The sequence below is a fragment of the Klebsiella quasivariicola genome (genome assembly GCF_002269255.1).
In the GTDB taxonomy this organism is placed as follows: Bacteria; Pseudomonadota; Gammaproteobacteria; order Enterobacterales; family Enterobacteriaceae; genus Klebsiella; species Klebsiella quasivariicola.
Map to the genome: position 1 here is coordinate 1,597,539 of NZ_CP022823.1, position 115,343 is coordinate 1,712,881.

Sequence of the window (115,343 nt, forward strand, 5' to 3'; positions counted from 1 at the left end):
CGCGAGTGGGGGCGGGCTACGGAGTTGATGGCCAGCTCCGACGCGGCCTGCCGCGCCGCACATAAGATCCAAACGATGTTGATCGGTGAGGACGAAGGCTGTGGAAAAATAACCGTTAACCTTATTCTGGTACACGCGCAGGACCATTTAATGACGGCCATGCTATGTCAGGATCTCGCTAAAGAAATTATTGCCTTACGCAACGAACTCTCTGCCTGATTTATCCGCCTTCAGCCGTTCTGGCTGAAGGTGAATTATAACAATATGTAAAGGTACCCTATGTATTCAAGTCAATTGAAGGTGAGCTTATTGTCTTTATCGGTACTGCTGGCTATTTCGACAAATGATGTGATGGCGGCTAAATTAACCATTGAACAGCGTCTGGAATTACTGGAGTCAGAACTTTCGGCGAATAAAAAAGAGCTGCAAAAAACACAATCTCAATTATCGACCTATAAAGGCAAGGTAGCCGAATTACAAAAAAGCATTAAGGAGAATGAAAAACGTCAGCTCACTGCGGGTTATTCAACGGCAACGTCACCGGTGGCGGAAAATATTGCCAACGAGAATAATGAACTGAGTAAAAAAGCCGCCCCGGTGCAGGTGAAAGCCAGTCAGCAGGTGGCGGTTATCGATACCGACGGTCAGAAGCCGAAACTGGAAAGCGTCACCCTGAAGGACATCAGTAAATTTGTCAAAGACGATATTGGCTTTAGCTACCAGGGGTACTTCCGTTCCGGCTGGGGGACGTCAAACCATGGATCGTCACAGACCTATGCCCCCGGCTCGCTGGGCCGTTTTGGTAATGAAATGAGTGGCTGGTTCGACTTAACGCTGAATCAGCGGGTCTATAACCAGGATGGCAAAACGGCGAATGCCGTCGTGACATACGACGGCAACGTCGGCGAGCAGTATAACGACGCCTGGTTTGCCGGCCAGGATACCGACAGCATTTTGCAGTTTAGTGATATTTTCCTGACCACCAAAGGTTTCCTGCCGTTCGCGCCCGAGGCGGATTTCTGGGTCGGCAAACATAAACTGCCCGAGTATGAAATTCAGATGCTGGACTGGAAGTCACTGACCACCGACGTTGCGGCCGGGGTCGGGATCCAGAACTGGGCGCTGGGGGTGGGTCAGCTGGATGCTTCCGTCAGCCGGAACGACGTCGACGTGTACTCCCGTGATTTCACGCAAACCACCCAGATGAACACCAACTCCGTCGACCTGCGCTATCGCAATATTCCGCTGTGGCAGTCGGGGTCGCTGTCGTTAATGGGCAAATACGCGTTTGCTAATAAAAATGACGAGCAGGAGAGAAACGAAGATAACAACAGCTACTTCCGGTTCAAAGATACCTGGATGGCCACCGCTATTATTCGTCAGGAGCTGGAGCGTAAAGGCTTCAACGAATTTACGCTGCAGGTGGCGAATAACTCATACGCCAGCAGTTTCGCCAACTTCTCCGGCGCCAGTAACTCCATGGCCAGCGGACGCTATTACTATGGCGATCATACCAACGGCGTGGCCTGGCGTTTGATCTCGCAGGGAGAAATGTATCTTGCCGATCGTATTATCATGGCGAATTCGCTGGTATGGGCCCACGGTAACGATATCTATAGCTATGAAAGCGGGGCGCACAGCGATTTTGACAGCCTGCGCGCGGTGATCCGCCCGGCCTGGATATGGAATACCTGGAACCAGACCGGGGTTGAGCTGGGGTGGTTTACCCAGAAAAATACCACCAGCCAGAGCGGCGATCTGAAAGAGTCGGCGTATAAAACCACGCTGTACCATGCGCTCAAGGTCGGCCCGAGTCTGTTGGGGTCGCGGCCTGAAATTCGCTTCTATGGTACCTATATCAATATTCTTGATAACCAGCTGTCGCAATTCACCTTCAATGACGAAAGTAAAGATGAGTTTATGGTTGGCGTTCAGGCAGAGGTGTGGTGGTAACCGGTAAATCACCTACAGGCGCCCGCGCGATGCGGGCGTTCCGGGCTACAGCAGCCACCATAGCAGAAGCAGCAGGATCAGCACTCCGCCCAGCACCAGCTGCCACGGCTTAGCGGACCACATCCGCTTCGCCGCGGGTTCCTCCAGCGGGATGGCCAGCGTCTCCTGGGCACGGGCTACCCGCAGCACAAACACCTTATTCAGCAACGCCAGGATCTGCGCCGGACTCAGCGTGGTCTGCGGCGTGATCTGCCAGTTGCGACTTGCAAAGTCGACAATCTTTTGCCACTCCGCGGCTTCCAGCGGCTGCTTGAGCGCCCCCTGCAGCGAGGTGAGCGTGGGCGCGCTTTGCGCACTCAGCGTCTGCCGCGCCTGAAGCCAGTACGAAAGCGGCAGGAAGTGCGTCGCCGGGATCAGCTCCCCGGACTTGACGCCGCAAAGCTCCAGCATGGACTGCCAAATCAGTTTGCTTGGTTCACCGGTGGCGGCCGCCAGCTTAGTCACCAGCTGATTAAGCGTGTTGTGCTCGGCCGGCAACAGCGGGCGCAGGGTTGGCGGGCGCTGCTGTGGCTGCGGGATCGACAGCTGACCGCGCTGCAGCAGATGCAGAATATTCTCCAGCTGCGGCTGGCTGAGTGCGTGCAGCGCGGTTTGCCCATAATGCTGACGAATATAATCACTCACCGCCTGGCGGTTATTGCCCTGGCCAAGCAGATCGCTGAGCTGCGCCAGCGTCTGGCGGTGATGATGATTGTCCTGAGCCGTGGCTAAACGCTGATTGAGACTCGCCTCGGCGGCGTTGAAATGGCGGGCCAGCAGGGGCGTATCGCCTTTCAGGCCGAGGTCGTGTTTGACGCAGGCCCACACTTCCGCATTCTGCTGCGAGGTCAGCGCCACCAGGCGCGTGATCAGTCGCTCCAGGACGGTGCGTTGCTGCATGGAAAGTGAAGGTTCGCCGGTGGCGGCAGTGCCTGAAGGACCTCGCCCCGGAGGACGGTCTGGCATATCTGCAAGGGGGTGCGTCATGATTCATCCTTTCGATATCGCGGTGCTGGAACCAGGTGATGAGTATGCCTGGCGGCCAGATTATGGCACACTTCCCCGGTTAACTCTCGTTCTCAGACAGGTACTGAACTGTGAAAATCCTCGTTGATGAAAATATGCCCTATGCCCGTGAGCTTTTTAGCCGTTTAGGCGCTGTGCAGGCGATCCCGGGCCGTCCGGTTCCGGCCGATGCCCTGACCGATGCAGACGCCTTAATGGTACGCTCGGTCACCCGGGTCAATGAAGCATTACTCGCCGGCAAGGCCATCAAGTTCGTCGGCACGGCGACCGCAGGCACCGATCACGTTGATCAAGCGTGGCTGCAGCAGGCGGGGATTGGTTTCTCCGCGGCGCCTGGCTGCAACGCCATTGCGGTGGTGGAGTACGTCTTTTCATCGCTGCTGATGCTGGCCGAACGTGACGGCTTTGCGCTGCGCGATCGCACCGTTGGGATCGTTGGCGTCGGCAACGTCGGCGGGCGGCTGCAAAAGCGCCTGGAAGCATTGGGGATCAAAACCCTGCTCTGCGACCCACCGCGCGCCGATCGCGGTGACGAAGGCGACTTCCGCTCCCTCGAGGCGCTGGTTAAGGAAGCCGATGTGCTGACCTTCCACACGCCTCTATATAAAGAAGGGCAATATAAAACCCTGCATCTGGCGGATGAGGCGCTGATTAGCCGCCTGAAGCCAGGAACGATTTTGATCAACGCCTGCCGCGGGCCGGTAGTGGATAACGCCGCGTTGCTGAAACGGCTGGAAGCCGGCCAGCCGCTGAGCGTGGTGCTCGACGTCTGGGAGCCGGAGCCGGATCTCAACGTTGAGCTTCTCAAGCGGGTGGATATCGGTACGGCGCATATCGCCGGTTACACCCTCGAAGGGAAGGCGCGCGGTACGACGCAGGTGTTTGAAGCCTATAGCGCGTTCATTGGCCATCCCCAGCAGGTGGCGCTGGATACTTTGCTGCCGGCCCCGGAGTTTGGCCGCATCACCCTGCATGGGCCGCTCGATCAGCCGACGCTGAAAAGACTGGTCCATTTGGTGTATGATGTGCGCCGCGATGATGCGCCGCTGCGAAAGGTAGCGGGCGTCGCCGGTGAATTCGACAAGCTGCGCAAAAATTATCAGGAACGCCGCGAATGGTCTTCGCTGTACGTACAGTGCAGCGATGAGCAGGCGGCGACGCTGTTGCGCCAGCTCGGTTTTAACGCTGTGCATCATCCTGTTCGTTAATGTCTTCTTAATGCCCCTGCCGGATACTCCGGCAGGGCCGCTTTATTTCTGGAGTAAACCACCATGTCTGAAGGCTGGAATATTGCCGTACTGGGCGCAACGGGCGCCGTAGGCGAAGCCCTGCTCGAAACTCTTGCTGAACGCCAGTTCCCGGTGGGGGAGATTTTTGCTCTGGCACGCAATGAAAGCGCGGGCGAACATCTGCGGTTTGGTGGCAAGTCGGTGATCGTCAGGGACGCCGCCGAATTTGACTGGACCCAGGCCCAGCTGGCCTTTTTCGCTGCCGGCGTCGAAGCCAGTGCAGCGTATATCGAAGACGCTACCAATGCTGGTTGTCTGGTCATCGATCTCAGCGGCCTGTTTGCGCTGGAGCCGGACGTACCGCTGGTGGTGCCGGATGTGAACCCGTTCGTATTAGGCGATTATCGCAACCGCAACCTGATTGCGGTGCCCAACAGCCTGACCAGCCAGCTGCTGACGGCACTCAAGCCGCTTATCGATCAGGGCGGGCTGTCGCGCATCAGCGTCACCAACCTGCTCTCCGCCTCGGGACAGGGGAAAAAAGCGGTGGATGCGCTGGCAGGGCAGAGCGCCAAGCTGCTGAACGGCATCCCTATCGATGAAGATGATTTCTTCGGCCGCCAGCTGGCGTTCAATATGCTGCCGTTGCTGCCGGATCGTGAAGGTAGCGTGCGCGAAGAGCGGCGTATCGTCGATGAAGCGCGCAAAGTTCTCCAGGATGACGGGCTGATGATCTCCGCCAGCGTCGTTCAGTCGCCGGTCTTCTACGGCCATGCGCAGATGGTGAGCTTCGAAGCGATGCGTCCACTGGCGGCGGAAGAGGCGCGCGACGCCTTTACCCGCGGCGAGGATATCGAGCTTTCTGAAGAGGGGGAATTCCCGACCCAGGTTGGCGATGCCTCCGGCAATGCCCGCCTCTCCATCGGCTGCGTGCATAACGATTACGGTATGCCGGAGCAGGTCCAGTTCTGGTCGGTGGCGGATAACGTCCGCTTCGGCGGCGCGCTGATGGCGGTGAAGATCGCCGAGAAGCTGATCGAGGAGTACCTGTACTGATGTCTGAGATGGAGCAACAGCCGGTCTGTAAAATCGCGCTGGGCATCGAGTACGACGGCAGCAAATATTACGGCTGGCAGCGGCAAAACGAAGTGCGCAGCGTGCAGGAGAAGCTGGAAAAGGCGCTCTCGCAGGTGGCGAACGAACCGATTACCGTTTTTTGCGCTGGCCGCACCGACGCCGGTGTTCATGGCACCGGCCAGGTGGTGCATTTCGAAACCCGGGCGCAGCGGAAAGATGCCGCCTGGACGCTGGGGGTAAATGCGAATTTACCTGGTGACATCGCGGTGCGTTGGGTCAAACATGTGCCGGCGGATTTTCACGCCCGGTTCAGCGCCACGGCGCGCCGCTATCGTTACGTCATCTATAATCATCGCCTGCGTCCGGCGGTGTTGAGCCAGGGCGTGACGCATTTTCACCAGCCGCTTGATGCCGCGCGTATGCAGCGCGCCGCGCAGTGTCTGCTGGGAGAGAATGATTTCACCTCGTTTCGCGCGGTGCAGTGTCAGTCGCGCACCCCGTGGCGCAACGTGATGCATATTAACGTTAACCGCTACGGCGCGTATGTGGTGGTGGATATCAAAGCGAATGCCTTTGTACATCATATGGTCAGGAATATCGTAGGCAGCCTGATGGAAGTCGGGGCCGGAAACCAGCCGGAGAGCTGGATGGCAGAGCTGCTGGCAGCAAAAGACAGGACGCTCGCTGCGGCGACGGCAAAAGCGGAAGGGTTGTATCTGGTGTCGGTGGATTACCCGGCCCACTATGATTTACCGGTGCTGCCAATGGGCCCGCTGTTTCTGGCGGACTAATAGGGTCATTAAGGGTAAAGACGAATATGGACTTGATTCACTTTTTAATTGATTTCATCCTGCATATTGATGTGCACCTTGCCGAGCTGGTAGCCCAGTACGGCGTCTGGGTTTATGCCATTCTGTTTTTGATTCTGTTCTGCGAAACCGGGCTGGTGGTCACGCCGTTCCTGCCGGGGGATTCACTGCTGTTTGTGGCGGGGGCGCTCTCGGCTTTGCCGACGAACGATCTTAATGTTCACCTGATGGTATTGCTGATGGTCATCGCGGCCATCGTCGGCGATGCGGTCAACTACACCATTGGCCGACTGTTCGGCGAGAAGCTGTTCAGTAATCCGAACTCGAAGATTTTCCGTCGTAGCTATCTGGATAAAACCCATAGCTTCTATGAACGTCACGGCGGAAAAACCATTATCCTGGCGCGCTTTGTGCCGATAGTCCGAACCTTCGCACCGTTTGTGGCGGGAATGGGACATATGTCCTATCGTCATTTTGCGGCCTATAACGTGGTTGGGGCGCTGCTGTGGGTGCTGCTGTTTAGCTACGCTGGCTATCTCTTTGGCGACCTGCCGGTGGTGCAGGAGAACCTGAAGCTGCTGATAGTGGCGATCATCGTTCTCTCGGTTCTGCCGGGCGTGATTGAGATTATTCGCCATAAGCGGGCGGCGGCAAAGCAGGCTAAGTAGCCCGGCCTGCGCTGCGCGCAGCCGCGCATGACGGTCACGCGCAGCGGTTTGACCACTTTTTTATCCCATGTTCCGGGATGATATGATTTAATGTGCAACATTCATGGTCTGTAAGAGGCAAAAATGGCATTATGCGCCCCTTACGACAAAACTGGCATCGACCAGGTTCAGGCAGAAAGGTTATCAATGAGCTGGATTGAACGAATTAAAAGCAACATCACTCCCACCCGTAAGGCGAGCATTCCTGAGGGTGTATGGACCAAGTGCGACAGCTGCGGTCAGGTACTCTACCGCGCCGAGCTGGAGCGCAACCTGGAGGTTTGTCCTAAGTGCGATCACCATATGCGCATGTCGGCGCGTAATCGCCTGCATAGCCTGTTGGATGAAGGTTCTCTGGTAGAACTGGGTAGCGAACTTGAGCCAAAAGATGTGCTGAAGTTCCGCGATTCAAAAAAATACAAAGACCGCCTGGCGTCCGCGCAGAAAGAGACGGGCGAGAAAGACGCGCTGGTGGTGATGAAAGGCACGCTGTACGCGATGCCGGTGGTTGCCGCTGCCTTTGAGTTCTCCTTTATGGGTGGCTCGATGGGGTCCGTCGTCGGCGCACGCTTTGTGCGCGCGGTGGAGCAGGCGCTGGAAGACAATTGCCCGCTGATCTGCTTCTCCGCCTCCGGTGGCGCCCGTATGCAGGAAGCGCTGATGTCGCTGATGCAGATGGCGAAAACCTCCGCCGCGCTGGCGAAAATGCAGGAGCGCGGATTACCGTACATCTCCGTGCTGACCGACCCAACGATGGGCGGCGTATCGGCGAGCTTTGCGATGCTGGGCGACCTGAACATTGCCGAGCCGAAAGCGCTGATCGGCTTTGCCGGTCCTCGCGTCATTGAGCAGACCGTACGCGAGAAGCTGCCGCCGGGATTCCAGCGCAGCGAGTTCCTGATTGAAAAAGGGGCGATCGATATGATCGTTCGCCGCCCGGAAATGCGTCTCAAGCTGGCCAGCATTCTGGCAAAGCTGATGAACCTGCCGGCGCCGGTTGCCGTTTCGGAAGCGCCGCATGAAGGCGTGGTGGTGCCGCCGGCACCGGATCAGGAACCCGAGGCCTGATAAAGCAGAGGGCAGGGCCTGGCGGCGCTGCCCTTTTTTATTCATACGCGTTAACCGTCAATTCTTGCGGGCATCATGGAAAAAGATCCTATTCCTCAGGCCACGTCGCCCCTGGCTACGTGGCTTTCTTATCTGGAACATCTGCACAGTAAAACCATCGACCTGGGGCTGGCGCGCGTCAGCGAGGTCGCACGGCAGATGGATATCGTTAAACCGGCGCCGTTTGTCTTTACCGTCGCGGGCACCAACGGCAAAGGCACCACCTGCCGCACGCTGGAAACCGTCCTGATGGCGGCCGGCTATAAAGTGGGGGTCTACAGCTCCCCGCACCTGGTGCGCTACACCGAACGCGTGCGCGTTCAGGGGGCTGAACTGCCGGAGGCGGCGCATACGGCTTCGTTTGCTGAAATTGAAGCGGCGCGGGGCGATATCTCGTTGACCTATTTTGAGTACGGCACGCTCTCGGCGCTATGGCTGTTTAAGCAGGCGCAGCTCGATGTGGTGATCCTGGAGGTGGGCCTCGGCGGCCGTCTCGACGCCACCAACATCGTAGATGCCGACGTCGCGGTGGTCACCAGCATTGCGCTCGATCATACCGACTGGCTGGGGCCAGATCGCGAAAGTATTGGCCGGGAAAAAGCGGGTATCTTCCGCGCCGGTAAACCGGCGATAGTGGGTGAGCCGGATATGCCGCACACCATTGCTGACGTGGCGAGCGAGAAGGGCGCGCTGCTTCAGCGCCGCGGCGTCGACTGGCGCTATGAGGTGGAGGGTGAGACATGGTCCTTCCGCGACGCGGCCGGGGCGTTAAGCCACCTGCCGTTGCCTCAGGTGCCGTTGCCGAATGCGGCGACGGCCGTGGCGGCGCTGCGCGCCAGCGGGATTGCCGTGGATGACGCCATCCTGCGCGCGGGGATCCGCGACGCGATGTTGCCGGGGCGTTTTCAGATAATTAGCAACGCCCCGCGGGTGATCCTTGATGTGGCGCATAACCCGCACGCGGCGGCTTATCTCGCCGGCCGTCTCAAAACGTTAGCGAAAACGGGACGCGTGCTGGCGGTTATTGGTATGCTGCACGATAAGGACATTGCCGGTACGCTGGCCAATCTGGCGCCGGAAGTCGACGTCTGGTACTGCGCGCCGCTGGATGGGCCGCGCGGGGCGACGGCGGAACAGCTGGTGGAACATTTGCGTGGCGGCACAGTCTATAGCAGCGTGGCGCAGGCGTGGCAGGCGGCCATGGCTGACGCTAAAGTGGAAGATACCGTGCTGGTGTGTGGTTCATTTCATACCGTAGCGCAGGTAATGGAAGAGATAGACGCGGGGAGAATCGGTGGCGAGTAAGTTTCAGAACCGTTTAGTCGGGACAATCGTGCTGGTGGCGCTGGGGGTGATTATCCTGCCAGGGCTGCTGGACGGGCAGAAAAAGCATTACCAGGATGAGTTTGCCGCGATCCCGCTGGTGCCGAAACCGGGCGATCGCGATGAACCGGATATGCTGCCAGCGGCGACCCAGGCCCTGCCTTCGCAGCCGCCGGAAGGGGCGGCGGAAGAGGTGCGGGCTGGCGATGCCGCCGCGCCATCGTTAGATCCGTCGCGTATTCCGGTGAACAGCAACAGCTTCGATGATGTTCAGGAACCGGTAGTTGCCGCGAAACCGCAGCCTAAGCCGCAGCCAAAACCACAGCCGCAGCAGCAGGTCGCGACGCCAACGCCGCCGCCGGCTAAGCCACAGCAGCAACAGTCCCCGCAGCAGCAGGCGGCCCTGCCGGCGCCGACCGGGAAAGCCTATGTGGTTCAGCTGGGTGCGCTGAAGAACGCCGATAAGGTGAATGAGATTGTCGGTAAACTGCGTGCCTCGGGTTTCAAAGTCTATACATCGCCTTCGACGCCGGTACAGGGTAAAATTACCCGCATCCTCGTCGGCCCGGATGCATCAAAAGATAAGCTGAAAGGCCAGCTGGGCGATCTGCAACAGATCTCCGGGCTTAGCGGGGTGGTGATGGGCTTTACCCCGAACTGATGGTTTTTTCCGCCATGCGGAGAGAACCTTGCGGGGCGAAATCCCCCGCAAACCCTGTCTCAGCCGCCCTGAAGAGGCGAAAGGCAGTCTGGCGTTGAATGTTTTTTCAGCGCCATTTTTATTTCTGTAGGGCAAGGAAATCCCTACGCAAACGTTTTCTTTTTCTGTTAGAATGCGCCCCGAACTGGACGACAGGGCGTAAATCGTGGGACGTATATGGTCTGGATTGATTACGCCATTATGGCGGTGCTGGGTCTTTCTTGCCTGGTCAGCCTGATCCGCGGCTTCGTTCGCGAAGCTTTATCGTTAGTCACGTGGGGTTGCGCATTTTATGTCGCCAGCCACTACTACGCTGACCTGTCTGTCTGGTTTACGGGCTTTGAGGATGAACGGGTTCGAAATGGGATTGCTATTGCGGCGCTGTTTATCGTGACGCTCATCGTTGGCGCTATCGTGAACTATGTGATAGGCCAGCTGGTGGAGAAGACCGGTTTGTCAGGAACCGACAGGGTATTGGGGATCTGCTTCGGCGCGCTACGTGGGGTGCTGATCATCGCCGCTATCTTGTTCTTCCTTGATACCTTTACCGGGATGGCGAAGAGCGATGACTGGCATCAGTCGCAGTTTATTCCCTATTTTACCCCCGTCATCAGATGGTTTTTTGAATACCTGCAAAGCTCGTCAAGTTTCTTGCCTAAAGTATAGACTTTGGGTCGTTGCTGAACGAGGAAAAGACGTATGTGCGGTATTGTCGGTATCGCCGGTGTTATGCCGGTTAACCAGTCGATTTATGATGCGCTAACGGTGCTCCAGCACCGTGGACAGGATGCCGCTGGCATCATCACCATTGATGCCAACAACTGCTTCCGGTTGCGTAAGGCTAACGGGCTGGTAAGCGACGTATTCGAAGCCCGCCATATGCAGCGTATGCAGGGCAATATGGGGATTGGCCACGTGCGTTACCCCACGGCGGGCAGCTCCAGCGCCTCCGAGGCGCAGCCGTTTTACGTAAACTCGCCGTATGGCATCACCTTGGCGCATAATGGCAATCTGACCAACGCGCACGAGCTGCGTAAAAAGCTGTTTGAAGAAAAACGCCGCCATATCAATACCACCTCTGATTCCGAAATCCTCCTCAATATTTTCGCCAGTGAGCTGGATAACTTCCGTCACTACCCGCTGGAAGCGGACAACATCTTCGCTGCGATTGCGGCGACCAACCGCCTGATCCGCGGCGCGTACGCGTGCGTGGCGATGATCATCGGTCATGGCATGGTGGCCTTCCGCGACCCCAACGGCATTCGTCCGCTGGTGCTGGGTAAACGCGACGTTGGCGATGGCCGCACCGAGTATATGGTGGCCTCGGAAAGCGTGGCGCTCGATACCCTCGGTTTTGAATTCCTGCGCGATGTCGCGCCGGGCGAAGCGGTCTATATTACCGAGAAAGGCCAGCTGTTTACCCGTCAGTGTGCCGATAATCCGGTCAGCAACCCGTGCCTGTTCGAGTACGTCTATTTTGCCCGTCCAGACTCGTTTATCGACAAAATTTCCGTCTACAGCGCCCGCGTCAATATGGGGACCAAGCTGGGCGAGAAGATTGCCCGCGAGTGGGAAGATCTGGATATTGACGTCGTTATTCCGATCCCGGAGACCTCCTGCGACATCGCTCTGGAAATCGCCCGCATTCTCGACAAGCCTTATCGTCAGGGCTTCGTGAAGAACCGCTACGTCGGCCGGACGTTTATCATGCCGGGCCAGCAGCTGCGTCGTAAATCTGTTCGCCGTAAGCTCAACGCCAACCGCGCGGAATTCCGCGATAAGAATGTGCTGCTGGTCGACGATTCCATTGTACGCGGCACCACCTCTGAGCAGATCATTGAGATGGCGCGCGAAGCCGGGGCGAAAAAAGTTTATCTGGCCTCTGCTGCACCGGAAATTCGCTTCCCGAACGTCTACGGTATCGATATGCCGACCGCCACCGAGCTGATTGCTCATGGCCGCGAAGTGGACGAGATCCGCCAGATCATCGGCGCCGACGGCCTGATTTTCCAGGATCTCAACGATCTGATCGACGCGGTGCGCGCGGAGAACCCGGATATTCAGCAGTTTGAATGCTCGGTGTTCAACGGCGTGTACGTCACACGGGATGTCGACCAGCAGTACCTCGACTACCTTGATTCTCTGCGTAACGATGATGCCAAAGCGGTCCAGCTGCAGAACGAAGTGGAAAACCTCGAGATGCACAACGAGGGGTAAATGAGCTACAGCAGCCAGCGGCGTTGCGTCGCTGGCGATGCTTAACGGTGTACGACGCCAAAACGGATGCCGTATTTCTGTACCTTGTAGTTCAGCGTCGTTCGGGAGATGTTGAGGCTGCGCGCCGCCGCTGCAATATTTCCCTGATAAGTATCCAGCGCGGTTTCTATCAACCCCCTTTCGTAATTTGCTACCCGTGCCTCGAGAGAGCTCTCGTTATCCGGTTCTGCTGCCGGGAGAGAGGGAAGCGATGTTGGGGTCTCCGGGCCGCCTAAATTCAGTTCTTCGTTTTCAAATACGATCTTTTTCAGCATGCCATCGGTTTCCTGCATGATCATACTGCGGACAATGGCGTTTTCCAGCATCCTGACATTGCCCGGCCAGGAATGGCTCAGTAGCGTAATACGTGCCGCCTCGCTGAGACCATGGATATCTTGCGGAACTTCACTGCGATATTTATCAATGAAATAATTTGCCAACAGAGGAATATCTTCCGGGCGAGTGCGTAGTGGCGGAAGCATGAGCATCCCGACGTTAAGCCGATAAAACAGGTCCGGGCGCAGACGCTCTTGCTGAATCAATCGCGCAGGGGATTCATTCATTGCAGCAATAATACGCACGTCGGAATGAATAGGGTGTTGACCGCCTAGCCTCCAGAACGTTTTATCCTGTAAGAAGCGAAGCAACTTGCTCTGCATCTCGATTGGCATTGCGTTCAGTTCATCAAGAAAAAGCGTTCCACCGTTTGCCAGTTCCAGATAGCCCTGGCTGTTTTCCGCGCCAGTATAAGCGCCGCGCATAGCGCCAAAAAGCGTACTCTCCACCAGGGTTGGCGGGAGCGCCCCGCAATTCAGCGCAATGAAGGGTTTGTTGGCGCGTTTACTGCACTGGTGGATAAGACGGGAGAAAAGTTCCTTACCCGTACCCGTTTCGCCAACAATTGTCACGGGAATATTACTCACCGCCAGACGTTTAGCTTTGGCAATAATGGCAAGCATTTCGGCGTTTTCAGTAATGATAGCATGGTGCTTTTCACGGCCCTGAGCGTAAAGCAGATGGTTTAGCTCAACAACCTGTTCCTGTAATCGCCGGACGCCGGACATATTCCTGCCGATTTCGATAACACCGACCATATTGCCCTTGCTGGAGTAGAGCGGGGCGGTGGTATGTTGGTAATCCACCGCCTGGCCCCGGGCATTGTAGTAAATCTGGTAATGACCAATATACTCGACCCCGTCTTTTAGTGAAGAAAGCATCGTACTTTGGTTCTCTTTCATGCTGGGGTAGACATCCAGCATATGTTTACCCATCGCTTGTTCAATACTATACCCGTCCAGATCGGCGCTTTCCTGGTTGTAATACACATATTCACCTCGTTCGTTAATGACGGCCAACGGTTGATGTATCAGATCGAAAAAACGAGAGAACATTTTAAGTGCGGAAGCGAGCTCTTCATTGGTTGATGCCATAACGAAATCAAATCCTTTCTACCCGTAATATCCATATTATAAGTGTGACAAATTTTCGTCGCTATGATGAATAACACATGATTTGACGAAAATTACAAAAAAGACAATTACATAACCATTTGAATTTTAAAGATTAAAATATGGCATGCTTGTTGCTATTCCCATTATGAAAAGTGTGGTTTTTTTACAGAACAACAAGCAGAGGGTGTTATGACCGACTCCATTATCGAAAATTACAATCAATTACGTCGCAACGTTGTCGAGGCCGATCGACGCTTTCAGCAGAAGAACGGCCACCTGTGTTTTGAAGGTGTTGATCTCGATGCTTTAGCGCGTGAGTACCCGACGCCGTTTTATGTTTTCTCTGAGCCAGAAATTATTCGTAATATCAAGGAGATAGAGCAGGCATTTGCCGCACATAAAAATACGAAAACTTTTTTTGCATCAAAAACTTGTTCTGTCATGGGGGTACTGAAAGCCATTCGGGATGCAGGTATCTGCGCCGAAGCGAATTCGCAGTATGAAGTCCGTAAATGCCTTGAGATTGGTTTCCGTGGGGATCAGATCGTGTTCAACGGTGTGGTGAAGAAGCCCGCCGACCTGGAGTTTGCGATTGCCAACGATCTGTATTTAATCAACGTCGATAGCCTGTATGAACTTGACCATATCGATGCGATCTCTCGTAAGCTGAAGAAGGTGGCTAATGTTTGTGTGCGTGTAGAACCTAATGTGCCTTCAGCCACACATGCTGAACTCGTCACTGCTTTCCACGCTAAATCCGGTCTCGACCTTGAACAGGCAGAAGAGACCTGCCGTCGAATCCTGGAGATGCCTTATGTCCATCTGCGCGGATTGCATATGCACGTAGGTGATCAGGTACCTGAATCAGAACCGTTTGCGAAAGCCACAAAAGTTCTGGTGGACGAGTCTCGTCGTCTGGAAGAAGTGTTAGGCATTAAGTTTGATTTGATTAATGTGGGCGGCGGTATTCCAGTTCCTTATAAATACGATGAAGAAAACGGTGACCCACTTAAAGACAATATGTATGCCGGGATCACCGCGCAGGATTTCGCGGATGCGGTGATCCGCGAGGTGCATAAATGGCGTACTGACGTTGAAATCTGTATTGAGCCAGGACGCAAAGTCACTGGATCCGCTGCGGTATTGCTAACAGAAGTTGCCTGTGAAAAGCGTAAAACAAACTATGACCTTGATGGCAATGTGGAGTGTCACGTTGAATGGAAGTTTGTCGATGCGGGGTACAGCATTCTGTCCGATAGCCAGCATTTCGACTGGTTCTTCTATGTATACAATGCCTCCCGAATGACCGAGTCCCATGATGCATGGATCAAGCTTGCCGGCCCTCTGTGCGATGGTGGTGACTATTTCCATATGGGCGTTAAAGGCGAAGAATTCCTGATGCCGAAATCCACCGCGCCTGGCGATATTATCGCGTTTCTTGATGCCGGGGCTTATACCATTGAAAGCCAAACTGTCTATAACAACCGCCCGCGTTCTGCCGTGGTGATGATTGATAAAAATGGACAGGACCGTTTAATTCGCCGGGAAGATAGTTACGAAGATATGGTCAAGTACGACCTTTATTAAATCTGTGGTTTGGGCTTCAGATAATGACTGAAGCCTCTGGATAACGCGATTCTGCAGGGGCGGTCACGCCCCTGAGGGGTAACAGGAGATAGCCATGAGTAACAATAGTTCTGGCTTACTTGGTATTAAAGACATTGTTTTTATGAATGTCATTGCCATTCTTAGTTTGCGCCAAATACCCAACGTTGCGCCTTATGGGGCTTCTGCGATGTTATTATGGGTAATTGCCGCATTTTGTCTGTTCTTTCCTCTGGCAATGGTATGTGGCGAGCTGTCCACCGGCTGGCCGAAAGACGGTGGTATTTTTGTCTGGATTAAAGAGGCGTTTGGGAAACGTATCGCCTGGATTGTGGTGGTTTGTTTCCTGTTTTCATGTGTACTGTTTTTCCCGCTGATGCTGCAATTCGGTTTTACCGCTCTGGGATATATGATTGGTAATGGTCTGGCAGAGAATAAGGCATTCATCGGCATTGGTTCGGCAGTCATCTTCTGGCTACTGACGCTGATGAATATTCGCGGTATGGAATGGACGAAAATCATCAACAGCATCAGCGCCTGGTGTGGTGTGTTTATTCCTTCAGCGATTCTAATTGTTCTGGCGATTGTCTGGCTGCTCACCGGTCATCCGATGCAGACGAACTATGCGAGTGCATCGAACTGGGTGCCTGATCTTGGGCACTGGGATACCATTGTCTTCCTGTCCAGTATGATGTTCGCTTTTGCCGGTCTGGAGGTCGCACCGATGATCGCCGGGCGTACTCGTAACCCGCAGCGTGATTTTCCGCGGGCGATGGCTGTTTCTGCCGCCGTCATTGTCGGGATATATATGGTTGGCACCTGGGCGCTGAATACGCTATTACCAGCAGGGAAAACCGATATTGTTGCTGGTGTCATGCAGGCTATGCATGCTGCAGCCGATACTCTCCATATGCCATGGCTGATTCCGGTGATGGCTATCTGCATGTTTTTCGGCGCATTGGGCCAGATTAACTCATGGCTGGTTGGCCCTATCTACATGCTTCAGGAAGCTTCTCGTGAAGATAACCTGTTAGGCGATAAAATTGCGCAATTGCATCCGGTCTGGAAAACACCTGCTTTTGCGCTGATGGTTCAGGCGATTATTGTTACGGTATTGTGCTTCTCAACCTTTATCTCGCCAAGCGTTGCGGCGGCCTACTGGATGCTGACTGCGCTGACCACGATCACCTATTTTATCCCTTACCTGGTGATGTTCCCGGCGTTCTGGCGCCTGCGCAAAACACAGCCTGACACACCGCGAAGTTTCAAGATTCCGGGGAAAGTATTACCTGCCGTACTGCCTGCATTAGGTTTTATTTCTATCGCTTTTGCCGTTGTGTTGCTGTTTATTCCACCATCCCAAATCGATATGGGAGGGTATTTCCAGTATGCCGGCAAGATTATTGGCGGAGCATTGCTGGCCATTGTTGTCGCTGAATGGATTTACCATCGCGCTTTGAAACGCAATACACGTATGGGTATGGTGAAGGGGAAATAATATGTATATGCCAACGCTCAAAATAAATTTACGCAAACTTGAAGAAAATGCGCGTACTGAGAAAGCTTTGTTAGCCAGCAGCGGTATTGACGTTATGGCGGTCAATAAAGTCTTTGATGGCTGTGTGGAAACTGCACAGGCAGTTTTTGATGGCGGAATTCATGTTATTGCCGAATCACGGACTTATAACTTGAAAAAAATCCGGGAGATCGGTTGTACGACTTGTTTACTTCGTAGTCCTTGCCTGAGTGAAATTGAAGATGTCGTTCGCTATGCAGATATTAGTTTAAATAGCGAGCCAGCGGTGTTGCGCGCATTATCAGAAGAGGCTCGTCGCCAGGGAAAAACGCACCAGGTTTTACTGATGGTGGACATGGGCGATTTACGTGAGGGCATTTGGTTTAGTGAATATCAAAAAATTCTCGATACCATTATCCTTATCAAAACGTTGCCTTGTCTCGATCTGTATGGTCTTGGCACTAATTTCAACTGCTATGGCACCGTTCTGCCAACGGTAAAAAATGGCGAGGATTTCCTGGCTCTGGCTTCTCGACTGGAACGAGACAGCGGCTTGACGATTCGTCGCTTATCTGCGGGTAATTGTACCAGCTATCACCTGCTGGATAAGGGCATTTGGCCGAAAGGGCTGAACCATCTGCGCATTGGTGGGCTACATGAATTTGGTATCGAATATGTAGAGATGAAGTATCTCAATGAATTTCACCACTCCGGAAAACCTGTAGAGAAAGCGTGCTCGGATATGTATGTGCTGGAGGCCGAGATTATCGAGTTAAACAGCAAACCGACGGTTCCGGTCGGCGAGCTGGGAGTGGATGCATTTTTACAGAGCAAAACCTTTACTGATAACGGCATTCGTAAGCGCGCATTACTGGCATTTGGTCGCCAGGATGTCCCGTCTGATAACTGTGTGCCATGCCATGACAGTATCACCATTCTGGGTCAGACCAGCGATCATACCCTGGTGGATATCGAAGATTGCCCATTACCGCTGCAGGTGGGGGATGTGGTGAGCTTTGAGCTTGATTACACCGGGCTTTTGATGGCTTGCCAGACCAAAGGCGTTGCCATGCGATTTATTCGATAAGCAAAACGCTGCGGGTTTGACCCGCAGCGTAATTCTGACCCCCTATAAAAAAACAGGGAGGTATGATGAGTACCCTGCAAGAACCCCCTCTGACAGAGCAAACGGGTGGATTGCGCCGTAACTTAAAAAAGCGCCATTTACTGATGATGTCACTAGGCGGAACGATAGGAACGGGTTTATTTATCGGGATTGCCGAGCCCCTGTACAGCGTTGGGCCTGCTGGCACTCTTCTGGCTTATTTATTAGCCGGTGGGATAATGCTGGCGACGATGATGTGTCTTGGCGAATTATCGTGCGCGTTTCCTCACTCGGGCTCATTTCAGCATTATGCATTGATGTTTATTCCTCACCCGATATGGAGCTATACCATTGGGTGGCTGTACTGGTTTAGTTGGGTCTTTTCTCTGGCCGCCGATTTAACCGCTGCAGGTTTTATCGCCCACCATTATTTCCCCTCCATACCCGTCCATAACTTCTGTCTTTATATTCTCGTTGCGTTAACACTGCTTAATCTTTTTTCAGCGAAGAGTTTTGGTGAGTGTGAATACTGGCTATCGGCTATTAAAGTTTTTGCTATCGTGCTGTTTATTGCGGCGGGCGGTGTCATGATCTATTCGTTATCAGGCCATACCGGCTGGCACCCGACATTAAGAACGTCAGAGGGCTGGTTTCCTCATGGCGGCTGGCAAATTCTGGTTTGCATGACCATCGTTATCTATTCTTTTCAGGGTGTTGAACTGGTCGGAAATGCGGCTGGAGAAACCGAGTCGCCGCATTCTATTCTACCGAAAGTTATTCTTGGAATAGGTATTCGGATTATCTTATTTTATGGCCTGGCGATTGCTATTCTGGCGCTGGTTTATCCACGAGATCGACTCCCTGACGGGCAAAGTCCTTTTGTCTGGGTCTTTTCCCATGTGGGAATTCCAGGCGCGGATACCTTGATGACGTTGGTGATCTTTTCTGCAGCGGTGTCGGCTGCGAATTCGGCAATTTATGCCAGTTCGCGAATGTTGTGGTCGATGGCTGGCGATCATTTCGCACCGGCTCGTTTCAGCCGGGTAAGCCGCAATGGCGTCCCGGTGAATGCGATTTTGCTGACTACCGTTTTGGCAATGGTATCAATGCTTACCCGTTATATTTCAGCACAGCAGTTATATCTCTATTTGATCGCCAGCACCGGGCAGGTAGGGTGTCTGGCATGGATTGTGATTGGCTGGTGTCAGTATCGTTTCCGGCGCGCGGTGGACCGGGGCGAATATCCACGTAGCCTGCTGCGCTACCGCTCCCCCTTTTTCCCGTGGGTGGCGGTAATAGTGATAGTCACCAATATCGCCATCATCATCGGCACCTGGTTCAGTCAATCCGGGATGTTGATTATGCTGATAGAATTGTTATTTATGACCTGCATTATCGCGTCATGGTTTGTATTCAGGCCCATCCTGAAATAGGAACAGGTATCGGGTCTTTTGTACGTGTAGACCTTAACGCATCATGGTTGCGTCTGACAGAGTAATCCGGCAAAGTGGCCCCAATTATGGCAACAGGGTGGTCCTCGTGAAACGACTGATTATTGGCATTTCCGGCGCCAGCGGCGCCATCTATGGCGTGCGGATGCTGCAGGTGCTTCGGGATGTGCCGGATATTGAAACCCATCTTATCCTCAGCCAGGCGGCGCGACAGACGCTGGCCATGGAGACCGACTACTCCGTGCGCGACGTACAGGCGCTGGCCGATGTGGTCCACGACGCCCGCGATATCGCCGCCAGTATCTCTTCCGGTTCGTTTAAAACCGCCGGAATGGTGATTTTACCCTGCTCAATGAAAACGCTCTCTGGCATTGTCCATAGTTATACGGATGGCCTGCTGACGCGGGCCGCAGATGTGGTACTGAAGGAGCGGCGTCCGCTGGTGCTTTGCGTGCGGGAAACGCCGTTCCATCTCGGTCATCTGCGCCTGCTGGTGCAGGCCGCGGAGCTGGGGGCGGTGATTATGCCGCCGGTGCCGGCGTTCTACCACCGGCCGCAAAGCCTGGACGATGTCATCAATCAGACCGTCAACCGGGTGCTCGATCAGTTCGACATTAGCCTGGCAGAAGACTTGTTTACCCGCTGGCAAGGGAGTCCGGATTGCACTAAATAAGTGCATTGCCTGTACGCTCGCGCTGCGATGGTGCAAATTTGTCGTTCCGATCAAATCCTCGACATTTATTTTGTCTTTTTGCGCTCAGGCGCTGCGGTTTCGCCAGTAATGCTGGTATCTTCCCCTTTAAGACAATCCTGCAACTTAATTTTAACAAATTTAACCCTGTTCCCGGCACGCACCGGGAAGGTGGCACAAAAACTGCAGGATTGATCGGCAATCACCATAACAAGCAACGCACCACATCACGACACTTAAGGGTACTGTATGAAGAAGACGATTCTGGCTCTCTCTTTACTCGTGGGAATGAGCAGCACGGCTAGCGTGTTTGCTGCTCTGCCACAGAGCATTCGCATCGGCACTGACGCGACCTATGCGCCGTTTTCGTCGAAAGACGCAAAAGGGGACTTTGTTGGCTTTGATATCGATTTAGGCAATGAACTGTGCTCCCGTATTAAGGTGAAATGTACCTGGGTTGGCAGTGATTTTGACTCCCTGATCCCCTCCCTCAAGGCGAAGAAAATTGACGCCATCATCTCTTCTCTCTCCATCACCGAGAAACGCCAGCAAGAGATCGCCTTCTCTGACAAGCTTTATGCCGCCGACTCGCGCCTGATTGCTGCCAAAGGGTCGCCGATCCAGCCGACGCTGGAGGCGCTGAAAGGTAAGCATGTCGGCGTGCTGCAGGGTTCCACTCAGGAAGCCTATGCTAACGACCGCTGGCGCAGTCAGGGCGTTGACGTGGTGGCCTATCAGAACCAGGACCTGATCTATTCCGACCTCGCGGCTGGTCGTCTGGATGCGGCGCTGCAGGATGAAGTCGCGGCCAGCGAAGGCTTCCTGAAACAGCCTGCCGGAAAAGATTTCGCCTTTGCCGGCCCATCGGTGAAAGATAAAAAGTACTTTGGCGACGGCACCGGTATCGGTCTGCGTAAGGACGACGTCGAACTGAAAGCCGCGTTTGATAAAGCGCTGGGCGAGATGCGTAAAGACGGGACCTACGACAAAATGGCGAAGAAGTACTTCGATTTTAACGTATACGGCGACTAAGACTGCCGCAGGCCCGCACCGCACCGTGGCGTGGGCCTGCCGCCATGTTCGTATTATGCACTGAAAAGGTGCATCAAAGACGCTATGGATCATTTCAGTGCAAATGCAGCCGCTTTTTTGGCTAAAAAATGCATAGTTAAGCGTTTATGATGCAAAAAATCGGCTTTTCTGGTGCATAAATCTTTGCCCTCAAGGGGCGAATAATGGCACGATAACTGGCGTAAATAGTTCTAATAAACCCGTTAGAATGACAGTCTGTCGAGGATAGTTATGAAAAAACTGGCGTTGTCTCTCTCTTTAGCGCTGGCACTTTCCAGCGTTTCCACGGTCTTTGCCGCCATTCCGCAAAAAATTCGTATCGGCACCGATCCGACTTATGCCCCCTTTGAATCGAAGAATGCGCAGGGGGAATTGGTCGGTTTTGATATCGATCTGGCAAAAGAGCTGTGTAAGCGTATTAATACCCAATGTACCTTTGTGGAAAACCCGCTGGATGCGCTGATCCCTTCCTTAAAAGCGAAGAAAATCGACGCGATTATGTCTTCGCTGTCGATTACTGAAAAGCGCCAACAGGAAATCGCTTTCACCGACAAGCTGTACGCGGCGGATTCGCGTCTGGTAGTGAAAAAGGGTAGCCCGGTAACGCCGGATCTCGCCACCCTGAAAGGTAAGCGCGTGGGCGTGCTGCAGGGAACGACTCAGGAAACTTACGGTAACGAGCACTGGGCGCCGAAAGGTATTGAAATTGTCTCCTATCAGGGGCAGGACAATATCTATTCCGACCTGACCGCCGGGCGTATTGACGCCGCGTTCCAGGACGAGGTCGCGGCCAGCGAAGGGTTCCTGAAACAACCTATCGGTAAAGATTACCAGTTTGGCGGTCCGTCAATTAAAGATGAAAAACTGTTTGGCGTCGGCACCGGTATGGGGCTGCGTAAGGAAGATAACGAACTGCGTGAAGCGCTGAATAAGGCGTTTGCAGAGATGCGTAAGGACGGCACCTACGACAAGCTGGCAAAAAAATATTTCGATTTTAACGTATACGGCGAATAATTCTCACGCCTCACCATTGCGTGTGCGTTTCACACGCAATGGTGAATGACAGACAGGGTAGGCAGCATGCTGTATGGGTTTTCACAGGTTATTTTGCAGGGTGCGCTCGTCACTCTGGAGCTTGCGCTCAGCTCGGTCGTTCTCGCCGTTCTGATCGGGCTGGCAGGCGCTGGCGCAAAGCTATCGAGCAATCGTCCACTGGCGCTGGTGTTTGAAGGCTATACCACTCTGATCCGCGGCGTGCCCGATCTGGTGCTAATGCTGCTGATTTTCTACGGTCTGCAAATTGCGCTTAACAGCGTCACCGACGCGCTGGGAATGGCGCAGTTTGATATCGACCCGATGATCGCGGGGATTATTACCCTTGGCTTTATCTATGGCGCCTATTTTACGGAAACGTTCCGCGGCGCCTACCTTGCCGTACCAAAGGGACATATCGAAGCGGCTACCGCCTTTGGCTTTAGCGGCGGGCAAACGTTCCGGCGTATTCTGTTCCCGGCGATGATGCGCTACGCCCTGCCGGGGATCGGCAACAACTGGCAGGTTATCCTCAAGGCGACGGCGCTGGTCTCGCTGCTGGGGCTGGAAGATGTGGTCAAAGCCACGCAGCTGGCGGGGAAAAGCACCTGGCAGCCGTTCTACTTTGCTATCGTCTGCGGCCTGATTTATCTGGTGTTTACCACTCTTTCTAATGGCGTATTGCTGCTGCTCGAACGCCGCTATACCGTTGGCGTGAAGAGGGCTGACCTGTGATTGAAATTATTCAGGAGTACTGGAAATCACTGCTGTGGACCGATGGTTATCGCTTTACCGGCGTGGCGATTACCTTATGGCTGCTGATCGCCTCGGTGGTGATGGGCGGCATCCTGGCGGTGTTTCTGGCAATCGGCCGCGTCTCGAGCAATAAGTTTATCCAGTTTCCCATCTGGCTGTTCACGTACATATTTCGCGGTACGCCGCTGTATGTGCAGCTGCTGGTTTTCTACTCCGGCATGTACACCCTGGAAATTGTTAAAGGGACGGAACTGCTAAATGCCTTCTTCCGCAGTGGGCTTAACTGTACGGTGCTGGCGTTGACCCTCAACACCTGCGCCTATACCACCGAAATTTTCGCTGGCGCGATCCGCTCGGTTCCGGCAGGCGAAATTGAAGCGGCGCGGGCCTATGGCTTCTCTTCCGTCAAACTGTACCGTTGCATTATTCTGCCTTCCGCACTGCGTATTGCGCTGCCGGCCTACAGTAACGAAGTCATCCTGATGCTGCACTCCACTGCGCTGGCGTTTACCGCCACGGTGCCGGATCTGCTGAAAATCGCCCGCGATATCAACTCGGCGACCTATCAGCCCTTCACCGCCTTTGGCATCGCCGCAGTGCTCTATTTAATTATCTCGTATGTGCTGATTAGCTTGTTCCGTAAAGCGGAAAAGCGCTGGTTGCAGCATATCAAACCTTCTTCGACGCATTGAGAACGCCATGTCCGACAATAAATTAAACGTTATCGATCTGCATAAACGCTATGGGGAACATGAGGTGCTGAAGGGCGTTTCGCTGCAGGCGAAAGCCGGGGACGTTATCAGCATCATCGGCTCATCGGGCTCCGGAAAAAGTACTTTTTTGCGCTGCATTAACTTCCTGGAAAAACCGAGCGAAGGCACGATCGTCGTCAGCGGCCAGAATATTGGCCTGGTGCGGGATAAAGACGGCCAGCTAAAGGTGGCTGATAAGAACCAGTTGCGCCTGCTGCGCACCCGCCTGACCATGGTGTTCCAGCATTTCAATCTGTGGAGCCATATGACGGTGCTGGAGAACGTCATGGAGGCGCCGATTCAGGTGCTGGGCTTAAGCAAACAGGAAGCGCGCGAACGGGCGGTGAAATATCTGGCCAAGGTCGGGATTGACGAACGTCAGCAGGTGAAATACCCGGTGCATCTCTCTGGTGGCCAGCAGCAGCGTGTCTCGATTGCCCGCGCGCTGGCGATGGAGCCGGAAGTATTGCTGTTTGATGAACCGACTTCCGCGCTGGATCCCGAGCTGGTGGGCGAAGTGTTACGCATCATGCAGCAACTGGCCGAAGAGGGAAAAACCATGGTGGTGGTGACCCACGAAATGGGCTTTGCCCGCCACGTCTCTTCGCATGTCATTTTCCTGCATCAGGGGAAAATTGAAGAAGAAGGGCATCCGGATGCGTTGTTTGGCGCGCCAAAAAGCCCGCGTTTGCAGCAGTTTCTGAAAGGTTCGCTGAAATAAACGGTTCACCCGACGCCGGGAGGCGTCGGGTATACTTCCCGCTCCAGCCGATAGATCCAGTCATCGTAATCAACACCGTTCAGATGATAGGCTTTCTCCAGCACCTGGGTGCGCACAAAGCCTTGCTTCTCCAGCAGCCGCGATGAGCCATGATTTTCACCCAGCACCCAGGCATTGATGGCCTGCACCCCCAGGGTGCTGAAACCATAATTGCAGATTGCCCGCAGCGCTTCGCTGGCGTAGCCTTTACCCTGAGCCTGCGGCAGCAGCGCATAGCCGACGTCGGCTTCGTGCGGGTTTTTAGGACTGATGCGAAGCCCGATATCACCCAGCGCGACGCCGCGTTTATCACGTAAAACAAACACGCCAGGATCGGCACAGCGACTGACGAAGACGCTGCGCAGCGCCGCCTCGCTTAACACTTCCCCCATAAAACGCATCACCTGCGGATCCTGGCGCAGGCGCAGGAAAAACGGCCAGTCATCGGTAACAAAGCGGGTTAAGGTAAGGCGCGGTGTGGTTATTGTCGTCATAAAGCAGTCAATACGTAGAAAGGAAGGCCCACCTTACCACTTTGCTTCGCCAGGTTACACCGGCGATGGACCCAGGTGTTTCAGGTGTCCCTGTACCCGCTGGTTGCCAGGGATAGTGCGACGCTGCAGCGCCAGGTGGAGGCTATCCGGGCGTTGAGCATGAGCCATCAGAGTGGGATCAGGGGAGCCAATGCTCCCCCGTCTCAGCGATTAACTCAGCACATCCTTAAGCGCTTCGTCGAGATCGTACCAGCGAAAAGCGAACCCGGCGGCTTCCAGCCGTTTAGGCAGCGCGCGCTGGCCGCCAAGCACCAGAACGGCGGATTCCCCCATCAGCAGGCGGATAGCGGCGGCGGGAACGCGGAAAATGGCCGGTCGATTAAGCGCGTGACCCAGCGCGTGGGCGAACTGTTCGTTATGTACCGGATAGGGCGAAACCATATTAAACGGGCCGCGCAGATCGTTATCCAGCAGCCACAAAATACCGTTAACCATATCGTCGATATGGATCCAGGCCAGATACTGTCTGCCACTGCCGATTGGCCCGCCGAGGCCAAGTTTAAAGGCCGGGGTCATTTTACCGAGAATACCGCCCCGCGGGGCCAATACCACACCGGTACGCAGCAGGCAGACGCGGGTGCGCTCGCTTTGCGCTTCGCAGGCAATTTGCTCCCAGCGGGCGCACAGCTTATGGGTAAATTCATTGTGCGGTGGTTCTTCTTCGGTGACCACCACCTCGCCAAGGTCGCCATAATAGCCGGTGGCCGAGCCGCTGATCAGCACGGAAGGCGGGGTATCGCTGGCGCGGATCAGGCCTACCAGCCGCTGAGTGAGATCCCAGCGGCTATGGCATAAGCGCTGTTTCTGTTCGGCCGTCCAGCGTTTATCGGCGATGGGTTCGCCTGCCAGATTAATGACGGCATCAATATCATTGAGGTGGTGATGGCCCTCGAAATCACGCCACAGCGTGACGCGCGGATCGAGGCGCGCGCGTGCGGTATCCGGATGACGCGTGGAGACCGTGACGCTATGCCCAAGTTCCAGCAACCGGGGAATCAGATGTCGGCCAATCAGGCCAGTGCCACCCGTAAGCAGGATCTTCATACCACCTCCCTGACATGATTAGCGCCGCCAGCTCATGGTCATGGATACCGAGTCGGCATAGCGCAGCGCGTGAAGTTTATCGATCTCCACTTCAGCATATGTGACCCAGTGATGTTCGCATGCGATATTCAGCACATCCTGAGTTAATTTTTCCAGCAGTGAGAAACGGTTATTCTCCAGATGGCTGATGATGCGCTTGGTGATGGTGCGGTAGTTCAGCGCATCATTGATGTCTTCGCTATCGCGCGCCTTGTCGGCGGGGTAGTGAATCGCCACATTCACCACCACGTCCTGGCGGTTGGCGATCTCTTCCTCTTTAATACCAATAAAAGTACGCAGGCGCAGGTTCTTAATACGAATAATGGCGTCTGGTTGAGACATTGCAGGCTTCCTCCGTGGTGTTAGTCCCGCAATCATACAACAAAGCGCGACGGGCGAGCAGGGGGTTAATAAGACTGTATTTTTTGCATCGCTGCAATGGTTGCCGGCCGTTGTCGAATCCGCTCATACCAGTTGTGCACCGCCGGATAATTCGCCAGATCGATACGCTGGCGGACATGGTTATTCACCCACGGCCAGGCGGCGATATCGGCAATGCTGTAATGTTCCCCGCCAAGCCACGGGCTGGTTCCCAGGCGGTGATTCAGTACTCCGTACAGACGTTGGGTTTCCACCTGAAAGCGTTCAATAGCGTAGGGCACCGTTTGCGGCGCTGCGTGGGAAAAATGCTGATTTTGTCCCAGCATCGGTCCCAGCCCCCCCACCTGCCAGAACAACCACTGTAATGTGGCGTAGCGCGCCCGAAGCTCACCGCTCAGCAGCTTGCCGCTTTTTTCCGCCAGATAGAGCAGGATGGCGCCGGACTCGAAGACGCTCAACGGCGCGCCACCGTCAACTGGCATGTGGTCGACGATAGCCGGGATTTTGTTATTCGGCGATATCGCGAGAAACTGTGGATGGAACTGCTCTCCTTTGCTGATATCGACGCGGATCAGCCGATAGGCCAGCTGCGCCTCTTCGAGAAACAGGGTGATTTTGTGGCCGTTTGGGGTGGGTGTATAGTAGAGATCGATCATAATATTTCCCGCCGTCGTGGGTCGCAAACTGTTCGAGTATAGGTGAAGCTGCGCGACCCGGGAGAAAATCCGTGACAGCGCCTGCTTTCTGGTTATCGCCAACGGCTTACGCTGGAGAGCAGTGACATCCCCTGCCAGCCAGGCTATGTTGGCGTATTGCCTGTCTATCAATCTTGAGGATGCTATGAATCAGCCCGTGATTACCCTGTGGTCCGATGCGGATTTTTTCTCACCGTACGTGATGTCTGTCTATGTCGCGCTGCAGGAAAAAAGCCTGCCTTTTCGTCTTAAAACCGTTGATCTGAACCGCGGTGAACATCTGCAGGCCGGCTGGACGGGGTATACGGCCACGCGTCGTGTACCGCTACTGGAAGTAGACGATTTCACACTGAGCGAGTCCTCGGCGATAACCGAATATCTTGATGAGCGTTTCGCCCCGCCGGAATGGGAGCGACTTTATCCGCATGACCTGCAAAAACGAGCCCGTGCCCGGCAGATCCAGGCCTGGCTGCGCAGCGATCTGGTGCCCATCCGCGAAGAGCGGTCCACTGCGGTCGTGTTTGGTGGGGAGAAAATGCCGGTGCTCAGCAACGCAGGGAAGCAGTCGGCGGAAAAATTGTTTGCCACTGCCACCACGCTGCTGGCGCACGGCGGGCAAAATTTATTCGGTGAATGGTCTATTGCCGATGCCGACCTGGCGCTGATGCTCAATCGACTGGTCCTCAATGGCGATGACGTACCGGAATCGCTGGCCGATTATGCGACTTTCCAGTGGCAGCGGGCTTCGATCCAGCGTTACGCCGCGCTTTCCGCCAAACGCGCAGGCTGATAACCCGTCGCGCTTCCGTTATCATAGTGGCATCGTAACCTGTGGAGATAAAATCTATGAAGCTCATGTTTGCCTCCGATATTCATGGTTCGCTGCCCGCTACGGAACGCGTGCTTGAACGGTTCGCGCAAAGCGGGGCCAGGTGGCTCGTTGTTCTTGGGGATGTGCTCAATCACGGGCCGCGTAACGCGCTGCCGGAGGGGTATGCGCCGGCTGAGGTGGCTGAGCGGTTAAATAGCGTGGCGGAACGTATCATTGCCGTTCGTGGCAACTGTGACAGCGAAGTGGACCAGATGCTGCTTCGTTTTCCCATCACCACGCCCTGGCAGCAGGTGCTCAGCGAACGCTACCGCCTGTTTCTGACTCACGGTCATCTGTATAGCCCCGAAAATTTGCCCCCACTTGCCGCTGGCGATGTGCTGGCTTACGGCCATACTCATATACCGGTCGCAGAAAAACGCGGTGAGGTTTACCTCTTTAATCCTGGCTCAGTGAGTATCCCGAAAGGGGGTTATACCGCCAGCTATGGGCTGCTGGATGAGGGACGTCTGCAGGTTTTAGCACTCAATGATAATCAGGTTATTGCAGAGGTCGCAATTTACCCGTAATTTAGCCTTCAATCATAAAGACGCGCCGCGAGAGCGCTTTTAAAGTAAGGTTTCCTGATGGCGGAACAGAATCATTTGGCAAGCACAGAATGGGTCGATATTGTTAATGAAAACAATGAGGTGATAGCGCAGTCCAGCCGCGAACAGATGCGTGCGCAGTGCCTGCGTCACCGGGCGACCTATATCGTCGTTCACGACGGAATGGGGAAAATTCTGGTGCAGCGACGCACCGAGACGAAAGACTTTCATCCGGGGATGCTGGATGCCACCGCCGGTGGTGTCGTTCAGGCTGATGAACAGTTACTGGAGTCGGCCCGTCGCGAGGCCGAAGAAGAGTTAGGCATCGCCGGGGTGCCGTTTGCCGATCACGGCCAGTTCTATTACGAAGATAAATTCTGCCGCGTCTGGGGAAGCCTGTTCAGCTGCGTCTCGCACGGGCCGTTTGCCCTGCAGGAAGAAGAGGTGAGCGAGGTGTGCTGGTTAACGCCGGAAGAGATCACCGCCCGCTGCGATGAGTTCACGCCGGACTCCCTGAAAGCGCTGGCGCTGTGGATGACCCGCAATGCGGGTAACGAATATGATGAGGCAGAAGAGAGCGAGCGCGAGTAATCGCGCCATCACACGGCAGCCACAACGGCTCGCCCGTGACGAAAAAAGGCAGCCTTTGGCTGCCTTTTGTTTTATCTCAGCGGGAGATTACTTCTGCTGCTGAGCAGACTGGATCGCGGTCAGAGCGATGGTGTAGACGATATCATCTACCAGCGCGCCACGAGACAGGTCGTTGACCGGCTTACGCATACCCTGCAGCATCGGCCCGATGGAGATCAGGTCGGCAGAACGCTGTACGGCTTTATAAGTGGTGTTACCGGTGTTCAGATCCGGGAAGATGAACACGGTCGCGCGGCCAGCTACCGGTGAGTTCGGCGCTTTGGACTTCGCTACGTCAGCCATCACCGCGGCGTCATACTGCAGCGGGCCGTCGATCATCAGGTCAGGACGTTTTTCCTGCGCCAGACGCGTTGCTTCACGAACTTTCTCGACATCGCTACCCGCGCCGGAGGTACCGGTGGAGTAGGAGAGCATCGCTACGCGCGGTTCAATACCGAAGGCAATCGCCGAGTCAGCGGACTGAATGGCGATTTCCGCCAGCTGTTCTGCGGTCGGATCCGGGTTGATCGCGCAGTCACCGTAAACGTATACCTGTTCCGGCAGCAGCATGAAGAACACGGAAGAGACCAGCGAGCTGCCCGGAGCGGTTTTGATCAGCTGCAGCGGCGGACGAATGGTGTTGGCGGTGGTGTGAACCGCGCCGGACACCAGGCCGTCAACTTCATCCTGTTCCAGCATCAGGGTGCCGAGAACCACATTGTCTTCCAGCTGTTCGCGGGCGACCGCTTCGGTCATGCCTTTGTTCTTACGCAGTTCGACCAGGCGACCCACATAGCTTTCACGCACTACTTCCGGATCGACGATTTCGATACCCGCGCCCAGCTCAACGCCCTGGGCTGCGGCAACGCGATTGATTTCATCCGGGTTACCCAGCAGGACGCAGGTCGCGATCCCGCGTTCGGCGCAGATTGCGGCCGCTTTCACGGTACGCGGTTCGTCGCCTTCCGGCAGAACGACGCGTTTGCCGGCTTTGCGCGCCAGCTCGGTCAGCTGGTAGCGGAAGGCTGGCGGGGAGAGACGACGGCTGCGCTCGGAGGTCGCGGTCAGCGATTCGATCCAGTCGGCGTTAATGTAGTTGGCTACATATTCCTGAACTTTCTCGATGCGCTCGTGATCGTCAACCGGTACTTCGAGGTTGAAGCTCTGCAGGCTCAGGGAGGTCTGCCAGGTGTTGGTGTTGACCATGAATACCGGCAGGCCGGTCGCGAAAGCACGTTCGCACAGCTTGCTGATACGCGCGTCCATTTCATAGCCGCCGGTCAGCAGGATGGCGCCGATTTCCACGCCGTTCATCGCGGCCAGGCAGGCTGCGACCAGTACGTCAGGACGGTCGGCGGAAGTGACCAGCAGCGAGCCTGCGCGGAAGTGCTCCAGCATGTGCGGGATGCTGCGTGCGCAGAAGGTCACAGATTTCACGCGGCGGGTGTTGATATCGCCTTCGTTGATGATGGTCGCATTCAGGTGATGGGCCATGTCGATCGCACGGGTAGCGATCAGATCAAAGCTCCACGGTACCGCGCCCAGCACCGGCAGAGAACTGCCTTTCTGCAGCTGAGCCGGATCAACCTTCACCACTTTCGCTTTCGAAGAGTCGTCGAAGATTTCCGACAGATCAGGACGGGTGCGGCCCTGATCGTCGACCGGCGCATTCAGTTTGTTGATGATAACGCCAGTGATGCTGGTGTTTTTTGCGCCGCCAAAGCTGTTGCGGGTCAGTTCAATACGCTCGTTCAGCTGTTCTGGCGTATCGGTACCCTGAGACATCACGAAGACGATCTCTGCGTTCAGCGTTTTAGCGATCTCAAAGTTCAGCGCCTGGGCGAACTGATGCTTACGGGTCGGTACCAGACCTTCCACCAGAACCACTTCCGCGTCCTGAGTGTTCGCATGGTAGTTGGCGATGATCTCTTCCATCAGCACATCTTTCTGATTGCTGGAGAGCAGAGATTCCACGTGGCTCATCTTCAGCGGTTCAGCCGCGGTGGTGGTGGAGGAGCTGGCGCGAACGATGGTGGTCGTCTGGTCCGGGGCATCGCCACCGGAGCGCGGCTGGGCGATAGGTTTAAAGACGCTCAGACGAACGCCTTTGCGTTCCATAGCGCGGATCACACCGAGGCTGACGCTGGTCAGGCCTACGCTGGTACCGGTAGGAATTAACATGATAGTACGGGACACGGTATATCCTCTTTCGTTACCGCCAGTATCAGGCGGGATACAAAACAGCACCACCAGCTACCCGTTATATTTCAAGTTGCACGTGCGTTGGCTCTACTTGCTCACCCCGATCGCGTACGCGATGTACGCGCCGGGGATTTGCTGTGTCGCCGCCTTCCTGCAGCTCGAATTATTGCGGGTCAGGGCTGGCGGTGTGGAATTAAGCGGTCAGACGGCTGGCGTCTTGCGCGATGACCAGTTCTTCGTTGGTCGGGATAACCACGGCAGGACGGGTGCCTTCTTTGTTGATGAAGCCAGACTTGCCGAAACGAGCAGCCAGGTTACGTTCATGGTCAACTTCGAAGCCCAGTACGCCCAGTTTGCCCAGCGACAGTTCACGCACCATCGCGGCGTTTTCACCGATACCACCGGTGAAGATAACAGCGTCGAGACGACCGTCCATCAGCGCGGTGTAGGAGCCGATGTATTTCGCCAGGCGGTGGCAGTATACGTCCATCGCGCGTTTAGCGTCGGCTTTTTCCTTGTAGTTGTCTTCTACGTAGCGGCAGTCGCTGGTGACTTCGGTCAGACCCAGCAGGCCGGACTCTTTGGTCAGCATTTTGTTGATGGCGTCAACGCTCATGCCCAGGGTGTCGTGCAGATGGAAGATGATGGCCGGATCGATGTCACCGGAACGGGTACCCATCACCAGGCCTTCCAGCGGGGTCAGACCCATGGAGGTATCAACGCATTTGCCGTTACGGATTGCCGATACAGAACCACCGTTGCCGAGGTGGCAGGTGATGATGTTCAGCTCTTCTACCGGCTTGTTCAGGATTTTAGCGGCTTCCTGGGTCACATAGAAGTGGCTGGTGCCGTGTGCGCCGTAGCGACGAACGCCATGCTCTTTGTACAGGCTGTACGGCAGGGCATAGAGGTAAGATTCTTCCGGCATAGTCTGATGGAACGCCGTATCGAATACCGCCACGTTTTTGTCTTTCAGATGCGGGAAAGATTTCAGCGCTTCAGCGATGCCGATCAGGTGTGCCGGGTTGTGCAGCGGTGCGAAGGACGCAGCGTCTTTAATGCCCTGAATCACAGATTCGTCAATCACCACGGAGCTGGTGTATTTTTCGCCGCCATGGACGATACGGTGGCCGATTGCGGTCAGTTGAGCAGACAGTTCTGGTTTTTGTGCCAGAATAGTGTTAACGATAAAGTTCAGTGCTTCACTGTGCGCAGCGCCCGCGCCTAATTCGGCTTCGTGTTTGCCGCCGTCAATTTTCCATTTGATACGGGCTTCCGGCAGGTGGAAGCATTCCGCTAAACCGGACAGGTATTCGTCGCCGTTAACGGCGTCAAGGATAGCAAATTTCAGAGAGGAGCTACCGCAGTTCAGAACCAGTACTAACTTACTCGACATGGAAGTACCTTTTTATGATACGTGGCTAAAAAAACGTCAGGGTGTCATTAGCGTAGCGCAGGATGACCTCGACATTTATGATTAACATCATGCCTTGTTCTGTTTTCGGGCACGATGAGAGAAGTACATTTGATTTTATGCCATTTTGCATAATTTTCAGCCAATGGCAGAATATGCGATAATTTGACTAGCCTGGCAAAAGAGTCTATCCGCCCTTTCAGGCGGGCACAGGATACCTGATTGCGGCATCCTTTGCCAAAATCTTTTGAACGTTGTCATGCATAGTTGGTGTTTTGCACGAATTTTTTAAGTTTTATATGTAAAGTTGAGGTAAAGCCATGTCGACCCCCGAGAAACGCCCCGTTAGCTTCTTTAGCTTGTTCAACCGTGGGCAGCACTATGCCAGGACCTGGCCTCTCGACAAGCGCCTCGCGCCGGTATTTATTGAAAACCGCATCATTCGAGCTACCCGCTATGCCATCCGCATTATGCCGCCGATCGCTATTTTTACCCTGTGCTGGCAGATAGCCCTTGGCGGACAGCTGGGTCCTGCCGTGGCCACCGCGCTGTTTGCGCTGAGCCTGCCGATGCAAGGATTATGGTGGTTGGGTAAGCGGTCGGTGACGCCGCTGCCGCCGTCCATTCTTAACTGGTTCTATGAAGTGCGTGGCAAACTGCAGGAGGCAGGGCAGGCGTTGGCCCCCGTCGACGGCAAGCCCGATTATCAGGCGCTGGCTGACACGCTTAAGCGCGCCTTCAAACAACTGGATAAAACTTTCCTTGATGATTTGTAATTCACTACGGAAAACGCATATAAAAGAAGGCGCATGATTTATGCGCCTTCTTTATTTCACGCCCTACCGTGCTACAGGAGTCACAACATGGAAATGACCAATGCGCAGCGTCTGATTTTATCCAATCAGTACAAAATGATGACGATGCTCGACCCGGACAACGCGGAACGCTACCGTCGTCTGCAAACCATTATTGAGCGTGGGTATGGGCTGCAGATGCGAGAGCTGGACCGCGAGTTCGGCCAGCTGACGGAAGAAACCTGCCGTACCGTTATCGATATCATGGAGATGTACCATGCGCTACATGTCTCCTGGACTAACCTGAAGGATGCGGCCGGTATCGACGAGCGTCGCGTCACCTTCCTCGGCTTTGATGCCGCTACCGAAGCGCGTTTTCTCGGCTACGTGCGCTTTATGGTCAATGTCGAAGGCCGCTACAGTCATTTTGACGCCGGCACCCATGGCTTTAACTCGCAGACCCCAATGTGGGAGAAATACCAGCGAATGCTGAGCGTCTGGCACGCCTGCCCGCGCCAGTATCACCTGAGCAGTAATGAAATTAACCAAATTATTAATGCCTGAGGGAGGTGCCCGTGCAGTGTAAAGGTTTCCTGTTCGATTTAGACGGGACGCTGGTGGATTCCTTGCCGGTGGTGGAGCGTTCATGGTGTAAGTGGGGGGATCGTTTCGCCATTGATCATGATGAAATACTCAATTTTATTCACGGCAAGCAGGCTATTACCTCCATTCGCCATTTTATGCCGGGTCGCAGCGAGGAAGATATTCAGGCCGAATTTCGCTACCTCGAGCAGATGGAAGCCACTGACATCGAGGGCGTCGTCGCCCTGCCGGGGGCGTTAGCCCTGCTGAATACGCTCAATGAAGCCGGCATCCCGTGGGCGATTGTGACCTCGGGGTCGATTCCGGTTGCCCATGCGCGTCACCGCGCGGCGGGGCTGCCAATGCCGGAGGTGTTTGTCACCGCTGAGCAGGTGAAACACGGCAAGCCAGCGCCGGATGCCTATCTGCTGGGCGCCGAGCGGCTGGGGTTGCCGGCTGAGCAGTGCGCCGTGGTGGAAGACGCGCCTGCGGGACTGCTCTCCGGACTGGCGGCGGGCTGTCGCACCATCGCGGTCAACGTGCCTGCCGATGCTCCTCGTCTGGATGAAGCTGACCTCGTGTTGAGCAGCCTGGAAGATCTGCTGGTAGAACGCCAGGCGAACGGCTTTGTTAATGTGCGTCTTAAAGCGTAAACGTATGATTTCGCCCCGCGTTGTCGGGGCTTTTTTATGCCACTATGTCGACTCCCTCTTCTGACAAGGAAACGTTGTGAACGGTGAATTGATTTGGGTTTTATCCCTCCTGGCCATCGCGGTTGTGCTGTTTGCTACCGGCAAGGTGCGCATGGATGCTATTGCCCTGATGGTTATTGTCGCCTTCGTCCTCAGCGGCACGCTGACGCTGAATGAGGCTTTTTCCGGATTCAGCGATCCTAACGTGATCCTCATTGCCGCCTTGTTTATTATTGGTGACGGCCTGGTGCGCACCGGGGTGGCTACCAAGATGGGGGCCTGGCTGGTGAGCGTGGCTGGCAGCAGCGAAACCAAGATGCTGATCTACCTGATGCTCACCGTCGCCGGGTTGGGCGCCTTCATGAGTTCAACCGGCGTGGTTGCTATTTTCATCCCGGTGGTGCTCAGCGTGTCGGCGCGGATGAATACCTCACCATCGCGGCTGATGATGCCGCTGAGCTTCGCCGGGCTTATCAGTGGGATGATGACCCTGGTCGCAACGCCGCCCAACCTGGTGGTCAACAGTGAACTGCTGCGCGAAGGGCTGCACGGCTTCAGTTTTTTCAGCGTTACGCCGATTGGCCTGGTGGTGCTGATCCTTGGCATCGTCTATATGCTGGCGGTGCGCTTTATGCTGAAAACAGATAATGGCGAATCCGCGCGTGATGGCCGCAAAAGAAGCACATTTCGTGATCTGATCCGCGAATATCACCTCACCGGCCGCGCCCGCCGCCTGGCGATCCGTCCCGGTTCGCCAATGATCGGCCAGCGGCTGGATGATTTAAAACTGCGTGAGCGCTACTGCGCCAACGTCATCGGCGTTGAACGCTGGCGGCGGTTCCGTCGGGTGATTGTTAACGTCAACGGGGTATCGGAATTCCGCGCCCGTGACGTCCTGCTGATCGATATGTCCGCCTCCGATGTCGATTTACGCCAGTTCTGTGGTGAGCAGATGCTCGAGCCGATGGTGCTGCGCGGCGAGTATTTTGCCGATCAGGCGCTGGACGTGGGTATGGCGGAGGTGGCGCTGATCCCGGACTCAGAGATGATGGGTAAAACGGTGCGTGAGATAGCGTTCCGCACCCGGTTTGGTCTCAATATCGTCGGCATGAAACGTGATGGCAAGGCGATGGATGGATCCGTGGTCGATGAGCCGCTGCAGCTCGGCGATATTCTGCTGGTGGTCGGCAACTGGCGGCAAATTGCCCTGCTGGCGAAGCGTGGGCGTGATTTCGTGGTGCTCAATATGCCGGTTGAGGTCGATGACGCTTCGCCGGCACACAGCCAGGCTCCGCACGCGATTTTCTGTCTGGTGCTGATGGTAGCCTTGATGCTCACCGATGAAATTCCCAACCCGATTGCCGCGATCATCGCCTGCCTGCTGATGGGCAAATTCCGCTGCATCAACGCTGAAAGCGCCTATAAGGCGATCCACTGGCCAAGCATTATTCTGATCGTCGGGATGATGCCTTTTGCGCAGGCGCTGCAGAAAACCGGCGGGGTGGATCTGGTGGTCAAGGGGCTGATGGACGTCGCCGGAGGCGAGGGGCCTTATCTGATGCTCGGCTGCCTGTTTGTGATGTGCGCGACGATAGGCCTGTTTATTTCTAATACCGCGACCGCGGTGCTGATGGCGCCTATCGCCTTAGCGGCGGCGAAGTCGATGGGCGTATCGCCGTATCCCTTTGCCATGGTGGTAGCGATGGCGGCATCGGCGGCATTTATGACCCCGGTTTCCTCGCCCGTCAACACCCTGGTGCTTGGCCCGGGTAAGTATTCCTTCAGCGACTTTGTGAAGATTGGCGTCCCTTTCACTGTGCTGGTGATGGTGGTCTGCGTGCTGCTGATTCCGGTACTCTTCCCGTTTTAAGCTATACAGGCAGGCCGGGCAACCGCTGCCCGGCCTGCCTGTTACAGCGGCGAATCCTGGCTAATTTCATCCAGCGATAGCTGGAAGCTTGGGACAAATACCTGCATAAAGTAATCCATCTCCGCGCTGCGCCGTGATTCCAGGGTCTTTTCCAGACGGCCTTTAGCGAGCAGAAATTCGTTGTTGCCTGCAGACAGTTCTTCGAGGCATTTCAGGTAGGCGCAAAGGGCGTCAGCCTGTTTGACGATCGACTGCTCTTCCTCGCTGTAGTGGTGCTCGTCAATCAGCGGTTCGAAAATATCCCGTAGCTCGTCAGGGACCATATCCACCAGTTTTTGCTGCGCAATCTTTTCAATCGCCTTATATTCCTGGGCAATCTGTGAATTGAAGTATTTCACCGGGGTAGGCAGATCGCCGGTGAGCACTTCGGAGGCATCGTGGTACATCGCCAGCAGAGCGATACGTTCGGCGTTGACCTGGCCGCCAAATTTGCGGTTTTTAATCGCCGCCAGCGCGTGGGCAACCATTGCCACCTGCAGACTGTGCTCGGAAACATTTTCGGTGCGCACGTTGCGCATCAGTGGCCAGCGGTTGATAAGTTTCAGGCGGGAGAGGTGGGCAAAGAAATGACTCTGACTCATAGGAACCCTTAATCAGTGACAACATCGGCTTCCATTGTGCGCAGGGAACGCCGCCGGATGCAAATGCCGGCGGCGGAGCGATTAAAGCTGGTGGTAGCCGGAGAGGAAGCGGCCAAAGCGGGAGATCGCCATCTCCAGGTCGTCTTCGCGAGGCAGGGTCACGATGCGCACATGATCCGGCCACGGCCAGTTAAAGGCGGTTCCCTGTACCAACAGGACTTTTTCCTGCAGCAGGAAATCAAGCACCATTTTCTGGTCGTCGTGAATATTAAAGCGCTTCGCGTCGATTTTCGGGAACATATACAGCGCGCCTTTTGGCTTCATGCAGGAAACGCCCGGGATATCGTTGATCAGCTCCCAGGCGCGATTGCGTTGTTCATACAGACGCCCGCCGGGAATAATAAATTCGCTGATACTCTGATAGCCGCCGAGCGCGGTTTGAATGGCATGCTGGGCCGGGACGTTGGCGCACAGGCGCATCGACGCCAGCATCTCCAGCCCTTCAATATAGCCCTTCGCGTGTTTTTTCGGCCCATTCAGCACCATCCAGCCCTGACGGAAGCCGGCAACGCGGTAGGTTTTTGACAGCCCGTTGAAGGTCACGGTCAGCAGGTCAGGCGCGAGAGCGGCAATCGAATGATGCTCGGCGTCGTCGTAGAGGATCTTATCGTAGATTTCATCGGCGAAAATGATCAGGTTATGCTGGCGGGCGATCTCGACGATCTCCTGCAGCAGTTCTTTGGAGTAGACGGCGCCGGTGGGGTTGTTAGGGTTAATGATCACGATCCCGCGCGTGCGCGGGGTGATTTTCGCGCGGATATCGTCAAGATCCGGGAACCAGTCAGAGGATTCGTCGCACAGGTAGTGTACCGCCTTGCCGCTGGAAAGCGACACCGCCGCTGTCCACAGCGGGTAATCGGGGGCGGGAACCAGCATCTCATCGCCGCTGTTTAACAGCGCCTGCATTGCCTGCACAATCAGCTCAGAAACGCCATTACCAATGTAGATATCTTCCACCGTGACATCGCGCATTCCCCGCGCCTGGTAATGCTGCATGATGGCTTTACGCGCCGAGTACAATCCTTTCGAATCGCAGTACCCCTGGGCGGTAGGGAGATTGCGGATGACGTCGACGAGGATCTCGTCGGGGGCCTCGAAGCCGAACGGCGCCGGGTTACCGATGTTCAGTTTCAGAACCTTATTGCCTTCTTCTTCAAGACGTTTCGCTTCTTTCAGAACCGGGCCGCGGATGTCATAACAGACGTTCTCTAACTTGCTGGATTTTTCGATGGGGGACATGAATCTTGACCTTTTTAGCTGTTATTGCCACTCCCTGCCGTGGAAGTCAGCACGGAACAATGTACTCCGCATCCCCGCTGTTTTGAAGGCTTTGCAGGAGAAGATTTTGCTAATACAGGATTTTAAGCGTAATTGATTTATCTATCATGTGGGGATTTAATCTATAGCTTATGCCTATTTATGTCTATTTTTCGGTCGTATATGTAACCGTAATGTCATTTTAACCAACATTTATCTGGTTTCTTTGTGTGGTAAGAGAGAACGCAAGAAAGAGCGGTAAGCGAAAAAGCTATCCTTAAGGTAATTAAGCGTTGATTTGTGATTTTGATGTTAAATATTTTTAATAAAAAACAGCACTCGCCCACAATATTCTTATTTTTGACAGGTAATAATCTGAGGTTTGTTAATTTATATAAAATGTTGAAAAAAATTTAAAATTACCTGAGTTAATCCTTATTAAGGCTTATAAAAAGGATGGATATCGGTTAGAATATCGCCGTTAATATCAGCGTTAATCCGCGGTTTTGCGGTGAAATTGATGATTAATATATTGTTATTACAGGATTTTATTGTTCCTTTTCTCTTTAGTAAAAGCACGGCAAAGACAGGCTTTCTGGTAACAACCGCCCGCGTCATTGCAGCGACGCATGAAGGCCGGCAGATCGTGGCAATAAATAACGATGAGAAATACGAGCAATATATTACTCCGAGGTTCTGTGCATTTGCGCAGACGAGTACTTTGACATGTAATAACGTTCGTCCAGTTGTTTATCCGCCATCGAAAGGGTGGGCACGAGGCTCAGGGATTAGCTGGAAACCTGGCGTGAAGCATCAACAAGGCAGGTCGGCGTTAGCTGCCTGTAAGTGAACAACATGATTAATACCAATCGTCCGATACTCAACCTCGATCTCGATCTGCTTCGCACCTTCGTGGCGGTCGCCGATCTGAACACCTTCGCCGCCGCCGCCGCCGCGGTATGCCGTACCCAGTCCGCAGTCAGCCAGCAAATGCAACGCCTGGAGCAGCTGGTGGGTAAAGAGCTTTTCGCCCGCCATGGGCGCAACAAACTACTGACCGAACAGGGCATCCAGCTGCTGGGTTATGCCCGTAAAATCCTGCGTTTTAACGATGAGGCCTGCCTGTCGTTGATGTATGGCAGCCTGCAGGGAGGGATGACCATTGGTGCGTCGGAAGAGACGGCCGATACCATCCTGCCGTTTCTGTTAAACCGCATCGGTTGCTTCTATCCCCGAATGACGCTGGAGATTAAAGTGCATCCGCATGCCGCGATCATGGAGATGCTCGCCGAAGGGGGAGTGGATCTGGCATTGTCCACGCATCAGCCTGATGGTTTTAGCTCTTTTACTCTGCGAACGTCGCCCACGCTCTGGTACTGTGCGGCGGAATACGTGCTGGCAAAAGGGGAGTCGATTCCCCTTATCCTGCTGGAGGAGCCGGGTCCGTTCCGTCAGGACATTATTACCGCGCTGGAAGCCGCCCATGTCTCGTGGCATCTGGCCCATGCCGCCTCTTCGCTGTCCGGGGTAAAAGCGGCAGTGAAAGCCGGGCTGGGCGTCACGGCGCGGCCGGTTGAAATGATGAGCGCTGACCTGCGGGTGGCTGGCATCAGCGATGGTTTACCCCTTCTACCTGATACCCGATATGTCGTTAGCTGTAATCCGCAGACGGTGAGCGAACTACCGCAGGCGATTTTCCAGTCTCTGAGTCAGGAGAATTCCCCCTGGTGCACCGGGTCAGCGCTTACTCCGGAAGAGGGAGGAAACACCCTGGTTTTGTGAGGGCAATAATGCTAACAAAGATCACAAAAACTAGTAACAGAATGTAAGTTCAAAAAAAGAGCCTCAGAGGTGGTTTTCCCCCCTGCTGGCTCTTTTTTTGCCACAATCATTGATGGTTTGAATGTTTTTTTTATTTCTTTCAAGAAAAATCAGCAACCTGGCGTGACATAGCGCTCACCTTGTCGACTTTTTACGGCACTTTCAACACTTCCTGCTAATGTTAAAAAACCGGACGGATTGTTGCCGTTTTCCAGATGTAATTAACAAAAGCGTGTCACAGATCAAGAAAATACCCCTCTTTGGGGGGAGGAATCGAGGCTAAATCCTGTCAAAATGGATGGGTACTTTTGATTTACGACGGAAACGGACACGATTCAACAACACTAAAACCGAACAGTATGCAAGGTTATTCCGCATAAAAGGGCATTTAATGTTAATGAAAAGATTCCAATGTAAATTAATGTTGTGAAAACTTTTGTTAAAGTTGACAAAAGGTTAAAGAAAGGGGTAAAAAGCCACGGCATCTGGGCTTCTCACATCTACCAGGGACGCTTTTTTGCACGGTTATTTTTTATTCCTCCCGTGAAACGCTGTGGCGTTCATCTGCCAGTAAGAGCAGAGGGTTTTGGCGCTACACTTTTTTGGTTAAGCAATGCGTATGTCAACATCCACTGAAGTCATCGCTCATCATTGGGCATTCGCTATATTTCTCATCATCGCTATCGGCCTGTGCTGCCTCATGCTCGTTGGCGGCTGGTACCTTGGCGGTCGCGCGCGCGCGCGTAGCAAAAACACGCCGTTTGAATCGGGGATCGACTCCGTTGGTTCGGCCCGCTTACGTCTTTCTGCGAAGTTTTATCTGGTTGCCATGTTCTTCGTTATCTTCGACGTGGAAGCCCTGTATCTCTACGCATGGTCGACTTCTATCCGCGAGAGCGGCTGGGTCGGCTTTGTGGAAGCCGCAATTTTCATTTTAGTGCTACTGGCTGGTCTGGTTTATCTCGTTCGCATCGGCGCACTGGACTGGACGCCCGCGCGTTCCCGTCGCACGCTGGTTAACCCGGAAACAGACAGTCCCACTAACCGTCATATGCAGTAAAAGCGAGGCAATAAGATGGATTATACGCTCACCCGCATAGATCCTAACGGTGAGAACGACCGTTACCCCCTGCAAAAACAGGAGATCGTCACCGACCCCCTGGAGCAGGAAGTCAATAAAAGCGTGTATATGGGGAAACTCGAACACGCGCTGCATGACATGGTGAACTGGGGCCGTAAGAACTCAATTTGGCCGTATAACTTCGGCCTTTCTTGCTGTTATGTGGAAATGGTGACGTCATTCACTGCGGTGCATGACGTTGCGCGTTTTGGTGCAGAAGTTCTGCGTGCCTCCCCGCGTCAGGCGGATCTGATGGTGGTTGCCGGCACCTGCTTTACCAAAATGGCACCGGTTATTCAGCGTCTTTACGATCAGATGCTGGAGCCGAAGTGGGTGATCTCCATGGGGGCCTGTGCAAACTCCGGCGGCATGTACGACATCTATTCGGTGGTGCAGGGTGTGGACAAATTTATTCCGGTCGATGTGTACATCCCGGGTTGTCCGCCGCGTCCGGAGGCCTATATGCAGGCGCTGATGCTGCTGCAGGAGTCCATTGGTAAAGAGCGCCGCCCGCTTTCATGGGTGGTTGGCGATCAGGGCGTTTATCGCGCCAATATGCAGTCGGAACGCGAGCGTAAACGCGGCGAACGTATTGCAGTGACCAATCTGCGGACGCCGGACGAGATTTAATTTGCGCCTGCGGGCGGGATTACCACTTCGCAAATCAATCTACAACAGCGCGAAGTCTCGCCCGGCAGTCACCACGGACCTTTTGCAATGGTGAACAATATGACCGATTTAACCGCGCATGACGCCGCACCAGCCTGGCAAACCCGCGATCACCTCGATGACCCAGTGATCGGCGAACTGCGCAACCGCTTTGGGCCGGATGCCTTTACCGTTCAGCCTACCCGTACCGGCGTACCGGTGGTATGGGTGAAGCGTGAACAGCTGCTTGAGGTGGGGGATTTCCTGAAGAAATTGCCGAAGCCTTACGTGATGCTGTTTGACCTGCACGGCATGGACGAACGTCTGCGCACGCACCGCGATGGCCTGCCCGCCGCGGATTTTTCCGTTTTCTATCATCTGATTTCCATCGACCGCAACCGCGACATCATGCTCAAGGTGGCGCTGTCAGAAAACGATCTGCATCTGCCGACTTTCACCAAACTGTTCCCTAACGCCAACTGGTATGAGCGTGAAACCTGGGAAATGTTTGGCATTACCTTCGATGGTCACCCGAACCTGCGCCGCATCATGATGCCGCCGACCTGGGAAGGCCACCCGCTGCGTAAAGACTACCCGGCGCGCGCCACCGAATTCGATCCGTTTGAGCTGACCAAAGCCAAGCAGGATCTGGAGATGGAAGCGTTAACCTTCAAGCCGGAAGAGTGGGGCATGAAGCGCGGGACCGAAAACGAGGACTTTATGTTCCTCAACCTTGGCCCGAACCACCCCTCCGCCCACGGTGCGTTCCGCATTATCCTGCAGCTGGACGGCGAAGAGATCGTCGACTGCGTGCCGGATATCGGCTATCACCATCGCGGCGCCGAGAAGATGGGCGAGCGTCAGTCCTGGCACAGCTATATCCCGTACACTGATCGTATCGAATACCTCGGCGGCTGCGTCAACGAGATGCCGTACGTGCTGGCGGTGGAAAAACTGGCCGGGATCACCGTGCCGGATCGCGTCAACGTGATCCGTGTGATGCTCTCCGAACTGTTCCGTATTAACAGCCACCTGCTGTATATCTCGACCTTTATTCAGGACGTCGGCGCGATGACGCCGGTCTTCTTCGCCTTTACCGACCGTCAGAAAATCTACGATCTGGTGGAAGCGATTACCGGTTTCCGTATGCACCCGGCGTGGTTCCGCATCGGCGGCGTCGCCCACGATCTGCCGCGTGGCTGGGATCGTCTGCTGCGTGAATTCCTCGAGTGGATGCCGAAGCGTCTCGACTCTTATGAGAAAGCCGCCCTGCGCAACACCATTCTGAAAGGCCGTTCCGTCGGCGTGGCCGCCTACACCGCGAAAGAAGCGCTGGAATGGGGCACCACCGGCGCAGGCCTGCGCGCCACCGGTATCGGCTTCGACGTGCGTAAATGGCGTCCTTACTCTGGTTATGAAAACTTCGACTTCGAAGTCCCGACCGGCGGTGGCGTTTCTGACTGCTACACCCGCGTGATGCTGAAAGTCGAAGAACTGCGCCAGAGCCTGCGCATTCTTCAGCAGTGCCTCGACAATATGCCGGAAGGCCCGTTCAAAGCGGATCACCCGCTGACGACGCCGCCGCCGAAAGAGCGCACGCTGCAGCATATCGAAACCCTGATCACCCACTTCCTGCAGGTATCGTGGGGCCCGGTGATGCCGGCCAACGAGTCCTTCCAGATGATTGAGGCGACCAAAGGGATTAACAGTTACTACCTGACCAGCGACGGCAGCACCATGAGCTACCGTACCCGCGTCCGTACGCCGAGCTTTGCGCACCTGCAGCAAATCCCGTCGGCTATTCGCGGCAGCCTGGTATCCGACCTGATTGTCTATCTGGGTAGTATCGATTTTGTTATGTCAGACGTGGACCGCTAATTATGCACGAGAATCAACAACCACAAACCGAGGCTTTTGAGCTGAGTGCGGCAGAGCGTGAGGCTATTAAGCACGAGAAGCACCACTACGAAGACCCGCGTGCGGCGTCCATCGAAGCGCTGAAAATCGTTCAGAAACAGCGCGGCTGGGTGCCGGATGGCGCGATCTATGCGATCGCCGATGTGCTGGGGATCCCGGCGAGCGACGTCGAAGGCGTGGCAACATTTTACAGCCAGATTTTCCGTCAGCCGGTTGGCCGTCACGTGATCCGCTACTGCGACAGCGTGGTGTGCCACATCACCGGTTATCAGGGTATTCAGGCTGCGATTGAGAAGAAGCTGAATATTAAGCCAGGGCAGACCACCTTTGACGGCCGCTTCACGCTGCTGCCGACCTGCTGCCTGGGCAACTGCGACAAGGGACCGACCATGATGATCGATGAGGACACTCACAGTCATCTGACGCCGGAGGCAATTCCTGACCTGCTGGAGCAGTACAAATGAAAACCGTAATTCGTACTGCGGAAACGCATCCGCTCACCTGGCGTCTGCGCGACGACAAGCAGCCGGTATGGCTGGACGAGTATCGCAGCAAAAATGGCTACGAAGGGGCGCGTAAAGCCCTGACCGGGATGGCGCCGGATGAAATCGTCACGGCGGTAAAAGACGCTGGCCTGAAAGGGCGCGGCGGCGCAGGCTTCTCCACGGGTCTGAAGTGGAGCCTGATGCCGAAAGACGAATCCATGAACATCCGTTACCTGCTGTGTAACGCCGATGAAATGGAGCCGGGTACCTATAAAGACCGTCTGCTGATGGAGCAGCTGCCGCACCTGCTGGTGGAAGGCATGCTGATCTCCGCGTTTGCGCTGAAAGCGTACCGCGGCTACATCTTCCTGCGCGGCGAATATATTGAAGCGGCACAGCATCTGCGTCGCGCGATTGCCGAAGCCACTGAAGCGGGCCTGTTGGGCAAAAACATCCTCGGCACCGGGTTTGACTTCGAACTGTTTGTCCACACCGGGGCAGGGCGCTATATCTGTGGTGAAGAGACAGCGCTGATCAACTCCCTCGAAGGCCGCCGCGCCAACCCGCGCTCCAAGCCGCCGTTCCCGGCGAGCTCCGGCGTGTGGGGCAAGCCGACCTGCGTCAACAACGTGGAAACCCTGTGCAACGTGCCGGCGATCCTCGCCAACGGCGTCGAGTGGTACCAGAACATTTCCACCAGCAAAGATGCTGGCACCAAGCTGATGGGCTTCTCCGGCCGGGTGAAGAATCCGGGCGTCTGGGAGCTGCCGTTCGGCACCACCGCGCGTGAGATCCTCGAAGATTACGCCGGCGGCATGCGCGATGGCCTGAAGTTTAAAGCCTGGCAACCGGGCGGGGCAGGGACCGACTTCCTCACCGAAGCGCACCTCGATCTGCCGATGGAGTTTGAAAGCATTGGTAAAGCGGGCAGCCGTCTGGGCACCTCGCTGGCGATGGCCGTTGACCACGAGATCAACATGGTCTCGCTGGTGCGCAACCTTGAAGAGTTCTTTGCCCGCGAGTCCTGCGGCTGGTGTACGCCGTGCCGCGATGGTCTGCCGTGGAGCGTGAAGATCCTGCGCGCCCTGGAGCGCGGCGAAGGCCAGCCTGGCGATATCGAAACGCTTGAGCAACTGTGTCGATTCCTGGGCCCGGGTAAAACCTTCTGCGCGCACGCGCCGGGTGCGGTCGAACCGCTACAGAGCGCGATTAAATATTTCCGCGAAGAATTCGAGGCTGGCATTAAGCAGCAGTTCAGCAATACCCATGCAATCAACGGGATTCAGCCGAACCTGCTTAAGACGCGCTGGTAATCAAAGGTTTTTTATTTTTGGAAGCACGCAAATGGCTACGATTCATGTAGACGGCAAAGAATACGAGGTCAACGGGGCGGACAACCTGCTAGAGGCTTGTCTCTCTCTTGGTCTTGATATTCCCTACTTTTGCTGGCACCCGGCGCTAGGGAGCGTCGGTGCTTGCCGCCAGTGTGCGGTGAAGCAATATCAGAACGCGGAAGACACGCGTGGTCGCCTGGTGATGTCCTGTATGACTCCGGCATCCGACGGCACCTTTATTTCTATCGACGACGGCGAAGCGAAGCAGTTCCGCGAAAGCGTGGTGGAGTGGTTGATGACTAACCACCCGCACGATTGCCCGGTCTGCGAAGAGGGTGGCAACTGCCACCTGCAGGATATGACGGTGATGACCGGCCATAGCTTCCGCCGCTATCGTTTCATCAAACGTACCCACCGTAATCAGGATCTGGGGCCGTTTATTTCGCACGAAATGAACCGCTGCATCGCCTGCTACCGCTGCGTGCGCTACTACAAAGATTATGCCGACGGCACCGACCTGGGCGTCTATGGCGCGCACGACAACGTCTACTTCGGTCGCCCGGAAGATGGCACCCTGGAAAGCGAGTTCTCCGGCAACCTGGTGGAAGTCTGCCCGACCGGCGTCTTCACCGACAAAACGCACTCCGAGCGTTACAACCGTAAGTGGGACATGCAGTTTGCGCCGAGCATCTGCCAGCAGTGTTCCATCGGCTGCAACATCAGCCCGGGCGAACGCTATGGCGAGCTGCGTCGTATCGAAAACCGCTATAACGGGACCGTTAACCGCTACTTCCTCTGCGACCGCGGTCGCTTCGGCTATGGCTATGTCAACCTGAAAGACCGTCCGCGTCAGCCGGTGCAGCGCCGCGGCGACGATCTGATCACTCTCAACGCCGAGCAGGCGATGCAGGGCGCGGCAGATATCCTGCGCCAGTCGAAGAAAGTGATCGGTATTGGCTCCCCGCGCGCCAGCATCGAAAGCAACTTTGCGCTGCGTGAGCTGGTGGGCGCCGACAACTTCTATACCGGCATCGCTAAAGGCGAACAAGCGCGCCTGCAGATGATGCTCAAAGTGCTGCGTGAAGGTGGGGTCCATACCCCAAGCCTGCGCGATATCGAATCCTACGATGCGGTACTGGTGCTGGGCGAAGACATTACCCAGACCGGCGCGCGCGTGGCCCTGGCAGTCCGCCAGGCGGTGAAAGGGAAAGCACGCGAAATGGCAGCGGCGCAGAAAGTAGCCGACTGGCAGATCGCCGCGATCCTCAACATCGGGCAGCGCGCCAAGCACCCGTTATTCGTCACCAACATCGATGACACCCGCCTGGATGACATTGCCGCGTGGACCTACCGCGCGCCGGTGGAAGATCAGGCGCGTCTGGGCTTCGCTATCGCCCATGCGCTGGATGACAGCGCGCCGGCGGTTGATGGCCTGAGCCAGGACCTGAAGGGTAAGGTTGACGTGATTGTCCAGGCGCTGGCCGGAGCGAAAAAACCACTGATTATCTCCGGAACCAACGCCGGCAGCATGGAGATCATCCAGGCCGCCGCTAACGTGGCGAAAGCGTTGAAGGGCCGCGGCGCCGATGTTGGGGTGACCATGGTCGCCCGCGCGGTGAACAGCGTCGGTCTGGGCATGATCGGCGGCGGCTCGCTTGAAGAGGCGCTGGACGAACTGGAAAGCGGCGCCGCGGACGCGGTTATCGTGCTGGAAAACGACCTGCACCGTCATGCTTCCGCCGCGCGCGTCGACGCAGCGCTGGCGAAAGCCCCGCTGGTGATGGTGGTTGACCATCAGCGCACCGCGATTATGGACAAAGCGCACCTGGTGCTCTCTGCGGCAAGCTTTGCGGAAAGCGACGGTACGGTGGTTAACAACGAAGGCCGCGCTCAGCGTTTCTTCCAGGTTTACGATCCGGCTTACTACGACGCGAAAACCGTGATGCTGGAAAGCTGGCGCTGGCTGCATTCGCTGCACAGCACCGTCAACAACCGTCAGGTTGACTGGACGCAGCTGGACCACGTCATCGATGCCGCGATTGCCGCGCTGCCGCAGCTGGCGGGCATTAAAGATGCCGCGCCGGATGCGACCTTCCGCATTCGCGGGCAGAAGCTGGCGCGTGAACCGCACCGCTACAGCGGCCGCACGGCGATGCGCGCGAACATCAGCGTGCACGAGCCGCGTCAGCCGCAGGATAAAGACACCATGTTCGCCTTCTCCATGGAAGGGAACAACCAGCCGTCCGCGCCGCGTTCGCAGATCCCGTTCGCCTGGGCGCCGGGCTGGAACTCCCCGCAGGCATGGAACAAGTTCCAGGATGAAGTGGGCGGCAAACTGCGCCACGGCGATCCGGGCGTGCGTCTGTTTGAAGCGTCCGCCAGCGGGCTGGAGTATTTCACCGCGGTGCCGGCCGGCTTCCAGGCCGAAGAAGGGAAATGGCGTATCGCGCCGTACTACCATCTGTTTGGCAGCGATGAGCTGTCTCAGCGTGCGCCGGTGTTCCAGAGCCGGATGCCTGAGCCGTACATCAAGCTGAACCCGGCGGATGCCGCGAAGCTTGGCGTTAACGCCGGGGCAATGCTCTCCTTTAGCGTGGAAGGCCAGACCCTGCGTTTGCCGCTGGTTATCTCTGAAGGGCTGACCGCAGGACAGGTTGGCTTACCGATGGGCATGCCGGGCATTGCGCCGGTGCTGACCGGATCGCGTATTGATTCACTGCAGGAGGCGAAAGCATGAGCTGGTTAACACCGGATCTTATCGACATTCTGTTAAGCATCCTGAAGGCCGTGGTCATTCTGCTGGTGGTCGTCACCTGTGGCGCGTTCATGAGCTTCGGCGAGCGTCGTCTGCTCGGTCTGTTCCAGAACCGCTACGGGCCTAACCGCGTGGGCTGGGGCGGTTCGCTGCAGCTGGTCGCCGACATGATCAAGATGTTCTTTAAAGAGGACTGGATCCCGCGCTTCTCCGATCGGGTGATCTTTACTCTGGCGCCGGTTATCGCCTTTACCTCGCTGCTGCTGGCTTTCGCTATTGTACCAGTGAGCCCGACCTGGGTGGTCGCCGACCTGAACATCGGTATTCTGTTCTTCCTGATGATGGCAGGTCTGGCGGTTTACGCAGTCCTGTTCGCCGGCTGGTCGAGCAACAACAAATACTCGCTGCTGGGGGCGATGCGTGCATCTGCGCAGACCCTGAGCTACGAAGTGTTTCTCGGTCTCTCCCTGATGGGCGTGGTGGCGCAGGCGGGGTCATTCAACATGACCGATATCGTCAACAACCAGGCGCATCTGTGGAACGTCATCCCGCAGTTCTTTGGCTTCGTGACTTTCGCCATCGCCGGCGTGGCGGTGTGTCACCGTCACCCGTTCGACCAGCCGGAAGCGGAGCAGGAACTGGCCGATGGTTACCACATTGAATATTCCGGTATGAAATTCGGTCTGTTCTTCGTCGGTGAATACATCGGTATCGTCACCGTTTCAGCGCTGATCGTCACGCTGTTCTTCGGCGGCTGGAATGGCCCGTGGTTACCTCCTTTCATCTGGTTCGCGCTGAAAACCGCGTTCTTCATGATGATGTTCATTTTGATCCGCGCATCATTACCGCGTCCGCGCTATGACCAGGTAATGTCCTTTGGCTGGAAGGTATGCCTGCCGTTAACGCTGGTCAACTTGTTGGTAACGGCGGCTGTCATTCTCTGGCAGGCGCAATAAGGGGTGAATTGAACATGACCTTAAAAGAATTATTGGTGGGGTTCGGCACCCAGGTCCGCAGTATCTGGATGATTGGCCTGCATGCCTTCGCCAAACGTGAAACCCGGATGTACCCGGAAGAGCCGGTCTATCTGCCGCCGCGCTATCGCGGCCGCATCGTGCTGACCAGCGATCCGGACGGTGCAGAGCGCTGCGTCGCCTGTAACCTGTGTGCGGTAGCCTGCCCGGTGGGCTGTATCTCGCTGCAGAAAGCAGAGACGGTAGACGGGCGCTGGTACCCGGAGTTCTTCCGCATCAACTTCTCACGCTGCATTTTCTGCGGCCTGTGCGAAGAGGCGTGCCCGACCACGGCGATCCAGTTGACCCCGGACTTCGAGCTGGGTGAATACAAGCGTCAGGATCTGGTGTACGAAAAAGAGGATCTGCTGATTTCCGGTCCGGGCAAATACCCGGAATATAACTTCTACCGGATGGCGGGTATGGCAATCGACGGCAAAGATAAGGGCGAAGCGGAAAACGAAGCTAAGCCAATCGACGTCAAGAGCCTGTTACCGTAAGGAGAGGGGCAATGGAATTCGCTTTTTATATCTGTGGCCTGATAGCCATCCTCGCAACCTTGCGGGTCGTCACCCACACCAATCCGGTGCACGCGCTGCTGTACCTGATTATTTCGCTGCTGGCGATTGCCGGGGTGTTCTTCTCGCTGGGCGCGTACTTCGCCGGTGCGCTGGAAATCATCGTTTACGCCGGGGCCATCATGGTGCTGTTCGTGTTCGTGGTGATGATGCTCAACCTGGGCGGCACCGAGATCGAACAGGAACGCAAATGGCTGCAGCCGGGGATCTGGATTGGCCCGGCCATCCTCTCCGCGGTGCTGCTGGTGGTTATCGTTTACGCCATCCTGGGCATCAATGACCAGGGTATCGACGGCGCGGCGATCAACGCTAAAGAAGTCGGTATTGCGCTGTTTGGGCCGTACGTCCTGGCGGTGGAGCTGGCCTCCATGCTGCTGCTGGCGGGCCTGGTGGTCGCCTTCCACATTGGCCGCGAAGAGCGCGCCGGCGAGGTGCTGAGCAACCGCGTGAACGACAGCGACAAACGAAAAACGGAGGAACACGCATGATCCCCTTAACACATGGACTGATCCTCGCGGCCATCCTGTTTGTGCTTGGTCTCACGGGGCTGGTGATCCGCCGCAATCTGCTGTTTATGTTGATTAGCCTGGAAATCATGATTAACGCCGCCGCGCTGGCCTTTGTGGTGGCGGGTAGCTACTGGGGCCAGGCAGATGGTCAGATAATGTATATCCTCGCCATCAGCCTCGCGGCTGCGGAAGCGAGTATCGGCCTGGCGCTGCTGCTGCAGCTCCATCGTCGCCGCCAGAACCTGAACATCGATTCAGTAAGTGAGTTGCGTGGATGAACATGCTTGCCTTAACCATTCTTTTGCCATTGATTGGCTTTGTGCTGCTGGCCTTCTCCCGCGGACGCTGGTCGGAAAACCTTTCCGCCACCGTTGGCATGGGGTCGGTAGGCCTGGCGGCGCTGGTCACCGCGTACGTTGGCGTTGACTTTTTCGCTAACGGCAAACAGGCGGTCAGCGTACCGCTGTGGACCTGGATGTCGGTCGGAGATTTCAATATCGGTTTCAACCTGGTGCTGGACGGCCTGTCGCTGACCATGCTCTCCGTGGTGACCGGCGTCGGCTTCCTGATCCACATGTTCGCCTCCTGGTACATGCGCGGCGAAGAGGGCTACTCCCGCTTCTTCGCTTACACCAACCTGTTTATCGCCAGCATGGTGGTTCTGGTTCTGGCCGATAACCTGCTGCTGATGTACCTGGGTTGGGAAGGGGTAGGTCTCTGTTCGTACCTGCTGATCGGTTTCTACTACACCGATCCGAAGAACGGCGCCGCAGCGATGAAAGCGTTTGTGGTGACCCGCGTCGGCGACGTGTTCCTCGCCTTCGCGCTGTTCATTCTTTATAACGAACTCGGTACCCTTAACTTCCGCGAAATGGTTGAGCTGGCGCCGCAGCACTTCGCTAACGGCAGCACCACGCTGCAGTGGGCGACGCTGATGCTGCTCGGCGGCGCGGTCGGTAAATCTGCTCAGCTGCCGCTGCAAACGTGGCTTGCCGATGCGATGGCGGGCCCGACGCCGGTCTCCGCGCTGATCCACGCCGCGACCATGGTCACCGCGGGCGTATACCTGATCGCCCGTACCCACGGCCTGTTCCTGATGACGCCGGAAGTACTGCATCTGGTGGGTATCGTCGGGGCGGTCACCCTGGTGCTGGCGGGCTTCGCCGCGCTGGTGCAGACCGATATCAAACGCGTGCTGGCTTACTCGACCATGAGCCAGATTGGCTACATGTTCCTCGCGCTGGGCGTGCAGGCCTGGGATGCGGCTATTTTCCACCTGATGACTCACGCGTTCTTTAAAGCGCTGCTGTTCCTGTCGTCTGGTTCGGTGATTCTGGCCTGCCATCACGAACAGAACATCTTCAAGATGGGCGGCCTGCGTAAATCCATTCCACTGGTATACGTCTGCTTCCTGGTGGGGGGCGCGGCGCTGTCCGCTCTGCCGCTTATCACCGCAGGCTTCTTCAGTAAGGATGAGATTCTGGCAGGGGCGATGGCCAACGGCCATATCAATCTGATGGTGGCGGGCCTGGTCGGTGCCTTTATGACCTCGCTCTATACTTTCCGGATGATTTTCATCGTATTCCACGGTAAAGAGCAAATTCACGCGCACGCAGGGAAGGGGATCACCCACCATCTGCCGCTGATTGTGCTGCTGGTGTTGTCCACCTTCGTTGGCGCGCTGATTGTGCCGCCGCTGGAAGGGGTGCTGCCGCAGACCACTGAGCTGGCGCACGGTAGCGTGATGACGCTGGAGATTGCCTCCGGGATCATCGCCATTGCCGGTATTCTGATCGCCGCCTGGCTGTGGCTGGGCAAACGCACGCTGGTGACCTCCATCGCCAACAGCGCGCCTGGCCGCTTCTTCGGTACCTGGTGGTTCCATGCCTGGGGCTTCGACTGGTTATACGACAAAGTATTCGTGAAACCATTCCTCGGGATTGCCTGGCTGTTGAAGCGCGATCCGCTGAACGCGTTGATGAATATCCCGGCGATCCTCTCCCGCTTTGCAGGTAAAGGCCTGCTGGTGAGCGAGAACGGCTATCTGCGCTGGTATGTGGCTTCAATGAGCATCGGCGCGGTGGTGGTGCTGGCGCTGTTGATGGTATTGCGTTGATTTGATCGCGCGGTTTTGCCCGGTGGCGCTTCGCTTACCGGGCCTACGAGACCGTAGGTCGGGTAAGCGAAGCGCCACCCGACACAACAAACCGCACTCAAACGTGAATGTAGTCGAATTCGTTGAAAATCGGTCCTGAACGGGACTTTAACAAGGAATAAAAATCGCCATGTTACTACCCTGGCTAATATTAATTCCCTTCATCGGCGGCTTCCTGTGCTGGCAGACCGAACGCTTTGGCGTGAAAGTGCCGCGCTGGATCGCGCTGATTACCATGGGACTGACGCTGGTGCTTGGCCTGCAGCTGTGGATGCAGGGCGGCTATTCTCTGACGCAATCCGCGGGTATTCCGCAATGGCAGTCGGAATTCGTGCTGCCGTGGATCCCACGCTTTGGCATTAGCATCCATCTGGCGATTGACGGCCTGTCACTGCTGATGGTGGTGCTGACCGGCCTGCTCGGCGTGCTGGCGGTGCTCTGTTCGTGGCGTGAAATCGAAAAATACCAGGGCTTTTTCCACCTCAACCTGATGTGGATCCTGGGCGGCGTCATCGGAGTGTTCCTCGCCATCGACATGTTCCTGTTCTTCTTCTTCTGGGAAATGATGTTGGTGCCGATGTACTTCCTGATCGCGCTGTGGGGTCACAAAGCCTCTGACGGTAAAACGCGTATCACGGCAGCCACCAAGTTCTTCATCTATACCCAGGCGAGCGGCCTGGTGATGCTGATCGCTATTCTGGCGCTGGCCTTCGTCCACTTCAACGCCACCGGCGTGTGGACCTTCAACTATGAAGATCTGCTGAAAACCCCAATGTCTCACGGCGTGGAATACCTGCTGATGCTCGGCTTCTTCATCGCTTTCGCGGTGAAAATGCCGGTGGTCCCGCTGCACGGCTGGCTGCCGGACGCCCACTCCCAGGCACCGACTGCTGGTTCCGTCGACCTCGCGGGCATCTTGCTGAAAACCGCGGCCTACGGTCTGCTGCGCTTTGCGCTGCCGTTGTTCCCGAACGCCTCCGCTGAGTTTGCGCCCATCGCCATGTGGCTGGGTGTGATCGGTATCTTCTACGGCGCGTGGATGGCCTTCGCCCAGACCGATATCAAACGCCTGATCGCCTACACCTCTGTGTCCCACATGGGCTTCGTGCTGATTGCAATCTACACCGGTAGCCAGCTGGCGTATCAAGGCGCGGTGATCCAGATGATTGCCCACGGTCTGTCCGCGGCGGGTCTGTTTATTCTGTGCGGTCAGCTGTACGAACGTCTGCACACCCGCGATATGCGCCAGATGGGCGGCTTGTGGAGCAAAATTAAATGGCTGCCGGCGATGTCGATGTTCTTCGCTGTCGCCACCCTGGGGATGCCGGGTACCGGTAACTTCGTCGGCGAATTTATGATCCTGTTCGGCAGCTATAAAGTGGTGCCGGTGATCACCATTATCTCGACATTTGGTCTGGTATTCGCGTCTGTTTACTCGCTGTCGATGCTGCATCGCGCCTACTTCGGTAAAGCGAAAAGCGAAGTGGCGGCGAAAGAGTTGCCGGGGATGTCCCTGCGTGAACTGTCTATCATCCTGCTGCTGGTGGTGCTGCTGGTGCTGTTGGGCTTCTTCCCGCAGCCGATCCTCGACACCTCGCATGCTGCGATGAGCAACATTCAGCAGTGGTTTGTTAATTCTGTTTCTACTACAAGGCCGTAATTCGCCATGACAATAACTCCACAACAACTGATCGCACTGCTACCGCTGCTGATCGTCGGCTTGACGGTGGTGGTTGTGATGCTCTCCATTGCGTGGCGACGCAATCATTTTCTCAATGCCACGCTGTCGGTCATCGGACTTAACGCCGCGCTGGTCTCGCTCTGGTTTGTTGGCCAGAACGGGGCCATGGACGTCACCCCGCTGATCCGCGTTGACGGCTACGCCATGCTCTATACCGGGCTGGTGCTGCTGGCGAGCCTCGCGACCTGTACTTTCGCCTACCCATGGCTTGAGGGTTACAAGGACAATAAAGAAGAGTTCTACCTGCTGGTGCTGATCGCCGCCCTGGGTGGCATTCTGCTGGCCGGCGCCAATCATCTGGCTGCGCTGTTCCTCGGCATCGAGTTGATCTCGCTGCCGCTGTTCGGCCTGGTCGGCTACGCCTTCCGCCAGAAGCGTTCGCTGGAAGCGAGCATCAAATACACTATCCTCTCCGCCGCAGCGTCTTCTTTCCTGCTGTTCGGTATGGCGCTGGTGTATGCGAACTCCGGCAACCTGTCCTTCCTCGCGCTGGGCAAAAGCCTGGCGGACAACATGCTGCACGAGCCGCTGCTGCTGGCGGGTCTTGGCCTGATGATTGTCGGTCTTGGCTTTAAACTGTCGCTGGTGCCGTTCCACCTGTGGACGCCGGACGTTTACCAGGGGGCGCCTGCGCCGGTCTCCACCTTCCTGGCGACCGCCAGCAAGATCGCTATCTTCGGCGTAGTGATGCGTTTGTTCCTGTACATGCCGGTGGGCAACAGCGAAGCGGTACGCGTGGTGCTGGGCCTGATCGCCTTCGCCTCTATCATCTTCGGTAACCTGATGGCGCTGAGCCAGACCAACATTAAGCGCCTGCTCGGTTACTCTTCCATCTCCCATCTCGGCTATCTGCTGGTGGCGCTGATTGCCCTGCAGAGCGGTGAAATGTCGATGGAAGCCGTGGGCGTCTACCTGGCCGGTTACCTGTTCAGCAGCCTCGGCGCGTTCGGCGTGGTCAGCCTGATGTCCAGCCCGTACCGCGGCCCGGATGCTGACTCGCTGTTCTCCTACCGCGGCCTGTTCTGGCACCGTCCGATCCTGTCGGCTGTGATGACGGTGATGATGCTCTCCCTGGCCGGCATCCCGATGACCCTCGGCTTTATCGGTAAGTTCTACGTGCTGGCCGTCGGTGTGCATGCGCATCTGTGGTGGCTGGTTGCCGCGGTGGTTGTCGGCTCGGCGATCGGTCTCTACTACTACCTGCGCGTGGCAGTGAGCCTGTACCTGAGCGCGCCGGAGCAACTGAATCGCGATGCGCCGTCCAACTGGCAGTACAGCGCCGGCGGTATCGTGGTGCTGATCTCCGCGCTGCTGGTGCTGGTGCTCGGTATCTGGCCGCAGCCGCTGATTAGCATCGTGCAGCTGGCGACGCCGCTGATGTAATCAAATTGCTGGTGAACTGAATTAACCGCCGACTTGTCGGCGGTTTTTTTATGCCTGCGGTTTACGCCAGCCGATAGACCATAAAATCCTCCGCCAGTAGCGTATTGGCGAAAACTTCCCGGCATTCCGCCAGCATGCGCAGGCAGCCTTCGGCATCGTAGCGCGAGCTAAAGTGGGTGGCGATTAGCGTGCCGACCCCCGCTTCTTTGGCAAGCGTCGCGGTCTGCTGGCTGGAGGAGTGGCCGCGGCTATTGGCTTTCTCCGCCATCGCCTGTTCAAGGGTGGTCTCGTGGACCATCACATCCGCGCCGCGCGCCATCTCCAGCGCCTGCGGGCAAGGGGCGGTATCGCCAAAAATGGCCAGCGTTTTACCCGGCGTGGCGGGGCCCAGATAGCGGCTGCCGTCGATGATCCGACCATCTTCCAGCGTGACGCGCTGGCCGCGCTTGAGCTGATGAAACAGCGGTCCTGAAGGCACGCCGTCGGCAATCAGCCGGGCGGCGTCCAGGGTGCCGGGCTTATCATGCTGCTCAATGCGATAGCCGTAACACTCCACCGGATGGCTGAGCGGGAACGCCGTCACCCGATAGCCCTCTTCGTCGAAGAGCAGGCCGGGGCCGACTTCGATGATGGTGAGCGGATAGTCGGTCCACGAACCGCTCAGGCGCAGCGCGGTCTCAACAAACTCTTTGAGCCCTTTTGGCCCGTAGAGGGTGAGGGGCAGAGAGTTCCCCTGCATTGAACGGCTGCACAGCAGGCCGGGCAGGCCGAACAGGTGGTCACCGTGCAGATGGGTAATAAAAATTTTATTGAGTTTGCCGGGATGATAGGGCGTGTGCAGAAACTGATGCTGGGTCCCTTCGCCGCAGTCAAACAACCACATTTCGGCGCGGGTCGGCTGTTGCAAATTGAGTATTATCGACGTCATATTACGCGTGCGGGTCGGCACCCCGGCGGATGTCCCCAAAAAAGTTAATTCCATCGTCCAGTGTCCTCAGGGCGAGTCGCAAAGTATCAGTATATCAATAAGGAGCAGCAGATGATGACCTGGCAGGATCTCCACCATAGTGAACTCACCGTTCCCCAGCTGTATGCGCTGCTGAAATTGCGCAGCGAAGTTTTTGTCGTGGAGCAGCAGTGCGTTTATCAGGATGTCGACGGCGATGATTTAGTCGGCGAAAATCGCCATCTGCTCGGCTGGCGCGATGGCGAACTGCTGGCCTACGCGCGGATCCTCAAAAGCGAAGAAGAGTTTGCGCCGGTGGTGATTGGCCGGGTCATCGTCAGCCCCGCCGCGCGCGGTGAGAAGCTCGGCTATCAGCTGATGGAGCAGGCGCTGGCCAGCTGTCAGCAACACTGGCCCCAAAAGGCGATTTACCTCGGCGCCCAGGCGCACCTGCAATCTTTTTACGCACACTTCGGTTTTACGCCAGTGACCGAGGTCTATGATGAGGATGGCATCCCGCACATCGGGATGGCGCGGGAAAACCATGCTGTCTGATTTTTAAGCACCTCAGTCCGGGCGCTGGCAGCGGGTAAGGAAAACCCGCTCCCTCGTCATGGGTACTGCTATTCCGCCGTCGAACCCCTTATAATGTGGGGTTTTACTACCGTGGAGGTTTGCGTGCTGTCTGTTTCCACTGCGCTGGCCCGTTTATCTGACGGCCTGGATGAGTCCTTTCCTGACTCGCCCGGCACGCGAATTATCGATATTGCCTTTCCGCTGAATGATGCCTTCGATCCGCTGCTGTGGTGTGGCCAGCAGCCGCAATGGCCGCAGTTTTACTGGCAGCAGCGTAATGGCGATGAGGAACTGGCGACGCTGGGGGCGGTAAAAACCTTTTCCTCGCTCGACGCGGCGAACCGCTTTTTACGCCAGGCCGGGCAGCAGGATCTGCGTATCTGCGGCCTGAATGCGTTCGAACCGCAGCAGGGTTGCCTGGTGCTGCCGCGACTGGAGTGGCGTCGGTGCGGCGGCAGGGCCGTGCTGCGGCTGGTGCTCCATAGCGACCTTTCCCTGCGCGACGATGCCGCGGCGGCGCGCGTGTTTCTCGCCAGCCTGAGCACCGCTCAGGCGACCCCTGGCGCCATCCCGTCTCCGCTGAGCGAGCGCCACTCATCCGATTATCCTCAGTGGCAGGCAATGATTGCGCGGGCCACCGAGGCAATTAGCGCCGGTGAAATGGATAAAGTGGTGCTGGCGCGGGCAACTGACCTGCAGTTTGCCGCCCCGTTAGATGCCGTGAGCATTATGGCGGCCAGCCGCAGCAGCAATCTCAACTGTTTTCATTTCCTGATGGCGTTCAATGCCCGGCAGGCGTTTTTCGGCTCCACGCCGGAGCGGCTGTTGCGCCGGCGCGGCACACTGCTGCGCACCGAAGCGCTGGCGGGAACCGTTGCAAACCATCTGGACGACGCGAAGGCGCAGCAGCTGGCCGACTGGTTAATGAAAGACGACAAAAACCAACGGGAAAACATGCTGGTGGTGGAGGATATTTGCCAGCGCCTGCAGAGTGAGGCCTCGACGCTGGACGTCCTGCCACCGCAGGTGGTGAGGCTGCGTAAGGTGCAGCATCTCCGACGCTGCATCTGGACCGAGCTGGCGGAGCCCGACGACAGCCGCTGTCTGCTGCAGCTGCAGCCCACCGCCGCGGTGGCAGGCCTGCCACGCCGGGCGGCGCTGGCGTTCATTCAGCGCCATGAACCGTTTTCCCGCGAATGGTATGCCGGTTCCGCTGGCTATTTGTCGCTGGCGCAAAGCGAGTTTTGCGTGGCGCTGCGTTCGGCGAAAGTTGAGAACGACACCCTGCGACTGTATGCCGGGGCGGGGATCGTCAGCGGCTCCGATGCGCAGCAGGAGTGGCAGGAGATTGACAACAAAGCGGCCGGGCTGCGCTCGCTGCTCTGTCCATAAGCCGGGAATGACGATACATATCAAAACGACGTCACTTTGCCTTATCTATACTTAGCATCAATATTTGATAGCGGACAATTTCATGTCAGTAAGCGCATTTAACCGACGCTGGGCGGCGGTGATTCTGGAAGCTTTAACGCGCCACGGCGTACAGCATATCTGCATCGCGCCGGGCTCGCGTTCGACACCCTTAACCCTGGCGGCGGCGGAAAACCGCGCCTTTATCCATCATACCCATTTTGACGAACGCGGCCTCGGCCACCTGGCGCTCGGTCTGGCGAAGGCCAGCCGGCAGCCGGTGGCGGTGATTGTTACCTCCGGGACTGCCACTGCGAACCTCTATCCGGCGCTGATTGAGGCGGGCCTCACCGGGGAAAAGCTGATCCTGCTAACCGCCGACCGCCCGCCGGAGCTGATCGACTGCGGCGCGAACCAGGCCATCCGCCAGCCGGGGATGTTTGCCTCCCATCCGTCGCAGACGATTTCCCTGCCGCGTCCCTCACAGGATATTTCCGCCCGCTGGCTGGTCTCGACCATTGACCAGGCGCTGGGGGCGCTGCACGCCGGTGGGGTGCATATTAACTGCCCGTTCGCTGAGCCGCTATATGGCGATATGGACGATACCGGGCTGGAGTGGCAACAGCAGCTCGGTAACTGGTGGCAGAGCGATAAACCCTGGCTGCGCCAGGCGCTGCAGATGGAGAGTGAGAAACAGCGCGACTGGTTCTTCTGGCGGCAAAAGCGCGGCGTCGTGGTCGCGGGCAGGATGAGCGCCGCGGAAGGTAAAAAAGTGGCTGAATGGGCGCAGACCCTCGGCTGGCCGCTGATCGGCGATGTCCTGTCGCAGACCGGGCAGCCGCTGCCGTGCGCCGATCTGTGGCTGGGTAACGGCAAAGCGGTCAGCGAGCTGGCGCAGGCGCAAATCATCGTCCAGCTCGGCAGCAGCCTGACCGGCAAACGCGTGCTGCAGTGGCAGGCCACCTGTGAGCCGGATGAGTACTGGCTGGTGGATAATCTGCCCGGTCGCCTCGATCCGGCGCAGCACCGCGGTCGTCGTCTGTTCTCAAGCGTTGAGCGCTGGCTTGAACTGCATCCGGCGGAGAAACGCCAGCCGTGGGCGACGGACATTCCTGAGCTCTCCCGCCAGGCGTGGCAGGCCGCGGTCGCCAGCAGCGAACCTTTTGGCGAAGCGCAGCTGGCGCAGCGTATTCGGCGCTACCTACCGGAGCAGGGGCAACTTTTCGTCGGCAACAGCCTGGTAGTACGCCTGATCGACGCCCTGGGGCAACTACCGGCCGGGTATCCGGTCTACAGCAACCGCGGCGCCAGCGGGATTGATGGCTTGATCGCCACTGCCGCCGGCGTACAGCGCGCCAGCGCGCGGCCGACGTTAGCGATCGTCGGCGATCTGTCGGCGTTATACGATCTCAACTCGCTGGCCCTGCTGCGTCAGGTATCGGCGCCGCTGGTGCTGATCGTAGTGAACAACAACGGTGGGCAGATCTTCTCCATGCTGCCGACGCCGCAGGACGAGCGTCGGCAGTTCTATTTAATGCCGCAGGACGTCGATTTTAGCCACGCGGCGGCGATGTTCGGCCTGGCCTATCATCGCCCTGATGACTGGCAGTCGCTGGATGAGGCGCTGGCCGGCGCCTGGCGCCGCGCCGGGGCGACGGTGATTGAGCTGGCGGTCAATGAGACCGACGGCACGCAGACGCTCCAGCAACTGCTGGCGCAGGTAAGCCGCCTGTGATCCTTAGCGCTACTGTCGAAAACGGCCAGCCGGGCTATCCCTGGTTGGTGTTCCTGCACGGTTTTTCCGGTGACCGCAATGAGTGGCGGGAAGTAGGTGACGCTTTTCCTGCCTGGCCGCGGCTGTATCTGGATCTGCCGGGCCACGGCGGCTCCGCGGATATCGCGGTACAGGATTTTTCCGCAGTCAATGCCCTGCTGCAGGCTACGCTTGATAGTTACAACATACATAAGTATTGGCTGATCGGCTACTCGCTGGGCGGCCGGGTGGCGATGAACTTTGCCTGCCAGCCGCGCGCGGGCCTGCGCGGGCTGATTGTCGAGGGCGGACATCCGGGCCTGCAGGATGAAGAGGCCCGGCAGGCGAGACGCAGCAATGACAGCGCCTGGGCGGCGCGTCTCCGCCGCGAGCCGTTAACCCAGGTCTTTACCGACTGGTATCAGCAACCGGTCTTCGCTTCGCTGAATGCCGCGCAGCGTGAGTCTTTGGTCGCCTTACGTAGCCGCAATAACGGCGCGACGCTGGCGGCGATGCTAGAGGCGACCTCCCTTGCCCGGCAGGCCGATCTGCGCACCTCTCTGCAGGCGCGCAATTTTTGTTTTCACTACCTGTGCGGCGAACGCGACGCAAAGTTTTGCGCCATCGCCCAGGCGCTCGCGGCGGATCTCCATCTTATTCACCATGCCGGACACAACGCGCACCGGGACAATCCCGCGGCGGTGATTGCCTGTCTGGCGCAGATTCTGGCAAGTTAACTGAAGGACATTTTATGATCTCTCTTGATGAAGCAATGCTCTATGCCCCCGTTGAATGGCACGATTGTTCCGAAGGCTACACCGATATCCGCTATCACAAATCGGCTGACGGCATTGCCAAAATCACCATCAATCGCCCGCAGGTGCGCAACGCCTTCCGCCCGCTGACCGTCAAGGAGATGATTCAGGCGCTGGCGGATGCGCGCTATGACGATAATATCGGCGTCATTGTGCTGACCGGTGAAGGCGAGAAAGCCTTCTGCGCCGGCGGTGACCAGAAAGTCCGTGGCGACTACGGCGGCTATCAGGACGACTCCGGCGTTCACCACCTTAACGTACTCGACTTCCAGCGCCAGATCCGTACCTGCCCGAAACCGGTGGTGGCGATGGTGGCCGGCTACTCTATCGGCGGCGGCCACGTGCTGCACATGATGTGCGATCTGACCATTGCGGCGGATAATGCCATCTTCGGCCAGACCGGACCGAAAGTCGGCTCTTTCGATGGCGGCTGGGGCGCTTCCTATATGGCGCGGATCGTCGGGCAGAAAAAAGCGCGCGAAATCTGGTTCCTGTGCCGTCAGTACGACGCCCAGCAGGCGCTGGATATGGGGCTGGTGAACACCGTGGTCCCGTTGGCAGAACTGGAAAAAGAGACCGTGCGCTGGTGTCGTGAAATGCTGCAAAACAGCCCGATGGCGCTGCGTTGCCTGAAAGCGGCGCTGAACGCCGACTGCGATGGCCAGGCCGGGCTGCAGGAGCTGGCGGGTAACGCCACCATGCTGTTCTACATGACGGAAGAAGGGCAGGAAGGACGTAACGCCTTCAACCAGAAACGTCAGCCAGACTTCAGCAAATTTAAACGGAATCCATAATGCGCGTTTCGCAGGTTTACCGCTGGCAGATACCGATGGACGCGGGCGTGGTTCTGCGCGAGCGGCGGTTAAAAACCCGCGATGGGCTGTTCATCCGCCTGCAGGAGGGGGAACGCGAAGGCTGGGGGGAAATTTCTCCCCTGCCGGGATTCAGTGACGAAACGCTGGAAGCGGCGCAAATGGCGCTGCTGGCGTGGGCGCGGGCCTGGCGCGACGGCGCCGAGCCGCCGCTTCCCATGCAGCCCTCCGTCGCTTTTGGTATTAGCTGCGCGCAGGCGGAGCTTGGCGGCGAACTACCGCAGGCGGCGGATTATCGCGCGGCGCCGCTCTGTTCCGGCGACCCGGATGAACTGTTCGCCAGGCTGGCGGCGATGCCCGGCGAGAAAGTCGCTAAGGTGAAAGTGGGGCTGTGGGAGGCGGTACGCGACGGCATGGTGGTGAATCTGCTGCTGGAAGCAATCCCCGACCTGCAGCTGCGGCTGGATGCCAACCGGGCGTGGACGCCGCTTAAAGCGCAGCAGTTTGCCAAATACGTTAACCCGGCGTATCGTCAGCGCATTGCGTTTCTTGAGGAACCCTGCAAAACGCGGGAGGACTCGCGGGCCTTTAGCCGCGAGACGGGGATCGCAATCGCCTGGGATGAAAGCCTGCGCGAGGCGGATTTCCGCTTTGTCGCCGAGCCCGGCGTGCGCGCAGTGGTGATCAAACCGACGCTGACCGGCAGCTTGCAAAAGGTTCAGCAACAGGTCGCCGCGGCGCATGCGCTGGGGCTGAGCGCGGTGATCAGCTCGTCGATCGAGTCCAGCCTCGGGTTAACCCAGCTGGCGCGGGTTGCCGCCTGGCTGACGCCGCAGACTATCCCCGGGCTGGATACGCTGTCACTGATGGGGGCGCAGCTGGTACGGCCGTGGCCGGAAAGCACGCTGCCGTTGATCAACGTTGATGGGCTGGAGCCGCTGCTGTGACTTTTAACGACTGGCCATGGCGCCACTGGCGCCAGCGGCGCGGTGAGACGCAGGCCTTACGCCTGAATGACCAGGCGCTGAACTGGCGTGAGCTATGCGCGCGGATTGACGCACTGGCGTCTGGTTTTGCCGCGCAGGGCGTAATGGAAGGTCAGGGCGTGGCGCTACGGGCCTACAACCAGCCGGAGACGCTGCTCGCCTGGCTGGCGCTGCTGCAGTGCGGGGCGCGGGTGCTGCCGCTTAATCCGCAGCTGCCTACGGCCTTGCTGCAGGAACTGCTGCCTGCGTTAACCGTCCAGCATCAACTGGTGCTGAATGGCGATGTGCTGCCGGGGGATTTACCGGCGTTAACGCTGCAGGCGGCAGAGGGCGAGCATGCCGCTTGCTGGCATGGCGATCGGCTGGCATCGATGACCTTGACCTCCGGCTCAACCGGCCTGCCGAAGGCGGCGGTACATAGCGCCAGCGCCCATCTGGCCAGCGCTGCTGGCGTGCTGGCGCTGATGCCGTTTGCCGGGGAGGACGACTGGCTGCTGTCGCTGCCGCTGTTCCATGTCTCCGGCCAGGGGATTATGTGGCGCTGGCTGCTGGCTGGCGCGCGGCTCACGGTGCGTGATAAACAGCCGCTGGAGCAAGCGTTGCTGGGCTGTACCCACGCTTCACTGGTACCGACTCAGCTGTGGCGCCTGCTGAATGATGATGCCAGCGTTACGCTCAATGCGGTACTGCTTGGCGGCGCGGCGATCCCGGTTGAATTGACCGAACGGGCGCGGGCGCAGGGGATACGCACATTTTGCGGCTACGGTCTGACTGAGTTTGCCTCCACGGTCTGTGCCAAAGAGGCCGATGGCGCGCCGGATGTGGGGGCGTCGTTGCCGGGGCGGGAGGTGAAAATTGTCGCTGGCGAGATCTGGCTGCGGGCGTCGAGTATGGCGGCGGGTTACTGGCGCGACGGTCAGTTATTGCCATTAACCAACGCTGAAGGGTGGTTTGCGACGCGCGATCGCGGGGAATTACACAATGGTCGGCTGACGGTTGTTGGGCGACTGGATAATCTCTTTTTTAGCGGTGGGGAAGGTATTCAACCAGAAGAGGTCGAGCGTGTGATACTTGCCCACCCACAAGTACAGCAGGTGTTTATCGTGCCGCTGGATGACGCGGAATACGGCCAGCGCCCGGTAGCGGTGGTGGAATGCGATGCGTGCTGCGAGATGAGCTCGCTGGCGGCATGGAGCGCTGAACGGTTAGCGCGTTTCCAGCAGCCGATCCAGTGGCTGCGGCTGCCGGAAACGTTGAAGAACGGCGGGATTAAAATTTCGCGCCGGGCGCTGCGCGAGTGGGTCAGGCAGCAGACGTATGCGACCGTATCGTAGCCACCCGCATTATCCCACGGCCTCATGCCGGGTGGGTTGAACGCGTTATGCTGGACTAAAGTAGCCCTTTCAGGCTGAGAGTAACGCGGGTGGCGGCATTGAGATCGTAGTTTTTCAGTTCATCCGTTTTCACCCAGGCATAATCGTCAAACTCCTCGTTGATCGTCACATCGCGATTGGCGCTGACGCAGTCGAAGATGAGATAGATCATGTAGATCGTTTCCTGATGCCCGTCGGGGTAGGTTTTGACGCGGATATCGTCGCGAAAGCGCCACGGCGTGATATGGGTGAGAATGAGTTTTTCGCCGAGCTCTTCGCGAATTTCCCGCCGCAGCGCCTCTTCAATACGTTCCCCTGGCTCCACGCCGCCGCCGGATAATGCCCATTGCCCGGGAAAAACGCCGCGGTCGGGGGCCATCTTACACAGCAGATAATGGCCTTCATTCTGAATAAGCGGGCAAACAATCGTCCTTTGGCGCATGGGTTTTCTCCTTCAGGGGGATGGGCGGTATGCTGATGAAATAGTTTGCGAGCCGCCTCGGTAAACCGCAAGCGAAATACATTTCGGGCCTTGTTGAGTGCTACGTTAAGCGAAAATGATGGCATGGAGCACCGCCATGGAAAAGGCGACGAATTCCCCCCACGACGCTGTATTTAAACACCTGCTGTCGCATCGGGCGACGGCCAGGGATTTTCTGGACATTCACCTCCCCGCACCGCTGCGCGCGTTATGTAACCTGAACACGCTGCAGCTGGAATCCGGGAGCTTTATCGACGATGAGCTACGGGCGAGTCATTCCGATATCCTTTACTCGCTGCAAACGCAGGCGGGAGAGGGCTATATCTACCTGCTGATTGAGCATCAAAGCTCGGCGGATCGCCATATGGCATTTCGCCTGATGCGCTATGCGATAGCCGCGATGCAGCGTCATCTGGATAAAGGGCATACGCAGCTGCCGCTGGTTATCCCGCTGCTGTTTTATCATGGTCGCATTTCTCCCTGGCCTTACCCAATGTGCTGGCTGGCAGGCTTTGCCGATCCGGATATCGCGCGGCGGATCTATGGTGAAGATTTTCCCTTAATTGATATCACTACCACCCCGGACGATGAAATCATGCGCCACCGGCGCGTGGCGATGCTGGAGCTGTTGCAGAAGCATATTCGCCAGCGCGACATGATGGACCTGCACGAGCAACTGGTCAGCCTGTTAGCTCTGGGATACACTAGCCGCAGGCAGCTAAAGACGCTGCTGCACTATCTGTTACAGGCAGGAAACGCCGCCGATCCGGTCGCTTTTTTGCGCCATCTTGCGCAAAGCGTACCCCGGCGGCCGCATAAGGAGACGCTCATGAATATTGCCCAGTTTCTGGAAGATCGCGGCCATCAGCAAGGGTTAAAGCAAGGTCTTGAACAAGGTCTCGAACAAGGCCTACAGCAGGGTATCGAGCAGGGTGAGCAGCAGACCGCGGAACGTATCGCCCGGGCGATGCTCGCTAATGGGCTTGACCTGCTCCTGGTGGCGAAACTGACCGGTCTGGCACCTGAGCGCCTGGCTCTGCTGCAGCATTAATTATTTCCTTTTCCACCCGCGCCGCGTCGCGCCGATTATGCGGCGTCAGTTCTCTTTTTTCGTCAATGTACCAGCGTTAATCATATTAACCATGAATATTCATGGCGCTGAATGGGCGGTTCGTTATTCTGGCAACGCCCGATGCCGTAAAAAAACGCAACTGGTTACACTCTTGTGAAAAATCATTTCGCCAGGTCATTGATTCCTGACGGGTGCGCAGTAGAATTTTCAGGTTTTTTCGGGACTTCTTTGATTTTAATTTTCTGGATAGAGTAAATAATGAAAAAAAGCATTTTCATGGCGCTGGCTGGCGTCATGCTGGTTTCTTCCGCGGCCCATGCGATCAGCGTTACCGGCGAAGCAGGCGAGCATTACACCAACCTTGGCGTCGGCTTCGGCACGGAGTCTACCGGTCTGGCTGTTTCCGGTAACTGGCTGCACAGCGATAACGACGGCGATGCCGCGGGTTTAGGCCTGGGTCTGAATATTCCGCTGGGGCCGTTCCTTGCGACCGTGGGCGGTAAAGGCGTATACACTAACCCGAAACAGGGCGATGAAGGCTATGCGGCCGCGGTTGGCGGTGGCCTGCAGTGGAAAATCGGCGACAGCTTCCGCCTGTACGGCGACTACTACTACTCTCCGGATTCCCTCTCCAGCGGCATTGACAGCTATCAGGAAGCTAACGTCGGCGCCAGCTGGACTATCATGCGTCCGCTCAGCATCCAGGCAGGCTATCGCTATCTGAACCTGGCGGGCAAAGATGGCAACCGCGATAACACCATCGCCGACGGCCCATACATCGGCGCCAGCGCCAGCTTCTAATCCCCTCCGGCGCGGTATCTTCTTGCCGCGCCTGATTTTCCTCCTCGTCAGCATCCCGCTTTGCGTTATAGTATTTCTCACCTGGCAGGCAAGGAGTGAGCAATGTTGAATGTGGAAATGCTGTCCACTGGCGATGAAGTGTTGCATGGTCAAATCGTTGATACCAATGCGGCATGGCTGGCGGATTTCTTTTTTAATCAGGGTTTACCGTTAACGCGCCGCAATACCGTTGGCGACGATCTCGATGCGCTGGTGGCGATTCTGCGCGAACGCAGCGAACAGGCGGATGTGCTGATCGTTAACGGCGGCCTCGGCCCAACCAGCGACGACCTGAGCGCGCTGGCCGCCGCCACGGCAAAAGGCGAAGGGCTAATTTTGCACCCCGAGTGGCTGGAGACGATGACCCGTTTCTTTGCCGAGCGCGGACGGCCGATGGCGGAAAGCAACCGTAAGCAGGCGGAAATCCCCGCCAGCGCCGAGATGATCAATAACCCGGTCGGCACGGCCTGTGGCTTTGCCGTTCAGCTCAACCGCTGCCTGATGTTTTTCACCCCCGGTGTACCTTCTGAATTTAAGGTGATGGTCGAGCAGGAGATTTTACCGCGTCTGCGCCAGCGCTTTACGCTGCCGGACCCGCCGGTATGCCTGCGTTTGACCACCTTTGGCCGCTCGGAGAGCGAGCTGGCGCAAAGTCTTAATCCGCTGACGCTGCCCCCGGGCGTGGTGATGGGTTACCGCTCGTCGATGCCGATTATTGAACTGAAGCTGACCGGACCGGCCGACCAGCGCGACGCCATGCTGGCCCTGTGGCCAGAGGTCCGCAAGGTGGCTGGCGACAGCCTGATTTTCGAAGGTACGGAAGGGTTACCGGCGCAGATCGCCCGCTGTCTGCAGGAGCGGCAGCTGAGCCTGACGCTCAGCGAGCAGTTTACCGGCGGCCTGCTGGCGCTCCAGCTGTCCCGCGCCGGTGCGCCGCTGCTGGCCAGCGAAGTGGTCCCGGCGCAGGAGGAGACGCTGGCGCAGGCGGCCCGCTGGACGGCTGAGCGGCGAATAAACCATTTTGCCGGTCTGGCTCTGGCGGTGAGCGGCCAGGAGAACGATCATCTCAACGTGGCCCTGGCCACCCCGGACGGTACCTTCGCGCTGCGGGTGAAGTTTAGCGTCACCCGCCATAGCCTGGCGGTGCGCCAGGAAGTCTGCGCCATGATGGCTTTGAATATGCTGCGTCGCTGGCTGAAGGGTCAACCGCTGGCCAGCGAACATGGTTGGATTAACGTGGTGGATTCCCTCTCGCTGTAAGTCATTTCCCCGGCGCACCGTCATCCCCGGAGCGCCGGTTGTCCAGCCTGTTGTACTCTCCTGAAAAAATTCTGTGCGTTAAGTCGCATTTTCCTGCTGCGCACGGTCCAGCATACGGGAAAACGATTGCCTCGCGATATCGCTCACACTTTACCGCCCGCACAATCGCAACACTGATTCCAGTATTCAGGATTGGAGTCCAGTATGTTGGAATCAACAAAAGTCCCGGCGCTGACCCGCGCCATTGAGATCCTCAATTTAATCAGCCGCATTGGTCCCTGCAGCGCAGCCACCATCATTGCCGAACTGGGGATCCCGAAAAGCACGGTTTATCTGCTGCTGGGCGAGCTAAAAAAACAGCGCTTCATCAGTATGGATAATCAGGATAACTACTGCCTGTGGACCAAGCTGGTGGAGCTGGCCGGGCAGGCGTTGAGCAAAATGGACCTGCGCGAGCTGGCGCGTCCACGCCTCACCCGGCTGATGGATGAGTGCGGCCTGCTTTGCCATCTGGGCATCATCGATCAGGGTAACGCCTACTACATTCTGAAAATTGAGTCTCCCGCCACCATTAGCGTGCGTTCGCATGAAGGTAAGAGCCTGTCGCTTTACCGCTCCGGGATCGGCAAATGTTTGCTGGCCTGGCAGCCCGCCAGCGTTCAGGCGTCGATTATCGACGACCTGCAGTGGGAGCGGGCCACGCCAACGACCATCACCGATGCTCAACAGTTGCGGGAAGAGCTGGGGCGGATCCGCGCCCGAGGCTGGAGCTTTGATAATGGTGAGGACTATCCGGATGTGCGCTGCGTCGCCGCGCCGGTGTTTAACGCCAATAACGACCTGACCGCCGCCATCTCGGTGGTGGGCACCCGTCTGCAAATCAATGAAGACAATCGCGATTATCTGGCCGGTAAGGCGATTGCCTGCGCGAAAGATATTTCACGTCTGCTGGGGTGGAAAAGCCCCTTCGAACAACTCGCCTCATCATAAGGAGAACATCATGACCCTACCGAAAATTAAACACGTCCGTGCCTGGTTCATCGGCGGCGCCACAGCAGAGCAGGGCGCCGGCGGTGGCGATTATCACGATCAGGGGGCTAACCACTGGATTGACGATCATATCGCCACCCCGATGAGCAAATATAAACAGTATGAGCAGTCCCGCCAGTCATTTGGTATCAACGTGCTGGGCACGTTGATTGTGGAGGTGGAAGCTGAGAATGGACAGACCGGCTTTGCGGTGTCGACGGCCGGTGAGATGGGCTGTTTTATCGTGGAAAAACATCTCAATCGCTTTATCGAAGGCAAATGCATCAGCGATATCAAACTGATCCATGACCAGATGCTTAACGCCACCCTCTACTATGCGGGATCCGGCGGCCTGGTGATGAATACCCTCTCCTGTGTCGACCTGGCGCTGTGGGATCTGTTCGGTAAAGTGGTTGGCCTGCCGGTCTACAAACTGCTGGGCGGGGCAGTGCGCGACGAAATCCAGTTCTATGCCACTGGCGCCCGTCCGGACCTGGCGCAGGAGATGGGCTTTATCGGCGGTAAAATGCCTACCCACTGGGGACCGCACGATGGCGATGCCGGGATCCGCAAAGACGTCGCCATGGTGGCGGATATGCGTGAAAAATGCGGTCCGGATTTCTGGTTAATGCTGGACTGCTGGATGAGCCAGGACGTTAATTACGCCACCAAACTTGCCCATGCCTGCGCGCCTTACAACCTCAAATGGATCGAAGAGTGCCTGCCGCCGCAGCAGTATGAAGGCTATCGTGAGCTGAAGCGTCAGGCCCCAGCCGGGATGATGGTAACCAGCGGCGAGCACCACGGTACGCTGCAGTCCTTCCGCACCCTGTCGGAGACCGGTATCGATATTATGCAGCCCGACGTTGGCTGGTGCGGCGGCTTAACCACCCTGGTGGAGATCGCGGCCATCGCCAAAGCGCGCGGGCAGCTGGTGGTGCCCCACGGCTCGTCGGTTTACTCGCATCATGCGGTGATCACCTTCACCAACACACCGTTCAGCGAGTTTCTGATGACCAGTCCGGACTGCGCCACGCTGCGTCCGCAGTTTGACCCGATCCTGCTCGGCGAGCCAGTGCCGGAGCAAGGGCGCATTCATAAATCGGTCCTGGATAAACCCGGCTTTGGCGTCGAGCTCAATCGCGACTGCAACCTGAAGCGTCCTTATCAACACTGATCCCCCGGGCCGCCCGGCGGCCCACGCCTGAGGATAATATGATGAGCAACTCTCTGCTGGAGAGCGTGGTTAAGAAAAACCGCGCTCGCTTAATCCCCTTTATGCTGGCCCTGTATGTGCTGGCGTTTCTTGACCGCTCCAATATCGGTTTTGCCAAGGAGACGTATCAGCTTGATACCGGGCTCAGCAATGAAGCCTACGCCCTGGGGGCCGGTATTTTCTTTGTGGTCTACGCCTTTCTCGGGGTACCGGCCAATCTGCTGATGCGTAAATTTGGCGCCAGAAAATGGATCGGCTGCACCACTCTGCTGTGGGGCGTGCTGTCGGCGGCAATGGCCTGGGCGGACAGCGAAGCGAAATTTCTTCTGGTGCGTACCCTGCTTGGTGCGGCGGAGGCGGGTTTCTTTCCCGGGATGATCTACCTCACCTCACAGTGGTTTCCCCAGCAAAACCGCGCCAGCATCATGGGGCTGTTTTATATGGGGGCGCCGCTGGCCCTGACGCTGGGATCGCCTTTATCCGGCGCCCTGCTGGAGATGCATGGGTTAATGGGCCACCCCGGCTGGTTCTGGATGTTTGTCATTGAAGGCCTGCTCGCTATCGCCGCGGGAGCGTTCACCTTCTTCTGGCTGGACGACTCGCCGCAGCAAGCTCGCTTCCTGAGCGCTGAGGAAAAACAAGTGCTGATCGGCGAGCTGGCGCGTGAGGAGGAGAAAAAGATCGCCTCGCGCCTGTCCGATGCGCTGCGTAACGGGCGGGTCTGGCAGCTGGCGCTGATTTACCTGACCATACAGGTGGCGGTCTATGGCCTGATTTTCTTCCTGCCCACTCAGGTCGCTGCGCTGCTGGGCACCAAAGTCGGCTTCGTTGCCTCGGTGGTGACGGCTATTCCTTGGGTGGCGGCGCTGTTCGGCACCTGGCTTATCCCTCGCTACTCCGATCGCACCGGCGAGCGGCGCAATATTGCCGCGCTGACGCTGCTGGCGGCGGCGGTTGGGATTGCGGTGTCCGGGCTGGTGGCGCCGGTGCTGGCTATCATCGCGCTGTGTGTGGCGGCGGTTGGTGTCATTGCCGTGCAGCCGGTCTTCTGGACGATGCCGACGCAGCTGCTGTCCGGCACGGCGCTGGCCGCCGGGATTGGCTTCGTTAACCTGTTTGGCGCCATCGGCGGCTTTCTGGCGCCGATCGTGCGCGTGCAGGCCGAAACCCTGTTCGCCAGTAGCGCCGCCGGACTGTTAACCCTGGCCGGCGTCGCTATCGTCGGGGTGATTATCATCTTCTCATTAAGCCTCACCCGCGCGGTACCCCAGCGCGGCAGCGTACAGCATTAATTAAAGGAATCGCGATGAACGCACTGTTATCTAACCCCTTCAAACGGGGATTATTACGCGGCGAGACGCAAATCGGCCTGTGGTTAAGCTCGACTTCCTCTTACATGGCGGAGATCGCCGCGACCTCGGGATACGACTGGCTGCTGATCGACGGCGAACATGCGCCGAACACTATTCAGGACCTTTATCATCAGCTGCAGGCGATTGCCCCCTATGCCAGTCAGCCGGTCATTCGTCCGGTCGAGGGCAACCGCAGCCTGATAAAACAGGTGCTGGATATTGGCGCCAGAACGTTGCTGGTGCCGATGGTCGATACCGCCGAGCAGGCGCGGGAGGTGGTGTCGGCGACCCGTTACCCTCCCGTCGGGAGCCGCGGCGTTGGCGCCGGCGTGGCGAGAGCGGCGCGCTGGGGCAGGGTGGAGAATTATATGGCGGAGGCGAATGACGAACTCTGTCTGCTGATTCAGGTCGAGAGCCGAACCGCGCTGGAGAATCTGGATGCTATTCTCGAGGTGGAGGGCATTGACGGGGTGTTTATCGGTCCGGCCGATCTCTCCGCTTCGCTGGGCCATCCGGACGATGCCGGCCATCCGGAGGTGCAGCGGGTGATCGAGCAGAGCATCCGGCGCATTCGCGCGGCGGGGAAAGCGGCCGGATTTCTGGCGGTCGACCCGGCGATGGCGGAAAAATGTCTTGCCTGGGGGGCCAACTTCGTCGCCGTCGGGGTGGATACCATGCTGTATACCCAGGCGCTGGACCGCCGGCTGGCGATGTTTAAATCGGCCAGCGCCCGGCCGCAGGAGAAAGCGAGCTATTGACGGCACAGGCTGGCGCCGGGCTCAGACGAGCGCCTGCGCCAGCAGAGTAATGGGATGTTCGCAGCGCTTGCGGGTGGACATCTCAATCTGCCATTTGCAGGTCTCGCAGTCGGTAACGACGATGTCGGCGCCGCTCTCCTCAATCTGCTTGAACAGCGGGGCGCCGATAGCCTGGGATACCGCGTAATTCTCAGTTTTAAACCCGTAGGTGCCCGCGATGCCACAGCACTGTGAATCCAGCACCTCCAGCTGCAGACCGGGGATCAGCCGCAGCAGCTCGAGGGTATACAGCGACCAGCCCATCTTCTCCATATGACACGGGGTGTGATAGACCACCTTCAGCGGCAGCCGGCGCAGCGGTAGCGTCTTGCCGGCATCCAGCTGTTTCCAGATCCAGCGGGTGGCCAGCTCGACCCGATCGCGAAGATCGCTGTTGTCGACATCAAGGAGATGCGGGTATTCATCACGTAGCGTAAAGGTGCAGGTTGAGGAGGTGGCAATGATCGGCAGCGCGTTTTCCCGCATGGCGGCGACGTTGCTCTGCGCCTGCTTACGCGCCTTGTCGAAAAAGCCGTTGGCGATCAGCGGCACGCCGCAGCATTTTTCCTTTGATAACAACTGCACACCGGTACCCAGCGCGTTGACGACGCGGATCAGATCCTTACCCAGCTGCGGGTGGTTATAGTTGACGTAGCAACCATGAAAGAAGGCTACCTGCTCAGGGTACTGCGCCTGTCTGACGGCGAGCTGGCGGTAAGCGCGGCGGAAGGTGCCGAAGCCATATTTCGGCAGCGTGCGGCGATGGTCGATTTTCAGCGTCGCGTCCAGCAGGCGGCGCACCGGTTTTAAGCCGGTGGTGGCGTTGACCAGCGGGGCAACAGGGGTGGAAAGAGTGCCCATCAGGTCAGTATGGCTGAGGATGGCGTCGCGCAGGGTTGGCTTTTGCTGGCCGTACTGTGCCCGGGCGCGTTGAATGATATCGCCAATTTTCACATCCGACGGGCAGGCAACCTCGCAGCGCTTGCAGTTAATGCAGTACTTCAGTGCCTCATCGTACAGCGCGCCATCCTTCAGACGCAGACGTTCGCCGTCCGGCCCCGCCTGCTTGGGACCAGGATAGCGTGGATTGACCCGACTTACCGGGCAGGCGGTAGTGCACACGGTACACTTAATGCAGCTTTCAAAACGGGTATCGTTCATGGCCGGCCTCCGGCAAGAGCGTGGATCTGTCTGGCGGCGTGCAGCGCGGTGACGGCGCAGACGCCGCCGCCGCAGCCGAGCTGAATGGCATCAAACCCGCCGAGCAGTGAACCGATGGCGAAAAGATTGCGGAACGACTGGCCGTCCAGTTGAGGGCGCAGCAGGGCGTCGGTTTTCACGCCGAAACGCTGCCACGGCTGGGAGGCAAAAAAGTCGCGCTGGTACCAGTCGTCGCGCGCCAGGGTCTGCTGCAAATCGAGGCCGAGGATCGGCTCGCGCACGCTATCGCGAGTGGCGACAAGACCGTTGCTGAAAAAGCTGCCGCTGGCCAGCACGGTAAAACGTGGACGCAACGCAATATCACCGTGATTTCGCGTCCAAACGGCCTCGACGACGCCCTGCTGATGGCTGATTTTCACTACCTCATCGCCGGCAAGCCAGGTGCCGCCGCTGCGAACGAACTGGCGTTGCAGCTGAGAATGCAAACGCATTCCGGGAACCGAAGGCGGCAGCGTCGGCAGCAGACGCAGCGGGCAAGGGAGACGCGCCTGCAGCCAGTGGTACAGGCGATCGTCGGTGAGGCCAAAACAGGCGGGCATGATTAAGAGGTCGTGCTGCTGCGCCAGCGGCAGCAGCGCTGCATGCAGGGCCGACCACAGGTTCTCATCATCCAGCACACGGGCAATATTGACGGCACGAAACTCGGTAGGGTTGTCGCGCAATACATCCAGCAGCGGTAACTCGATTTCCGCCGCCGCGGCGGTGACTCCGCGTTGACCAAGCGCGGCGGCGGCGAGATACGGCTGAAAATCAGCAAAGCCGCTGATCCCTACCAGACAAACGCCCTGCGACGGCAGGGGAGCGACAGGAACCTCCTGAGGTGACAGCCATGCCGGACGCAGCGTTCCCAGCGGCGTCACTCGTTGATGCGGCTGGCGCGCATTGCCCTGCATCACCGCGCCACAGGCGGCCAGCAATGCTTCGGCTTGCGTCGCCCAGGCAAGCACCGCGTCGGCGCCGAGCCGGGAATAAGGGTGCTCGGGCAACTGAACTGCGAGTTGGTGAAGGCCTTGTTCGATGTCAGCCACGGGATCGCCGTTCGGCAGCGCCGAGAGCAGATCTAACGAGGCGGAAGAAAAATGCAGCGCGCTTTGCCCGCGGCTGACGATAACGCTGCGCAGACCGTACTGATTCAGCGCCAGCCCGCACAGCAGGCCGGCCAGTCCACCGCCAATAATCGCGCAATCAAATTTCATCCTGATGCTCCTCTTGCAGCCCGCACAGGCCGAGGTAGACCCAGCGGGTGAATTCGCTTTCGCGCAGCGCGTCGCCCCAGGCGATGGGCTGCACGCCCTTCCAGCGTTCATTGAGAAATTCCGATAGCTGGGTTAACGACTGTGCGGGCGTGGTGACGTTAAAGCGCTGCAGCAGCCCGGCGGCGCGGCAGGCGCAGAGCTCACCCTGGCAGGTTCCCATCCCAATCCGGGTGCGGCGTCGCAGGTCGAGCAGGGTGTTGACCGCCAGATTTTCCACCGCGTATTTTACCTCGCCGGCGGTGACGGCTTCGCATTCGCAGACCAGGCTGCGGTGCTGGCGGCTGTCGCCAAGCCAGGCCGGGGTGCGATCGCCATGACGATAGACGGCGGATCCGCGCAGCGGAGAAGGGAGGGAGATAATTTTTTGCAGGGTACGTTCCGTTGGCTCCTGCGAACCGGGCAGCGGGACCTCGGCCGTGGTACAGGGAGTGGTGTTTCCCAGCTTACGACAGACGGCGTCGCTGGCCCATTCGGCCATCAGACGGTAGGTCATGAGCTTGCCGCCGGTGATGGTAATGAAACCTTCCATACCGTCACGCCGGGCATGGTCGAGCAGGACGATGCCGCGGCTAACGCTGCGTCCGCTGGGATCGTTATCGCTGGCCACCAGCGGGCGGACGCCGGAGTAGGCGCGCAGGATCCGGGTGCGGCCCATGACCGGGGCCAGCTTTTCGCCTTCGCGCAGCAGGGTATCGACTTCTGCCGTCGTTACCCGGTTGTCGTCAATCTGGTCATAAGGGATATGCATCGAGGTGGTGCCAATCAGGGAGATGGTATCGCCGGGCACCAGAATATCGGCGTCGGCCGGCTTGCGGCAGCGGTTGATCACCAGGTTGTTTATCCGGTGGTCGAGGATCAATAGCGATCCCTTCGCCGGGAACATGGTGATGCGCAGGTCGGCATATTCCGCAATGCGCTGCCCCCAGATCCCGGCGGCGTTAACCACCACCCCGGCGTACAGGGTGCGAGCCTGGTGAAGTTGATGGTCGTATACCTGGACGCCACAAACGCGATCGCCCTGGCGCAGCAGGCCCGTCACTTCGCAGCCGGTGAGGATCTGTGCCCCGTGTTCGCGGGCATCGAGCATATTAGCGGCGGTAAGGCGAAACGGGTCGATGGTGCCATCCGGGACCTGCACCGCGCCCAGCAGCGTTGGGTTGACAGCGGGCTCCCGGCGCAGCGCTTCCTGTGGTGAGAGCGGCGTGGCCTCTATGCCAGCCTGCTGACAGGCGTCGATAAAGGTTTGCTGCCAGGCCATGTCATCTTCAGGCAGGGTGATAAACAGCCCATTGGTCGGTTCAATGCAGTGGCGGGCGATGCGGCGCAGGATGCGGTTCTCACTGATGCATTCGCGGGCGGATTCGTTGTCGGTCACCGCATAGCGGGCGCCGCTGTGCAGCAGCCCATGATTACGGCCGGTGGCCCCGGTGGCGATATCATGGCGCTCAATGAGCAGCGTCCGTAATCCGCGCCGGGCGCAGTCGCGGGCGATGCCAGCGCCGGTTGCTCCGCCGCCGATGATAATGACCTCGCTTTCGTCTGACTGGGCGCTGTTCATTTCATCTCCTTTATGTTCGGTTTATCCCCATTAAGTCATGGGTTAGCGATAATTTGTTTGATATCGAACAAAATCGAGCATAAATCGAAAATGAAATGTTTGTTATGTGGTCAAAGTCGCTTTTGGTCCACCAGCTGACGCAGGCAATCATGCAGCAACTGAATCGGGCTGCCGCTAACCGGTGAGGTGCTGGTGATAAGCGATACGTGACGATAAAAGGCAGGTTCCAGAGGCACGGAGTACAGCGGTTGTTCCAGCGTTTTTAGCGTGAGTTCCGGCAGCAAAGCGATACCTAATCCCAGACGAATAAAACTCATGGCAGTGCCTGGGTGGTTAAATTCATATTTTATATTAGGTGTAATATTCCTGTTCGCAAACAGCGACATAATGCTCATTTCGTACCGCCCTTTGCTGATAATTAATGGCTCATCGTACAGTGCTTCGAGAGGAATACTGCTCCGGCGGGCAAAAGGATGCGATTGAGGAACGACAACCATAAATCTGTCTTTATAAAATGGTGTGGCAAACAGGCCGTTAACGGAAATATGGGTGAATCCGGCGTCGATATTATTCTCCCGAATGGATTCAATAATCTCCGTACTGTTTGCTTCATAAGGCACTATTTTAATATGCGGATGATGTTGCTCGAAGTAGTGAACGACCTGGGGCAGGATACTGGCACAAATGCCGGGGAAACAGCCGATGCGCAGCAGGCGCAGCGGTGTTTTCTTTTCCTGTTCGGCTATCTCCTTAATGGCGCTCACTTCACTCATCAGTCGTCGCATCGCCGGAACAAGGCGTTCTCCTGCCGCCGTCAGCTTGAGCGCTTTTCGCCGTTCTCGTTCGACTATCGCCACGCCAAGCTCCTCTTCCAGTCCGGCAATGGCCTGGCTGACCGCCGATTGGGTCATATAGAGACGTCTGGCGGCCTCAGTAAAACCGCCGTATTTCAGCACGGTAAGCAGAGCGTGGATCTGCGTTAATGTCATAAGTTTTCTCTAATGAAATTAATTAAAATGATTAATTTTACTAATTTACACAGGTTGCTTATGATTTTCCTGAAACTTAATCACACAATCACGCACGCAATTATTGGTATTCACAATGTATTTCTGAAATTATATATTCGTTATGAATGTGGTAATGCGCGCCGTTACAGTAAGGTGCAATTAGATGAAAGAAAAACTGTGGACGAAAGATTTTTGGGCCATCACGATTGTTAGTTTTATTATTTTCTTCGTATTTTATGTTCTTCTGACGCTCCTGCCTATTTATATTGCTGAGAATTTGCATGCGACTGCGGATAAGGCTGGGTTGCTGGTGACCTTCTTCCTGGTTGCCGCGATTATTGTCCGCCCCTTCGCCGGTCAGTGGGTGGGTAAATATTCCAACAAAGGCATTTTGCTGATTTCCTCTTTGGCCTTTTTGGTGGTTACGGCTCTGTACCCCTTTTGCCATACCATTGAAGGACTGCTGTTCATTAGGGTTCTTCACGGCATCACCTTCGGTGTGATCACCACCGTCAAGGGGACCATCTCTGCGCGCTTAATTCCCGCCTCGCGGCGAGGAGAGGGAATTAGCTTTTTCTCCTTAGCAATGGGACTGGCAATGGTAGTGGGACCATGGATTGGTCTGAATATGGCGCGTCACAGCGCGTATATTCCCGCATTCTGGATGTGTACGGTGGTGTCTGCTATCGCGATTGTACTGTCGATGATGATCTGCGTGCCGCCGGTTATTCGTCATGCCGATGGTTCGCAGCCAAAGCTTGGCTTTTCTGCTATGTTCGATCGCGCGGCCATGCCTTTTGCCCTGGTCACCTTCTTTATGACGTTCTCATACGCCGGGGTTTCCGCCTTTCTTGCCCTCTATGCTCGCGAACTGGATCTGATGGCGGCAGCCAGTAACTTTCTGTTGTGCTATGCGATTTTTCTCATGATCTGCCGGGCGTTTACCGGGAATGTGTGTGATAAAAAAGGGCCGAAGTATGTGGTTTATCCGTGCCTGCTCGCCTTTACCATTGGTTTAGTGGTGCTGGGTTATACGCACGGTAGCGTTTCAATGATCCTGTCCGGTGCGCTGATTGGTATTGGATATGGCTCAGTAACGCCTGTTTTCCAGACGCAGATCATCAGTTCTGTTGAAACGCATAAAATTGGCGTCGCGAACTCACTGTTCTTTAATGCCATGGACGCGGGCCTGGCGATAGGGGCGTTCGTGATGGGGATCATGGTTGACGGCGTGGGTTACCGTGCTATTTATCTGGTGGGGGCGCTATTGGTGGTGGTGGCGGGGCTAATTTATGTCTTGCAGATGAAACGCCATGGCACAATGCAATTAGTCAGTGCACACGAAGTGCACTAACCGTTACATCTCAATTTCGATATCCCCTTTTGCCCGGCAGCAGCAGGGCAAAATTTCCCCCGGCTGGATAAAGGCCAGCGGCTCGGTCAGCCAGTCGACCTGGCCGGAAACCAGACGGGTGCGGCAGGAGCCGCAATACCCTTCGCGGCACTGATACTCGACGTCGATGTTATGCGATTCCAGCGCCGCCAGCAGGGAAGGGTGTTCATCCTGACACTCAAGGCGAGTGTCAGAGATTTTCAGGAAAATCCGCTTCATTACAGCTGGAAATTGCTCAGATCGTCGGCGTCGACTTCAGAATCGATCTGGCCGACGAGATACGAGCTGACTTCCACTTCCTGCGGCGCCACCTGGACGTTATCGGAAACCAGCCAGGTGTTGATCCATGGGATCGGGTTGGAGCGGGTCTGGAACGGCAGATCGAGGCCCACCGCCTGCATGCGAATATTAGTGATGTACTCGACGTACTGGCAGAGAATATCTTTGTTCAGGCCGATCATCGAGCCGTCGCGGAACAGATAGTCTGCCCACTCTTTCTCCTGCTGTGCCGCCAGCACGAACAGGTCATAGCACTCCTGCTTGCACTCTTCGGCGATTTCCGCCATCTCCGGATCGTCGCTGCCGGAGCGCAGCAGGTTCAGCATATGCTGAGTGCCGGTCAGGTGCAGCGCTTCATCGCGGGCAATCAGGCGAATAATTTTGGCGTTGCCTTCCATCAGTTTACGTTCGGCAAAGGCGAAAGAGCAGGCGAAGCTGACGTAGAAGCGGATCGCTTCCAGGGCATTAACGCTCATCAGGCACAGATACAGTTTCTTTTTCAGCTCGCGCAGGTTCACGGTCACGGTTTTGCCGTTGACGGTGTGGGTGCCTTCACCCAGCAGGTGCCAGTAGCTGGTCATTTCGATCAGCGAGTCGTAATAGTGAGAGATCCCCTCGGCACGCTTCTGGATCTGCTCGTTGGTCACGATATCGTCGAACACCGTCGCCGGGTCGTTGACGATGTTGCGGATGATATGGGTGTACGAGCGCGAGTGGATGGTCTCGGAAAACGCCCAGGTTTCCACCCAGGTTTCCAGCTCCGGGATAGAGATCAGCGGCAGCAGGGCGACGTTCGGGCTGCGGCCCTGAATGGAATCGAGCAGCGTCTGGTACTTCAGGTTGCTGATGAAAATGTGTTTTTCGTGTTCCGGCAGCGCCTGGTAGTCAATGCGATCGCGGGAGACGTCAACCTCTTCCGGACGCCAGAAGAAGGAGAGCTGCTTTTCAATCAGCTTTTCGAAGATGTCATATTTTTGCTGATCGTAGCGGGCCACGTTAACCGGCTGGCCAAAAAACATGGGTTCCAGCAGCTGATCGTTTTTCGTCTGTGAAAAAGTGGTGTATGCCATTGAAGTGAGTCCTGTTGAAATGTATTGCCCGGCCGCACTGCATTGGCCGGGCCTACACAATCGTAGGCCGGGTAAGCATCGCGCCACCCGGCAAAAATAACTTAGATCTTACACGCGCCGCTTTCGCAGCCGTCGTCCTGGATGGACGGCGCCAGGTCATCCTGCGCGTCTTCTGCGCCATCACGGGTGTTGTGATAGTACAGCGTTTTGACGCCGAATTTATAGGCGTTGAGCAGATCTTTGAGCAACTGCTGCATCGGCACTTTTCCGGACGGGAAACGCGTCGGATCGTAGTTAGTGTTGGCAGAGATCGACTGGTCGATAAACTTCTGCATGATACCCACCAGCTGTAGATAACCGTCGTTGTTCGGCATCTCCCACAGCAGCTCATAGGCGTTCTGCAGGTTTTCGTAATCCGGCACCACCTGGCGCAGGATACCGTCCTTCGACGCTTTGATGCTCACGTGGCCGCGCGGCGGCTCAATGCCGTTGGTGGCGTTGGAGATCTGCGACGAGGTCTCGGACGGCATCAGCGCGGAGAGCGTGGAGTTACGCAGACCGTGGGTTTTAATAGATTCGCGCAATGCTTCCCAGTCAAAGTGCAGAGACTCGCTGACGATGCCGTCCAGGTCTTTCTTATAGGTATCGATCGGCAGGATACCCTGCGCATAGGTGGTTTCATTGAACCACGGGCAGGCGCCCTGCTCGATAGCCAGCTCGTTGGAGGCCTTCAGCAGATAGTACTGAATCGCTTCGAACGTTTTGTGCGTCAGGTTGTTGGCGCTGCCGTCGGAGTAGCGTTTGCCATGCTTCGCCAGATAGTAGGCGAAGTTGATCACGCCGATGCCCAGGGTGCGACGGCCCATTGCGCCGCGTTTGGCGGCCGGGATCGGGTAATCCTGATAATCGAGCAGCGCATCCAGGGCTCGTACTGCCAGCACCGCCAACTCTTCCAGCTCGTCGAGACTGTCGATGGCGCCAAGGTTGAAGGCCGACAGAGTACACAGCGCGATTTCGCCGTTTTCGTCGTTGACGTCTTCCAGCGGTTTGGTCGGCAGAGCAATCTCCAGGCACAGGTTAGACTGACGCACCGGGGCGACTACCGGATCGAACGGGCTGTGGGTGTTGCAGTGGTCGACGTTCTGGATGTAGATACGACCGGTGGAGGCGCGCTCCTGCATCATCAGCGAGAACAGCTCAACGGCTTTAATACGCTGCTTGCGAATGCTGTCGTCCTGCTCGTACTGGGTGTACAGGCGCTCAAACTCGTCCTGATCGGCGAAGAAGGCGTCATACAGGCCCGGGACGTCGGACGGGCTGAACAGGGTAATGTCGCCACCCTTCAGCAGACGGGTATACATTAGCTTGTTGATCTGCACCCCGTAGTCCATGTGACGAACGCGGTTGGCGTCGGTACCACGGTTGTTTTTCAGCACCAGCAGGCTTTCCACTTCCAGATGCCACATTGGATAGAAGAGGGTCGCCGCACCGCCGCGAACGCCGCCCTGCGAGCAGGATTTCACTGCGGTCTGGAAATGTTTGTAGAACGGAATGCAGCCGGTGTGGAAGGCTTCGCCGCCGCGGATCGGGCTGCCCAGCGCGCGAATGCGGCCGGCGTTGATGCCGATGCCGGCGCGCTGGGAAACGTATTTCACAATCGCGCTGGAGGTGGCGTTGATGGAATCCAGGCTGTCGCCGCACTCGATCAGCACGCAGGAGCTGAACTGACGGGTCGGGGTACGCACGCCGGACATGATTGGCGTCGGCAGCGAGATTTTAAAGGTGGACACTGCGTCATAGAAACGCTTGATGTAGTCCAGACGCGTTTCGCGTGGGTAGTTCGAGAACAGGCAGGCAGCCACCAGAATATAGAGGAACTGCGCGCTCTCGTAAATTTCGCCGGTGACGCGGTTTTGTACCAGATACTTGCCTTCCAGCTGCTTAACGGCCGCGTAGGAGAAGTTCATGTCGCGCCAGTGGTCGAGGAAACCGTCCATCTGCTGGAACTCTTCTTCCGTGTAGTCTTCCAGCAGATGATGATCGTATTTACCCTTCTCGACCATCTTCACCACGTGATCGTAAAGCGCTGGCGGCTCAAACTGGCCGAAGGCTTTTTTACGCAAATGGAAGATCGCCAGACGCGCAGCAAGGTACTGGTAATCCGGCGCATCGCGGGAGATCAGATCCGCGGCGGCTTTAATAATCGTTTCGTGGATGTCCGCGGTTTTAATGCCGTCATAGAACTGGATATGCGAGCGCAGTTCAACCTGGGAAATGGAAACGTTATTCAGTCCTTCTGCCGCCCAATCCAGTACGCGATGGATTTTGTCGAGATTGATGCGCTCGGTGGTCCCGTCGCGCTTTGTCACCAGCAGACTCTGATTCATGTGGATTTTACCTGTCCGTGAAAGAAAATATCCCCCGTTTATCCACAGAAGGCCATTGTGACTAACTCTGTGGATAAATACTATATGTAGGGGGTTGTCGATAAAAGGAACGCTATATGGTGAGTATTTTAGTAAGGAATCTTTTGAGTACAAGGGTTGATTTTGACGTTAAATTGAGGTTGCGGAAGGGTAATAATCCGCAAGTCCACGTCGCATAAGGCCTGGAGAAGAAGTCAATAAAACAGAAAAAAAAATGAAAATTTGATCGAGTGCTGATTTCTTCATCGGAAGAAATAATTACGCGGCTTGATGCCGCGCAATCATCATAAGCGCAGGTGCTGACCTCAGTCCTTTTTAGCGGTGGTATGCAACATATAATTAACATCAACGCCCGGCGCTAACTTGAAGGTGTTGGTCAGCGGGTTGTAATGCAGACCGATGATATGCTGCTCTTTCAGAGTAGTCTGATCTACCCAGCCCAGCAGTTCAGCCGGCTTGATAAACTTCTTCACATCGTGTGTGCCCTTGGGCACCATCTTCATGACGTATTCCGCGCCCACCACCGCCATCAGCCACGCCTTGCCGTTGCGGTTGATGGTGGAGAAGAAGACCTGGCCGCCGGGCTTGACCAGCCGCGCGCAGGCATGCACCACCGACTGCGGGTCGGGGACGTGCTCCAGCATCTCCATGCAGGTGACGACGTCGTACTGCTGCGGATGCTTCGCGGCATGTTCTTCAACCGTTTCCTGAACATAGTCCACCTGAATACCGCTCTCCAGCGCGTGCAGCTTCGCCACCTGCAGCGGTTCGGCGCCCATGTCCAGCCCGGTGACCGTCGCGCCTTCGCGCGCCATACTTTCGGCGAGGATACCGCCGCCGCAGCCGACATCAAGGGCTTTTTTACCGAACAAGCCGCCGGAGCGTTCGGCGATATAGCCCAGCCGCAGCGGGTTAATGCGGTGGAGCGGTTTGAACTCGCCCTCCAGATCCCACCAGCGTGAGGCGACGGCTTCGAATTTGGCGATTTCAGCATGATCGACGTTAGGGGCTACCGACGTTTTTTCGGTATTCATGGGCGCTTTTACTCCTTTTCTGTTCAGACCTGCGAGTATATCAGCAGCGCGCCATGAATAAACCGTATTGCTTTACCTCTATTAGCGCGGCTGTGTTATAATTTGCGACCTTTGAATCCGGGATACAGTAGAGGGATAGCGGTTAGATGAGCGACCTTGCGAGAGAAATTACACCGGTCAACATTGAGGAAGAGCTTAAGAACTCTTATCTGGATTATGCGATGTCGGTCATTGTTGGCCGTGCGCTGCCGGATGTCCGAGATGGCCTGAAGCCGGTACACCGTCGCGTACTTTACGCCATGAACGTATTGGGCAATGACTGGAACAAAGCCTATAAAAAATCAGCCCGTGTCGTTGGTGACGTAATCGGTAAATACCACCCGCACGGCGACTCCGCGGTATACGACACCATCGTGCGTATGGCGCAGCCGTTCTCGCTGCGCTACATGCTGGTGGACGGCCAGGGTAACTTTGGTTCCATCGACGGCGACTCCGCCGCGGCGATGCGTTATACCGAAATTCGTCTGGCGAAAATCGCTCATGAGCTGATGGCCGATCTTGAAAAAGAGACGGTCGATTTCGTCGACAACTATGACGGCACGGAGCGTATTCCGGACGTCATGCCGACCAAAATTCCTAACCTGCTGGTAAACGGCGCCTCCGGGATCGCCGTCGGGATGGCCACCAACATACCGCCGCACAACCTGACGGAAGTGATCAACGGCTGTCTGGCGTACGTTGATGATGAAGACATCAGCATTGAAGGGCTGATGGCGCATATTCCTGGCCCTGATTTCCCGACCGCCGCCATTATCAATGGCCGTCGTGGCATTGAAGAGGCCTACCGCACCGGTCGCGGCAAAGTCTATATTCGCGCGCGCGCGGAAGTGGAAGTAGACGCGAAATCCGGCCGCGAAACCATCATCGTGCACGAAATTCCGTATCAGGTGAACAAAGCGCGCCTGATTGAGAAAATCGCCGAGCTGGTCAAAGAAAAACGCGTGGAAGGCATCAGCGCGCTGCGTGACGAGTCTGATAAAGACGGGATGCGCATCGTGATTGAAGTGAAGCGCGATGCGGTCGGGGAAGTGGTGCTCAACAACCTCTATTCCCAGACCCAGCTGCAGGTCTCCTTCGGCATCAACATGGTTGCTCTGCACCATGGTCAGCCGAAGATCATGAACCTGAAGGACATCATCGCCGCGTTTGTACGCCACCGCCGCGAAGTGGTAACTCGTCGTACGATTTTCGAACTGCGCAAAGCGCGCGACCGGGCGCATATCCTCGAAGCGCTGGCCGTGGCGCTGGCCAACATTGACCCGATTATCGAACTGATCCGTCGCGCGCCGACCCCGGCAGAAGCGAAAGCGGGGCTGGTTGCCCAGGCGTGGGATCTCGGTAACGTCGCGGCGATGCTGGAACGCGCCGGTGACGATGCCGCGCGTCCGGAATGGCTGGAGCCAGAGTTCGGCGTGCGCGACGGGAAATACTACCTGACCGAGCAGCAGGCCCAGGCGATTCTGGATCTGCGTCTGCAGAAACTGACCGGCCTCGAGCACGAAAAACTGCTCGACGAATATAAAGAGCTGCTGGAGCAGATCGCGGAACTGCTGCATATTCTCGGCAGCGCCGACCGTCTGATGGAAGTGATTCGCGAAGAGCTGGAGCTGATCCGCGACCAGTTCGGCGACGAACGTCGTACCGAAATCACCGCCAACAGCGCTGATATCAACATCGAAGATCTGATCAACCAGGAAGACGTGGTGGTCACCCTGTCGCATCAGGGCTATGTGAAGTATCAGCCGCTGACCGACTACGAAGCACAGCGTCGTGGCGGTAAAGGCAAATCAGCGGCACGTATTAAAGAAGAAGACTTTATCGACCGCCTGCTGGTGGCCAACACCCACGACACCATCCTCTGCTTCTCGAGCCGCGGCCGTCTGTACTGGATGAAGGTCTATCAGCTGCCGGAAGCCAGTCGCGGCGCGCGCGGTCGTCCTATCGTCAACCTGCTGCCGCTGGAAGCCGATGAACGCATCACCGCCATCCTGCCGGTTCGCGAGTATGAAGAGGGCGTCAACGTCTTTATGGCGACCGCCAGCGGTACCGTGAAGAAAACCGCGCTGACCGAGTTCAGCCGTCCGCGTTCTGCCGGCATTATCGCCGTCAACCTGAACGAAGGCGATGAGCTGATCGGCGTCGATCTGACCTCTGGCCAGGACGAAGTGATGCTGTTCTCCGCGGCCGGTAAAGTCGTACGCTTTAAAGAAGACGCCGTTCGCGCTATGGGCCGTACCGCCACCGGCGTGCGCGGTATCAAGCTGGCGGAAAACGACAGCGTCGTTTCGCTGATTATTCCACGTGGTGAAGGTGCGATCCTGACGGTGACGCAAAACGGTTACGGTAAACGTACCGCGGCGGCAGAATACCCGACCAAATCGCGTGCCACCCAGGGCGTTATCTCGATTAAAGTCACCGAGCGTAACGGCTCCGTGGTCGGCGCCGTGCAGGTGGATGACTGCGATCAGATCATGATGATCACCGACGCCGGAACGCTGGTGCGTACCCGCGTTTCCGAAGTGAGCATTGTGGGCCGTAACACCCAGGGCGTGATCCTCATCCGTACCGCGGAAGATGAAAACGTGGTGGGTCTGCAGCGCGTCGCTGAGCCAGTGGATGATGAAGAACTGGATGCCATCGACGGTAGCGTAGCGGAAGGCGATGACGATATTGCGCCTGAAGCGGATACCGATGACGATGTCGCGGATGACGAAGAGTAATCGTCCCAGGTAAATGTTCTGAAAGGGCCGGGTATTCTCCCGGCCCTTTTTTGCATTTACATTGCGGCAAAGCCGGTTTACCGCTACCTTAACCCCATTCTGTTGAGTTCCTGACGGCCGAGCATCGCCACATTGAAATATCTTGCCTCTTTTCATACAACCCTGAAGGTTTCACGTTATTTGTTCAGAGCGCTGGCGGTATTGCTGTGGCTCCTGATTGCGTTTGTCTCTGTGTTCTATATTGTCAATGCGCTGCATGAGCGGGAGGCCGAGATCCATCAGGAGCTTAATCTCAATGCCGATCAGGCCCAGCGCTTTATTCAGCGTACGGCGGACGTGATTAAAGAGCTGAAATATGTCGCCGGCAACCGGCTGTCAGCGGGGGAGTCTGCGTCGGCCGGGCAAAGCAGCGATATTGCAGTACCTAACTTTGATCCCCTGTACCCCGATTCTGACTGTAGCGCGATGAGCGCCACCTGGCGTAATTCATTGCAGTCCCTGGCGTGGTTTATGCGCTACTGGCGGGACAATTTTACCGCTGCCTACGATCTGAACCGCATCTTTCTCATCGGTAGCGATAATCTCTGTATGGCCAACTTTGGCCTGCGTGATGTGCCGATTGAGCGCGATCAGGCGCTGAAAGTCCTGCATCAGCGCATCGAGCAATATCGCCATGCGCCACAAAATGAGCGCGGTAATAACCTGTTCTGGATAAGCCAGGGCGTTCGCCCCGGCGTGGGGTATTTTTATGCCCTGACCCCGGTCTATATGGCCAATCGTCTGCAGGCGATGCTCGGCGTTGAACAGACCATCCGCATGGATAGCTTCTTTACGCCCGGCAGTCTGCCGATGAGCGTGACGATCTTTGACGATAATGGCCAACCGCTGATTTCGCTGGCCGGTGCGGAAGGCAAAATTCAGAGCGAAGCGAAGTGGATGCAGGAGCGGATGTGGTTCGGCTACAGCGCGGGCTTCCGCGAGCTGGTGCTGAAAAAAAGCCTGGCGCCGTCCTCCTTGAGCATTGTCTATTCCGTCTCGGTAGACCAGGTGCTGGAGCGGATCCGCATGCTGATCATCAACGCCATCATTCTCAATATTCTGACCGGGGCGCTGCTGTTCGCGCTGGCGCGGATGTATGAGCGGCGTATTTTTATCCCGGCGGAAAATGACGCTCAGCGGCTGGAAGAGCATGAACAGTTCAACCGTAAAATCGTGGCCTCGGCCCCGGTGGGGATCTGTATTCTGCGCACCGTCGACGGCACCAATATTCTCAGTAACGAGCTGGCGCACAACTACCTGAACATGCTGACTCACGAGGACCGGCAGCGGCTGACGCAGATCATCTGCGGCCAGCAGGTTAACTTTGTCGATGTGCTGACCAGCAACCATACCAACCTGCAGATTAGCTTTGTCCATTCGCGTTATCGCAATGAAAACGTGGCGATCTGCGTGCTGGTGGACGTGTCCGCCCGCGTGAAAATGGAGGAGTCGCTGCAGGAGATGGCCCAGGCGGCAGAGCAGGCCAGTCAGTCGAAATCGATGTTCCTGGCCACCGTCAGCCACGAGCTGCGTACCCCGCTATACGGCATCATCGGTAACCTCGATCTGCTGCAGACGAAGGCCCTGCCGAAGGGCGTTGATCGTCTGGTGACGGCGATGAACAACTCCTCCAGCCTGTTGCTGAAAATCATCAGCGATATCCTCGACTTCTCAAAAATCGAGTCCGAGCAGCTGAAGATCGAGCCGCGGGAGTTTTCCCCACGCGAGGTCATGAACCATATCTCCGCTAACTATCTGCCGCTGGTGGTGCGCAAGCAGCTGGGACTGTACTGTTTCATCGAACCAAATGTGCCGGAGCAGATGTCCGGCGACCCGATGCGCCTGCAGCAGGTGATTTCTAACCTGCTGAGCAATGCGATCAAGTTCACCGACACCGGCTGCATTATCCTGCATGTTCAGTGCGCGGGGGATTATCTGCAGATTAGCGTCCGCGATACAGGCGAGGGGATCCCGGCGAAAGAGGTGTTGCGCCTCTTCGATCCCTTCTTCCAGGTGGGGACCGGCGTTCAGCGAAACTTCCAGGGGACCGGCCTTGGCCTGGCGATCTGTGAAAAGCTGATCAGCATGATGGATGGCGATATTGCCGTGGAAACGGAGCCGGGGATGGGCAGCCGCTTTACCATCCGTATTCCTCTGTATGGCGTGCGCAATACCTCGTCCGTATCGGCAGACGGTTTTGCAGGCAAGACCTGCTGGCTGGCGATCCACAATACCTCGCTGGCGATGTTCGTGACGTCGCTGCTGAGCCATCACGGTCTCACGGTACGCCCCCATGCTGGGGAAACGCCGAGCGCTGACGATGTTTTACTGACTGACGATGAAGCGCTGAGCGGCTGGCAGGGAAGGGCGATGGTCATTTTCTGCCGTCGTCATATCGGTATCCCGCAGGAGCGAGCCGCCGGCGAGTGGCTGCACAGCGTGACGACGCCGCATGAGCTGCTGCCGCTGCTGGGCCGTATTTTCCACGTTGCGCTCGCCAGCGCGGAAAACAGCCAGGCGCTGATGGCGCCGGAGGCCCAGGCTGGCAATAACGACGACATGATGATCCTTGTGGTCGACGATCACCCGATCAACCGCCGCCTGCTGGCGGATCAGCTGGGATCGCTTGGTTACCAGTGCGTGACGGCGAATGACGGGGTCGATGCGCTCAATGTTCTCAGCAAGCAGCATATTGATATCGTGCTCAGCGACGTCAACATGCCCAATATGGATGGGTATCGCCTGACGCAGCGCATTCGCCAGCTCGGGTTGACGCTGCCGGTCATCGGCGTAACGGCTAATGCTCTGGCGGAAGAAAAGCAGCGCTGTCTGGAGTCGGGGATGGATAGCTGCCTGTCCAAGCCGGTTACGCTGGATGTGCTGAAGCAAACGCTGACGGTGTATGCGGCGCGCGTGCGTAAAGGGCGGGAATAAAAGAGGCACTCCGTCTCGCCGGCGCGAGACGGAGAAAGCAAGGGATTACTCTTTGTCCGTCGTGCTCAGGGAGACGGAAGAGAGGTAGTTCAGCAGGGCGATGTCGTTTTCGACGCCCAGTTTCATCATCGCCGATTTTTTCTGGCTACTGATGGTTTTGATGCTGCGGTTGAGCTTTTTGGCGATCTCGGTCACCAGGAAGCCTTCGGCGAACAGACGCAGCACTTCGCTCTCTTTTGGCGACAGGCGTTTGTCGCCATAGCCGCTGGCGCTGATTTTTTCCAGCAGGCGGGAGACGCTTTCCGGCGTGAATTTCTTCCCTTTCTGCAATGCGGCCAGCGCTTTTGGCAGATCGGTCGGCGCACCTTGCTTGAGGACGATCCCTTCGATGTCCAGATCCAGCACCGCGCTGAGGATCGCCGGGTTGTTGTTCATGGTCAGAACAATGATCGACAGGTCCGGGAAGTGGCGCTTAATGTATTTGATAAGCGTGATCCCATCGCCGTATTTATCACCGGGCATGGACAGGTCGGTAATCAACACATGCGCGTCCAGCTTCGGTAGATTGTTGATAAGGGCCGTGGAGTCTTCAAACTCGCCAACGACGTTCACCCACTCAATTTGCTCAAGTGACTTACGAATACCGAACAGTACGATCGGATGGTCATCGGCAATAATTACGTTCATAGTGTTCATGTATAAGGCTACCTTCTACAGCAAGCTCTTGACGTAAGTGTCAATGTCGCTGATATATTTTTCTATGCCTTGCGCATCCTTTTCGCGAATCAGATGCTCAAGCGTTTCACATAACTGCTTGCCGGGTATCAGATTAAGCATAGCAAATGCCCCTTTGAGGCGGTGGGCGGTTTGCGCCAGAGCAGCAAAATCACCCGCTTCGATTTCAGTATACAATCTCTGAACATCATCCGGTACCGTATCGGCGAACAGTGCGTAATAGCCGCTGGCATGGAGTTCGGCGTTACTCTCGTTTCCTGAGGTGACGGGTTGAACCGCTTCCTCAGCCAGCTGCTGCTCAATAAGCTGCAGGATAGCCTCCTGCATTGCCGTGCTAATATTAAAGTTGACCCGCAATTGGCCCGGGCCGATCTTGCGTATCCCGACCTCATCATCGCTTAAAAGCAAGCCTGAAGCAGTAAGATTAGACGGATTATCCGTTAAATAAAGATCAAATGCTTGACTTGTCGCCCGGTCGTCCGGCGTGATGCAGGACGCCCCCCAGCTTTCCAGCTGGCGGGTAACAATCCGCCGCACTTCGCTGGAGGTGACATCCAGCAGGACAATCACGTCATCCAGCAGATGTTCGCCCGCCTCTGGCGCCTCTTCGCTGGCCGGCATTTTCAGATGCAGGGTATAGCGGGTTCCCAGCGACTCTCGCGTTTTAATCGTCAGTTGCCCGCCGAGCTTGCGCATCATGCGGTCGCACAGCCAGAAGGTGAGGGCGTTCGCTTTGCCGTACAGGTCGCTCTGGGTCTCGTTGAGATACGGGAAGTGCATATTGTCGATCTCGTTGGTCGAGACGCCATTGCCGGTGTCCAGAATGCGGAAGATCAGTCGATCGCCCGCCGATTCATCCTGGCAAACGTCGAGGGTGATCTTGCCAATAGGCGTGGTGGTGACCGAATACTGGATCAGCAGCACCAGCATGCGCCGAAGCGCTTCACGGTCGCCGTAGCGCTGCTCGCCGGCCGGGAGCGCATTATTAATTAGCAGCTGCAGACCTTTGCGCTTCATCGCCGGCAGTACCTCCGGCACAACGTCATCGATCAGTTCCTGAACGGAGAACAGCGCCTGGCTGGTTTTCCAGGCATCACTTTCCAGCAAATTAGCGAGCTGAATGTCGTCGACCAGTTTGACCAGCTCATCGGCATGCTGCGCCAGCGTGCGGTGCTCCGCGCTGTTAAGCGCCGCCGCTTCTGCCGCCAGGCTCAGGGCGGGCTGCTTCAGGGCGCTGCCGATGTGCTGCATAAAGGCCGCCCGGCCCTGCTGGTTCTTCTCATACAAGCGCTGGGCCTGCTTGAGCTTTTTATTAACCAGCACTTCGCGGTCCTGGTCGCGGATAATCAGAATTTGGGTGCGCGGCGCCACCTGACTGCGGTACTGGCGGATTTCATACTGTTCATTGTTGACGGTGGCCTGGATCACCCCCTGGTGCTGGTCCGCCATGTTGGTAATGTTCTGCAGATTCAGGTGCGGAAGCAGATGATCGGCAATAGGGTTGCTGATAACCGTGCGGTTGGCTTCCTGATCGTGGACCAGCAGCCCCAGCGGTAGCAAAGAAACAATCTCTTCATTGATAGCGCGCAGCAAACGCAGTTCGCTGTTGGCGGCGGAGGGTAGCCCGGCGCCAGACGAATGGCTGCGTCCTTTATAGTGGCGAAAGGTGGTAAAGCCAAACAGCGCCAGCGCCAGCAGACCAATGTTGAGCAGCAGCGGCAGGAGAATATTTTGCAGCGATTCCAGCAGCATAGTGCTCATCGGTACCCTCCAGAGCAACTGCATACCGGTGGTGCTGATGTCGGTGGCGATTTCGACCTGCATGCCGTTAAAGGTGATCCCGATGTGGTCGGCGCTCTCTTTATCCGGCGTCGTCGCGAGATTTTGCGACGGATCGGGCTCGATACGGAAGCTGTCTATCGTCATGCCCGGTGGGATAAGATCGTTAATCGGCAGGTCAAAAGCGACCACCGTAGCCAGATGCCCGGGCTGGTTGAAGGTGGTGCGAAGGGTAAAGTAGTGCGCGTTCTGCCAGGCGAGATGGCGCAACGGCGAGAAGGTTTCGCGCTCATCAAGCGTATTGGCCTGCAGCAGCATCTCCGCGCGCCGTGACTCCACGACGCTACCGATGGTTGACTCTTTCACGCTTGAGGAGAGGTCCTTTAACGGCAGGGTGGAGACCAGAATCAGGCTATTGTCCAGACCGTTAAGATAATACATCGACCACGGGATGGTCTCCGCGCCCCACAAGATATCGAGATAATCGGACATTTTCTGCGTCATCTCGAGCGTCGAGCTGTCGTGGGAGCCGAAGATCAACGCTTCAGTTTTACGCCGGGGCTTCTCAAGGTAGTAAACGTCCTGCTTTAGCCGCGTCTCCTGCAGGCCACCGCTCGCGGCGTTGGCAGAAGTGGCGGCGATATTGTCATAGATTTGCCAGGTAGCGTAGCGCCAGGCGTCAATACGCTGGTGCAAGGCGTGGGTCACATCAACAACCTGATAGCTTTTCTCTTTCAGCCAGGCATTGACGGCGCTCTGAATCATCACCCCCATCGTCGCCAGCAGGACAATAACCATCAAAATAAAGAAGCGGCTGATGTTGCCGGGGATCAGGGAGAATTTTTTCGGGGTCATCTTGTGACTGAACGACTCATCATTGTTTGTAAACAGGATGTAGCGCCAGAGTAACTGGCAACACAGTAAGTGCCCATGCAGTATAAAGGCTAATGACGCAAATCTACACCACAGAATGGTGTTAGCCCTGTTTTGTCATCCAGGAATTATCTTAGAGACGCGCTGAAAATGAAATCGTCTGGCGAAGGCTGAGGGAGGGCGATATTGGCAACGAAGCGGGGGAAAAATCGCACGAAATAACAAGACATTGGCGGAATAAGGGAGATTCACAGACTAATTGATTGATTAATAGTCGTTAGGGAATCATTTGTTGTAGCACAGTTAAATTAAAGTTGTGTAAAGAAGGGTAAAAAAAACCGGATGCGAGGCATCCGGTTGAAATAGGGGTAAACAGACATTCAGAACTGAATGACGGTAATAAATAAAGTTAATGATGATAGCGAGTCATATTTTAGTCGCCAATGATCATTTTGTTTTACCATTCAGTGCTATACGATTAACGAGTTTTATCTGGTTGATTATAAACGTCTAAATATTTTTTTTGATTATTGATGCGTATTTCCCTGACCGTTTTGGGGTGAAAAAAGTTCCGCTGAATTTACAAATTGAAACATCTTGTGGGAACTTTGAAACATCTTAGAAGTTTTAGTATCATATTCTTGTTGGATTATTCTGCATTTTGCAGCACAATGAAATAGCCGACTGATTAGAAGGGTAATCAGTAAGCAGTGGCATAATAAAAGGCATATAACAAACAGAGGGTTAATAACATGAAAGTTAAAGTACTGTCCCTCCTGGTACCGGCTCTGCTGGTAGCAGGCGCAGCAAATGCGGCTGAAATTTATAACAAAGACGGCAACAAATTAGACCTGTACGGTAAAATCGACGGTCTGCACTACTTCTCTGACGACAAGAGCGTCGACGGCGACCAGACCTACATGCGTGTAGGCGTGAAAGGCGAAACCCAGATCAACGACCAGCTGACCGGTTACGGCCAGTGGGAATACAACGTTCAGGCGAACAACACTGAAAGCTCCAGCGATCAGGCATGGACTCGTCTGGCATTCGCCGGTCTGAAATTTGGCGACGCGGGCTCTTTCGACTACGGTCGTAACTACGGCGTAGTCTACGACGTAACGTCCTGGACCGACGTTCTGCCGGAATTCGGCGGCGACACCTACGGTTCTGACAACTTCCTGCAGTCCCGTGCTAACGGCGTGGCAACCTACCGTAACTCTGACTTCTTCGGTCTGGTTGACGGCCTGAACTTTGCTCTGCAGTATCAGGGTAAAAACGGCAGCGTCAGCGGTGAAGGTACTTCTCCTACCAACAACGGTCGTGGCGCTCTGAAACAGAACGGCGACGGCTTCGGTACCTCTCTGACTTATGACATTTATGATGGCATCAGCGCTGGTTTCGCGTACTCTCATTCCAAACGTAACGGCGATCAGAACCGTTTGGATAAAGGCCGTGGTGACAACGCTGAAACCTACACCGGTGGTCTGAAATACGACGCCAACAACGTTTACCTGGCGACTCAGTACACCCAGACCTACAACGCAACTCGTTTCAGCGGCAACGGAGAGTCTGACTCTATTAGCGGTTTTGCTAACAAAGCACAGAACTTCGAAGTGGTTGCTCAGTACCAGTTCGACTTCGGTCTGCGTCCGTCCGTGGCGTACCTGCAGTCTAAAGGTAAGGACATCGAAGGCTACGGCGACCAGGACCTCCTGAAATATGTTGACGTTGGCGCGACCTACTACTTCAACAAAAACATGTCCACCTATGTTGACTACAAAATCAACCTGCTGGATGAAAACGACTTCACTCGTCGCGCTGGTATCTCTACCGACGACGTGGTTGCACTGGGCCTGGTTTACCAGTTCTAAGTTGCAAGCTGCATAACAAAAAGGCGCCTCTGGCGCCTTTTTTTATGTCTGGTTTAACCTCGCTGGTATACTCTTGTCGCCCTGGTAAGAGGAGCCTCGATTAATGGATATGACTTTCTTTCGCGCCGCGCTGCTGGGCGCCTGCGTTTTGCTTTCTGGCTGCGATTCAGCTACCCCCCCTGCAACCCCGACCTCGACGGCCACTGTGCTGGATGGCAAAACGATGGGCACCTTCTGGCGGGTCAGCGTGATTGGCGTTGATGAAGCAAAAGCCCAGGCATTGCGCACCAGGGTTCAGGCCCAGCTGGATGCCGACGATCGCCTGCTGTCGACCTGGAAAAACGACTCGGCGCTGATGCGTTTCAACCACGCGGCGGATACCCGTCCCTGGCCGGTGAGCGAAGCGATGGCGGATATCGTCACCCTGTCGCTGCGGATTGGCGCCAAAACGCACGGCGCGATGGATATCACCGTGGGGCCGCTGGTCAATCTGTGGGGCTTTGGCCCGGATAAGCAGCCGGTCACCACCCCCGACGCGCAGGCGATTGCCGCAGCGAAAGCACGCACCGGCCTGCAGCATCTGCAGGTTATCAATCAGAGCGGCAGGCAGTTCCTGCAAAAAGATATTCCCGATCTGTTTGTCGATCTCTCCACCGTGGGGGAAGGCTATGCCGCCGATCACCTTGCGCGATTGATGGAGCAGGAGGGGATCTCCCGCTATCTGGTGTCGGTGGGCGGGGCGCTGGTCAGCCGCGGGATGAACGGCGAAGGCAAGCCCTGGCGGGTGGCAATCCAGAAGCCGACCGACCGGGAAAATGCCGTCCAGGCGATTGTCGACATCAATGGCCACGGCATCAGCACCTCCGGCAGCTATCGCAACTATTATGAACTCGATGGCAAACGCATCTCCCACGTTATCGATCCGCAGACCGGGCAGCCGATAACCCATAAACTGGTCTCTGTCACCGTCATTGCGCCAACGGCGCTGGAGGCGGATGGTTGGGATACCGGACTGATGGTGCTGGGGCCGGAAAAAGCGCAGCAGGTGGTGCGCGAGCAGGGGCTGGCGGTCTATATGATCGTTAAAGAGGGTAAGGGGTTTAAAACCTGGATGTCGCCGCAGTTCCGCACTTTCCTCGTCGGCGAGAAAAATTAAAAAGCAAGATTGCGGTTTTTTTGCCGCGGGCTTCGCCGCAGACTGAGGATACACTTACAGCTGGAGACCCGTCATGAAACCGATAGTTATCGATACCGATGACCGCCGCTGGCAGGCGGTCTGCGAACGTGATACCCGGGCCGACGGTCAGTTTGTCTTTGCGGTACTGACTACCGGCATCTGCTGCCGCCCTTCCTGTCGCTCGCGGCGCGCGCGGCGGGAAAACGTGCGCTTTTTTGCCGACGTTGCCTCCGCCGTGGCGGCGGGGTTCCGCCCCTGCAAACGCTGCCAGCCGGATAAAGACGATCCGCAGCAGCAAAGGGTCGACAAAGTGGCGCAGGCCTGCCGGTTACTGGAGCAGGACGCCCCCCTGACCCTTGAGGCGCTGGCCCACCAGCTGGCGGTGAGTCCGTTTCATTTCCACCGTTTGTTTAAATCCGTCACCGGTATGACCCCCAAAGGCTGGCAGCAGGCGTGGCGGGCGCGGCGTCTGCGGGAAGCGCTGGAGCAGGGAAGTACGGTGACCCGCGCCGCGCTGGCCGCTGGTTTTCCCGACAGCAGTAGCTATTATCGCCAGGCCGATGCCGCATTAGGGATGACCGCCAGCCAGTTCCGCCGCGGCGGCGCCACTACCGTGGTGACCTGGACGACGGGCGACTGCACGCTGGGTCGCTGCCTGGTGGCGCACAGCGAACGCGGCGTCTGTGCGGTGCTGCCGGGTGATAACGATGCGGTATTGCTCGACGACCTGCGCCGGCGCTTCCCTAATGCCGAGCTGCGTGAAGGTGACCCTGAGTTTCGCCGCCAGATGGCCGAGATTTTCGCCCACCTTGACGACAGCCGACGGCCGGTATCGCTGCCGCTGGATCTGCAGGGCACCGCATTTCAGCTGCAGGTCTGGCAGGCGCTGCGACAGATCCCGGTGGGCGAGACCCGCAGCTACCGCCAGGTAGCGGAACAGATGGGGCAGCCGCGGGCGGTAAGAGCGGTGGCCGGCGCCTGCGCGGCGAATACGCTGGCGGTGATCGTTCCCTGTCACCGGGTGGTGCGTGAAGATGGCGCCCTGTCAGGTTATCGTTGGGGAATAGAGCGAAAAGCGCAGCTACTGGCGCGCGAGGCCCAACATGAGGAGGAGTAATGCTCGATCTGTTTAGCGATACCCCACCGTGGCAGGAGCCGCTGGCCCCCGGCGCGGTGGTGCTCCGGTGCTTTGCCCGCGAGCGCGCCCCGGCGCTGCTGCAGGCGATTGCCGACGTCGCCCGTCAGTCGCCGTTTCGCCAGATGGTGACGCCTGGCGGGTACACCATGTCGGTCGCTATGACCAACTGCGGCCCTCTGGGCTGGACCACCGATCGTCACGGCTATCTGTACGCGCCCGTCGATCCGCTAACCGACAATCCCTGGCCGTCGATGCCTGCCGTATTCCGTGAACTGGCGCTTGAGGCCGCCGCGGCCGGCGGCTATCCGGGCTTTTCCCCCGATGCCTGTCTGATTAACCACTATCAGCCGGGCGCCAAACTGTCGTTGCATCAGGATAAGGACGAACAGGATCTGCGGGCGCCGATCGTCTCGGTCTCGTTAGGTCTGCCCGCTGTCTTTCAGTTTGGTGGTCTGCAGCGAAGCGACCCGCTGCAGCGGCTGCTGCTGGAGCATGGCGATGTGGTGGTTTGGGGCGGGGCATCGCGTCTGTTTTATCATGGTATTCAGCCGCTGAAAGCGGGGCATCATCCGGAAACGGGCGACTGTCGTTACAACCTTACCTTTCGTCTGGCGGGGCGTTCCCGCGATTAAAATAAGAATTATTCTTGATGTCACCGTCGAGCCGTTTAAACTGCTCGCTGTTTTGCTTTTGCGGATAGCCTGTTATGGAACTTCTCTCTCTCGTCTGGCGCCAGTATCGCTGGCCGTTTCTGGGCGTTATTGCTCTCAGCCTGCTCAGCGCTGCGTTGGGTATCGGCTTAATCGCTTTCATTAACCTGCGGCTGATCACGACTGTCGATATGTCGCTGCGGGTCCTGCCGGAGTTTCTTGGTCTGCTGGGGCTGCTGATGGCGGTGACCCTGGGCTCGCAGCTGGCGCTGACCACCCTCGGCCACCATTTTGTCTATCGTCTGCGCGGTGAGTTTGTTAAACGCATTCTCGATACCCAGATTGAACAAGTAGAGAAGATCGGCAGTGCGTCGCTGCTTGCCGGGCTGACCAGCGATATCCGCAATATCACCATCGCCTTTGTGCGCCTGCCGGAGCTGGTGCAGGGGATCATTCTCACCTTCGGCTCCGCGGCCTACCTCGCCTGGCTGTCAGGTAAAATGATGCTGGTGACTGCCCTGTGGATGGCGCTCACCATCTGGGGCGGTTTTGTGCTGGTGTCGCGGGTGTACAAACATATGGCCAGCCTGCGCGAAACGGAAGATAAACTGTATCACGACTATCAGACGGTGCTGGAGGGGCGTAAAGAGCTGACCCTCAACCGCGAGCGTGCGGAATATGTCTTTAATCAGCTCTACCTCCCGGACGCCCGGGAGTATCGGCACCATATTGTTCGCGCCGATACCTTCCATCTCAGCGCGGTTAACTGGTCGAATATTATGATGCTTGGCGCCATCGGGCTGGTGTTTTGGATGGCCAACAGCCTCGGCTGGGCTGATACCGCGGTGGCGGCAACCTATTCCCTGACGCTGTTGTTTCTGCGTACGCCACTGCTGTCCGCTGTCGGTGCGCTGCCCACCTTGCTCAGCGCTCAGGTGGCATTTAACAAGCTGCGCCAGTTCTCGCTTGCCCCCTACCAGGCCGACTTTCCCCGGCCGCAGGCGCATCCTGACTGGCAGACGCTGGAGCTGCGCGATGTCACCTTCCATTATCCGGACCAGCGCTTTGCCGTAGGGCCGCTTAATCTGACGCTAAAGCACGGCGAACTGGTGTTTCTGATTGGCGGCAACGGTAGCGGTAAGTCAACGCTGGCGATGCTCCTGACCGGCCTGTATCAGCCGGTTTCCGGACAGATCCTGGTGGATGGCCAGCCGCTGGCAGCGGAGAAACCGGAGGAGTACCGCAAACTGTTCTCCGCGGTGTTTACCGACGTCTGGCTGTTCGACCGCCTGCTCGGGCCGCAGGGCGAGGAGGCCGATTCGGCGCTGGTGGCAACATGGCTGGATCGTTTGCAAATGACTCACAAGCTGCAGCTGGAGAACGGAAAAATCGCCGACCTGCGGTTGTCGAAAGGGCAGAAGAAGCGTGTGGCGCTCCTGCTGGCGCTGGCCGAGTCCCGGGATATCATTCTGCTGGATGAATGGGCGGCGGATCAGGATCCGCATTTCCGCCGCGAGTTCTATCAGGTCCTGCTGCCGCTGATGAAGCAGATGGGGAAAACCGTCTTCGCCATCAGCCATGACGATCACTATTTCCAGCACGCCGATCGTCTGCTGGAAATGCGTGCCGGCCAGCTCGCCGAACTTACCGGTGAAGAGCGGGAACAGGCTTCCCGCGATGCGGTGGCCCGCACGGCCTGACACTCGCCGCGCGCCCGGGGAAAAGCCCGGGCGCCGCTGAAATTTTCAGCGTCTACATCGCTGACGGTTATTATTTCCCCCTCCTCGCGCTATGCTTAAGGCTTCCGGCCCGCAGGCCGGCTCACTATTCTCAAAAGGATTGCCCGATCGATGTCCGTTTTGCATAAAAAAAGCGCCCGCTTGCGTGACGAAGAGCGCGCCCGTCTGATTTGGCTCTTGAGCACCGATAAAGCGGTGACCTCCGCGCTGCTGGGCAAACTGACGCTGGCCGAACGTTACGATGAAGGGACGCTGGCCGATGACCTGGCGGAAGTCGAGATGCTGGTCTCGCATTTGCCGCCGCCGGATCTCGCCGATGCGCTGGAAGCGCTCCCCTATGACGCCCGCACCGCGCTGTGGTGCCTGGTATCCGACGATAAACGCGGCGAGGTGCTGCTGGAAGCCTCAGAAAATGTCTGGGGCGATCTCATCGATAAAATGAGCGACCACGAGCTGCTGCAGGCCATGCAGCCGCTGGATATCGATGAACAGGTTTATCTGCTGCAGCATCTGCCGCGCAACCTGACCGGGCGGCTGCTGGCGACCCTGCCAGCCGAGAAGCGCGCCCGTATTCGCCAGATCATGCGCTACGCCGACAACAGCGTCGGGTCGATCATGGAGTTTGAGGTGATTACGGTGCGGCCGGAGGCTACCCTGGCGGCGGTGCAGCGCTATCTGCGGCGGCTGGGGAAAATGCCGGAGAACACCGATAAGCTGTTCGTCACTACCCGCAATAAGCTGCTGCTCGGCGAGCTGGAACTGCAGACCATCCTGCTCAATGATGCGCAAAAGCGGGTGGGGGAGGTGATGGAGGGCGATCCGGTCACCTTTCAGCCGCACGAAGAGGCGGAGAAGGTGGCCCGTACCTTTGAACGTGATGACTTACTCAGTGCCGCCGTTATTGATGCTGACGGCAAGCTGATTGGGCGTCTGACCATCGATGAGATCGTCGATGTGGTCTATGAAGAGACCGATAACGATCTGCGCCGGATGGGCGGCCTGAGCGATGAAGAAGATGTCTTCGCCCCGGTCAGCAAAGCGGTGAAAACCCGCTGGGCGTGGCTGGCGGTCAACCTGTGTACGGCGTTTATCGCTTCCAGGGTCATCGACGGCTTTGAACACACCATCTCGCAGTTAGTGGCCCTGGCCTCGCTGATGCCGATCGTTGCCGGCATCGGCGGCAATACCGGCAATCAGACGATCACCATGATCGTCCGGGCGATGGCGCTGCAGCAGATCCAGCCCGGCAGCTTTACCTTCCTGATCCTGCGTGAAATGGGGGTCGCCCTGATTAACGGCCTGGTGTGGGGCGGGATTATGGGCGCCATCACCTGGTGGCTGTATGACGATCCGCAGCTCGGCGGGGTGATGACGCTGGCCATGATGCTCAACCTGTTAATGGCGGCGATGATGGGCGTGATCATTCCGATGGTCATGGTGAAGCTGGGTCGCGACCCGGCGGTCGGCTCCAGCGTAATGATCACCGCCATTACCGACACCGGCGGCTTCTTTATTTTCCTTGGTCTGGCGACGCTGTTTCTGATGTAGCCGGCGCTGTCGCCCGCAGGCGGCGGGGGATGAGCGCCATGGCGACAATCCCCGCCAGCACGCCGATCGCCAGATTGCTGGTTCCCACCGTCGCGGCGACGGTCACCAGCATCACCAGCGTTTCCGGCCACGGATTACGCGCCAGTTCGCTCGGGCGAATACTGTGCCAGCTAAAGGTTTTCACCGCCACAATCACCATTACGCCTGCCAGCACCGCCATCGGGATCTTTGCCATCACCGGGCTGAGCGCCGTCACCAGCAGGAGCAGCACCAGACCGGCGATAACCGTTGAGAGGCGGCTGCGGGCCTGGCCCATTTCCACGTTAACAATGGTCTGGCCGATCATCGCGCAGCCAGCAATACCGCCATAGCAACCGGCAAGGATATTGGCGATACCCAGCCCGGCGCTTTCCCGCGATTTGTTCGACGGGGTGTGGGTGAGATCATCCACCAGCTTAGCCGTCAGCAGGGACTCCATCAGACCGACAAAGGCGATGCTGAGGGCGCACGGCCAGATAATCTGCAGCGTGGTCAGGTTCAGGGGAACGGTCAGGGCGGTAAACCCCGGCAAGCCGCCGCTCATCGAACCTTCATCACCCACGGTCGGCAGCAGCTGGCCGGTGGTCGCGGTATAGAGGGTGAGGGCGACGATGGCAATCAGCGGCGCCGGGATAGCCTTAATAAAGCGCGGCGCCCACAGGACGATAAGCAGGGTCAGGACAAACAGACCGACGATTAACGGTTGTCGAGTCCAGAAATGCGGCACCTGGGCGAAGAAAATCAGGATCCCGAGGGCATTGACGAACCCGGTCATCACCGCCGGGGGAATAAAGCGCATCAGGCGCGCCATGCCGCACAGGCCAAACAAAATTTGAATAATACCCGCCAGAATGACAGCCGGTAAAATGTACCCCACGCCGTGTTGATGCACCATCGGACCGATCACCAGCGCTACCGAGCCCGCGGCGGCGGTGACCATTGCCGGGCGTCCGCCGAGGACTGACATCGCCAGGCAGAGTACAACGGAAGCAATCAGGCTCACCTGCGGGTCTACGCCAGCAATGACCGAAAACGAAATCACTTCAGGGATTAAAGCGAGCGCAGTGAGCACCCCGGCCAGGACTTCGCGCGTCAGTAGCGACGGAGAACGCAGGATCGGACGCAGGTTGCCGGACGCGGCGGGTTCAGAAATAGGGGGCATAAAAAAAGTTCGCAGCTTATAAAAAAGGAGGCGCGGTGGCAGGTTCGGCTTCCGTGCGGTCTGTCACAAAACCAGGGATGATAGCGCGGAATCCGCCAGGGTACCAGTACAAAAAGTGATTTGGTGTATACATTTATTAAACATTTTTATAACGGATCTCAAAACAGAACTTAAAATTTAAACAATATTTAAATTTTTGAGCTTCGGTGGTAACGTGAGAGGTGAGAATCGTATCACCTGCGCTAAATAAAAACAGCGAGTAAAGTAAGGCTCAAATCCGATGAATAAAAAGATGGCCGTACCACGCTCACAGGCGGTTGGTCCCAACAGCACTCGGACCGACACCCGCCATGAGCAAGAGACGGATGTATTGTTGATTGGCGGCGGCATTATGAGCGCCACACTGGGAACCTGGCTGCAGGAGCTTGAGCCAGACTGGTCTATTACCATGGTTGAGCAGATGTCCAGCGTGGCAGAAGAGAGCTCAAACGGGTGGAACAATGCGGGTACCGGCCACGCGGCGCTGATGGAGCTGAACTATACGCCGCAGACCGCCAACGGCATCAATATCGACAAAGCGGTCGACATCAACGAAGCCTTCCACATCTCGCGTCAGTTCTGGGCGCATCAGGTGACACGCGGCATCCTGAACAAACCAAAATCTTTTATTAACAGCGTGCCACACATGAGCTTTGTGTGGGGCGAAGATAACGTCAATTTCCTGCGTGCGCGCTATGCGGCGCTACAGCAGAGCGAGTTGTTCCGCGGTATTCGCTATTCTGAAGACCATCAGCAGATCAAAGCCTGGGCGCCGCTGGTGATGGAAGGCCGCGACCCGCTGCAAAAGGTGGCTGCCACTCGCACTGAAGTCGGGACTGACGTCAACTATGGCGAAATCACCCGCCAGCTGATCGCCGGCCTGCAAACGCATGATAATTTCTCCCTGCAGCTGGGCACCGTGGTGCGTCGCTTCAAGCGTAACGCCGACAAGAGCTGGACGGTCACTCTGGCGGATGCTGACAACCGTCGTCAAAAGCGAGTCATTAAAGCGAAATTTATCTTTATCGGCGCCGGCGGCGCGGCGCTGACGCTGCTGCAAGAGACCGGCATTCCACAGGCCAAAGAGTATGCGGGCTTCCCGGTCGGCGGCCAGTTCCTGGTTTGTGAAAATCCGGAGGTGGTGAACCACCATCTGGCGAAGGTTTACGGCCAGGCCGAAGTGGGGGCGCCACCGATGTCGGTGCCGCACATCGATACCCGTATTATCGACGGTAAACGCGTGGTGCTGTTCGGGCCATTCGCCACCTTCTCGACCCGCTTCCTGAAGAACGGTTCATTGTGGGACCTGCTGGCCTCGACGAATACCTCGAATATTCTGCCGATGCTCAACGTCGGCCTGGATAACTTCGATCTGGTGAAATACCTGATTAGTCAGGTGATGCAGAAAGATAAAGATCGTCTGGCCGCGCTATGTGAATACTATCCGGAAGCACGGAAAGAAGACTGGCGGTTGTGGCAGGCCGGTCAGCGCGTGCAGATCATCAAGCGCGATGCGAAGAAAGGTGGGGTACTACGTCTGGGCACGGAAGTGGTCAGCGATGACGAAGGCACTGTCGCCGCGCTGTTGGGCGCGTCGCCTGGCGCCTCCACCGCGGCGCCTATCATGCTGCAGCTGATGGAGAAAGTGTTCAAAGACAAAGTCAACTCGCCGGAATGGCAGGCCAAGCTGAAGGCGATTATTCCGACTTACGGTATCCGCCTTGATGGCAACCCGGTGGAGATCGAGAAAGCGCTGGCGTGGACCAGTGAAGTGCTGGAGCTGAAATATGAGCCAGCCGGGGCGATGGATGAGGCCCCGCAGGCGGAGCTTAAGCCGCTGAGCGGCGGCAAGCCGATGGCGGATATCGCGCTCTGACAAAAACGGCAGCCTGCGGGCTGCCGTTTTTTATTGTCGGTTGATGGTTTGCCTTAGCGGACGACGGCGTTACCGATAATCTCGTCGGCGCGCCAGATGCGATATTTCACATCGACATTGGTCGGCGTGTATACCACGATCGGCAGTTTGCTGTTGTAACGCAGCATGGCGTCATCCCCGAGGCCGGCAGTGACAAATTTCTTCTCTTTTTTGCCGTCCGGGCAGGCCATCATGGTGGAGACCGGGCCGCTCAGCTTCTCAAAGACATAGTAGTCATAGCCCCAGCCTTCCAGGGTTTTACTTTCCAGTTCCCCGCCGAGACGATGATGGTTGCAGTCGACTTCCAGCGTCTGGCCGATCATCAGCTCAACCTTGAGCGCCGACTCATCCTGCTGCTGCGGCAACTGAATAACCTGACGCTTCATGCCTTTTTCCGCTTTCGGGAACGGCGCGACTTTTTCCAGCGGCTGGTCTGCGGCCAGAGCGCCGGCAGACATGCAGGCGGCGGTCAGCAGAGAAACGGCTAGCGTAGTGATTTTTTTCACGGTTGATCATCCTTTATTTTCGTTCCTGACTGATACAGCCTATCATTGCTTTGCTGAATGTTAAGTTTTATTTACTAATTTTTTCAAAATGAATAGTGTTATGTACTGGCCAAACCTGGCGCCGCGGTAGCGCTGGCGGACCAGGGAAGCTATTCATTACGGCTATTTTTTGCTTCCTCAATAAACTCTTCGTCAATTTCATCCGTGTTGCCGGCGTGTTCCCGTCCCGACAGCAGGTTCCAGCAGGCGATAAACAAGGCGGCGATCAGCGGGCCGATCACAAAACCGTTGATACCGTAGATTTCCATGCCGCCGAGAGTGGCGATCAGGATCAGGTAGTCCGGCATCTTGGTATCCTTGCCCACCAGCAGCGGACGCAGAATGTTGTCCACCAGGCCAATCACAATCACAAAGAAGCCAACGATAAAGGCCCCCTGCCACAGCTGCCCGGTGGCGAAGAGATAAATCGCCGCCGGTACCCAGATAATGGCCGAGCCTACCGCCGGGATAAGCGACAGGAAGGCCATCAGCGCCCCCCAGAGAATGCTGCCGTCCAGACCGGCAACCCAAAAGGCAAAGCCGCCCAGTGCCCCCTGCGCCAGCGCCACGGCGACGGTGCCTTTCACCGTCGCGCGAGCCACCGCGGCGAATTTTGCGAACAGGTGCTGCTTCACATAGCTCGATAGCGGCAGAGACTCAAGGATCAACAGCACCAGGTAAGGTCCATCCTTCAGCAGGAAAAACAGCAGGTACAGCATAATGCCGAAGCTGACGGTGAAGCCAAAGGTCCCTTTACCAATCATAAAGGCGCTGCCCGCCAGGTATTGACCCCCTTTCAAAGCGGCATCGGAGAGGTGCTGCTGGATCTGCTGTGCGCTATCGAGGTTATGCTCGGCCAGGAAGCTTCTGGCCCAGCCTGGGAGGTGGGCGAACAGGCTGGCGACCACCGTCGGGAACTGGGTGTCGTTATGCTGCAGTTTGCTGTATACCAGATTCAGCTCGTAGGCCAGTGACGACAGAATAATCGCCAGTGGTGTAAACACGATAAGACAGATAATGACGACGGTCATCAGGGCCGCGAGGCCATTGCGTTCGCCGAGGCGGGTACGGATCTTGTTTTTGACCGGATTAAAAATCACCGCGAGGATTGCAGCCCAGAGGATGGCGGAATAATAGGGTGAGAGAACATCGAAAAAGGCCAGGGTCACAATAAAGACGATAAGGATGAAAAATCCTTTTGTAAGTCCATTAACTCTCATGTTATCCGCTCCTGCTTATGAGTCATACATTCGAATAATAGATGCTACGACGTAATTTACCATCAGGATAGTCGCACTCTTAACGATTAACGATGTGACGCAGAAAGGGGGAACCTCAGCGGGCGGGGGGACGGCAAACGTCAAAAACAGGCATAAAAAAACCAGCCATTAAGGCTGGTTTCTGTGGAGTTTTTGGTCGGCACGAGAGGATTTGAACCTCCGACCCCCGACACCCCATGACGGTGCGCTACCAGGCTGCGCTACGTGCCGACGCGTGGGGAACAATATTACCCGTTCCCCAGGCGAATGCAAGCGGGGGGCGCGCGATTGATTCATAATTAATCAATCAGTTAGCGATAAAGCGTTTTTCATCGGTCAGGACCTGCAGCAACAGGCTGAGCTGCGGTTTCTGATCTTTGATTTTCTCACCGTCGCGGCTCCAGGTGGTGTAGGTGCCGTTATGGTTGAGGACCACGGTAATGGTCGGGGTGGTGATGGCCAGCGTATCGCCGTTGGCCGCGGTGACCCAGTTCCGACGTCGCGCGGCGCTGAACAGATCTTCACCCTGCGAGTACTCATTGGCCGGCGTCGAAACGTGAAGCAGACGCTGCATCAGCGTGGTCATCACATCTTTGTTATCGGTCAGGGTGGCAATTTCCTGCGCCGGCGTGCCCGGCCAGTGAATCACCAGCGGCACCTGCAGCTGCTCGCGCGACCAGTCAAAGCGATCGCTTTTCGCATTCAGCGCCTTGCCGTGGCCGCCGGTGATGATCACCACCGTATTATCGAGCTTGCCGGCTTCACGCAGCGCGGTCAGCACACGATCGATCTGGGCGTCGACGTCACCTGCCGCCTTGCTGTAACGGCGGACAAAGCCCTGCTGCTGGCTGTCATCGAGGGTGGTGCCGTTGAGCGAGATCCACGAGAACCAGCGATTCTCATCCTGCGCGTAACGGTCCAGCCAGCCGATCCATTGATTGGCCGTCTGCTCGTCGCTCTGGGTCTTCGCGCTCGGCAGCGAGAAGTCGGAGAGCAGCGCCTGGCGATACAGCGGGCTGCTAAAACCATCGGAGGAGAACAGGCCCAACTGGTAGCCCTGCTGATTCAACGCTGTGATCAGCGCGGCGGGAATACGCGCCGACAGCACGCCGTCCATATAGCTTGGCGAAATACCGTAGAACAGGCCAAACAGGCCGCTGTCGGCGGTATTACCCGAGCTCATGTGCTGGGTAAAATTAACGTTTTCTTTGGCAAACGCCGCCACCGCCGGCATGGTCTTTTCAAACCGTGAATAGTTCAGGTTGTCGACGGTGATCAGCAGCACGTTGTAGCCCGCGCCAAGATCGCGGTAGCGCAGGTTGCTGAGCGGATACTGAACCGATACCGCCTCCGGCGCCCCTTGCTCCACCAGACGACGCTGATAATCCTGGGCGTCGAGCAGGCCATGTTTCTCAAGGAAACGGCGGGCGGTCATTGGATAAGAGAGCGGCAGGTTGGCCCGCTGCATGGTGATCGGGCGATAGAAATTCGCATCCGCCCAGATATAGACCAGATGGCTGCTAATAAAGGATAGAAAGAAGAACCAGGCGACCGGACGGGCATAGTGGCGGCGGCGCGTCAGGCTGCGCAGTTTTTGCCAGCTCCAGGTGGCGAAGAGCATCTCAATCAAAAAGATGACCGGGACGCTGATAAACATCAGCTGCCAGTCGCGCGCCATCTCATTCTGGTCAGGGTTGATGACCAGCTCCCAGACGACCGGGTTTAAATGAAGATGGAAGCGGGTAAAAACCTCGCTGTCTATCAGCAGCAGCGTCATCCCGGCGGTGGCAAGGATCACCGACAGGAAGCGCATCAGGCGCTGCGAGACCACGATAAAGGTCAACGGAAAGAGGATTAGCACATAGCTGGTAAACACCAGAAAGCTGAAATGCCCGACGAGACTGACGTACGAAAAAAGTCGTCCGGCAAGCGTCGTCGGCCAGTCGGCGACAAAAAGATAGCGGCTGCCGAGCACCATGGCCAACAACATGTTGAACAGGGCGAACCAGTGCCCCCAGCTAACCATCTGGGAGACTTTTTCTCGGTAGGGCTGACGTAGAGTCACCATATACTGTTGCTGTTATCCTTAATGCGCTGGATCGTCGTTAATCGAAGATTGCAAAGCCTGCGCGAAAGAACGGGCGATGGCCTGACGCTGCGCCGGCGCGACGCTACTGTTGATCAGGTTGGTCACCATATTGCCTAACACCATCAGTGAAAGGTCAACCGGGGCTTTGTGTGATTCCAGGACGTTCGTCAGCTCGCTGAGCAACTGTTCGACCTGTTGATCGCTATAGCGGGAAATTTGCGGCATAAACTCAAAATCTGTTTGTTCGTGAAAGGGCAACATATTACCGTAGCAGCAGCTTTTTTTCCGCATTTTTTCGCCGCGGCGCAAAAGCGTACCGATCGTCGTTGATGACGGCGAAATGGGTCGCGCCAGTTGCGTCAGCAACCCGGCGGTGGTTGAATACCGCCCGGTCTAAAAGGAGAGTTTAACATGAGTCTGGATATCGACCAGATTGCCCTGCATCAGTTAATCAAACGTGATGAACAAAATCTGGAGCTGGTGCTGCGCGAGTCACTGCTGGAGCCGAACGCCACGGTTGTCGAGATGATGGCTGAACTGCACCGGGTCTATAGCGCCAAAAGCAAAGCCTATGGCCTGTTCAATGAAGAGAGCGAACTGGCGCAGGCGCTGCGCCTGCAGCGTCAGGGCGAAGAAGCGTTTCTGGCGTTCAGCCGCGCGGCCACGGGTCGCCTGCGCGATGAGCTGGCGAAATACCCGTTCGCTGAAGGGGGCATTGTGCTCTTCTGCCAGTATCGTTACCTGGCGGTCGAATATCTGCTGGTGGCGGTGCTCAATAACCTGAGCAGTATGCGCGTCAATGAAGAGCTGGATATCCGCTCGACCCATTATCTGGATATTAACCATGCCGATATCGTCGCGCGCATCGATCTCACCGAGTGGGAAACCAACCCGGAATCGACCCGCTACCTGACCTTCCTCAAGGGGCGAGTAGGGCGCAAAGTGGCCGATTTCTTTATGGATTTCCTCGGTGCCAGCGAAGGCCTCAACGCCAAAGCGCAGAACCGTGGCCTGCTGCAGGCGGTGGACGATTTTGCCGCCGATGCGCAGCTTGATAAATCCGAGCGGCAAAATGTACGTCAGCAGGTCTACGCATACTGCAACGAACAGCTGCAGGCCGGGGAAGAGATTGAACTGGAGTCGCTGTCCAAAGAGCTTGCCGGCGTCAGCGAAAAAAGTTTTCAGGAATTCACCGCCGAGCAGGGCTATGAGCTGGAAGAGAGCTTCCCGGCGGATCGCAGCACCTTACGTCAGCTGACTAAGTTTGCCGGCAGCGGCGGCGGATTGACCATTAACTTCGACGCGATGCTGTTAGGTGAACGCGTATTCTGGGATCCCGCCACCGATACCCTGACCATCAAGGGTACCCCGCCGAATCTGCGCGACCAGCTGCAGCGCCGGACGTCCGGCGGCAACTAAGCGCCGCACTTCGTCGACGCTACCGCTAAACCGGGATAATCTCCACGCCGCTCTGCACCAGCTGCTGGCGCAGCGCGGCGTCAGGTTCCCCATCGACGATAAGCGTACTGGCGAGGCTCAGCTCGCCGATGGCAAAGGCCGACGCGGCGTTGAGCTTCTCCCGGGAGGCCATCACCACGGTTTCTGCGGCTCTGGCCGCCAGCGCACGTTTGATACCCGCCTCTTCATAATCACCGGTGGTGAACCCCGCCCGCGGGTGGACGCCGGTCACCCCCATAAAGAACAGATCGGCATTGATCCGCGCCATGCTCGCCAGCGTCTCGGCGCCGACGGCGACAACCGAATGTTTAAACACTTTGCCCCCGAGCAGGATCACCTCGATTCGCGGGTGGTCCACCAGCGCCACGGCAATGCCGGGGCTGTGGGTGACCACCGTGCAGCTGAGATCGGCAGGTAAAAAGCCGATCAGCGCTGCGGTGGTGGTACCGCCATCGACAATCACCACCTGTCCTGGCTGGATCAGGGCGGCGGCGGCGCGGGCCACCGCCTGCTTTGAGGCAATCTGCACGTTTTTGCGCGTTTCAATTGGCGCAATGGCGGCGGATACCGGCAATGCCCCGCCGTGGACCCGCTGCAGTTTTCCCTCCGCCGCCAGCTCGCGCAGATCGCGGCGAATGGAGTCCTCGGAAACGTTAAACCGCTGGCTTAACTCTCCGGACATCACCTGTTTTTCCTCGGCGAGGATCTGGAGGATCTGCTGTTTTCTCTGACTGGCGAGCATCGGTTTTCCTTCTCGGGTGATCTTGTTTCTGCACGATTATGCATGTTATGGTGCCTGCTGTCACCTTAAAGGGGAAATAACATGCAAACACACGCACCGCACGTCCGCCACGTTCGCGAGACGCTGCTCTCTGACAACTGGTACACCCTGAAAAAATACACCTTCGAACTGCTGCGACGGGACGGTCGCTGGCAGGAACAGAGCCGGGAGGCCTATGACCGGGGCAACGGCGCGGTCATTTTACTTTACAACCGGGAAAAGCGGACGGTGGTCCTCACCCGCCAGTTCCGTTTTCCGGTGTTTACTCATGGTCACGACGGATATCTCATTGAGGCGGCCGCCGGGCTGCTGGATAACGCCTCGCCGGAAGCGCGGATCGTTGCCGAAGCGGAAGAGGAGACCGGTTTTCGCGTGACGCGCGTCGAGCCCGTCTTCACCGTCTTTATGAGTCCCGGCTCCGTCACCGAAAAACTCTACTTTTTTATCGCCGAATATCAGGCTGATGACCGGCAGGGCGACGGCGGCGGGCTGGCGGCGGAAGGTGAGGACATTGAAGTGCTGGAGTGGCCGCTGGCGCGGGCGCTGCAGGCCATTCGCGATGGCGAGATCATGGATGCTAAAACGATAATGCTGTTGCAGCATCTGGCACTAAATGCCGATACGCTCCTCGCCGGTTAAGGTCGTGGGCGGCGCAGATAACAAAACGCCCCGGAGCCAAAGACCCCGGGGCGCTTGCCATACAACTTGTTAGCGGCGATTACGCGCGAACGAAGTCGATGTGAGTCAGTTTCGGCTTGAACGCGTGACGCTGAACAGCCTGAACTTTGACTTTTTCTTCTTTGCCATCAACAACCAGGGTCAGAACTTCGCCGTAGAACTCAGCTTTGTCCTGCATGTTCCATACTTTGTCGTGGTCCAGTTCGATAGCAACCGGAGCAGCTTCGCCACCGTAGATGATTGCCGGGAACTTGTTAGCTGCGCGCAGGCGGCGGCTCGCACCCTTACCCTGCTCTTTACGTACTTCTGCGTTGATAGTAAACATTGATGTCTCTCTATATATAAAGCCTGCTACAGGCGACCCAGCAACAGGCGGATTATCTGCTCTGCGAATGCAAAAGCGGGCGGCATTATAGCCGCCAAACGACACCCGGGCAATCAAAACCTCAGCTTTTGGCTGATTAACGCAGCTCGTTGGCGCGACGAAAACGCCCCTGATAATCGAATACTTTTTCCCGCACCTGCCAGTACTGCCCCTTCATCCGGGCGACGACAAAGTCCGGATGGCGCAGCAGCGCCTGCTGGGCCACGATATCCGCTGGCGTTATCCAGCGCAGCGGCACCCCCGGGGTGCGGGTATGCGGGCGGATAAACAGCTGCTCAAAGGCGGTGCGCTGGGCGGGCGTCTGCAGACGGAAGCGCTCACTGACGTCCGCCCCGTCTTCATCGTAGTAGGTGATTTTCAGCCACGGGCCTTTTTCGTCACCGCCGTGCTGTAGCACCATGCCGCTGCAGCGCAGCACCAGCGCATCCTTCAGCTTTAGCGCCGCCTTCAGCATATCGTCCGGGTCGACCAAAATCGTGTCGCACTCCCGGCAGCGGCGGGCGGCGATGTCGTTTTCCGCGTTGCACTGCGGGCAGTTCTTGAAGCGAAAGCGGAAGTCGCACTGTTCGCGGTGGCCGTCATCATCCTCGAACCAGCCCTGACAGCGGCGGCCAAAATGCTCAATCAAGGTACCGTCGGCGGTGGTTTTGCCCCAGAAGGTATTGGCGAAGCCGCAGGCCGGGCAGAAGACCTGCACCGGCACGTTGTCGCTTTTGCCCTTCGGCGTCCCCACCTCCGGGGCGTACAGGTCATGCGGGTTGCCGGCGTAGTCGAGGATCAGGCAGTCGGTTTTCCCCGGCGCCAGGCGCAGGCCGCGGCCAACGATTTGTTGGTAAAGGCTCACCGACTCGGTGGGGCGGAGGATGGCAATCAGGTCGACGTGCGGAGCATCGAAACCGGTGGTCAGCACCGCGACGTTCACCAGATAGCGATACGCCTGCGCTTTAAACGCCTCGATGATCCGATCCCGCTCCGGCCCCGGCGTTTCGCCGGTGATCAGCGCCGCCTGGCCTGCTGGCAGCAGGCCGGTCACTTCCCGGGCGTGTTCTACGGTGGCGGCGAAGATCATCACCCCTTTGCGGTTTTCGGCAAACTCTACGATCTGGCTGACGATATGCGGCGTAATGCGCTGCTGTTTTTTCAGCTCGTGGTTAAGGTCGGCTTCGCTGAACAGGCCGTTGCTCTGTGGCTGCAGGCGGCTGAAATCGTACTGCACCACCGGCATATCGAGGCGTTCCGGCGGCGTCAGGTAGCCATGCTTAATCATATAGCGCAGCGGTAGCTCATAGATGCAGTCGCGGAACAGGGCCTTTTCATCGCCGCGCACCATCCCGTGGTAGTGGAACTGATAGATCCATCCCTTGCCGAGGCGGAATGGGGTCGCCGTCAGGCCGAGCAGCCGGAGCTGGGGATTGACCTGCCGCAGGTGGCCGATGATCTGCTGATACTGGCTGTCGTCGTCATCGCTGATACGGTGGCATTCATCGACGATGAGCAGCGAAAATTCGCTGCGAAACTGGTCAAGATTGCGCGCCACCGACTGCACGCTGCCGAACACCACTTTGCCGTGGCTCTCTTTACGTTGCAGACCGGCGGCAAAGATATCAGCCTCGAGGCCAAGGGCGCAGTATTTCGCATGGTTCTGCGCCACCAGCTCTTTGACGTGGGCCAGCACCAGCACGCGTCCGCGGGCCAGCCGGGCAAGCTCGGCGATCACCAGGCTTTTGCCGGCACCGGTGGGCAGAACAATGGCCGCTGGCTCGGTATGACGACGGAACCAGGCGAGGGTGGCATCGACGGCTTCTTGTTGGTAGGGGCGTAATGTAAAAGTCATGAATTCACGGGGCTAATTAACTCGCGAATAGTATGCCATGAATCTTTTCCCTTGAGTGGTGTTAAGAGCCCGTTATACTAGCCAGTGAAATTCTTCTTTTTCGGGCGAATTGCCCGCTCCAGCACTATTACAGGCTAAAAAAATCTCATGCGACTTGATAAGTTTATCGCTCAGCAACTTGGCGTCAGCCGGGCTATTGCCGGGCGTGAAATCCGCGGCAGCCGCGTTACCGTGGACGGCGACATTGTGAAAGATGCTTCCTTTAAGCTTCAGCCGGAGCACGAGGTGGAGTATGACGGGAACACGCTGACCCAGCAGAACGGCCCGCGTTATTTTATGCTCAACAAGCCGCAGGGGTACGTCTGTTCTACCGACGATCCGGATCATCCGACTATCCTTTATTTCCTCGACGAGCCGGTGGCGCACAAGCTGCACGCCGCCGGGCGCCTGGATATCGATACCACCGGACTGGTGCTGATGACCGACGACGGCCAGTGGTCGCACCGCATTACCTCACCGCGCCACCACTGTGAGAAAACCTATCTGGTAGCGCTGGAAAGCCCGCTGGCGGAAGGGACTGCGGCGCTGTTTGCCAAAGGCGTCCAGCTGCATAACGAAAAAGATCTCACCAAACCGGCGGTACTGGAAGTGATCACCCCGACTGAAGTGCGTCTGACCATCAGCGAAGGCCGCTATCATCAGGTGAAACGGATGTTTGCCGCCGTGGGCAACCACGTGGTTGGCCTGCACCGGGAGCGTATCGGCGATATCCAGCTGGATGATTCGCTGGCGCCGGGTGAATATCGTCCGCTGACGGAAGCGGAAATCGCCAGCGTTGGCGCCCCGCAGCCACGGAGTAAAACGTGACGATCAAGCAGAATTCTTCTCTGGGAATTGTGTTTATTCTTGGCCTGCTGGCCATGCTGATGCCGCTGTCGATCGATATGTATCTGCCGGCGCTGCCGGTGATCGCCGCGCAGTATAACGTCCCGGACGGCAGCGCGCAGATGACCCTCAGCACCTATATCCTGGGCTTTGCGCTGGGTCAGTTGCTGTATGGCCCAATGGCAGACAGCCTCGGTCGTAAGCCGGTGATCCTCGGCGGGACGCTGGTCTTCGCCGCGGCGGCGATGGCCTGCGCGCTGTCGCAGACCATCGATATGCTGATAGCGATGCGCTTCTTCCACGGTCTGGCGGCCGCGGCGGCCAGCGTGGTGATAAACGCCCTGATGCGCGATATTTATCCGAAAGATGAGTTTTCGCGGATGATGTCCTTTGTCATGCTGGTCACGACCATTGCGCCGTTGATGGCGCCGATGGTCGGCGGTGCGGTGCTGGTCTGGTTTAGCTGGCATGCCATCTTCTGGATCCTCGCGCTGGTGGCCCTGCTGGCATCCCTGATGATCGGCTTGTTTATCCGCGAAACGCTGCCAGCTGACAGGCGTCAGCCGTTCCATCTGCGCACCACGCTGGGCAACTTTGCCACCCTGTTCCGTCACAAGCGGGTGCTGAGCTATATGCTGGCGAGCGGCTTTAGCTTCGCCGGCATGTTCTCTTTCCTCAGTGCCGGGCCTTTCGTCTATATCAATATTAACCACGTCGCGCCTCAGCACTTTGGCTACTATTTTGCGCTGAACATTGTTTTCCTGTTCCTGATGACCATGTTCAACAGCCGGTTTGTGCGGCGGGTGGGGGCGTTGCGCATGTTCCGGGCCGGGCTGTGGATCCAGTTTGCCATGGCGGTATGGATGGTGGTTTGCGCGCTGCTGGACGTCGGCTTCTGGT

The 115,343-nt window shown here is 57.1% G+C and carries 102 protein-coding genes, 1 tRNA gene and 1 pseudogene (2 of these 104 cut by a window edge); 72 read left to right on the forward strand and 32 right to left on the reverse strand.

All coding sequences use genetic code 11. The features are described 5' to 3' along the window. On the forward strand, nucleotides 1-219 hold the 3' portion of the coding sequence (locus tag B8P98_RS08185) for a PTS lactose/cellobiose transporter subunit IIA (protein ID WP_025713424.1). 93 nt of this gene lie to the left of the window's left edge; 219 of the gene's 312 nt are visible here — the last part of the coding sequence; the start codon falls outside the window, past its left edge; it ends in the stop codon at nucleotides 217-219. Nucleotides 220-279: 60 nt separating this feature from the next. Next, nucleotides 280-1,953, forward strand: coding sequence for a carbohydrate porin (locus B8P98_RS08190; protein ID WP_087806163.1), 1,674 nt, complete (start codon nucleotides 280-282; stop codon nucleotides 1,951-1,953). A 45-nt stretch (nucleotides 1,954-1,998) separates the two neighbouring features. Here the strand turns inward: B8P98_RS08190 and flk are convergent, their stop codons facing one another. Then, complete coding sequence (flk, locus tag B8P98_RS08195; RefSeq protein WP_042929579.1) at nucleotides 1,999-2,979, reverse strand: flagella biosynthesis regulator Flk; 981 nt, start codon at nucleotides 2,977-2,979, stop codon at nucleotides 1,999-2,001. A gap of 110 nt (nucleotides 2,980-3,089) precedes the next feature. Between flk and pdxB the strand changes: the two genes are divergently transcribed. From pdxB to purF, 9 genes are all read left to right on the forward strand, one after another. After that, nucleotides 3,090-4,226 (forward strand): 4-phosphoerythronate dehydrogenase PdxB, encoded by a 1,137-nt coding sequence (gene pdxB, locus B8P98_RS08200; protein WP_080896892.1) that lies wholly within the window; start codon nucleotides 3,090-3,092, stop codon nucleotides 4,224-4,226. A 63-nt stretch (nucleotides 4,227-4,289) separates the two neighbouring features. Beyond that, complete coding sequence (locus B8P98_RS08205) at nucleotides 4,290-5,303, forward strand: aspartate-semialdehyde dehydrogenase (protein ID WP_025713420.1); 1,014 nt, start codon at nucleotides 4,290-4,292, stop codon at nucleotides 5,301-5,303. Continuing rightward, the gene (gene truA, locus B8P98_RS08210) at nucleotides 5,303-6,115 is read left to right on the forward strand and encodes a tRNA pseudouridine(38-40) synthase TruA (protein WP_080896893.1); all 813 of its coding nucleotides are present in this window, start codon (nucleotides 5,303-5,305) and stop codon (nucleotides 6,113-6,115) included. The genes B8P98_RS08205 and truA overlap by 1 nt, the downstream gene beginning before the upstream one ends. Before the next feature lie 26 nt (nucleotides 6,116-6,141). Continuing rightward, nucleotides 6,142-6,801: a DedA family protein gene (locus B8P98_RS08215; RefSeq protein WP_025713418.1), complete on the forward strand. Its 660-nt coding sequence runs from the start codon at nucleotides 6,142-6,144 to the stop codon at nucleotides 6,799-6,801. 186 nt (nucleotides 6,802-6,987) lie between these two features. Then, entirely contained in the window at nucleotides 6,988-7,908 is a 921-nt protein-coding gene (gene accD, locus B8P98_RS08220; RefSeq protein WP_002913220.1) for an acetyl-CoA carboxylase, carboxyltransferase subunit beta, read from the forward strand. 75 nt (nucleotides 7,909-7,983) lie between these two features. Next, nucleotides 7,984-9,252 (forward strand): bifunctional tetrahydrofolate synthase/dihydrofolate synthase, encoded by a 1,269-nt coding sequence (gene folC / locus B8P98_RS08225; RefSeq protein ID WP_080896894.1) that lies wholly within the window; start codon nucleotides 7,984-7,986, stop codon nucleotides 9,250-9,252. Continuing rightward, entirely contained in the window at nucleotides 9,242-9,931 is a 690-nt protein-coding gene (gene dedD / locus B8P98_RS08230; RefSeq protein WP_080896895.1) for a cell division protein DedD, read from the forward strand. The genes folC and dedD overlap by 11 nt, the downstream gene beginning before the upstream one ends. 216 nt (nucleotides 9,932-10,147) lie before the next feature. Further along, nucleotides 10,148-10,636 (forward strand): colicin V production protein, encoded by a 489-nt coding sequence (cvpA, locus tag B8P98_RS08235; RefSeq protein WP_002913214.1) that lies wholly within the window; start codon nucleotides 10,148-10,150, stop codon nucleotides 10,634-10,636. A 33-nt stretch (nucleotides 10,637-10,669) separates the two neighbouring features. Beyond that, nucleotides 10,670-12,187, forward strand: coding sequence for an amidophosphoribosyltransferase (gene purF / locus B8P98_RS08240; protein WP_080896896.1), 1,518 nt, complete (start codon nucleotides 10,670-10,672; stop codon nucleotides 12,185-12,187). Nucleotides 12,188-12,228: 41 nt separating this feature from the next. Here purF and B8P98_RS08245 read toward each other — a convergent pair whose 3' ends face one another. Then, nucleotides 12,229-13,656 (reverse strand): sigma-54 interaction domain-containing protein, encoded by a 1,428-nt coding sequence (locus tag B8P98_RS08245; protein ID WP_080896897.1) that lies wholly within the window; start codon nucleotides 13,654-13,656, stop codon nucleotides 12,229-12,231. 210 nt (nucleotides 13,657-13,866) lie between these two features. Between B8P98_RS08245 and dokD the strand changes: the two genes are divergently transcribed. From dokD to B8P98_RS08270, 5 genes are all read left to right on the forward strand, one after another. Then, nucleotides 13,867-15,264 (forward strand): ornithine/lysine decarboxylase DokD, encoded by a 1,398-nt coding sequence (gene dokD / locus B8P98_RS08250; RefSeq protein ID WP_025713413.1) that lies wholly within the window; start codon nucleotides 13,867-13,869, stop codon nucleotides 15,262-15,264. Between the two features lie 94 nt (nucleotides 15,265-15,358). Then, complete coding sequence (locus tag B8P98_RS08255) at nucleotides 15,359-16,780, forward strand: APC family permease (protein ID WP_080896898.1); 1,422 nt, start codon at nucleotides 15,359-15,361, stop codon at nucleotides 16,778-16,780. 1 nt (nucleotide 16,781) lies between these two features. Next, the gene (locus B8P98_RS08260; protein ID WP_080924261.1) at nucleotides 16,782-17,885 is read left to right on the forward strand and encodes an alanine/ornithine racemase family PLP-dependent enzyme; all 1,104 of its coding nucleotides are present in this window, start codon (nucleotides 16,782-16,784) and stop codon (nucleotides 17,883-17,885) included. A 65-nt stretch (nucleotides 17,886-17,950) separates the two neighbouring features. Continuing rightward, nucleotides 17,951-19,336, forward strand: a complete 1,386-nt coding sequence (locus B8P98_RS08265) for an amino acid permease (protein ID WP_080924260.1) — start codon at nucleotides 17,951-17,953, stop codon at nucleotides 19,334-19,336. A 106-nt stretch (nucleotides 19,337-19,442) separates the two neighbouring features. Then, nucleotides 19,443-20,027, forward strand: coding sequence for a UbiX family flavin prenyltransferase (locus B8P98_RS08270; protein WP_025714145.1), 585 nt, complete (start codon nucleotides 19,443-19,445; stop codon nucleotides 20,025-20,027). A 65-nt stretch (nucleotides 20,028-20,092) separates the two neighbouring features. Here the strand turns inward: B8P98_RS08270 and B8P98_RS30760 are convergent, their stop codons facing one another. Continuing rightward, entirely contained in the window at nucleotides 20,093-20,254 is a 162-nt protein-coding gene (locus B8P98_RS30760) for a hypothetical protein (protein ID WP_042929783.1), read from the reverse strand. Nucleotides 20,255-20,294: 40 nt separating this feature from the next. Between B8P98_RS30760 and argT the strand changes: the two genes are divergently transcribed. From argT to hisP, 5 genes are all read left to right on the forward strand, one after another. After that, complete coding sequence (gene argT / locus B8P98_RS08275; protein WP_025714144.1) at nucleotides 20,295-21,077, forward strand: lysine/arginine/ornithine ABC transporter substrate-binding protein ArgT; 783 nt, start codon at nucleotides 20,295-20,297, stop codon at nucleotides 21,075-21,077. 270 nt (nucleotides 21,078-21,347) lie between these two features. Continuing rightward, a complete protein-coding gene (hisJ, locus tag B8P98_RS08280) occupies nucleotides 21,348-22,130 on the forward strand; it encodes a histidine ABC transporter substrate-binding protein HisJ (protein ID WP_002913209.1) in 783 nt (260 codons plus the stop codon). 66 nt (nucleotides 22,131-22,196) lie between these two features. After that, on the forward strand, nucleotides 22,197-22,883 hold the full coding sequence (locus B8P98_RS08285) for a histidine ABC transporter permease HisQ (protein WP_004201769.1): 687 nt from the start codon (nucleotides 22,197-22,199) through the stop codon (nucleotides 22,881-22,883). Then, complete coding sequence (gene hisM / locus B8P98_RS08290; protein ID WP_025714142.1) at nucleotides 22,880-23,596, forward strand: histidine ABC transporter permease HisM; 717 nt, start codon at nucleotides 22,880-22,882, stop codon at nucleotides 23,594-23,596. The genes B8P98_RS08285 and hisM overlap by 4 nt, the downstream gene beginning before the upstream one ends. A 7-nt stretch (nucleotides 23,597-23,603) precedes the next feature. After that, complete coding sequence (hisP, locus tag B8P98_RS08295) at nucleotides 23,604-24,377, forward strand: histidine ABC transporter ATP-binding protein HisP (RefSeq protein WP_025714141.1); 774 nt, start codon at nucleotides 23,604-23,606, stop codon at nucleotides 24,375-24,377. A gap of 5 nt (nucleotides 24,378-24,382) precedes the next feature. Here the strand turns inward: hisP and B8P98_RS08300 are convergent, their stop codons facing one another. Next, nucleotides 24,383-24,910, reverse strand: coding sequence for a GNAT family N-acetyltransferase (locus tag B8P98_RS08300; protein ID WP_080896900.1), 528 nt, complete (start codon nucleotides 24,908-24,910; stop codon nucleotides 24,383-24,385). Nucleotides 24,911-25,033: 123 nt separating this feature from the next. Here B8P98_RS08300 and B8P98_RS30765 point away from each other — a divergent pair. Then, a pseudogene (locus tag B8P98_RS30765) lies at nucleotides 25,034-25,138 on the forward strand (hypothetical protein); the annotation flags it as partial. On the opposite strand, the gene B8P98_RS08305 reads toward B8P98_RS30765, so the two are convergent. The 3 genes from B8P98_RS08305 to yfcG form a co-directional block, all read right to left on the reverse strand. Next, a complete protein-coding gene (locus B8P98_RS08305; RefSeq protein WP_025714139.1) occupies nucleotides 25,121-26,014 on the reverse strand; it encodes a TIGR01777 family oxidoreductase in 894 nt (297 codons plus the stop codon). The pseudogene B8P98_RS30765 and the gene B8P98_RS08305 overlap by 18 nt on opposite strands. 18 nt (nucleotides 26,015-26,032) lie before the next feature. Beyond that, entirely contained in the window at nucleotides 26,033-26,395 is a 363-nt protein-coding gene (gene folX, locus B8P98_RS08310; RefSeq protein WP_025714138.1) for a dihydroneopterin triphosphate 2'-epimerase, read from the reverse strand. A 65-nt stretch (nucleotides 26,396-26,460) separates the two neighbouring features. Next, nucleotides 26,461-27,090 (reverse strand): GSH-dependent disulfide bond oxidoreductase, encoded by a 630-nt coding sequence (gene yfcG, locus B8P98_RS08315; RefSeq protein WP_080896901.1) that lies wholly within the window; start codon nucleotides 27,088-27,090, stop codon nucleotides 26,461-26,463. 184 nt (nucleotides 27,091-27,274) lie between these two features. Here yfcG and yfcF point away from each other — a divergent pair, with 184 nt between their 5' ends. From yfcF to yfcD, 3 genes are read left to right on the forward strand one after another with little or no spacing between them, the layout of a single operon-like run. Next, nucleotides 27,275-27,919: a glutathione transferase gene (gene yfcF, locus B8P98_RS08320; protein WP_025714136.1), complete on the forward strand. Its 645-nt coding sequence runs from the start codon at nucleotides 27,275-27,277 to the stop codon at nucleotides 27,917-27,919. Between the two features lie 56 nt (nucleotides 27,920-27,975). After that, nucleotides 27,976-28,527, forward strand: coding sequence for a phosphodiesterase (yfcE, locus tag B8P98_RS08325; protein ID WP_080924258.1), 552 nt, complete (start codon nucleotides 27,976-27,978; stop codon nucleotides 28,525-28,527). A gap of 57 nt (nucleotides 28,528-28,584) precedes the next feature. After that, the gene (gene yfcD / locus B8P98_RS08330) at nucleotides 28,585-29,136 is read left to right on the forward strand and encodes an NUDIX hydrolase YfcD (RefSeq protein WP_025714134.1); all 552 of its coding nucleotides are present in this window, start codon (nucleotides 28,585-28,587) and stop codon (nucleotides 29,134-29,136) included. An 87-nt stretch (nucleotides 29,137-29,223) separates the two neighbouring features. Here yfcD and pta read toward each other — a convergent pair whose 3' ends face one another. Both pta and ackA read right to left on the reverse strand, forming a co-directional pair. Beyond that, on the reverse strand, nucleotides 29,224-31,371 hold the full coding sequence (gene pta / locus B8P98_RS08335; protein ID WP_080896903.1) for a phosphate acetyltransferase: 2,148 nt from the start codon (nucleotides 31,369-31,371) through the stop codon (nucleotides 29,224-29,226). A gap of 199 nt (nucleotides 31,372-31,570) precedes the next feature. Then, nucleotides 31,571-32,773, reverse strand: coding sequence for an acetate kinase (gene ackA / locus B8P98_RS08340; RefSeq protein ID WP_080896904.1), 1,203 nt, complete (start codon nucleotides 32,771-32,773; stop codon nucleotides 31,571-31,573). A gap of 338 nt (nucleotides 32,774-33,111) precedes the next feature. On the opposite strand from ackA, the gene yfbV reads away from it, so the two are divergent. The 4 genes from yfbV to B8P98_RS08360 all read left to right on the forward strand — a co-directional run bounded on the left by yfbV (nucleotide 33,112) and on the right by B8P98_RS08360 (nucleotide 36,729). Beyond that, on the forward strand, nucleotides 33,112-33,567 hold the full coding sequence (yfbV, locus tag B8P98_RS08345) for a terminus macrodomain insulation protein YfbV (protein WP_025714131.1): 456 nt from the start codon (nucleotides 33,112-33,114) through the stop codon (nucleotides 33,565-33,567). Between the two features lie 87 nt (nucleotides 33,568-33,654). Then, nucleotides 33,655-34,149: a YfbU family protein gene (locus tag B8P98_RS08350; protein WP_004201754.1), complete on the forward strand. Its 495-nt coding sequence runs from the start codon at nucleotides 33,655-33,657 to the stop codon at nucleotides 34,147-34,149. An 11-nt stretch (nucleotides 34,150-34,160) separates the two neighbouring features. After that, entirely contained in the window at nucleotides 34,161-34,820 is a 660-nt protein-coding gene (locus B8P98_RS08355; RefSeq protein WP_025714130.1) for a sugar phosphatase, read from the forward strand. A 76-nt stretch (nucleotides 34,821-34,896) separates the two neighbouring features. Beyond that, nucleotides 34,897-36,729, forward strand: a complete 1,833-nt coding sequence (locus B8P98_RS08360; protein ID WP_080924256.1) for an SLC13 family permease — start codon at nucleotides 34,897-34,899, stop codon at nucleotides 36,727-36,729. 41 nt (nucleotides 36,730-36,770) lie between these two features. On the opposite strand, the gene yfbR is transcribed toward B8P98_RS08360, so the two are convergent. Together yfbR and alaA are read right to left on the reverse strand one after the other, a co-directional pair. Beyond that, complete coding sequence (gene yfbR / locus B8P98_RS08365; RefSeq protein WP_025711575.1) at nucleotides 36,771-37,370, reverse strand: 5'-deoxynucleotidase; 600 nt, start codon at nucleotides 37,368-37,370, stop codon at nucleotides 36,771-36,773. An 81-nt stretch (nucleotides 37,371-37,451) separates the two neighbouring features. Then, nucleotides 37,452-38,669 (reverse strand): alanine transaminase AlaA, encoded by a 1,218-nt coding sequence (gene alaA, locus B8P98_RS08370; protein ID WP_025711576.1) that lies wholly within the window; start codon nucleotides 38,667-38,669, stop codon nucleotides 37,452-37,454. 538 nt (nucleotides 38,670-39,207) lie between these two features. Here alaA and B8P98_RS30770 point away from each other — a divergent pair. The 15 genes from B8P98_RS30770 (at nucleotide 39,208) to nuoN (ending at nucleotide 56,146) form a co-directional block, all read left to right on the forward strand. Further along, complete coding sequence (locus B8P98_RS30770; protein ID WP_167382636.1) at nucleotides 39,208-39,537, forward strand: hypothetical protein; 330 nt, start codon at nucleotides 39,208-39,210, stop codon at nucleotides 39,535-39,537. 5 nt (nucleotides 39,538-39,542) lie between these two features. Next, the gene (locus tag B8P98_RS08375; RefSeq protein WP_025711577.1) at nucleotides 39,543-40,469 is read left to right on the forward strand and encodes a LysR family transcriptional regulator; all 927 of its coding nucleotides are present in this window, start codon (nucleotides 39,543-39,545) and stop codon (nucleotides 40,467-40,469) included. A gap of 652 nt (nucleotides 40,470-41,121) precedes the next feature. Beyond that, nucleotides 41,122-41,568 carry an NADH-quinone oxidoreductase subunit NuoA gene (gene nuoA, locus B8P98_RS08395; RefSeq protein WP_002913181.1) on the forward strand — a complete coding sequence of 149 codons (447 nt, stop codon included), beginning with the start codon at nucleotides 41,122-41,124 and terminating at the stop codon, nucleotides 41,566-41,568. A 15-nt stretch (nucleotides 41,569-41,583) separates the two neighbouring features. Further along, nucleotides 41,584-42,258, forward strand: a complete 675-nt coding sequence (gene nuoB / locus B8P98_RS08400; RefSeq protein WP_002913178.1) for an NADH-quinone oxidoreductase subunit NuoB — start codon at nucleotides 41,584-41,586, stop codon at nucleotides 42,256-42,258. Between the two features lie 87 nt (nucleotides 42,259-42,345). Continuing rightward, nucleotides 42,346-44,154, forward strand: a complete 1,809-nt coding sequence (nuoC, locus tag B8P98_RS08405; RefSeq protein ID WP_025711579.1) for an NADH-quinone oxidoreductase subunit C/D — start codon at nucleotides 42,346-42,348, stop codon at nucleotides 44,152-44,154. A 2-nt stretch (nucleotides 44,155-44,156) separates the two neighbouring features. Further along, complete coding sequence (gene nuoE, locus B8P98_RS08410; RefSeq protein WP_095032869.1) at nucleotides 44,157-44,657, forward strand: NADH-quinone oxidoreductase subunit NuoE; 501 nt, start codon at nucleotides 44,157-44,159, stop codon at nucleotides 44,655-44,657. Next, nucleotides 44,654-45,991: an NADH-quinone oxidoreductase subunit NuoF gene (nuoF, locus tag B8P98_RS08415; RefSeq protein ID WP_002913158.1), complete on the forward strand. Its 1,338-nt coding sequence runs from the start codon at nucleotides 44,654-44,656 to the stop codon at nucleotides 45,989-45,991. The genes nuoE and nuoF overlap by 4 nt, the downstream gene beginning before the upstream one ends. 31 nt (nucleotides 45,992-46,022) lie before the next feature. Beyond that, nucleotides 46,023-48,749, forward strand: a complete 2,727-nt coding sequence (gene nuoG / locus B8P98_RS08420) for an NADH-quinone oxidoreductase subunit NuoG (protein WP_095032870.1) — start codon at nucleotides 46,023-46,025, stop codon at nucleotides 48,747-48,749. Next, nucleotides 48,746-49,723, forward strand: a complete 978-nt coding sequence (gene nuoH, locus B8P98_RS08425) for an NADH-quinone oxidoreductase subunit NuoH (RefSeq protein WP_002913156.1) — start codon at nucleotides 48,746-48,748, stop codon at nucleotides 49,721-49,723. Before nuoG ends, nuoH begins: the two co-directional genes overlap by 4 nt. Before the next feature lie 14 nt (nucleotides 49,724-49,737). Continuing rightward, complete coding sequence (nuoI, locus tag B8P98_RS08430; RefSeq protein ID WP_095032871.1) at nucleotides 49,738-50,280, forward strand: NADH-quinone oxidoreductase subunit NuoI; 543 nt, start codon at nucleotides 49,738-49,740, stop codon at nucleotides 50,278-50,280. Nucleotides 50,281-50,291: 11 nt separating this feature from the next. Then, the gene (gene nuoJ / locus B8P98_RS08435) at nucleotides 50,292-50,846 is read left to right on the forward strand and encodes an NADH-quinone oxidoreductase subunit J (RefSeq protein WP_015365591.1); all 555 of its coding nucleotides are present in this window, start codon (nucleotides 50,292-50,294) and stop codon (nucleotides 50,844-50,846) included. Beyond that, nucleotides 50,843-51,145 (forward strand): NADH-quinone oxidoreductase subunit NuoK, encoded by a 303-nt coding sequence (gene nuoK / locus B8P98_RS08440; protein ID WP_002913148.1) that lies wholly within the window; start codon nucleotides 50,843-50,845, stop codon nucleotides 51,143-51,145. Before nuoJ ends, nuoK begins: the two co-directional genes overlap by 4 nt. Beyond that, nucleotides 51,142-52,983, forward strand: a complete 1,842-nt coding sequence (nuoL, locus tag B8P98_RS08445) for an NADH-quinone oxidoreductase subunit L (RefSeq protein WP_080896906.1) — start codon at nucleotides 51,142-51,144, stop codon at nucleotides 52,981-52,983. The genes nuoK and nuoL overlap by 4 nt, the downstream gene beginning before the upstream one ends. A gap of 169 nt (nucleotides 52,984-53,152) precedes the next feature. Continuing rightward, nucleotides 53,153-54,682, forward strand: coding sequence for an NADH-quinone oxidoreductase subunit M (gene nuoM, locus B8P98_RS08450; RefSeq protein ID WP_087806175.1), 1,530 nt, complete (start codon nucleotides 53,153-53,155; stop codon nucleotides 54,680-54,682). A 6-nt stretch (nucleotides 54,683-54,688) separates the two neighbouring features. Next, complete coding sequence (nuoN, locus tag B8P98_RS08455; RefSeq protein ID WP_080924254.1) at nucleotides 54,689-56,146, forward strand: NADH-quinone oxidoreductase subunit NuoN; 1,458 nt, start codon at nucleotides 54,689-54,691, stop codon at nucleotides 56,144-56,146. Nucleotides 56,147-56,207: 61 nt separating this feature from the next. Here nuoN and rnz read toward each other — a convergent pair whose 3' ends face one another. Next, entirely contained in the window at nucleotides 56,208-57,128 is a 921-nt protein-coding gene (rnz, locus tag B8P98_RS08460) for a ribonuclease Z (protein ID WP_080924253.1), read from the reverse strand. 57 nt (nucleotides 57,129-57,185) lie between these two features. Between rnz and B8P98_RS08465 the strand changes: the two genes are divergently transcribed. The 7 genes from B8P98_RS08465 (at nucleotide 57,186) to menE (ending at nucleotide 64,778) form a co-directional block, all read left to right on the forward strand. After that, nucleotides 57,186-57,647, forward strand: a complete 462-nt coding sequence (locus B8P98_RS08465; protein WP_025711584.1) for a GNAT family N-acetyltransferase — start codon at nucleotides 57,186-57,188, stop codon at nucleotides 57,645-57,647. Nucleotides 57,648-57,770: 123 nt separating this feature from the next. Further along, entirely contained in the window at nucleotides 57,771-59,060 is a 1,290-nt protein-coding gene (menF, locus tag B8P98_RS08470; protein ID WP_080924252.1) for an isochorismate synthase MenF, read from the forward strand. Between the two features lie 82 nt (nucleotides 59,061-59,142). Then, entirely contained in the window at nucleotides 59,143-60,813 is a 1,671-nt protein-coding gene (menD, locus tag B8P98_RS08475; protein WP_025711586.1) for a 2-succinyl-5-enolpyruvyl-6-hydroxy-3-cyclohexene-1-carboxylic-acid synthase, read from the forward strand. Next, nucleotides 60,810-61,568 (forward strand): 2-succinyl-6-hydroxy-2,4-cyclohexadiene-1-carboxylate synthase, encoded by a 759-nt coding sequence (gene menH, locus B8P98_RS08480; RefSeq protein ID WP_025711587.1) that lies wholly within the window; start codon nucleotides 60,810-60,812, stop codon nucleotides 61,566-61,568. The genes menD and menH overlap by 4 nt, the downstream gene beginning before the upstream one ends. 14 nt (nucleotides 61,569-61,582) lie before the next feature. Next, complete coding sequence (gene menB, locus B8P98_RS08485; protein ID WP_008803957.1) at nucleotides 61,583-62,440, forward strand: 1,4-dihydroxy-2-naphthoyl-CoA synthase; 858 nt, start codon at nucleotides 61,583-61,585, stop codon at nucleotides 62,438-62,440. Continuing rightward, nucleotides 62,440-63,405 carry an o-succinylbenzoate synthase gene (gene menC, locus B8P98_RS08490; RefSeq protein WP_080924250.1) on the forward strand — a complete coding sequence of 322 codons (966 nt, stop codon included), beginning with the start codon at nucleotides 62,440-62,442 and terminating at the stop codon, nucleotides 63,403-63,405. The genes menB and menC overlap by 1 nt, the downstream gene beginning before the upstream one ends. After that, nucleotides 63,402-64,778: an o-succinylbenzoate--CoA ligase gene (gene menE / locus B8P98_RS08495; RefSeq protein WP_080924249.1), complete on the forward strand. Its 1,377-nt coding sequence runs from the start codon at nucleotides 63,402-63,404 to the stop codon at nucleotides 64,776-64,778. The genes menC and menE overlap by 4 nt, the downstream gene beginning before the upstream one ends. 55 nt (nucleotides 64,779-64,833) lie before the next feature. Here menE and nudI read toward each other — a convergent pair whose 3' ends face one another. Further along, nucleotides 64,834-65,259 carry a nucleoside triphosphatase NudI gene (gene nudI, locus B8P98_RS08500; protein ID WP_025711592.1) on the reverse strand — a complete coding sequence of 142 codons (426 nt, stop codon included), beginning with the start codon at nucleotides 65,257-65,259 and terminating at the stop codon, nucleotides 64,834-64,836. Nucleotides 65,260-65,395: 136 nt separating this feature from the next. On the opposite strand from nudI, the gene B8P98_RS08505 reads away from it, so the two are divergent. From B8P98_RS08505 to yfaU, 7 genes are all read left to right on the forward strand, one after another. Next, a complete protein-coding gene (locus B8P98_RS08505; protein WP_095032872.1) occupies nucleotides 65,396-66,349 on the forward strand; it encodes an Rpn family recombination-promoting nuclease/putative transposase in 954 nt (317 codons plus the stop codon). Nucleotides 66,350-66,628: 279 nt separating this feature from the next. Next, nucleotides 66,629-67,171: a YfaZ family outer membrane protein gene (locus tag B8P98_RS08510; RefSeq protein WP_004201712.1), complete on the forward strand. Its 543-nt coding sequence runs from the start codon at nucleotides 66,629-66,631 to the stop codon at nucleotides 67,169-67,171. A 102-nt stretch (nucleotides 67,172-67,273) separates the two neighbouring features. Beyond that, nucleotides 67,274-68,470: a nicotinamide mononucleotide deamidase-related protein YfaY gene (locus B8P98_RS08515; protein WP_095032873.1), complete on the forward strand. Its 1,197-nt coding sequence runs from the start codon at nucleotides 67,274-67,276 to the stop codon at nucleotides 68,468-68,470. A 204-nt stretch (nucleotides 68,471-68,674) separates the two neighbouring features. Next, on the forward strand, nucleotides 68,675-69,460 hold the full coding sequence (locus tag B8P98_RS08520) for an IclR family transcriptional regulator (RefSeq protein WP_008803963.1): 786 nt from the start codon (nucleotides 68,675-68,677) through the stop codon (nucleotides 69,458-69,460). A gap of 10 nt (nucleotides 69,461-69,470) precedes the next feature. After that, entirely contained in the window at nucleotides 69,471-70,676 is a 1,206-nt protein-coding gene (gene rhmD / locus B8P98_RS08525; RefSeq protein WP_095032874.1) for an L-rhamnonate dehydratase, read from the forward strand. A gap of 41 nt (nucleotides 70,677-70,717) precedes the next feature. Then, nucleotides 70,718-72,007, forward strand: a complete 1,290-nt coding sequence (locus B8P98_RS08530) for an MFS transporter (protein ID WP_025711596.1) — start codon at nucleotides 70,718-70,720, stop codon at nucleotides 72,005-72,007. Nucleotides 72,008-72,021: 14 nt separating this feature from the next. Beyond that, entirely contained in the window at nucleotides 72,022-72,825 is an 804-nt protein-coding gene (yfaU, locus tag B8P98_RS08535; RefSeq protein WP_080896915.1) for a 2-keto-3-deoxy-L-rhamnonate aldolase, read from the forward strand. A 21-nt stretch (nucleotides 72,826-72,846) separates the two neighbouring features. On the opposite strand, the gene glpC is transcribed toward yfaU, so the two are convergent. From glpC to B8P98_RS08555, 4 genes are all read right to left on the reverse strand, one after another. Then, complete coding sequence (gene glpC, locus B8P98_RS08540; RefSeq protein WP_080924246.1) at nucleotides 72,847-74,025, reverse strand: anaerobic glycerol-3-phosphate dehydrogenase subunit GlpC; 1,179 nt, start codon at nucleotides 74,023-74,025, stop codon at nucleotides 72,847-72,849. Then, on the reverse strand, nucleotides 74,022-75,281 hold the full coding sequence (gene glpB / locus B8P98_RS08545; protein ID WP_080924245.1) for a glycerol-3-phosphate dehydrogenase subunit GlpB: 1,260 nt from the start codon (nucleotides 75,279-75,281) through the stop codon (nucleotides 74,022-74,024). Before glpB ends, glpC begins: the two co-directional genes overlap by 4 nt. Beyond that, nucleotides 75,271-76,899, reverse strand: coding sequence for an anaerobic glycerol-3-phosphate dehydrogenase subunit A (gene glpA, locus B8P98_RS08550; RefSeq protein ID WP_095032875.1), 1,629 nt, complete (start codon nucleotides 76,897-76,899; stop codon nucleotides 75,271-75,273). The genes glpB and glpA overlap by 11 nt, the downstream gene beginning before the upstream one ends. Nucleotides 76,900-77,009: 110 nt before the next feature. After that, on the reverse strand, nucleotides 77,010-77,888 hold the full coding sequence (locus tag B8P98_RS08555; RefSeq protein ID WP_095032876.1) for a LysR family transcriptional regulator: 879 nt from the start codon (nucleotides 77,886-77,888) through the stop codon (nucleotides 77,010-77,012). Nucleotides 77,889-78,072: 184 nt separating this feature from the next. Here B8P98_RS08555 and B8P98_RS08560 point away from each other — a divergent pair, with 184 nt between their 5' ends. Then, entirely contained in the window at nucleotides 78,073-79,263 is a 1,191-nt protein-coding gene (locus tag B8P98_RS08560) for an MFS transporter (protein ID WP_095032877.1), read from the forward strand. A 3-nt stretch (nucleotides 79,264-79,266) separates the two neighbouring features. Here the strand turns inward: B8P98_RS08560 and yfaE are convergent, their stop codons facing one another. The 4 genes from yfaE to ubiG all read right to left on the reverse strand — a co-directional run bounded on the left by yfaE (nucleotide 79,267) and on the right by ubiG (nucleotide 84,111). Next, entirely contained in the window at nucleotides 79,267-79,521 is a 255-nt protein-coding gene (yfaE, locus tag B8P98_RS08565) for a class I ribonucleotide reductase maintenance protein YfaE (protein ID WP_002913017.1), read from the reverse strand. After that, a complete protein-coding gene (gene nrdB, locus B8P98_RS08570; protein WP_004140835.1) occupies nucleotides 79,521-80,651 on the reverse strand; it encodes a class Ia ribonucleoside-diphosphate reductase subunit beta in 1,131 nt (376 codons plus the stop codon). Before nrdB ends, yfaE begins: the two co-directional genes overlap by 1 nt. Nucleotides 80,652-80,752: 101 nt before the next feature. Next, entirely contained in the window at nucleotides 80,753-83,038 is a 2,286-nt protein-coding gene (nrdA, locus tag B8P98_RS08575) for a class 1a ribonucleoside-diphosphate reductase subunit alpha (RefSeq protein ID WP_008803972.1), read from the reverse strand. A gap of 344 nt (nucleotides 83,039-83,382) precedes the next feature. Beyond that, nucleotides 83,383-84,111: a bifunctional 2-polyprenyl-6-hydroxyphenol methylase/3-demethylubiquinol 3-O-methyltransferase UbiG gene (gene ubiG / locus B8P98_RS08585; RefSeq protein ID WP_025711605.1), complete on the reverse strand. Its 729-nt coding sequence runs from the start codon at nucleotides 84,109-84,111 to the stop codon at nucleotides 83,383-83,385. 146 nt (nucleotides 84,112-84,257) lie between these two features. Here ubiG and gyrA point away from each other — a divergent pair, with 146 nt between their 5' ends. Together gyrA and rcsC are read left to right on the forward strand one after the other, a co-directional pair. Further along, nucleotides 84,258-86,891 carry a DNA topoisomerase (ATP-hydrolyzing) subunit A gene (gene gyrA / locus B8P98_RS08590; protein WP_025711606.1) on the forward strand — a complete coding sequence of 878 codons (2,634 nt, stop codon included), beginning with the start codon at nucleotides 84,258-84,260 and terminating at the stop codon, nucleotides 86,889-86,891. 132 nt (nucleotides 86,892-87,023) lie between these two features. Beyond that, the gene (gene rcsC / locus B8P98_RS08595; protein WP_025711607.1) at nucleotides 87,024-89,864 is read left to right on the forward strand and encodes a two-component system sensor histidine kinase RcsC; all 2,841 of its coding nucleotides are present in this window, start codon (nucleotides 87,024-87,026) and stop codon (nucleotides 89,862-89,864) included. A gap of 45 nt (nucleotides 89,865-89,909) precedes the next feature. On the opposite strand, the gene rcsB is transcribed toward rcsC, so the two are convergent. Next, nucleotides 89,910-90,560: a response regulator transcription factor RcsB gene (rcsB, locus tag B8P98_RS08600; protein WP_025711608.1), complete on the reverse strand. Its 651-nt coding sequence runs from the start codon at nucleotides 90,558-90,560 to the stop codon at nucleotides 89,910-89,912. A 15-nt stretch (nucleotides 90,561-90,575) separates the two neighbouring features. Beyond that, complete coding sequence (gene rcsD, locus B8P98_RS08605; protein WP_095032878.1) at nucleotides 90,576-93,233, reverse strand: phosphotransferase RcsD; 2,658 nt, start codon at nucleotides 93,231-93,233, stop codon at nucleotides 90,576-90,578. Between the two features lie 770 nt (nucleotides 93,234-94,003). On the opposite strand from rcsD, the gene ompK36 reads away from it, so the two are divergent. The 6 genes from ompK36 (at nucleotide 94,004) to mgtE (ending at nucleotide 101,374) form a co-directional block, all read left to right on the forward strand. Continuing rightward, nucleotides 94,004-95,122 carry a porin OmpK36 gene (ompK36, locus tag B8P98_RS08610; protein ID WP_025711611.1) on the forward strand — a complete coding sequence of 373 codons (1,119 nt, stop codon included), beginning with the start codon at nucleotides 94,004-94,006 and terminating at the stop codon, nucleotides 95,120-95,122. A gap of 103 nt (nucleotides 95,123-95,225) precedes the next feature. Continuing rightward, nucleotides 95,226-96,278: an FAD:protein FMN transferase ApbE gene (apbE, locus tag B8P98_RS08615; RefSeq protein ID WP_080896924.1), complete on the forward strand. Its 1,053-nt coding sequence runs from the start codon at nucleotides 95,226-95,228 to the stop codon at nucleotides 96,276-96,278. A 73-nt stretch (nucleotides 96,279-96,351) separates the two neighbouring features. Further along, nucleotides 96,352-97,416, forward strand: coding sequence for a bifunctional DNA-binding transcriptional regulator/O6-methylguanine-DNA methyltransferase Ada (gene ada / locus B8P98_RS08620; RefSeq protein ID WP_025711613.1), 1,065 nt, complete (start codon nucleotides 96,352-96,354; stop codon nucleotides 97,414-97,416). Further along, on the forward strand, nucleotides 97,416-98,069 hold the full coding sequence (gene alkB / locus B8P98_RS08625) for a DNA oxidative demethylase AlkB (protein ID WP_025711614.1): 654 nt from the start codon (nucleotides 97,416-97,418) through the stop codon (nucleotides 98,067-98,069). Before ada ends, alkB begins: the two co-directional genes overlap by 1 nt. A 74-nt stretch (nucleotides 98,070-98,143) precedes the next feature. Continuing rightward, nucleotides 98,144-99,787 carry a multidrug ABC transporter permease/ATP-binding protein gene (locus B8P98_RS08630; RefSeq protein WP_095032879.1) on the forward strand — a complete coding sequence of 548 codons (1,644 nt, stop codon included), beginning with the start codon at nucleotides 98,144-98,146 and terminating at the stop codon, nucleotides 99,785-99,787. Nucleotides 99,788-99,937: 150 nt separating this feature from the next. Continuing rightward, on the forward strand, nucleotides 99,938-101,374 hold the full coding sequence (mgtE, locus tag B8P98_RS08635) for a magnesium transporter (protein WP_025711616.1): 1,437 nt from the start codon (nucleotides 99,938-99,940) through the stop codon (nucleotides 101,372-101,374). Here mgtE and B8P98_RS08640 read toward each other — a convergent pair. Beyond that, nucleotides 101,337-102,575 (reverse strand): SulP family inorganic anion transporter, encoded by a 1,239-nt coding sequence (locus B8P98_RS08640; RefSeq protein WP_025711618.1) that lies wholly within the window; start codon nucleotides 102,573-102,575, stop codon nucleotides 101,337-101,339. The two genes, mgtE and B8P98_RS08640, sit on opposite strands and share 38 nt — an antisense overlap. A 280-nt stretch (nucleotides 102,576-102,855) precedes the next feature. Between B8P98_RS08640 and mqo the strand changes: the two genes are divergently transcribed. Continuing rightward, the gene (gene mqo / locus B8P98_RS08645) at nucleotides 102,856-104,490 is read left to right on the forward strand and encodes a malate dehydrogenase (quinone) (RefSeq protein ID WP_025711619.1); all 1,635 of its coding nucleotides are present in this window, start codon (nucleotides 102,856-102,858) and stop codon (nucleotides 104,488-104,490) included. Between the two features lie 53 nt (nucleotides 104,491-104,543). Here the strand turns inward: mqo and eco are convergent, their stop codons facing one another. The 5 genes from eco to B8P98_RS08670 all read right to left on the reverse strand — a co-directional run bounded on the left by eco (nucleotide 104,544) and on the right by B8P98_RS08670 (nucleotide 108,647). Further along, nucleotides 104,544-105,035 carry a serine protease inhibitor ecotin gene (gene eco, locus B8P98_RS08650; RefSeq protein WP_080896926.1) on the reverse strand — a complete coding sequence of 164 codons (492 nt, stop codon included), beginning with the start codon at nucleotides 105,033-105,035 and terminating at the stop codon, nucleotides 104,544-104,546. Nucleotides 105,036-105,184: 149 nt separating this feature from the next. Then, on the reverse strand, nucleotides 105,185-106,294 hold the full coding sequence (locus B8P98_RS08655) for an AI-2E family transporter (protein WP_080896927.1): 1,110 nt from the start codon (nucleotides 106,292-106,294) through the stop codon (nucleotides 105,185-105,187). A 193-nt stretch (nucleotides 106,295-106,487) separates the two neighbouring features. Continuing rightward, a tRNA-Pro gene (locus B8P98_RS08660) sits at nucleotides 106,488-106,564 on the reverse strand. 76 nt (nucleotides 106,565-106,640) lie between these two features. Beyond that, on the reverse strand, nucleotides 106,641-108,401 hold the full coding sequence (gene yejM, locus B8P98_RS08665) for an LPS biosynthesis-modulating metalloenzyme YejM (RefSeq protein ID WP_080896928.1): 1,761 nt from the start codon (nucleotides 108,399-108,401) through the stop codon (nucleotides 106,641-106,643). 18 nt (nucleotides 108,402-108,419) lie between these two features. Further along, a complete protein-coding gene (locus B8P98_RS08670; RefSeq protein ID WP_004195346.1) occupies nucleotides 108,420-108,647 on the reverse strand; it encodes a YejL family protein in 228 nt (75 codons plus the stop codon). 186 nt (nucleotides 108,648-108,833) lie between these two features. Here B8P98_RS08670 and yejK point away from each other — a divergent pair, with 186 nt between their 5' ends. Next, a complete protein-coding gene (yejK, locus tag B8P98_RS08675; protein WP_025711624.1) occupies nucleotides 108,834-109,841 on the forward strand; it encodes a nucleoid-associated protein YejK in 1,008 nt (335 codons plus the stop codon). A gap of 25 nt (nucleotides 109,842-109,866) precedes the next feature. Here yejK and B8P98_RS08680 read toward each other — a convergent pair whose 3' ends face one another. After that, nucleotides 109,867-110,622: a DeoR/GlpR family DNA-binding transcription regulator gene (locus tag B8P98_RS08680; RefSeq protein WP_042929142.1), complete on the reverse strand. Its 756-nt coding sequence runs from the start codon at nucleotides 110,620-110,622 to the stop codon at nucleotides 109,867-109,869. Nucleotides 110,623-110,703: 81 nt separating this feature from the next. Between B8P98_RS08680 and B8P98_RS08685 the strand changes: the two genes are divergently transcribed. Beyond that, a complete protein-coding gene (locus B8P98_RS08685; RefSeq protein WP_025711625.1) occupies nucleotides 110,704-111,300 on the forward strand; it encodes an NUDIX domain-containing protein in 597 nt (198 codons plus the stop codon). Nucleotides 111,301-111,379: 79 nt separating this feature from the next. Here the strand turns inward: B8P98_RS08685 and rplY are convergent, their stop codons facing one another. Together rplY and B8P98_RS08695 are read right to left on the reverse strand one after the other, a co-directional pair. Beyond that, on the reverse strand, nucleotides 111,380-111,664 hold the full coding sequence (gene rplY / locus B8P98_RS08690) for a 50S ribosomal protein L25 (protein ID WP_020078271.1): 285 nt from the start codon (nucleotides 111,662-111,664) through the stop codon (nucleotides 111,380-111,382). A gap of 136 nt (nucleotides 111,665-111,800) precedes the next feature. Next, nucleotides 111,801-113,558: a DEAD/DEAH box helicase gene (locus B8P98_RS08695; protein WP_080896929.1), complete on the reverse strand. Its 1,758-nt coding sequence runs from the start codon at nucleotides 113,556-113,558 to the stop codon at nucleotides 111,801-111,803. A 147-nt stretch (nucleotides 113,559-113,705) separates the two neighbouring features. Here B8P98_RS08695 and rsuA point away from each other — a divergent pair, with 147 nt between their 5' ends. Further along, nucleotides 113,706-114,425, forward strand: a complete 720-nt coding sequence (gene rsuA, locus B8P98_RS08700) for a 16S rRNA pseudouridine(516) synthase RsuA (protein WP_025711627.1) — start codon at nucleotides 113,706-113,708, stop codon at nucleotides 114,423-114,425. After that, nucleotides 114,422-115,343 carry the 5' portion of a Bcr/CflA family multidrug efflux MFS transporter gene (locus B8P98_RS08705; protein ID WP_095032880.1) on the forward strand. 275 nt of this gene lie beyond the right edge of the window, so only the first 922 of its 1,197 coding nucleotides appear in the window; the start codon lies at nucleotides 114,422-114,424; the stop codon falls past the right edge of the window. The genes rsuA and B8P98_RS08705 overlap by 4 nt, the downstream gene beginning before the upstream one ends.

Coding starts and splice junctions, on each gene's coding strand:
- B8P98_RS08190 (WP_087806163.1), top strand. CDS start 280: ATGTATTCAAGTCAATTGAAGGTGAGCTTATTGTCTTTATCGGTACTG.
- flk (WP_042929579.1), bottom strand. CDS start 2,979: ATGACGCACCCCCTTGCAGATATGCCAGACCGTCCTCCGGGGCGAGGT.
- B8P98_RS08205 (WP_025713420.1), top strand. CDS start 4,290: ATGTCTGAAGGCTGGAATATTGCCGTACTGGGCGCAACGGGCGCCGTA.
- truA (WP_080896893.1), top strand. CDS start 5,303: ATGTCTGAGATGGAGCAACAGCCGGTCTGTAAAATCGCGCTGGGCATC.
- B8P98_RS08215 (WP_025713418.1), top strand. CDS start 6,142: ATGGACTTGATTCACTTTTTAATTGATTTCATCCTGCATATTGATGTG.
- accD (WP_002913220.1), top strand. CDS start 6,988: ATGAGCTGGATTGAACGAATTAAAAGCAACATCACTCCCACCCGTAAG.
- folC (WP_080896894.1), top strand. CDS start 7,984: ATGGAAAAAGATCCTATTCCTCAGGCCACGTCGCCCCTGGCTACGTGG.
- cvpA (WP_002913214.1), top strand. CDS start 10,148: ATGGTCTGGATTGATTACGCCATTATGGCGGTGCTGGGTCTTTCTTGC.
- purF (WP_080896896.1), top strand. CDS start 10,670: ATGTGCGGTATTGTCGGTATCGCCGGTGTTATGCCGGTTAACCAGTCG.
- B8P98_RS08245 (WP_080896897.1), bottom strand. CDS start 13,656: ATGGCATCAACCAATGAAGAGCTCGCTTCCGCACTTAAAATGTTCTCT.
- dokD (WP_025713413.1), top strand. CDS start 13,867: ATGACCGACTCCATTATCGAAAATTACAATCAATTACGTCGCAACGTT.
- B8P98_RS08255 (WP_080896898.1), top strand. CDS start 15,359: ATGAGTAACAATAGTTCTGGCTTACTTGGTATTAAAGACATTGTTTTT.
- B8P98_RS08260 (WP_080924261.1), top strand. CDS start 16,782: ATGTATATGCCAACGCTCAAAATAAATTTACGCAAACTTGAAGAAAAT.
- B8P98_RS08265 (WP_080924260.1), top strand. CDS start 17,951: ATGAGTACCCTGCAAGAACCCCCTCTGACAGAGCAAACGGGTGGATTG.
- B8P98_RS30760 (WP_042929783.1), bottom strand. CDS start 20,254: ATGGTGATTGCCGATCAATCCTGCAGTTTTTGTGCCACCTTCCCGGTG.
- argT (WP_025714144.1), top strand. CDS start 20,295: ATGAAGAAGACGATTCTGGCTCTCTCTTTACTCGTGGGAATGAGCAGC.
- hisJ (WP_002913209.1), top strand. CDS start 21,348: ATGAAAAAACTGGCGTTGTCTCTCTCTTTAGCGCTGGCACTTTCCAGC.
- B8P98_RS08285 (WP_004201769.1), top strand. CDS start 22,197: ATGCTGTATGGGTTTTCACAGGTTATTTTGCAGGGTGCGCTCGTCACT.
- hisP (WP_025714141.1), top strand. CDS start 23,604: ATGTCCGACAATAAATTAAACGTTATCGATCTGCATAAACGCTATGGG.
- B8P98_RS08300 (WP_080896900.1), bottom strand. CDS start 24,910: ATGACGACAATAACCACACCGCGCCTTACCTTAACCCGCTTTGTTACC.
- B8P98_RS08305 (WP_025714139.1), bottom strand. CDS start 26,014: ATGAAGATCCTGCTTACGGGTGGCACTGGCCTGATTGGCCGACATCTG.
- folX (WP_025714138.1), bottom strand. CDS start 26,395: ATGTCTCAACCAGACGCCATTATTCGTATTAAGAACCTGCGCCTGCGT.
- yfcG (WP_080896901.1), bottom strand. CDS start 27,090: ATGATCGATCTCTACTATACACCCACCCCAAACGGCCACAAAATCACC.
- yfcF (WP_025714136.1), top strand. CDS start 27,275: ATGAATCAGCCCGTGATTACCCTGTGGTCCGATGCGGATTTTTTCTCA.
- yfcE (WP_080924258.1), top strand. CDS start 27,976: ATGAAGCTCATGTTTGCCTCCGATATTCATGGTTCGCTGCCCGCTACG.
- yfcD (WP_025714134.1), top strand. CDS start 28,585: ATGGCGGAACAGAATCATTTGGCAAGCACAGAATGGGTCGATATTGTT.
- ackA (WP_080896904.1), bottom strand. CDS start 32,773: ATGTCGAGTAAGTTAGTACTGGTTCTGAACTGCGGTAGCTCCTCTCTG.
- yfbV (WP_025714131.1), top strand. CDS start 33,112: ATGTCGACCCCCGAGAAACGCCCCGTTAGCTTCTTTAGCTTGTTCAAC.
- B8P98_RS08350 (WP_004201754.1), top strand. CDS start 33,655: ATGGAAATGACCAATGCGCAGCGTCTGATTTTATCCAATCAGTACAAA.
- yfbR (WP_025711575.1), bottom strand. CDS start 37,370: ATGAGTCAGAGTCATTTCTTTGCCCACCTCTCCCGCCTGAAACTTATC.
- alaA (WP_025711576.1), bottom strand. CDS start 38,669: ATGTCCCCCATCGAAAAATCCAGCAAGTTAGAGAACGTCTGTTATGAC.
- B8P98_RS30770 (WP_167382636.1), top strand. CDS start 39,208: ATGATTAATATATTGTTATTACAGGATTTTATTGTTCCTTTTCTCTTT.
- B8P98_RS08375 (WP_025711577.1), top strand. CDS start 39,543: ATGATTAATACCAATCGTCCGATACTCAACCTCGATCTCGATCTGCTT.
- nuoA (WP_002913181.1), top strand. CDS start 41,122: ATGCGTATGTCAACATCCACTGAAGTCATCGCTCATCATTGGGCATTC.
- nuoB (WP_002913178.1), top strand. CDS start 41,584: ATGGATTATACGCTCACCCGCATAGATCCTAACGGTGAGAACGACCGT.
- nuoC (WP_025711579.1), top strand. CDS start 42,346: ATGGTGAACAATATGACCGATTTAACCGCGCATGACGCCGCACCAGCC.
- nuoE (WP_095032869.1), top strand. CDS start 44,157: ATGCACGAGAATCAACAACCACAAACCGAGGCTTTTGAGCTGAGTGCG.
- nuoF (WP_002913158.1), top strand. CDS start 44,654: ATGAAAACCGTAATTCGTACTGCGGAAACGCATCCGCTCACCTGGCGT.
- nuoG (WP_095032870.1), top strand. CDS start 46,023: ATGGCTACGATTCATGTAGACGGCAAAGAATACGAGGTCAACGGGGCG.
- nuoH (WP_002913156.1), top strand. CDS start 48,746: ATGAGCTGGTTAACACCGGATCTTATCGACATTCTGTTAAGCATCCTG.
- nuoI (WP_095032871.1), top strand. CDS start 49,738: ATGACCTTAAAAGAATTATTGGTGGGGTTCGGCACCCAGGTCCGCAGT.
- nuoJ (WP_015365591.1), top strand. CDS start 50,292: ATGGAATTCGCTTTTTATATCTGTGGCCTGATAGCCATCCTCGCAACC.
- nuoK (WP_002913148.1), top strand. CDS start 50,843: ATGATCCCCTTAACACATGGACTGATCCTCGCGGCCATCCTGTTTGTG.
- nuoL (WP_080896906.1), top strand. CDS start 51,142: ATGAACATGCTTGCCTTAACCATTCTTTTGCCATTGATTGGCTTTGTG.
- nuoM (WP_087806175.1), top strand. CDS start 53,153: ATGTTACTACCCTGGCTAATATTAATTCCCTTCATCGGCGGCTTCCTG.
- nuoN (WP_080924254.1), top strand. CDS start 54,689: ATGACAATAACTCCACAACAACTGATCGCACTGCTACCGCTGCTGATC.
- rnz (WP_080924253.1), bottom strand. CDS start 57,128: ATGGAATTAACTTTTTTGGGGACATCCGCCGGGGTGCCGACCCGCACG.
- B8P98_RS08465 (WP_025711584.1), top strand. CDS start 57,186: ATGATGACCTGGCAGGATCTCCACCATAGTGAACTCACCGTTCCCCAG.
- menD (WP_025711586.1), top strand. CDS start 59,143: ATGTCAGTAAGCGCATTTAACCGACGCTGGGCGGCGGTGATTCTGGAA.
- menB (WP_008803957.1), top strand. CDS start 61,583: ATGATCTCTCTTGATGAAGCAATGCTCTATGCCCCCGTTGAATGGCAC.
- menC (WP_080924250.1), top strand. CDS start 62,440: ATGCGCGTTTCGCAGGTTTACCGCTGGCAGATACCGATGGACGCGGGC.
- nudI (WP_025711592.1), bottom strand. CDS start 65,259: ATGCGCCAAAGGACGATTGTTTGCCCGCTTATTCAGAATGAAGGCCAT.
- B8P98_RS08505 (WP_095032872.1), top strand. CDS start 65,396: ATGGAAAAGGCGACGAATTCCCCCCACGACGCTGTATTTAAACACCTG.
- B8P98_RS08510 (WP_004201712.1), top strand. CDS start 66,629: ATGAAAAAAAGCATTTTCATGGCGCTGGCTGGCGTCATGCTGGTTTCT.
- B8P98_RS08515 (WP_095032873.1), top strand. CDS start 67,274: ATGTTGAATGTGGAAATGCTGTCCACTGGCGATGAAGTGTTGCATGGT.
- B8P98_RS08520 (WP_008803963.1), top strand. CDS start 68,675: ATGTTGGAATCAACAAAAGTCCCGGCGCTGACCCGCGCCATTGAGATC.
- rhmD (WP_095032874.1), top strand. CDS start 69,471: ATGACCCTACCGAAAATTAAACACGTCCGTGCCTGGTTCATCGGCGGC.
- B8P98_RS08530 (WP_025711596.1), top strand. CDS start 70,718: ATGAGCAACTCTCTGCTGGAGAGCGTGGTTAAGAAAAACCGCGCTCGC.
- yfaU (WP_080896915.1), top strand. CDS start 72,022: ATGAACGCACTGTTATCTAACCCCTTCAAACGGGGATTATTACGCGGC.
- glpC (WP_080924246.1), bottom strand. CDS start 74,025: ATGAACGATACCCGTTTTGAAAGCTGCATTAAGTGTACCGTGTGCACT.
- glpB (WP_080924245.1), bottom strand. CDS start 75,281: ATGAAATTTGATTGCGCGATTATTGGCGGTGGACTGGCCGGCCTGCTG.
- glpA (WP_095032875.1), bottom strand. CDS start 76,899: ATGAACAGCGCCCAGTCAGACGAAAGCGAGGTCATTATCATCGGCGGC.
- B8P98_RS08555 (WP_095032876.1), bottom strand. CDS start 77,888: ATGACATTAACGCAGATCCACGCTCTGCTTACCGTGCTGAAATACGGC.
- B8P98_RS08560 (WP_095032877.1), top strand. CDS start 78,073: ATGAAAGAAAAACTGTGGACGAAAGATTTTTGGGCCATCACGATTGTT.
- yfaE (WP_002913017.1), bottom strand. CDS start 79,521: ATGAAGCGGATTTTCCTGAAAATCTCTGACACTCGCCTTGAGTGTCAG.
- nrdB (WP_004140835.1), bottom strand. CDS start 80,651: ATGGCATACACCACTTTTTCACAGACGAAAAACGATCAGCTGCTGGAA.
- nrdA (WP_008803972.1), bottom strand. CDS start 83,038: ATGAATCAGAGTCTGCTGGTGACAAAGCGCGACGGGACCACCGAGCGC.
- ubiG (WP_025711605.1), bottom strand. CDS start 84,111: ATGAATACCGAAAAAACGTCGGTAGCCCCTAACGTCGATCATGCTGAA.
- gyrA (WP_025711606.1), top strand. CDS start 84,258: ATGAGCGACCTTGCGAGAGAAATTACACCGGTCAACATTGAGGAAGAG.
- rcsB (WP_025711608.1), bottom strand. CDS start 90,560: ATGAACACTATGAACGTAATTATTGCCGATGACCATCCGATCGTACTG.
- rcsD (WP_095032878.1), bottom strand. CDS start 93,233: ATGACCCCGAAAAAATTCTCCCTGATCCCCGGCAACATCAGCCGCTTC.
- ompK36 (WP_025711611.1), top strand. CDS start 94,004: ATGAAAGTTAAAGTACTGTCCCTCCTGGTACCGGCTCTGCTGGTAGCA.
- apbE (WP_080896924.1), top strand. CDS start 95,226: ATGGATATGACTTTCTTTCGCGCCGCGCTGCTGGGCGCCTGCGTTTTG.
- ada (WP_025711613.1), top strand. CDS start 96,352: ATGAAACCGATAGTTATCGATACCGATGACCGCCGCTGGCAGGCGGTC.
- alkB (WP_025711614.1), top strand. CDS start 97,416: ATGCTCGATCTGTTTAGCGATACCCCACCGTGGCAGGAGCCGCTGGCC.
- B8P98_RS08630 (WP_095032879.1), top strand. CDS start 98,144: ATGGAACTTCTCTCTCTCGTCTGGCGCCAGTATCGCTGGCCGTTTCTG.
- mgtE (WP_025711616.1), top strand. CDS start 99,938: ATGTCCGTTTTGCATAAAAAAAGCGCCCGCTTGCGTGACGAAGAGCGC.
- B8P98_RS08640 (WP_025711618.1), bottom strand. CDS start 102,575: ATGCCCCCTATTTCTGAACCCGCCGCGTCCGGCAACCTGCGTCCGATC.
- mqo (WP_025711619.1), top strand. CDS start 102,856: ATGAATAAAAAGATGGCCGTACCACGCTCACAGGCGGTTGGTCCCAAC.
- B8P98_RS08655 (WP_080896927.1), bottom strand. CDS start 106,294: ATGAGAGTTAATGGACTTACAAAAGGATTTTTCATCCTTATCGTCTTT.
- yejM (WP_080896928.1), bottom strand. CDS start 108,401: ATGGTGACTCTACGTCAGCCCTACCGAGAAAAAGTCTCCCAGATGGTT.
- B8P98_RS08670 (WP_004195346.1), bottom strand. CDS start 108,647: ATGCCGCAAATTTCCCGCTATAGCGATCAACAGGTCGAACAGTTGCTC.
- yejK (WP_025711624.1), top strand. CDS start 108,834: ATGAGTCTGGATATCGACCAGATTGCCCTGCATCAGTTAATCAAACGT.
- B8P98_RS08680 (WP_042929142.1), bottom strand. CDS start 110,622: ATGCTCGCCAGTCAGAGAAAACAGCAGATCCTCCAGATCCTCGCCGAG.
- B8P98_RS08685 (WP_025711625.1), top strand. CDS start 110,704: ATGCAAACACACGCACCGCACGTCCGCCACGTTCGCGAGACGCTGCTC.
- rplY (WP_020078271.1), bottom strand. CDS start 111,664: ATGTTTACTATCAACGCAGAAGTACGTAAAGAGCAGGGTAAGGGTGCG.
- B8P98_RS08695 (WP_080896929.1), bottom strand. CDS start 113,558: ATGACTTTTACATTACGCCCCTACCAACAAGAAGCCGTCGATGCCACC.
- rsuA (WP_025711627.1), top strand. CDS start 113,706: ATGCGACTTGATAAGTTTATCGCTCAGCAACTTGGCGTCAGCCGGGCT.